The following is a 99258-nucleotide window of genomic DNA, read 5'->3' on the forward strand; positions in this document are numbered from 1 at the left end:
GGCCGCCGGTGATTACGGTCATGGGCCATGTCGATCACGGCAAGACATCGATTCTGGATGCGATTCGAAACGCCAAGGTCGTATCGGGCGAGGCGGGCGGCATCACCCAGCATATCGGCGCCTACCAGGTGACAACCGATCAGGGGGCCGTGCTGACCTTTCTGGACACGCCGGGCCACGCCGCCTTTACCTCGATGCGCTCACGCGGGGCACAGGTGACGGATATCGTGGTGCTTGTCGTTGCTGCCGATGATGCCGTTATGCCGCAGACCGTGGAGGCGATCGCGCACGCCAAGGCGGCCGAGGTTCCGATGATCGTGGCGATCAACAAATGTGACCTGCCGGCCGCCAACCCCGACAAGGTGCGCACCGACCTGCTCCAGCACGAGGTGGTTGTCGAGGCGATGTCGGGCGACGTGCAGGATGTCGAGGTATCGGCCCAGACCGGGCAAGGGCTGGATGAACTGCTTGAGGCCATTGCGCTTCAGGCCGAGATCCTTGAACTCAAGGCCAACCCGGATCGCGCCGCCGAGGGCGCGGTGATCGAAGCGCAGCTTGACATTGGCCGCGGTCCTGTTGCCACCGTTCTGGTGCAGCGCGGGACATTGCACCAGGGCGACGTGTTCGTCGTGGGTGAGCAATATGGCAAGGTGCGCGCGCTGATCAACGACAAGGGTGAGCGCGTCAAGGAAGCCGGCCCCTCGGTTCCGGTCGAGGTTCTGGGTTTGAACGGCACGCCCGAAGCGGGCGATGTTCTCAACGTGGTGGAAGCCGAGGCGCAGGCGCGCGAGATCGCGGAATACCGCGAGGCGGCCGCCAAGGAAAAACGCGCCGCGGCGGGCGCGGCGACGACGCTCGAACAGCTCATGGCCCAGGCCAAGGAGGACGAGAGCGTTTCGGAGCTTCCCATCGTGGTCAAGGCGGACGTGCAAGGCAGCGCCGAAGCCATCGTTCAGGCGATGGAGAAGATCGGCAACGACGAGGTGCGCGTGCGGGTCTTGCATTCCGGTGTGGGTGCGATCACCGAAAGCGATATCAGCCTTGCCGAGGCGTCTGGCGCGCCAGTCATCGGGTTCAACGTGCGCGCCAATGCCCCGGCGCGCAATTCGGCGAACCAGAAGGGCGTAGAGATTCGCTATTACAGCGTGATTTACGACCTGGTTGACGACGTGAAAGCAGCGGCAAGCGGTCTTCTGTCGGCCGAGATCCGCGAGACCTTTATCGGCTATGCCGAGATCAGGGAAGTGTTCAAGGTCTCGGGCGTCGGCAAGGTGGCGGGCTGTCTTGTCACCGAAGGCGTGGCCCGGCGCAGCGCCGGTGTGCGTCTCTTGCGCGACGACGTGGTGATTCACGAAGGTACGCTCAAGACGCTGAAGCGCTTCAAGGACGAGGTAGCCGAGGTCCAGTCCGGTCAGGAATGTGGGATGGCCTTCGAGAAATACGAGGACATCCGCCCCGGCGACGTGATCGAGATTTTCGAACGTCAGGAGGTCGAGCGCAAGCTCGACTGATCCGAACGGGAAACTCAAAGAGAAGGGGCGGCCCGTACAGGGCCGCCCCTTCGTCATTCAGGCCACGGCCCTTTCGTGACGCCCGGGCGCATTGACCCTGGTCGCAGGCACCGGGCCCTAGAGCCAGTCGCGCAGAATCGGGATCAGCGGAATATCGGCAGGCGGCATGGGATAGCTGCGCAGATCGCGGGCCCGCACCCATTTCAGGGTCTGGCCTTCACGTGCATGGGGGATACCCTGCCACTTTCGGCAGACGAAAAGCGGCATCAGCAGGTGAAAATCATCATAGCTGTGCGAGGCGAAAGTGAGCGGCGCAAGGCATGAGCCCCAGGTGTCGATGCCAAGCTCTTCCTGCAATTCGCGGATCAGGGCGTGTTCCGGGGTCTCGCCCGGTTCGACCTTGCCCCCCGGAAATTCCCAAAGACCGGCCATGGACTTGCCCTCGGGGCGTTGTGCGAGCAAGACGCGCCCGTCGATATCGACAAGCGCGACGGCCGCGACAAGAACGATGTTCATCGGCCCCGTCACGAGCGATAATCGGCGTTGATGTCGATATAGCCGTGGGTGAGATCACAGGTCCAGACCGTGGCCGCACCCGCACCGAGGCCGATATCGACGGAAATCATGATCTCGTCGCGCTTCATCAGTGCGGCGGCGTCCTCTTCGCGGTAGCCGGGTGCGACCCAGCCCTTTTCCGCCACCAGAACATCGCCGAACCGGATGCTGAGAAGGTCGCGGTCAGCGGCGGCGCCGGACTTGCCGACGGCCATGACGATCCGGCCCCAGTTCGGATCCTCACCGGCGACGGCGGTCTTGACCAGCGGCGAATTGGCGATGGAAAGGGCGTGGGTTTTCGCGTCGGCATCGGAGGATGCCCCGGTGACGCGGATTTCAATGAACTTGGTCGCCCCTTCGCCGTCGCGTACGACCTGATGGGCGAGGTCGAGCATGACCGAATGGAGGGCGGCGCGAAACTCGGCGTCTTCGCCGGCAATTTCGACGCCGCTGACCCCCGTGGCGGCCAGAAGCAGGGTGTCGGAGGTCGAGGTATCGCTGTCGACGGTGATCGAATTGAAGGTCGGTCCGGTAAGGTCGGACAACATTGACTGAAGCGCGGGCTGTGCGACCGCCGCGTCGGTGAAGATATAGACCAGCATCGTCGCCATGTCCGGCGCGATCATGCCCGACCCCTTGGCAATGCCCGCGATGTTCACCACCCTGCCGTCGCGGTTGAAACTGGCCGACGCGCCCTTGGGAAAGGTATCGGTGGTCATGATGGCCCGAGCCGCATCCGCGATGGCGGTTTCATCGAGGGTGCCGGCCAGATCGGCGAGCCGCGACGTGATGCGTTCATCCGGCAGCACCTCGCCAATGACGCCGGTCGAGGCGGAAAAGACCCGCACCTCGGGCAGGTCCAGCGCGTGGGCGACGCCCTGGGTCACGCGACGAGCCGCAGCGGACCCGTTCGTGCCGGTAAACGCGTTGGCGTTGCCGGAGTTCACGATGATCGCGGCCCCTTCGGTCGCATCGCCGCCGATCTTGGCCTGGCAATCGAGCACCGCCGCGGAGCGGGTGGCGGATCGGGTGAACACCCCGGCGACAGAGGTTCCCGGCGCCAGGCGGGCCAGCATGACATCGGGACGCCCGGCATAGCGCACCCCGGCGGCAACGGTCGCGAACGCGGCCCCGCCGATAACGGGCAGGGCGGGAAAACCCGCAGGCGCGAGCGGGGAGCGTTTCGGCGTCTTGGCCAAGGTGTCAGTTCTCCAGGAGGGATGTATCTTTCAGCATGGCCGGATCAATATCGCTTTCGCCGCTCCGGTCGATGGTCGCTTCCTCGGTCAGCTCGTCGATGCGGGACTGGATCACGTCGGCCTGGAGTTCACTCTCGATCTCGGCGCGGACATCCTCGAATTCGGGGGCGTCCGTGAGCCGTGTTTCATTGAGCTTGATCACATGCCAGCCGAACTGGGTCTCGACAGGGGTTGAGAGTTCGCCGACCTCGAGCGCCAGCACGGCCTCCTCGAAGGGTGCGACCATCATGCCTTCGCCGAACCAGCCAAGATCGCCGCCGTTGGGGCCGGAGGGACCGGTCGATCTTTCGCTTGCCAGCGTGGCGAAATCGGCCCCGTCTTCAAGCTCGGACAGGATGGCGCGGGCTTCTTCCTCGGTTTCGACGAGAATGTGGGCCGCGTTGTATTCCTTGGCCGGGGTCGCGTCGGCATATTGCTCTTCATAGGCCGCGCGAAGCGCATCTTCGGAGAGCTCCGAGTCGAGCGTTTTCTGGATCGCCTCGGCGGCCATGAGCGAACGCTCTTCATTCTCGAGGGCGGTCTTGACCCGGCCGGGCATCGCGCCCTCGTGGGATTGCATCAGCACGGTCTGATGCACGAGCTGATCGAGGACACCCTGAAACAGCACGTCATCGGGAAGTTGCGCGTATTGCTCCGGAAGGTTGTTGCGCATGAGGATCATGTGCGCGAGCGTGATCTCGGTGCCGTTGACGGTGGCGACCACCGTATCAGCGTTGGGCGCATCGTCGGCCATGAGCGGCGCGGCGCCGGTCAAGGCCACCGCGAGAAGCGGCGCAGCGAGAAATGAGAGACGATTCGACATCGGGTTGTCCTTTGCTGTTGCCGCGCGGGAACGCGACGTTGACACTGCCAGAGCCGCCCCTTACATCGCCTTAAGACAAAGGCAAAAGCCGCTCTTTGGAGCCCGTTGTAGGGGCTGAGAAATGGAGGGGCAAGCAAATGCCGCCCTTGAAAACGACAATAGCCGGATCGGATGGAACATGCTGGGATTTGGAACGCTTGCGAAAAAGGTCTTCGGAACGCCGAATGACCGGAAGATCAAGGCGACCCGCCCCACCATCGACAAGATCAACGCACTTGAGCCCGAGTTCGAGGCCCTGTCGGACCAGGGATTGAAGGACAAGACAACGGAGCTTGCCGACCGCGCCAAGGGCGGCGAGAGCCTTGACGACCTGTTGCCCGAAGCCTTTGCAAACTGCCGTGAGGCAGCCAAGCGCACGCTGGGTCTGCGGGCGTTCGATGTGCAGTTGATGGGCGGCATCTTCCTCCATCAGGGCAATATCAGCGAGATGAAGACCGGCGAGGGCAAGACGCTGGTTGCGACCTTTCCCGCCTATCTCAATGCACTGACCGGCAAGGGCGTGCACATCGTCACGGTCAACGACTATCTGGCCAAGCGTGATGCGGAATGGATGGGCAAGGTTTACGGCGCGCTGGGCCTGACCACCGGCGTGATCTATCCGCAGCAGCCCGAGGCCGAAAAGCGTGACGCCTATCGCTGTGACGTGACCTATGCCACCAACAACGAGCTGGGTTTCGATTACCTGCGCGACAACATGAAATCTTCGCTTGAGGAGATGGCGCAGCGCGGGCACGGGTTTGCCATCGTGGACGAGGTCGACAGCATCCTGATCGACGAGGCACGCACGCCGCTGATCATCTCGGGGCCATCGCAGGATCGGTCCGAGCTTTACCTGACGGTTGACAAGCTCATCCCGGAACTCTCGGACGATCATTTCACGATCGACGAAAAAACCCGCAACGTGACCTTCACCGACGAAGGCAACGAATGGCTCGAAGAACAGCTCAAGACACGCGGGCTTTTGCCCGAGGAACACAGCCTCTACGACCCGGAAAGCACGACCATCGTGCACCACGTCAACCAGGGTTTGCGGGCGCACAAGCTTTTCGCCCGGGACAAGGATTACATCGTGCGCGATGGCGACGTGGTGCTGATCGACGAGTTCACCGGGCGGATGATGCCGGGACGGCGCCTGTCGGACGGGCTTCACCAGGCGATCGAGGCCAAGGAGGGTTGCAACATCCAGCCCGAGAACATCACCCTCGCCTCGGTCACCTTCCAGAACTATTTCCGGCTCTACGAAAAGCTGTCGGGCATGACCGGCACGGCGGTCACGGAGGCCGCGGAATTCGCCGAGATCTATGGCCTGGGCGTGGTCGAGGTGCCGACCAACCAGCCGATTGCGCGGGTCGATGAGGACGATGCGGTCTATCGCACCACCGCCGAGAAATACGACGCGATCCTCGAAACGATCCGCGAAGCGAATGCCAAGGGACAACCGATCCTGGTGGGCACGACCAGTATCGAGAAATCCGAGCTCTTGTCGGAAATGCTGACCAAGGCCGAGATCACGCACAACGTGTTGAATGCGCGCCAGCATGAGAAAGAGGCACAGATCATCGCCGATGCCGGCAAGTTCGGCGCGGTGACCATCGCCACAAACATGGCCGGGCGCGGCACCGATATCAAGCTGGGCGGCAATGTCGATTTCAAGATCATGGAAGCGATCGAGGCCGACCCGGAGGCCGACCCCGAAGAGATCCGCAAACGGATCGAGGCGGAGCACGCCGAGGACGAGAAGAAGGTCAAGGAAGCCGGGGGGCTGTTCGTTCTGGCCACCGAGCGCCACGAAAGCCGACGTATCGACAACCAGTTGCGCGGCCGCTCAGGCCGTCAGGGCGACCCGGGGCGCAGCGCGTTCTTCCTGAGCCTCGAAGACGACCTGATGCGCATCTTCGGGTCGGAGCGGCTCGACAAGGTGCTTTCCAAGCTCGGCATGCAAGAGGGCGAGGCGATTGTGCACCCATGGGTGAACAAGAGCCTGGAACGCGCGCAGGCCAAGGTCGAGGCACGCAATTTCGACATCCGCAAACAGCTGTTGAAATACGACGACGTGATGAACGAGCAGCGCAAGGTCGTGTTCAAGCAGCGGCTCGACATCATGAAGGCCGAAGACCTGTCGAGCATCGTGCGCGACATGCGCAACGAGGTCATCGACGATCTGGTCGAAACCTATATCCCGCCCAAGAGCTATGCCGATCAATGGGATGGCGAGGGGCTTTATGCCGCTGCGCAGGAACATCTCGGGATCGACGTGCCGGTGACCGATTGGGTCGACGAGGAAGGGGTGGATGACGACGAGATCATCGAGCGGCTGGAAAAGGCCAGCGACGAGTTCATGGCCAAGAAGACGGCCGCTTTCGGCCCCGACAACATGCGTTCCATCGAGAAACAGGTGCTGCTTCAGACCATCGACACGAAATGGCGCGAGCATCTTTTGACGCTCGAACATCTTCGAAGCGTCGTCGGGTTTCGTGGCTATGCCCAGCGTGATCCGCTGAACGAATACAAGACCGAAGCCTTCCAGCTTTTCGAGGGGATGCTCGATAGCCTGCGGCTCGACGTGACCAAGACACTGGCACAAGTTCGACCGCTGAGCGACGAGGAACAGGCGCAAATGATGGAACAGATGCAGGTGCAGCGGCAGATGCTCGACCAGCAAGCAGAAGCCGCGACAGCCGGTGCCGCACCGAACCCCGAAGCCGCCGCCGAAGGCTTCGATGAAACGGACCCATCGACATGGGGCAACCCGGGGCGGAATGCGCCCTGCCCCTGCGGTTCCGGCAAGAAGTTCAAGCACTGCCACGGGCGATTTCTCTAGGCCCGGATGCCTTGAAGGGGTCAAGATGACTCCTTCATGGGGCCACAACGGCGCCGCTTTTCCCACCGATACTCATCCAAAGAGAACGAGTATTGGAGGCAGTCATGCCGGACCGAAAACGCATATTCACGATTGGCGGGACGCTCTTCGCGATCGCCGGAATCGGCTTTTTCATGCAGAATGGCCAGTCGGGCCCAGGGCAGGCCGCGATGAACCAGGCCGCAAGCGAACCGGTCGAAATACTTGATATTTCGAGGGCGGAACCGACTGCGGCAGACACGCGGGAGACATCGGAGGTCGAGGCGTCGTCAACCGCGAACCCGACCGAGGCCGAGGCAACATCAGATACGGCATTGATGGACAGCATCGCAGAAGAACCGGCACCCGAGGTCGAGACGTCGACATCGGCCGGGGACGATCCCGCCATCCCGAACCCGGAGCAGGCGCAAGCGCGCGACGAGGCCGCGCAGACCGTTTTCGAAAGCGCGGCGCTCGACGATCCCGTCATCACCGTCGCGCCCGAAATCACGCCCGAAATCTCGGAAGCTTCAAGGGATGATCAGGCGACCCAAGAGCCCGACGAGACGCAGACCTGCGACCCCGAAATGAAGGTCGAAACCGTCGCCGCCGCGCTTGTCAACGTTTCTATTCACGCGGAATGCCTGCCCAATGAGCGGGTAACGCTGGAACATGCCGAAATGGTCTTTAGCGAAGCGACAGACGCGGAGGGAAAGCTCGAGGTGACAATTCCCGCCCTCGTCGAAGACGCGCGGATCACCGCCACCTTCGTCGACGATCACGCGGTCTCGGCCAGCGCGACGGTCAGTTCACTCGAATTCTATGACCGCGCTGTCATCCAGTCGAGCAACGACAGTGCTGTCACACTTCACGCTCTGGAATACGGGGCAGAGCATACGGATCGCGGCCATGTCTGGTCCGAAGCGACCGGCGGCATCGAAAACGCCGCGACGGGCAAGGGTGGCTTCCTGATCACGCTGGGTGATCCTTCGATGGACAACGCCCGAGTGGCGCAGGTTTACAGCTTTCCCACCGGCATCGCCCAGGAGGAAGGCCAGGTGGAACTGAGCGTCGAAATCGAGGTGACGGACCGCAATTGCGGGCGCACGGTAGACGCAAAGGCGATGCAGCGCAGCGCGGCTGGCGAGCTCGATGTTAAGTCACTGAGCCTGACAATGCCGGATTGCGATGCAATTGGAGACCTTCTTGTATTGAAAAACCTCGTCAATGACCTGAAAGTGGCGCGCAACTGAGTTCGCCACCTTCGCCACGATCGAGGTCTTTTTGAAACCCATGGTCTGTGCGGCGGTCTTCGCCGCACTTTTCCTTTTGAGTGCAGTCCCGGCCGTGAACGCCGATGACGTGACCCTAAGGTCGCGCGACGGCGCGATCGAGTTGAACGGGACGATGCTCGGATTTGACGGCGAGTTCTATCGCGTCGACACGATCTATGGCGAATTGACGGTCGATGGATCCGGGGTCACCTGCGAAGGTCCGGGATGTCCCAACCTGATTGATTTCGTTGCCGAATTGACCATTTCGGGCGCCGCGACAATGGGCAATCTTCTGGTGCCGGCCCTGATCGAGGCCTTTGCCCTTCTGCAGGGCCTGGAGGCCAGACGAGCGGACAAGGGAGAGAACACCTTCGAGTATGTGTTGTCTGATCGCAGTGATGGGGCGGAGAAGGGGCGCTTCCGATTCAGCCTGACCAATACCGACGAGGGGTTCGCCGACCTGCTTGCCGACGAGGCCGATATGGCCATGGCCTTGCGCGAGGTTCGGCCGGAGGAGGCCCGCCTTGCCCGCGATGCGGGGCTTGGCGATCTGACTGGTCGGGCACGCAGCCGGGTACTGGCGCTTGATGCCCTGGTGGCCGTGGTTGCGCCCGGAAACCCGGTCGACAGCATAAGTATCGTCGAGCTTTCAGAGGTGTTTGCGGGCGAGATCACCAATTGGAAGGCGCTCGGCGGCCCCGATGCGCCGATCAGCCTTCACCTCCGCGACTCCGCGTCGGGGACGGGGCAGGCGGTCGAGGACCGTATCATGGCTCCGGCAGGGCTTGCGCTGTCGCCCTCGGCCACGCGGCACAGCAGTGACAACGCGCTGGCCCGTGCTGTGGCGATGGACCCCTTTGCCCTGGGTATCGCCAGCAAATCCGCGACGGGAAACACGCAAGCCCTCGTTCTGAAAGGAGGTTGCGGGTTTCCCCTTGCGGCCACGCGGCGCACGGTCAAGACCGAGGACTATCCGTTGACCGCGCCAATGTTCCTGTATCTGCCGACGCGGCGCTTGCCGAAACTGGCGCGCGAATTTCTGTCTTACACACGTAGCCCGCAGGCCCAGATGGTGATCCGGCGGGCGGGGTTCATTGATCAGGCCCCGGAAGAGATCACTGTCGATGCACAGGGGAATCGGCTGGCCAATGCGATTGCCGCGGCGGGGCCAGAGGACGGGCTGGCCAAGCTTCAGGATATGCTGAAAAAACTTCAGGACATGAAGAGGTTATCGACTTCGTTTCGATTCGAGGCGGGTTCGGTCAAGCTCGACGCACAGTCACGGTCGAACATTCAATTGCTGGCACGGGCATTGGAATCCGGGCGCTACGACGGGCGCGAAATCCTGTTCGTCGGCTTCAGCGATGGCGCAGGATCGGCGGAATCCAATCTGGCGATTTCCCAACGCCGGGCAGAAGCCGTGGAGAAGGCCGTTCGTACCGCGGCTGAAACCGCGAATTTCGACCGTTTGACAATGGGTTATACGGGGTTCGGAGAGGCAATGCCGATGGCCTGTGACGATAGCGCCTGGGGCCGGCAGGTGAACCGGCGGGTCGAGGTCTGGCTGCGTTAGGGTGCTAGAGCAAACCCTCGGCGCGAAAGCTGAGCTCGGCGGATTTTCCGATGATGAGATGGTCGTGCAGGGTCAGACCCAGCGCTTGTGCGGCGGCTTCGACCTGCCCGGTCATGGCGATATCCTCGGGGCTGGGCGTGGGGTCACCAGAGGGGTGATTATGCACCAGAATCAAGGCGCTAGCGTTGAGTTCCAAGGCACGTTTGACGACCTCACGCGGGTAGACGGGGACGTGATCGACAGTGCCGCGCGCCTGTTCCTCGTCGGCGATCAGCACGTTCTTGCGGTCAAGATAGAGAACGCGGAATTGCTCGGTGTCGCGATGGGCCATGGTGGTGTGGCAATAGTCGAGCAGAGCGTCCCATGACGAGACGACATGGCGTTGCATGACGCGCGACCGGGCCAGGCGCTGTGCCGCGGCCTCAACGATCTTCAACTCACAGATCACCGCCTCGCCCACACCCTTGACCCGGGCCAGCCGCTCGGTCGGGGCGGCGAGCACACGGTTGAAATCACCGAATGTTTCCAGCAGCTTATGAGCCAATGGCTTGACATCCTGACGCGGGATCGCACGGAACAGCACCAGTTCGAGGATCTCGTAATCGGGCAGGGCCTGCGCGCCGCCCGAGAGAAAGCGGGCGCGCAGGCGTTTGCGGTGATCGGAGATATAGGAGGGGCGCTTGCCAGAGGGCAGCGCCGGGACGATCTGAACCTCGTCATCGTCGAAAAGCGGCAACGGGCCTTCGGAAAACTGGGGCGTGGCGGTCATGCCCCGAGTGTGAGCCGGATCTGGTGAAGAATTGGTTAATTTCGGCAAGGGTTAACGATTCTTTTTGGGCCGAGACAGGGGGGTGATTTGCGTATGACTCCCGGCTGCCGCCCAGCTGCCGGGTCACGGGGTGGCGCCCGGCGGGGCAATCATGAACCCGGCGCGCGGTGTTTGTTAAGCAAAAAGAAAGGGTGCGTGAGAACACGCACCCGCAAGATGATTCGGCAGCGAGGGTAGATCGCAAGACCAATGCCAGACGAGAGGACAGCAGATGGCCGCGGTCGGGTGCTCACAACGTCGGCGCCATGCGCATTATCCCGAAACGTCATCCCCCACTCGAAGCGATGCGCATCACCTCAAAGGCACCCGGCCGGATGCTGCCCGGGCGACTTCGCCGCTGTTCCGGGCGGGAGATTCAATCCAGCATGACACGCACCGGGCGGCTCTCTTCGGCTCAGCCCTTCATCGCGTCCCAGAAACTCTTGACCGAGGAGAAGAAGGACGAGCTTTGCGGGTTGTTCTCTTCGCTCAGCTCCTCGAACTCCTTGAGAAGCTCCTTTTGCCGCGCGGTGAGATTCACCGGGGTTTCGACCGCCAGTTCGATGAACATGTCGCCCGCGGGGCCGCCGCGCAGGGCGGGCATGCCCTTGCCGCGCAGACGCATCTGGCGCCCCGATTGCGAACCGGCGGGAATCTTCACGCGGCTGCGGCCGCCATCGATGGTGGGCACCTCGATATCGCCACCCAGCGCGGCGGCGGTCATCGAGACCGGCACGCGGCAGAAGAGATCATTGCCTTCACGTTCGAAGAGATCGTGTTTCTCGACCTCGATGAAGATGAAAAGATCGCCCGCCGGACCGCCACGCATCCCGGCCTCGCCCTCACCCGCGAGGCGAATGCGGGTGCCGGTTTCGACGCCCGCGGGGATGTTCACGGAAAGCGAGCGGTCCTTGTGAACCCGGCCCTGTCCGTGGCAGACCTTGCAGGGGTTCTGGACGATCTGGCCCAGCCCGCCACAGGTTGGACAGGTGCGTTCGACGGTGAAAAAGCCCTGTTGCGCGCGGACCTTGCCCATGCCCGAACAGGTCGGGCAGGTTGTGGGTTCGGACCCGCTTTCGGCGCCGGTGCCGTCACAGGCATCGCATTGCACCGAAGAGGGCACGTTGATGGTTTTCTGCAGACCCGAAAACGCCTCTTCCAGCGTGATGCGCATGTTGTAACGCAGGTCGGCGCCGCGGGTGGCGCGCTGTCGCCCGCCGGGGCCACCGCGCCCGCCCATGAAATCGCCGAAGAGATCGTCGAACACGTCCGAGAAGGCCGAGGCGAAATCGCCATGGCCGGGATGACCGCCGGGTCGTGCACCACCACCGCCCATGCCACCCTCGAAGGCGGCATGACCGAACCGGTCATAGGCGGCCTTCTTATCGGCGTCCTTCAACACCTCGTAGGCTTCGTTGGCTTCTTTGAACTGGGCCTCGGCCTGTGGGTTGTCGGCGTTGCGGTCGGGGTGAAGCTCTTTGGCCTTCTTGCGGTAGGCTTTCTTGATTTCGTCGGTCGAAGCGCCCCTGGAAACACCGAGCACCTCGTAAAAGTCGCGTTTTGCCATCGGGTTATCCCCTTTCAAAGGACCACTTGGGGCCGGGCCGGATCATGGCCCGGCCCCTGAGATCCCTGAACGCTTACGCGCGCTTGTCGTCATCAAGGTCTTCGAAGTCGGCATCGACGATATCGTCGTCGCCCTGCCCCGAATCAGCGGCCGATGGTTCTTCATCGCCACCCTCTTCCTGGCTGGCCTTGTAGATCGCCTCGCCCAGTTTCATGGCCGCTTCGGTCACGTTCTGGATGCCGGACTTGATCTTCTCGGCCGTGACATCCTCTTTCTCGAGGTCTTCCTTGAGCGCGGAGATGGCAAGCTCGATCGCCTCGACGGTTGTCGGATCGACCTTGTCGCCATGCTCTTCCAGCGACTTCTCGGTCGAGTGGATGAGGCTCTCGGCCTGGTTGCGGGCCTCGACGAGTTCCTTGCGGGCCTTGTCGGCCTCGGCGTTCGCCTCGGCGTCCTTGACCATCTTCTCGATGTCCTCTTCGGAGAGACCGCCCGACGCCTGGATGGTGATCTTGTGTTCCTTGCCGGTGCCCTTGTCCTTGGCCGAGACGTTGACGATGCCGTTGGCGTCGATGTCGAAGGTCACCTCGATCTGGGGCATGCCGCGCGGTGCCGGCGGAATGTCCTCTAGGTTGAACTGACCCAGCATCTTGTTGTCGGTCGCCATTTCACGCTCGCCCTGGAAGACGCGGATCGTCACCGCGGACTGGTTGTCCTCTGCGGTCGAGAAGATCTGCGACTTCTTGGTGGGGATCGTCGTGTTGCGGTCGATCAGGCGGGTGAACACGCCGCCCAGCGTTTCGATGCCCAGCGAAAGCGGGGTCACGTCGAGAAGGACCACATCCTTGACGTCGCCCTGGAGCACGCCGGCCTGGATGGCGGCGCCCATGGCAACGACCTCGTCGGGGTTGACGCCCTTGTGGGGTTCCTTGCCGAAGAACTTGGTCACTTCCTCGAACACCTTGGGCATCCGGGTCTGACCGCCGACCAGCACGACCTCGTCGATGTCATCCTTGGAAAGGCCCGCATCCTTGAGCGCGGCCTGGCAGGGCTTGAGCGATGCCTTGATCAGGTCGGAGACGAGGCTTTCGAGCTTGGCCCGGGTCAGCTTCATCACCATGTGGAGCGGCTGCCCAGTGTCCTTGTCCATCGAGATGAACGGCTGGTTGATCTCGGTCTGGCTGGAGCTGCTGAGTTCGATCTTGGCCTTTTCGGCGGCTTCCTTGAGCCGTTGCAGGGCCATCTTGTCCTTGGTCAGGTCGACGCCATGCTCTTTCTTGAACTCCTCGGCGAGGTAGTTGACGACCCGCATGTCGAAGTCTTCGCCGCCAAGGAAGGTGTCGCCGTTGGTCGATTTGACTTCGAACAGCCCGTCGTCGATTTCGAGGATGGTCACGTCGAAGGTACCGCCGCCGAGGTCATAAACCGCGATGGTGTGGCTGTCCTGCTTGTCGAGACCATAGGCCAGCGCCGCGGCGGTCGGCTCGTTGATGATGCGCAGCACTTCGAGACCGGCGATCTTGCCGGCGTCCTTGGTCGCCTGACGCTGGGCGTCGTTGAAATAGGCGGGCACGGTGATGACGGCCTGCGTCACCTCTTCGCCGAGATAGCTTTCGGCGGTTTCCTTCATCTTGCCGAGGATGAAGGCGGAAATCTGGGACGGCGAATATTTCTCGCCCTTGGCTTCGACCCAGGCGTCGCCATTGCCGCCGTCGATGACGGAAAAGGGCATGTTCTTCTTGTCCTTGGCCAGATCGCTGTCGTCGAAACGACGACCGATCAGGCGCTTGACGCCGAAGATGGTGTTTTCAGGGTTGGTGACGGCCTGACGTTTGGCCGACTGGCCGACGAGGCGTTCATCGTCTGTGAAGGCGACGATCGACGGGGTCGTCCGTGCCCCTTCGGCGTTTTCGATCACGCGCGGTTGCGCACCATCCATGATGGCGATGCAGGAGTTGGTGGTTCCGAGGTCAATACCGATGACTTTGGCCATGTTTTTCGATCCCTTCTACTTCAAGGCGATTTTCGAGGGCCGGACCCATTATGGCATCCACCCCCGGCTTTGGGGCGCCGTGTCCGGTTCCGCCAGTTCGCGGCGCTTCCGGGCGTATATAGGCAGGCAGTTTTGGCGCTGCAAGCACCGGTATCGCCAAGAGATTGCAAATATCCGGTGTTTTTTGCACCAATCGCCGGAATCGGACGTAACAAGGGGTTGGGATGAACGAATGTGAGCGGATCGAACTGCGCGGCGTGACCGTGTTCAGACGCGCGCTGGATGAAGGCGCGCAGGCCGGGCTGGTGGACCGCATCCGCGAGATCGCCCGCGCGGCGCCGATGTTTCACCCCGAAACGCGCTGGGGCAAGCGGATGAGCGTCAAGATGACCAGCGCCGGAAAATTCGGCTGGGTCAGCGACCGGCGCGGCTATCGTTACGAACGCCGGCACCCGTCGGGTGCAGACTGGCCGCCGATCCCGGCTGCGGTGCTGGAGATCTGGGAACGATTCGGAGCGGTCGCGACGCCCGCCTTGCGCGCGCCGGAATGCTGCCTGGTCAACTACTATGGCGAGGGCGCGCGGATGGGGCTGCATCAGGACCGGGACGAGGCCGACTTCGCGCAGCCGGTTGTGTCGGTCTCGCTGGGGGATGCGGGGCTGTTCCGCGTCGGCAATACCGAACGCGGCGGCAAGACCGAATCGATCTGGCTGGAGAGCGGTGACGTGGTGGTGCTCGGCGGCGCGGCGCGGCTTGTCCATCACGGGGTGGACCGGATCAGGTTCGGGTCGAGCGGGCTCTTGAAGGATGGCGGACGGATCAACCTGACGCTGCGGGTGGTGACATGAGGTGCAGGACCGCCACAAGCGATCAGCGCCGCGCGCTCCAGCTCAGCGAGGCGTGGCGGCGGGTATAGAATTCGCCGATCAGCCCGATCATCAACAGGGCGATGCCGACGATGATCGGATATTCGAGGCTCGAATTGCGCGGAAAGTAATTCACGAAGATGAAGCCACGCGCCTGGTCGATGGCATGAAAGAGCGGGTTCCAGTCGAACATGGCCAGCATGTAACCCGGCAGGGTATTGGCGACGAACATCTTGCCCGAAGCGATCATGTTGGCGCGGGTATAGAAGGTGCTGAAGATCGACACGAATGTCGGAAACCACGGCTTGATCGCGAGCAGCACGACCCCCACCGCGAACCCCGTGAACCACGCGATCAGAAAGGCACCGAAAGCGGCAACCGGTTGTTCGATGACAAAGCGATTGATGATCACGTAATAGCCGAACAGGATCAGGAAGAGCGACAGCACCTGGATATAGAGCGCCCCCAGGGCCGCCGAGAGAATCGACACGATGGTGTTCATCGGCGCGTGCTGCATCATCGGTGCGGCCGGGCCTTCGGAGCCGACCACCGCGCCCAGCGTCTTGACATGGGTCATGTAGAGAAAGATGCCCGACATGATGTAGAGCAGGAAGTCACCGCGAATCGCCGAACGGCGCAGACCCAGCAGCGAGAACATCGCGTAGAACACCACCACCATGATGGCGACCTGCATCATGTTGATCACAAGCGCCATGACCGCGTTGCCGTGGCTCTTGCGCACCGAACGCACGACCGAGTGATAGACCAGTTCGAGAATGATGAAGGCCGAGCTCAGGCCCGATCGCTTTCGGGGTCGTTGTTCGAACATGGCAACACTGCTCCGCCGGGCACCCGTATTGTGGGACGTATTCCTTGCCGTCCCGTTAGCCGCGGATCATAAGGGGAGCAGGCGATTTTGACAACAAAAGCCGTTGAATAACGCACAGCCAAGGAGCCCCGGATTTGGACCATGAAAAACTGAGCACCGTGATGCGCGAACTGGCCCTCAAGGCGGGCGAGACGATCATGGACGTCTATCGCGCGGACGATTTCGAAGTGAAGGTCAAGTCGGACGCGAGCCCCGTGACCGAGGCCGACGAGGCCGCGGATGCGGTGATCAGCGCCGGTTTGCGCGCCGCCTTTCCCGATCTGTTGCTGATCACCGAGGAACAGGCCGCGTCGCATGCCGAGACAGGCGAGACGTTCCTGATCGTCGATCCGCTGGACGGGACAAAGGAATTCGTCAACCGGCGCGGCGATTTCACCGTCAACATCGCCTATGTCGAGAACGGCGTGCCGGTGCGCGGAATCGTCTATGCCCCGGCGAAAGAGCGGATGTTCTATACATTGCCCGACGGCCGCGCGATCGAGGAGGAAGGGCCCTTTGATCCGATCCGCGCCGGCGAAACCCGTCCCATCCGCGTGGCCGAGGCCGACAACGGCGCGCTGATGGTGGTTGCGTCGAAATCGCATCTCACCGACGAGACCCGCGACTATATCGCGAAATACGCCGTGAAGGATTTCAAGAGCGCGGGATCGTCGCTCAAGCTCTGCCTCGTGGCGACGGGCGAAGCCGATCTCTATCCGCGTGTCGGGCCGACGATGGAATGGGACACGGCAGCCGGTCACGCGGTTCTTGTGGGCGCCGGCGGAAAGGTGGTGCGGTTCGACGATCACACGCCGCTGCGCTATGGCAAGCCGGGCTATCGCAACCCCTATTTCATCGCCCATGCGCCCTCGGTGGAGTTGAAACAGGCATGAGCGTTCTGATCGTCATTCCGGCGCGTCATGCCTCGACCCGCTATCCCGGCAAGCCTCTGGCCGCGTTGACCGGAGCAGACGGCACGGCCAAGAGCCTGATTCGGCGGTCATGGGAGGCCGCGCGGGGCGTGTCGGGCGTCGACCGGGTGGTGGTGGCCACGGATGACGCGCGCATCCGCGACGCGGCCGAGAGGTTCGGCGCCGAGGTGGTGATGACCTCATCCGCATGTCGCAACGGGACCGAACGCTGTGCCGAGGCGATTGTCGCGCTGGGCGGTGGGTTCGACATCGTGGTCAACCTTCAGGGCGATGCGCCGCTCACGCCGGCCTGGTTCGTCGAGGCGTTGATCGAAGGATTGCAGGACGATCCGGCGGCCGCGGTCGCGACACCGGTGCTGCGCTGTGACGGGCGGGCGCTGAACGGGTTCCTCGAGGACCGCCGCGCCGGGCGCGTGGGCGGCACGACCGCGGTGTTCGACCGCCGGGGTCATGCGCTCTATTTCTCGAAAGAGGTGATCCCGTTCACCGGGCGAGCCTATGACGATGCGGATGAAACGCCGGTCTTTCATCACGTGGGTGTCTATGCCTACCGACCCGCGGCGCTGCGCGATTACGCGGGCTGGGAAATGGGGCCGCTGGAGACGCTCGAAGGGTTGGAGCAATTGCGCTTCATGGAGCAGGGGCGGCCGGTTCTGTGCGTCATGGTCGAGGCGCGAGGACGACAGTTCTGGGAATTGAACAACCCCGAAGACGTGCCCCGGATCGAGGCGATGATGCGCGAGATGGGGATGGCATGACCCCGCCGCCGGTCAGCGTCGTCATCGTGAGCCGCGACCGGCCCGAAAGCCTGATCTGGTGCCTGACAGGGGTGGCGGGGCTGCGCTACCCGGGTTTCGAGGTGGTGGTCGTCGCCGATCCGCCGGGCGTGGAGGCGGTGCGCGCCAGCCGGTTCGCGGGGCGCGTCAAGCTGATCCCGTTCGACCGGGCCAACATCTCGGAAGCGCGCAACCTCGGGGTAGCGCAGGCGGCGGGCGAGGTTGTCGCCTTCATCGACGATGACGCGGTGCCCGAGCCGACATGGCTGACTTTCCTGACCGAGCCGTTTGCCGATCCGGGCGTGGCGGCCGTGGGCGGGTTCGTGCGCGGGCGCAACGGGATTTCCTTTCAATGGAAGGCGCGGATGGTCGACACCTGCGGACGCGCCGAACCTCTGGACGTGGACGAGGCGCAGCCCACGGTTCTGCACCCGGGGCCGGGGCAGGCGATCAAGACCGAGGGGACCAACATGGCGCTGCGGCGGCAGGTCCTGGCCCGGCTGGGCGGGTTCGATCCGAACTTCCGGTTCTATCTCGACGAGACCGACCTCAATATCCGGCTGGCGCGGGCAGGCATGGCGACGGCGATTGCCCCGATGGCGCAGGTGCATCACGCCTATGCCGCAAGCCCGCGGCGCAGCGCGGATCGCGCGGTGCGCGACCTGCACGAAATCGGGGCGAGCTGGGCGGTGTTCCTGCGCAAGCATTGCCCCGAAGATCAGCGCGCCCGGCGCTGGCAGGAGGTGCAGAACGACGAGCACGCACGGCTGGACGACCAGCAGGCGCGCGGGTTGATCGACGCGGCCGACGCGCCGCGTATTCTTGCCAGCCTCTCCAGGGGGTTCGCCGATGGCCGCCAGCGCGAGATCGCCGACCCGCCCGGGATCGAGCCATCGCAGGCCGGGTTCCTGCCGTTCCCGTGGGCCCAAGGGGCGTCGGTCGTCCTTGCGGGGCGCATCTGGCAGGCGCGGCGGATCCGCCGCGAAGCGCGCGACCGGGTCGCACGCGGTGAAACGGTGAGCCTGTTCCTGTTCTCGCCCACGACACGGTTTCACAAGGTGCGGCTCAGCCCCGAAGGCGTGTGGGAACAGGTGGGTGGGCTGTTCGGGCGCAGCGACCGCGATGCCCCGCTTTTCCGACTCATCGGGTTCAGGGCACGGGTCGATCAGGAATCGCGGCGCGTGGCCGCGTTGCGCGACCTGAACGGTGCGGATCAGGACAAGCGGCAACACTCCGCGATTTTGCCGTGACTATTCAAAAATCTTGTTGGACAGGTATGTTTCGCCGCAAGAATTGTGTGGTAAGCAATCCCTGCATTATCCACCAATGACATGATTGAACAGTGAGGTTTATCAGCATGAAGAACAAGGTAACCAAGGCGATCTTTCCGGTTGCAGGTCTTGGCACCCGGTTCCTGCCCGCCACGAAATCGGTTCCCAAGGAAATCATGACGTTGGTCGACAGGCCGCTCATTCAATATGCAATCGACGAGGCGCGTGCGGCCGGAATCAAGGAATTCATCTTTGTCACGTCACGCGGCAAGGGCGCACTGGAAGACTATTTCGATCACGCGCCGGTGCTCGAACAGGAGCTGCGCAAGAAGAACAAGACCGAGCTTCTGGAGATTCTCAAGAACACCAACATGGATTCGGGCGAGATTGCCTATATCCGTCAGCACAAGGCCATGGGTCTGGGTCATGCGGTCTGGTGCGCACGACGCCTGATCGGGAATGAACCCTTCGCGGTCATGCTGCCCGATGACGTGATCGCGGCGAAAAAACCTTGCCTGCAACAGATGGTCGAGGCGTTCCAGGAAAACCCTGGCTGCATGGTGGCGGCAATGGAGGTTCCGAGAGCCAAGACCTCGTCCTACGGGATCCTCGACGTGGCCGAGGACATGGGTACGCATGTATCGGTCAGGGGCATGGTCGAGAAGCCCGAGGCCGACGCGGCCCCGTCGAACCTTGCGGTGATCGGTCGCTACATTCTGACCCCGAACGTGATGCGCAACCTCAACCAGATCAAGGCGGGATCCGGCGGCGAGATCCAGTTGACCGATGCGATTGCCATGGAGGCGGCCGAGGGCCGGCCGGTCAATGGTTACCGCTTCTCAGGGCAGCGGTTCGATTGCGGTTCGAAAGCGGGTTTCCTTCAGGCCACGGTCTCCTTCGGTCTCGCCCGCGAGGAATTGCGTGACGGGTTGATGGAATACCTTCAGGATCTGCTTCATGTAGACAAGGCGGCGCAATAGGCCCGTCACTCGGAGCGGGAGAAGCACGTGAAGACAGTTCTGGTGACCGGCGGGGCGGGCTATATCGGCTCGCACGCATGCAAGGTGTTGGCGCGGGCGGGGATCACGCCGGTCACGTTCGACAATCTTGCAACCGGCTGGCAGGAAGCGGTGAAATTCGGCCCGTTCGAGCAGGGCGATCTCCTGGATCGGGGCCGCCTGGATGACGTGTTTGCCGCCCACCGGCCCGATGCGGTGATGCATTTCGCCGCGCTGAGCCAGGTTGGCGAGAGCATGGCGCAACCGGGACGCTACTGGCGCAACAACGTCACCGGATCGCTCAACCTGATCGAGGCGGCGGTGGCGGCGGGGTGCATGAATTTCGTGTTCAGCTCGACCTGTGCGATCTATGGCGATCAGGACAACGTGGTCCTGGACGAAAGCTGCGCCCAGCGCCCGATCAACGCTTATGGCAAGTCCAAGCGTGCGATCGAGGAGATCCTGGAAGATTTCGGCGCGGCGCATGGGCTGCAATCGGTGATCTTTCGCTATTTCAACGTGGCGGGCGCGGATGACGCGGCAGAAATCGGCGAGTTCCACCAGCCCGAGACGCATCTTGTTCCGCTGATCCTCGATGCGATCGACGGGCGGCGCGGGGCGCTCACTGTGTTCGGCATCGATTACGACACGCCCGATGGCACCTGCATCCGCGATTACGTGCATGTGATGGACCTCGTGGAGGCACATGTCCTTGGGCTGCGCTGGCTTGGGGCGGGCAAGGGCAGCCGGGTGTTCAACCTTGGCACCGGACACGGGTTCTCGGTGCGCGAGGTGATCGCGGCGGCCGAGGCGGTGACGGGGCGCGAGGTGCCGTTCGCCGAAGGGCCAAGGCGGGCGGGAGATGCGACGCGGCTGGTTTCCGGCTCGGTGCGGGCCGGGCAGGATCTGGACTGGACACCGGGCCGGTCGACGCTGGAGCAGATGATTTCGGATGCCGCGCGCTGGCACAAGGTGGGCCACTATGAGAGGTAAACCCGGCGAGGCGAGGCTATTGGATCTGACCCGGCTGATCAGCCGGGCAGGGCGCGTGCCGACCGGCGTAGACCGGGTGGAACTGGCCTATCTGCGGGCACTGGTGTCGGCGAAGACCCCCGCGTTTGGCCTTGTGCGCACGTCGTTGGGTTACGTCCTGCTGGACGAGGACGGCATGTGCGCGATGGCCGAGCGGGTCGAGGGGCGGGTGCCCTGGGGGCCGGCGGACCGGTTGTCGCGGCTGTCGCGCAGGCTTGACCCGGTGCAGCGGCGCGGGCAATCGGACGCGCGGCGGCTGGCCCGGGCAAGGACCGTGCGCCCGGGTCTGAAACGGATGCTGGCGCGGCACCTGCCGCAGGGCACGCGCTATTTCAACGTCGGCCATACCAACCTGACCGAACGGATGACGCAGGCGATGAAACAGGGGGTGAACGGCACGATCAACGTGATGGTACATGACACGATCCCGCTGGATCATCCGCTTTACCAGCGACCCGAAAGCATCGAGCGGTTCCGAAGGATGATGGGCCGGGTCAGCCGCGATGCCGATCTGGTGATCTATAATTCGCGCCACACGCGGCAGAGCGCCGAGCGCCACCTCGAAGAGATCGGGCGCGTTCCGCCGGGACTGGTGGCCAAGCTGGGAGTCGAGCTGTCCGAGCCACGACCAGGCGACCTTCCCGCGGGGCTACCGCCCGAGGGGGTCTATTTCGTCACCGTCGGCACGATCGAGCCACGCAAGAACCATGCGCTTCTGCTCGATATATGGGAGCGGATGGTGAAACAGACCATTCCGCAGGAGATTCCGCATCTGGTCATTTGCGGGCAACGGGGCTGGATGAACGAGGAGCTGTTCTTTCGCCTCGACCGGTCCGCGTTGCTGGGTCAGCATATCCATGAATACGGCGATTTGAGTGACGGGGCGATCGCGGCACTCGTGCAGGGGGCGGCGGGCGCGCTTTATCCCAGCTTTGCCGAAGGCTTTGGCCTGCCGATGGCCGAGGCGGCGTCGATGGGGGTTCCGGTGATCTGTGCGGATTTGCCGGTTTACCGGGAGGTGCTTGGGGATATTCCCGTTTACGCAAGCCTGAAGGACAGCTATCTTTGGCAAAGAAGAATAACATCCCTGGCAGACAGTCAGAGGGCGGGCAAGGCAGGAAGTGGTCACGCGGCCAAGGGTTTCGAGCCACCGACGTGGGGCGGGCATTTCAACGCGGTCTTAAAGATGGCGTGATAAGACCCGGACAGTTCCGCAATTTCCTGCCATGTGCAAAGAGGGGCGTCAGTGGGCGTTGTGCAGTCATACCGTCTGAGGCTTCAGCGCAAGCGCTGGCGCATCCGCGCATTTCGCAAACGGCGTGAATTGCGGGCCATTTCCGACCGGACGGCACGGATCAGGCCCGATGACATCCTGCTGTTTTCGACCCAGCGCAACGAGAAGATCCGCCTGCCATATTTCCTGCATTATTACCGCGAGATGGGGGTGAATCATTTCCTAATCGTGGACAATGACAGTGACGACGGCAGCCTCGAATACCTGATGAAACAGCCCGACGTGTCGGTCTGGCACACGCGCAAGAGCTACAAGCGGTCGCGGTTCGGAGTCGACTGGCTCAACTGGCTGCAATGGCAGCACGCGCATGGGCACTGGTCGCTGGTGGTCGATCCCGACGAGTTTCTTGTCTATCCGTTCTGCGACACGCGGCCGCTCAGGGCGCTGACCGACTGGCTCGATGCGTCGTCGATCAAGTCGTTCAGCGCGATGCTGCTCGACATGTATCCCAAGGGGCGGATCGACGCCCAGCCCTACCAGGAGGGGCAGAACCCGCTGGAGATCACGAGCTGGTTCGACAGTGGCAACTACATGATCCAGAAGAACGGCAAGTTCGGCAACCTGTGGATCCAGGGCGGGCCGCGGGCACGGGTGTTTTTCCGCGACGCGCCGGAAAAGGCCCCGGCGCTCAACAAGATCCCGCTGGTCAAGTGGGACCGGCGCTATGCCTATGTCAGCTCGACCCACATGCTTTTGCCGCGGGGGCTCAACCTTGTCTATGACGAGTGGGGCGGGGAGAAGGCCAGCGGCGTTCTGTTGCATACGAAGTTCCTCGATACGTTCACCGCAAAGGCGCAGGAAGAGCTGGACCGCAAGCAACACTACGCCGCCAGCATCGAATACAGGGCCTATGCCGAAACCCTGGCCCGGAACCCCGATCTCTGGTGCAAGTGGAGCGAGAAATACATCAACTGGCGGCAGCTCGAGATCCTGGGGCTGATGTCCAAGGGGAACTGGGCATGACGCGCCGGCCGCCACATTGGGGCAGCGTCGGTATCGTGATGCTGGTGCATACGGCGCTGGACCGGGCCGAGCAGGTGGCGCGGCACTGGCACGCGGCGGGTTGCCCCATCGTCATTCATTGCGACAAGTCCACGCCGCGCCGCGCCTATGAGGCGTTTCGCGAGGCGCTGGCCGATCTGCCAGATATCCGGTTTTCACAACGTCATCGCTGTGAATGGGGAACCTGGGGCATCGTTGCCGCCACGCAGGAAGCCAGCGAACTGATGCTGGTGGAGTTTCCGAAGGTCCGGCATGTCTATCTGGCCAGCGGATCGTGCCTGCCGCTGCGCCCGGTGCAGGAGTTGATCGACTACCTGGCCGAACGGCCACGCACCGATTTCATCGAAAGTGCGACCACCGCGGACGTACCCTGGACCGTCGGAGGGCTGGACGAGGAGCGCTTTACCCTGCGGTTTCCGTTCTCGTGGAAGCGGCAGCGGCATCTCTTTGACCGATACGTCGCGATCCAGCGCAAGATCGGCTTCAAGCGCAAGATCCCCCGCAATATCCTGCCGCATATGGGCAGCCAGTGGTGGTGCCTGACGCGACAAACCCTGTCGGCCATCCTGCAAGACCCCGAGCGGCCGACCTATGACCGGTATTTCAGGCGTGTCTGGATTCCTGACGAGAGCTATTTCCAGACGCTGGCCCGGCTCTATTCCACCAGTATCGAGAGCCGGTCGCTGACGCTCTCCAAGTTCGATTTCCAGGGCAAGCCGCATATTTTCTACGACGACCACCTGCAACTCTTGCGGCGGTCGGATTGCTTCGTGGCGCGCAAGATCTGGGCCCATGCCGACCGGCTTTACGAGGCGTTCCTGACCAGCCCCGAGGGCGCGATGAGCCGGACCGAGCCGAACCCCGGCAAGATCGACCGCATTTTCGCCAAGGCGGTCGAGCGCCGCACGCGCGGCCGTCCGGGGCTTTACATGCAAAGCCGGTTTCCCAACGAGGGTTGGGAGAACGGCATGACGGGTGGTCGGTACTCGGTGTTCCAGGGGTTTGCCGAACTGTTCGAGAATTTCGAGCCGTGGCTGGCCAGGTCCACCGGTGCGCGGGTGCATGGGCATCTCTTTGCGCCGGACCGGGTGGAATATTCCGGCGATCAGCCAGTGATCAACGGCGCCCTGTCCGACAGCGCGGCGGCGCGCGACTACAATCGCAAGGCATTCCTGACCAACCTGATCTGGAACACGCGCGGCGAGCGGCAGTGTTTTCAGCTTGGCCCCGCCGACATTCCCAACCCCGTCGCAGATCAGCAAGAGGATCCCGACATGGAGCTGAGCTGGATGCTGGCACGTGATCCCAACGCCCAGATCAGCATCATCAGTGGGGCCTGGGCCCTGCCCCTGTTCAAGTCGAATCGCAATTTTGCCGACATTCGCGCCGAGGCCGCACGGTTGCAAAAGGTCGAGAGCGAGCATCTCGACGTGCTGCGCAGCCCGTATTCCAAGGCGCGCATCCGCATCTGGACCATGGCGGATTTCATAGAAAGCCCGATGGAATCGCTTCAGACCATCATCGACGAGATCGGCAACAAGGGGTTGCGCCGCCTGGCCGAGGCCCCGCGCATGACCGACCTGACCGGGTTCGGGCAGTTCCTGCAGAACCTCAAGAACCAGGGGATGCACCCCTATCTGATGGGCGATTTCCCGGTTGTCGGCCAACCGGTCGGAAGCGACAACGACAAGCCACGCAAACCTTACCTGGTGCAATAGATGCAAAGCCCCTTCGACTATTTCGTCGTTTTCGCCGAGATGCGGACCGGTTCGAACTTCCTTGAATCGAACCTCAACGCCTTTCCGGGCCTTTCCTGCCTGGGCGAGGCGTTCAATCCGCATTTCATCGGCTATCCCAATCGGGAGGAATGCCTCGGCGTGAGCGAGGAGGCGCGCAACCGTGACCCGATGGTGCTCATCGAGGCGATGAAACAGGCGCCGGGACTCGCGGGGTTCCGGTTCTTTCACGATCACGATCCACGGGTTCTCGAATCCATCCTGTCGGACCCGCGCTGTGCCAAGATCATCCTGACGCGCAACCCGGTCGAAAGCTATGTGAGCTGGAAAATCGCGCAGGCGACCGGGCAGTGGAAGCTGACCAATGTGCACAAGCGCAAGGAGGCGAAAGCCCGGTTCGACGCCCGAGAGTTCAAGGCGCATCTCGAAGAGTTGCAGGATTTCCAGGTGATGCTGCTACGGGCGCTTCAGACCACGGGGCAGACCGCGTTCCATGTCGCCTATGAGGATCTACAGGATGTCGAGGTGATGAACGGCATCGCCAGATGGCTGGGGCAGCCGGACCGGCTCGACAATCTGGAAAAGAACCTCAAGCGGCAGAACCCCGAACCGATTTCCGAGAAGGTCGAGAATTTCGACGAGATGCGCGCGGCGCTGGCCGATCTTGACCGGTTCAACCTCAACCGGACCCCGAATTTCGAGCCGCGGCGGGGGGCGGTTGTGCCGAGCTATGTCGCCTGTGCCAAGGCGCCGCTGATGTATCTGCCGATCAGGTCGGGGCCGGAGGCCGAGGTGCGGTCCTGGATGGCTGCGCTTGACGGGGTGGACGGGGCCGCGCTCTTGACCGGTTTCAATCAGCAGAGCCTGCGGCGCTGGATGCGCGGCAACCCCGGGCACCGGTCATTTACCGTGCTGCGGCACCCGGTGGCGCGGGCGCATCATGCTTTTGTCACACGCATCCTGATGACCGGAAAGGGCAGCTTTGCCAATATCCGCAAGACGCTGCGCCGGGTGCACAAGTTGCCCATTCCCGCCGAGGCGCCCGACGCGGCATGGGGTCCGAGCGAGCATCGCGCGGCTTTCCTCGCGTTTCTCGAATTCGTCAAGGCCAACCTGTCGGGCCAAAGCGCGGTGCGCCAGGACGCGGCCTGGGCCAGCCAGGCGGGCATCCTGCACGGCATGGGCAGTTTCGCGTTGCCGGATTTCGTTCTGCGCGAAGAGGAACTGTCCGCCTACCTGCCCGCGATCGCGCAGCAGGTGGGGCGAGCGGATGCGCCCGAGCCGGCAGAAGCACCCGCCGAAGGGCCGGTCACGCTCGCCGAAATCTATGACGAGAAGATCGAAGCCGCCGCGCAGGATGCCTATCAGCGCGATTACATGGTTTTCGGCTTCGGGGCCTGGCGGGATTAACCCCCTCAGACGGCCTGGGCGGATTGGTTCTCGGTCAGGATGGTATAGAGCGTGGCAGGATCGGAATTGGCGCGCAGTTTCGCACAGACATCCGCATCACGCAGGGTTCGCGACACCCGAGCCAGCGCCTTGAGGTGCTCGACGCCCGCTTCCTTCGGGGCGAAGAGCGCAAAGGCGATATCGACCGGTTGACGATCGACCGCTTCGAAGTCAATGGGCTTTTCGAGCATCACGAACACCCCGACCACCTGATCGACATCCCCGACGCGGGCATGTGGCAGGGCGACGCCGTGGCCGACCCCCGTCGGCCCGAGGCTTTCACGCTCGAGCAGCGCATCAACCGCGCGGCTGGTGTCGAGACCATAGACCGTGTTCGCGATCTCGCCGATTTCATGCAGCAAACGCTTCTTGCTCGAGGCGGTCGATATGACTTTGACCGCCTCAGGCTTGAGGATGTTGGAAAGTTCCATCCGTGTCGCTCCGACAATGCGGGACGCGGCGCGACCCGATCACCTCAGTTTTGCGGGTCGATCCAGCCGATATTGCCATCATCGCGGCGATATACGACGTTCAACCCGTCTTTACCCTCTTTGCGGAAGACAAGAACAGGGGCACCCGCGAGTTCCATGTGCATGACCGCCTCTCCGACAGAAAGGGATGGAATGCTGGTTTCCATCTCGGCCACGATGATGGGTTGAAGGTTCGCGGGTTCCGAATCCTCGTCTTCGTGATCTGAGGCGAGGATATACGAGGACGCCTGCATAAGTTCAACCGGTTCGGCGCGCTCGCGGTGATGATCCTTCAACCTTCGCTTGTAGCGGCGCAACTGCTTTTCCATCTTGCTGGCGCAAGCGTCGAATGCGGCATAGATTTCAGTGGCATGGGCCTTGGCCGAAGCGGTCAGCCCGGTCGAGAGATGCACGATGGCTTCGCAGACGAATTCGTGCGCGCTCTTGGAAAAGATGATGTTCGCATCGGTGGGGCGTTCTGCATACTTGTTGATCACCGCGCCAAGCTCGTTCTGAACATGGGTCTGAAGTGCGGTCCCGATGTCGATGTGTTTTCCGCTGATCTGATAGCGCATCTTGTCTCCTTTGCGTGACAATTCGGGCGTTTTCCGGGGGTGTCCCGCGGCTCTTGTTATTCCCGAATGCTGAAACATGACCGCCGTGATGGCTGCCCGCCATGATTGCCTGACATGCAGGTCATGATGAGGGGCGAGGCGATATCCACGGCTGTCATGGGATCAGTTTGGTGTAATCCGAGCGAGCAAGTCAATCGAATCCGATGCCGCATCGCGACAGGTTTACTTTCACGAAATGCGGAAATTTTCGCCGAGGTAGACGCGGCGCACATTCTCGTTTTCCACCACATCCTTGGGACTGCCCGACATCAGCACCTTACCGTCATGCAGGATATAGGCACGATCGACGATTTCGAGGGTTTCGCGCACGTTGTGATCGGTGATCAGCACCCCGATACCACGTTTCCTGAGATCGGCAACAAGGTGGCGGATGTCGTTCACGCTGATCGGGTCGACCCCGGCAAATGGCTCGTCGAGCAAGAGATAATTGGGATTGGCCGCAAGGCAGCGGGCGATTTCCACGCGGCGGCGTTCGCCCCCCGAAAGGGCCATCGCGGGCGCGCGACGCAGGTGTTCGATGGAAAAATCCGACAAGAGCTCTTCGAGGCGTTCGCGGCGCTTGTGGCGGTCGGATTCGGCGATTTCGAGCACCGCGAGGATGTTGTCCTCGACGCTCATGCCGCGAAAGATCGACATTTCCTGTGGCAGGTAGCCGATGCCCAGTTTCGCACGGCGATACATCGGCAGCCCGGTCACGTCGCGCCCGTCAACCAGCACCTGCCCGCCCTCGGGAAAGATCAGGCCACAGATCGCATAGAAACAGGTTGTCTTTCCGGAACCGTTGGGGCCGAGCAGGCCGACCACCTCGCCGCGCTGGAGATCCATCGACACGTCACGGATGACGACGCGCTTCTTGTAGCTCTTGCGCAGATTGCGAATGTGCAGGCCCGAGCTGCCCCGGGTGAGCGTGAGATCGGGCTTTGCGGGTTGATCAGTCATTGGATTGCAACACCGTCCTGACGCGGCCCTCCATCCGGGCGGTGCCGTCATGCGTGTCGACCGTCATCCGGTCGGACGTGAGTGCCGACTGCCCCTGGACCAGCAGGACATCGCCCTGCATCAGGATCGTGCCGCTTTCGACCGAGTAATCGGCACTCTCGGCTTCGGCCGAGTCATCACCGGAAACCAGCGTGACGCCGCCTGACGCCTTGAGCCGCTGGATACGATCTCCAGCCTGATCATAGAACACCTCGACCGTGGGGGCGGAAAGGCGCATTTCGCCCTGCACGATCAACACGTCGCCGGTAAAGATCGCGGTGCCGTCGTCCTGATCGACCGAGAGCGTCTCGGCGGTGACCTCGACCGGCTGTGCGGGATCCTGCTCGACATCACCAAAGGCTATCTCGGCCCCCTGAGAAGTGGCAGTCACGGGCAAGAGGGCAAGGCAGAGGGCGGCGGCAAGGGCGCGCAAGAGAGCTTGGTTCAATGGACTATTCCTCGATATCCTGCGGATCATATATCAGCTTGACACCATCGGTGAAGAGCAGCCTTGCGTTTTCGCCATTCTCATCCGTGGTCAGCAACATGCGTCCGGCCGTAAAATCACCGGGCGGCCCTGTCCCCACTACCGCGCCGGGGCTTTCTGCGCGAATGCTGCGCATCCCTGAAATGAGTTGGTCGGTGGTGATCTCGTAGCCCGTCGAACTGGTTACCACGACATCACCGGTCAACTCGGCCCTGTCATTGCCCTGATCGACGATCCCTTCCCGAGCGGAGAAGGTGATCTCCGAGCCACTCGCGAGGGTGATCCGGGCAGAGAGCATTTCGGCAAGGCCGCGGGAGGGGTTCTCGGGATCGGGGCGGGCCGACGCCGAACGAAACAGGATCAGGTCGCCGTTTTCCGTGGCGCCCGCCAATTCGGGCGCGGTGACCCGTTCCTCGCGGGCCCGTTCACGCAGGTCGATGGTGGTAAACGGGATCGTCGTTGCCGGATCGATGTTACGCGACAACAGAAAGAGCGTGGAGAGAATGGCCAGGGCCGCGATCGGAAGCAGGATCTTGAGCCACGCAACGAAACGCGAGTAGAAATCACCCCGCGCCGACATATCAGCCCAGTCCGATCCGAAGGCAGTCATGGATATGGATCAACCCGAGGGGCCGGCCTCCATTGCCTGCGTCGGTAACGAAAAGACAGGTGATCTTGACCGCATTCATCAATGCAACGGCCTCTTCCGCAAGGGCATCGGGGGCGATGGTGCGGGGGGTGCGGGTCATGACGTCGCCGGCCTTGTGATCGAGAAGTCCGGCCATGTGGCGGCGCAGGTCACCATCGGTGATGATCCCGTCGAGCAGGCCACCGGCATCGGTGACGCCGACCACGCCAAAGCCCTTGCGGCTGATTTCAAGAAGCGCCTCGGACATGGGCGTTTGCCCCGTGACCAACGGCAGGGCGTCGCCCGTGTGCATCAGGTCGCGGACCCGGCTGAGCCGCGCACCGAGCTTGCCGCCGGGATGAAACTCGCGGAAATGCTCGGGCGTGAAGGCGCGGTGCTCCATCAGCGCGATGGCCAGCGCATCGCCCAGAGCGAGGGTCATCGTGGTGGTGGAGGTAGGCACGATCCCTGTGCCGCAAGCCTCGCCCGCCGGGGGCAGAACGATGGCCACGTCGGCCTGTTTCAGAAGCGTGGATTGCGCATGAGAGGCAACCCCGATCATCGGGATCGAGAACCGGCGGGTATAGGCGATCATGTCGGCCAGTTCGGGCGTTTCGCCCGAGTTCGAGAGCATCAGTACCACGTCGCCCTGCACCATCATCCCCAGGTCGCCGTGGCTGGCTTCGGCGGGGTGTACGAATTGTGCGGGCGTGCCGGTGCTGGCCAGTGTGGCCGCGATCTTGCGTGCGATATGGCCGGACTTGCCCATGCCCGAGACGATCACCCGGCCCCGGACGGCAAGGATGAGGTCGATCGCCGCGGCAAATCCATCACCCAGCCCGTCGGCCAGCATGGTCAGCGCGTCGGCCTCGGTGCGGATGACGCGGCGCGCAGCGGCGAGGAATGTTTCATGGTCGGTCATGTATGGGCAAAGATATCCGTTTCCGGCCAACCCGCCAAATCGAGTTGGGCACGGATGGGCAGGAAGCGGAAACATGCCTGTGCGATCTCGCTTCGACCTTCGCGGGCGAGTCGCTCTTCGAGCTTGTCGCGCAGGGCGTGGAGATAGAGCACGTCCGACGCGGCATAGTCGAGTTGCGCCTCGCTCAGATCCTCGGCACCCCAGTCGGACATCTGCTGTTGCTTGGAGATGTCGACGCCCAGCATTTCCTGCAACAGAAACTTGAGCCCGTGGCGGTCGGTATAGGTACGCACCAGTTTCGAGGCGATCTTGGTGCAGTAGACCGGGGCAGTCATCACGCCGAAAGTATGCAGCAGGACGGCAATGTCGAAGCGGCCGAAATGAAACATCTTGAGCACGTCCGGATCGGCCAGCATGGCCGTGAGATTGGGCGCCTGCGTCTGGCCCTTCATGATCTGGACAAGATGGGCCTCGCCGTCGCCCGCCGACATCTGCACGAGGCAAAGCCGGTCGCGATGGGGGTTGAGGCCCATGGTTTCACAGTCGATGGCGACGACTGGCCCGAGATCGAGCCCGTCGGGAAGGTCGCCCTTGTAGAGATGATTGGCCATCTGGGTTGCGCCTTTGGCTGTGGTTCCTGGACTTGTCGGGCCCTGCGGGTCTTATCGGGCGAGGCCCGGTCGAGATCAAGGGGCGAGTTCGGTGGCCCGCGCTCAGTCCCTGGCCGCCCGTGACGCAAGGGTGCGAATTTCGGAGGACTGGGCAATCTCCGAACTGTTGGCATAGGCTTGGTGGTTCGTCTCGATCCGGCTGTCGTCATAAAGGTAGTTGACCATCGCCCCCCAAGAGTTTGCCATGCCGCGCGGGCCGGGATCGGCCTCGGCATGGGCGTGGGCAAGGATCGCACCATTGCCAAGGTGAAAATGAGCGACCGGGTCGAGCGCGGCACCGCTCGACCGGCGGGCACGGGTGAGATAAAGCGCCGTCACCTCGCGCAGAGTTGCGGGGTCGGGAGGCGCGTCATCGTCGCGTTCGGACAGGGCCTTGCGCAGATGCTTGGAAAGCAGGCCGTCCTCGGCCTGCATCTCGTTCTCCACCCAGCGACGCAGGCCCGGAACCGGCGACAGTGTGACAAAGGTCGCAAGCCCCTCGATGTCACGGCGCAGTTCCTCGACGACCTGCTTGATCAGGAAATTGCCGAAGGAAATGCCGCGCAGGCCAACATGGCAATTCGAGATCGAATAGAACACCGCGACCCGGGCCTTCTCCGGCGGGATGCGGTCGCGGTCGGGATCGAGGATCGGGCCGATGGCGCCGGGGATATCACGTGTAAGGGCGATCTCGACAAAGATCAGCGGATCATCGGGCATGGCCGGGTGGAAGAAGGCGAAGAGCCGCCGGTCAGGATCGCCGACGCGCTGGCGCAGATCATCCCAGCCCCGAATCTCGTGCACCGCCTCGTAGGTGATGATGTTTTCCAGAACATTCGCGGGCGTGCGCCAGTCGATCCGGCGCAGTTCGAGAAAGCCGCGGGTGAACCACGAGGCAAAGAGATGGCGAAAATCCTGATCGAGGCTGGTCAGTGCCGGGTCTGAGCGGGCATCGCGCAGGAGTTCTGCGCGCAGCCGCACCAGCCTTGCCGTGGCGCCGGGCACACGGTTGAAGGCGCGGATGAGTTCCTGTGAGCGCGGTTCGGCGGCGAAATGCACGCGTCGCGCGGCCGCAACGTCACCGGGAACATAAGTGGCCAGCGCATGTTGCAGCCTGGTTTCATCGGGTCCGAACTCGTCGGCGATCCGGACAAAGGCGGCGCGGCGTTGGTCCGGCGTCGCCTGTTCCAGCCGATCGAGAATATGCCGCGCAAGCACGAGGCCCGACACCTCGCTGCGGGTATCAAGCAGCGAGTGACACAGATCGACCGGGTCTTCGCTTTGCCGGCCGCGACCGAGCACACCGAGGCCCGAGCCGGCAAGGCGGCGGAACATGTCGCTGATGAATCTGGTTTCGGGCATGGATCGCCATCCGTTGTGAGTCGGCGCGACTATATTGCGATCGACACGGCGCGTCACGCGGGCAAGGCGCGAGGTGTGCAGACCGGAACTCGGGAAACTGGTGCACAACAAGGATGACCGGCAGCGGGGCACAGTTTCCTGGTCATTGGAAGGCTTCCGGATCGTGGGAGCGAAGTGAACTCACAGCAAGCGTCAGGCATCAAAGCATTACGGTCCCGTCGATCAGGATGCGGACATCGCCACCCACCGTTAACCGCCCGTCCTGGTCGTGTTGAAGGTGAACGCGTCCCGTCCGACCGATTGCGGTACCCTGCGCCACGATGGCAGGCAGGGTCAGACGGCCTTCTTCGGCGAGCCAGCATCCGATTGCCGCGTTGAGCGAACCGGTTACCGGGTCTTCGGACACGCCGTTGGAAGGCGCGAGCATGCGGACCTCGAAATCCAGGCCCGCGCCAGAACCATGCCGGGCCATCAAGCCGATCCCTCTGAACGGGGATTGCTGCAGACGCTGCGCGTTGGCCCCGAGAACGCGGGCGGGGCTGTCCAACTCCAGCAATTGCCACGACGAACCGTTGTCGAGTGTCACGGCCCGGGAAATGCAGTCCGGCGGGAGATCCAGAACTTCGGCGATGTGCCGGCGCATGTCTTCGGCCATCTGGACGATCTTTGTCGGCGGCGCGACGAATGCCGGTCTGCCGCTGCGCAAGTCGATTTCGACAAGTCCGATGCCGCATTCCTGCCGCACCATTGAGGGGTCCAGCGGGGTGCCGCCAGCCGCCAGCCACGCCATGCAGCTGCCAAGGGTCGGGTGACCGGCAAAGGCGATCTCCCGCGTCGTGGTGAAGATGCGCAGCCCGTAATCGGCCCCCGGCGTTTCGGGCGGGAGAAGGAAGGTGGTTTCAGCAACGTTCGCCCACGTGGCGAAGCGCTGCATCTCGTCGGCGTTCAACCCGACGCCATCGACAACGACGGCCAGCGCGTTGCCTTGCGTGGGCTGGTCTGTAAAGACGTCACATTGGATGAAGCGGCGTGCACGGGGCATCAGGCGGTCATCGGAAGCCACTGGCCACGCGGCACGTCCGTGACCAGGGCGCGGTCGCGCACCAGCACCTCGCCGCGCGACAAGACATGCAGTGGCATTCCTTTCACCTCTGTGCCTTCAAAGGGGTTATACCCAGTGTTGCAACTCAGATCGTCAGGGCCATAGGTATGGGAAATCGCCGGGTCCCAGAGCGCCAGATCGGCGTCAAAGCCCACGGCAATCGCGCCTTTACCCTCAAGCCCGAAGGCGCGGGCAGGGGCAGTCGCGGTAAGGCGGGCAAATGCCTCGAGTCCCATGCGTCCCTGGCTCACCATGGCATTGAACATCAGCGGAAGGCGGGTTTCCAGGCCCGGCATTCCGTTAGCGATCTGGTTGAAAGATGCGTCTTTGCCGTGTGCGAACTTGCCAGTCGCGTCCAAGCGGTAGGGGGCATGATCCGAGGTCACCAGTTCGATCGTGCCGTCAGCCATGGCGTCCCAAAGCGCCACTTGATCGTCTCGGCTGCGCTGCGGCGGAGAACACATGAAGCGGGCAGGATTCTCACGCTCCAGGATATCGACGGTCATGAACAGGTAGTGCGGGCAGGTCTCGGCTTGTACCTTCGCGCCACGTGCGCGGGCCTGCCGAATGATTTCAGCACCTTCGCGGGTGGAGACATGAAAGATCATGATCCGCGCGCCGGTGAATTCGGCGAAACGGCACATGCGATCAATCGCCTCTATCTCGGCCTCGCGCGGGTGGGAGGCAGCATGGTATCTGGGTGCGGTCTTGCCCTCGACGAGCAGTTTGTCCGTCATGTGGCGGATCAGCCCGTCATTCTCGGCATGGAAGCACACCAGGGCGCCCGCATCCCGCGCCTGCGCAAGAATGTCGAGGATCGACTTGTCGTCCTGGCGCACCTTGGCATAGGTGGTGAATATCTTGATCGACCGGTGACCTTCGGCGATCAGCGAGGGAATATCCTCGGCGAGATTGCCGTTGCCGGTATCGGCCACGATCATGTGGAACGCGTAGTCGATCATCGCGCCTTGCTCAGCGAGGGCAGCATAATCACCCACCACCTGTCGCATCTTCTGGCCCGCATGCTGCGCGGCGAAGGAGACGACAGTCGCCGTGCCGCCCTTCGCCGCTGAACGGGTGGCCGTGGCGAAGGTATCGGCGTTCATCAGACCTGCGCCGGACATCTGTTCGATGTGGCAATGGGTATCCACACCGGCCGGCAGGACTAGCAGGCCCGCCGCATCGATCTCATGCGCTGCTGTGCCATCGAGCCTGGCGCCAAGCGCGGCGATTCGGCCGTCGGCAATCGCGATGTCCTGCCTTGTCGTGCCTTCAGGGGTGACAACAGTTCCCCCCCGGACGATCGTGTCGTATTCATTGATCTGCATGGTGGCCCACCGCTGTGGTTTCGTTTGGCATACTATTTGTATACCACTATATGTACTTGGGAAAGACACTGCGCCGAAAACGGGCGAAATTTGTGCCGGGAGGGATGTAGCATGACCGAAAAATCTCAAACCTTGGGGGATTCGGCGTTTCAGCGGATGAAGGCGATGATTCTCGACGGTACGCTGGAGCCCGGCACGCGCCTGAGCGAGAAAAAGTTCGCTGACCGGCTGGGCGTGTCACGTACGCCCGTGCGCGAGGCCATTGGACAGTTGGTGAGCCAGGGGCTGGCGAAGCGCAACGCCGGTGGCGCCCCCGTGGTGAGCAGCGTGTCCTTGAACGAGATCATGGAGATCCTTCATGTCCGCAGCCTTCTGGAGTGCGAAGCCGCCAGAAAGGCCGCGGTCTCGGGCAGGCCTACGGCGGAATTGGTGGAAATAAAGTCCAAAATGCAAGGGTTTATTGACGGCCCACGTCCCAGCCCGGCAGAGCATTCGGCCTTTGATATGCGCTTGCATTACGCTATCGCCGAGATGGCCGGCTCCAAACTTCTGCTCGAACTGATCGAACGATTGAAGGTCAAGACAGGGATGTATGACCAGGGCTCCATCCCCGACCGTCTGATCCCGGGTTGTGAAGAACATATCGCCTTGATTGACGCAGTGGTCGCCCAGAAACCCGAAGAGGCCGGCGCGGCCATGAAACTGCATTTGAGCAATGTCCGCGAATCGATCATCTCGCATATCTACCACGCCTTCTGATCCGCCTTCACGGGCCGAGGTTTCCAAAGCCGGTTGACTTTGCATTCCATGTGTATACCATTTGCATACACATCCGAAGCACAGTGGAGTCTCCATGCAGGCGCAACGACCCTCCGGCGGCATAGTTCTGGCGATCACCTTTCAGTATTACCGTGACCTGCCCGCCGCGATGCGCTTTTACGAGGACGTGCTGGGATTCACGCTGGCCATCGACCAGGGCTGGTCCAAGATCTATCGCATTGACGGTCAAGCTCATGTGGGTCTCGTCGATGAGACCCGTGGCATGCAGAAATGGCAGGAAAAGAAAACCGTACAGCTTTGCCTGCGGGTGCCGGATGTCGACGTCTGGTATGCCTGGGCTCAGGCCAATGAGGTCGCGGGCCTGACCAGGATGTTTGACAGTGACGAACTGGGCATCCGCGCCTTCGCGATGAACGACACCGAAGGCTACCAGATCGAGGTGCAGACAGCCCGCCCCGGTCACTGAACCCATTCCCGAGACAACAATGAACGAGGTCCGGTCAAGCGGCCCCATCACACATTCCCAACAACGGAGAAGTTCCCGATGAAATACCTGAGTGAAACCGCGCTTCGTGCCAGTGCGCTCGGCGTCGCGTTGATGGCGACGACCGCAAGCGTGGCGCTGGCCGACAAAGCCGTCACGATTGGCCTGACGGCCGACCCCAGCCACCTCTACCCGCTTGCGGGTGAGGAACTGTCATCCAATATCATGTATTACCACATCTATGATCCGCTGGTGAAGCGCAGCACGGACCTGACATTCGGACCCGGTCTGGCCGAAAGCTGGGAAAACGTCGACGACACCACATGGCGTTTCAAGTTGCGCGAGGGTGTCAAGTTCCACAACGGCAATGACTTCACCGCCGAGGACGTGGTGTTCACCGTTGAGAAGGCACGCGAGTCGATCCGCCCCGACCTCGTGGCAAATATCGCCTCGATCACCGCTGTTGACGACATGACCGTCGAGATCAAGACGCCCAAGCCCTATGCGGTCTTGCCCAACGATCTGGCCGAACTGCTGATCCTCGACAAGGAATACACGACAGAGGTCGGCGATGAGAAAATGGACCTCGAGCCGATGGGCACCGGCCCTTACAAGCTGGAAAACTGGACCAAGGAAGAGAAGCTGGTCCTGAGCGCCTTCGACGATTACTGGGCAGGTGAGCCCAAAATCGACACAGTGACATTCCGCCCGATCACCAACCCGGCAACCCGTACCGCGGCGCTGCTGACCGGTGAAGTGGATGTGATTCAGGATCTTGCCGTGCGCGATGTGGACCGGGTGAAGTCCGAAGACGGGTTCGAGGTGATCACCCGACCCAGCCTACTGAACCTGGTGCTGGCCATGGACATGCGAGAGAAGTCACCGACCATCGAGGGCGAAAACCCGATGACCGACCAGCGCGTGCGCGAAGCCATCGCGCGCGCGATCGACACCAACGCGATCAACGAGATCGTCATGAACGGTCTGGCCACGCCCAGCGACCAGTTCGTGCCGGAATCCCATATCGGCTATGCCGATGGCATGAGCTTTCGCGAGATGTATCCGGTGGACATCGAAAAGGCCAATGAGCTGATGGCCGAGGCGGGTTATGCCGATGGTTTCACCATGACGCTAGATGCCACCAACAACCGGTACGTGAACGACGCCCAAATCGCACAGGCACTGGCATCGATGCTGGCCAAGATCAACATCGATCTGGAGCTGAACATCATGCCCAAGTCGAACTTCTGGGGTTACATCCGCGTTCCGACCGAGAATTCCAGCTTCATCATGTCGGGTTGGGATGTTCCGGCGGGGGATGCGGGGTCCATGTATGGCGCGCTCTTCTATACCCGCGACAAGAAGGAAGGCTACGGTCAGGTCAACCGTGGATCCTATTCCAATCCGGAGCTGGACGCGCTGGTCGACAAGGCCGACGCCACCCCCAGCATCGAAGAGCGGGACGCATACCTTCAGGAAGCCTCCAAGCTGCTGCTCGAGGACATTCCGATGATCCCCGTGCACTACGAGCAGGACATCTATGCCGTGCGCGATGGTATCCACCTCGAGCCGCGCGTGGACAAGTTCATCTGGGCCTTTGACATGGACGTGGCCGAATAAGGGCACGCACCTGCGGCCCCGGCAACAGAAAGGCTGCCGGGGTCATTCCAGTTTCCCGCCTGCGAAAGACTGTTGCCACCCATGACCGGATATATTTTCAAACGACTGCTCCAGATGACCCTCGTGTTATGGGTCGTTTCCGTGATCGTCTTCCTCATGATGAGTTTCACCGGCGACCCGGTGTTCATGGTGGTGCCCATCGATGCCACCGATGCCGAGATCGCGCAGGCGCGGCGCCTGTTGGGTCTCGATCAATCGCTTTTTGTGCAATACGGGCGCTTTGTCACCAGTCTTGTTCAGGGGGATTTCGGAAATTCCTATGTCTTTCGCCAGCCGGCGATGGCGTTGATCCTGGAACGGCTGCCGGCCACGTTGGAAATGGTGCTGGTCGCCATGGCGCTGGCACTGGCCGTGGCGATTCCCTTGGGGGTCTATGCCGGGGCCAACCCGAACAGCCGCATAAGCCGCACCATCATGGCCGGGTCGCTTCTGGGCATCTCGCTGCCCGGTTTCTGGGTCGGCATGGTGCTCATCTTCCTGTTTGCGGTGCATTGGGGGATCTTTCCGTCCTCCGGGCGTGGCGACACGGCCGAGATATTCGGCCTGCGCGTCAGCCTTCTGACTGCGGATGGGTGGCACCATATCATCCTGCCCGCGGTCACTTTGTCGCTGGCGACCATGGCCATCCTCCTGCGCATGACTCGCGCGGGCATGATGGAGGTCAATCGGCAGGATTTCATGAAATTCGCCCGCGCCAAGGGCGCGACGCGCCGTGACGTGCTCTATAAGCACGGGCTGAAAAACGCGCTGATCCCCGTCATCACGATCTTCGGCCTTCAACTGGGCGATCTCATCGCCTTTGCCACGATCACCGAGACGATCTTTTCCTGGCCCGGAATGGGGAAGCTGCTGATCGACAGCATCTATCGCGCCGATCGGCCCGTGATCGTTGTCTACCTGATGCTTGTCGCGCTGATCTTCGTGGTCATCAATTTCCTCGTCGATATCATCTACACGCTGATCGACCCGCGCATCACGTTGAAATGAGGGGCGATAAAATGACGGCATTCCTTCAGTCGGAATTCTTCCACAACTACTGCCGCAGCAGTTCGGCAATGATCGGCAGCGGGTTGATGGCCTTTTTTGCGCTCGCCGTTCTGATCGGTCCGTTCCTGGTTGCGCAGAACCCCTATGACAACGCGACACTGAACCTGTTGGACAGCTACAAGCCGCCCATGTGGCTTGAGGGAGGCGATCCGCAATTCCCGCTGGGTACGGACGGACAGGGACGGGATGTCTGGGCTTCCATCCTTTACGGCGCGCGCATTTCACTGTTCATCGGATTGGTGGCGATGATTGCCTCGTGCACGATCGGCACGGTCCTGGGGCTGATCGCCGGGTTTTACGGCGGACTTGCCGACAGCATCATCATGCGCATCGCCGATATCCAGCTGTCGTTTCCGTCGATCCTGATCGCACTCTTCCTCATGTCGGCGGTGGGCACGGGGATCGACAAGGTCTTGATCGCGCTCACGGCGGTCGGTTGGGTGGTCTATGCACGGACCGTGCGCGGCTCGACCCTCTCGGAGATCGAAAAGGAATATGTACAGGCAGCCAAGGTTGCCGGGCTACCCAATACCAAGATCATCCGCAAGCATGTGTTGCCCAATGTGCTTACCCCACTCATCGTGATCGCAACGATCCAGGTCGGTACCTTCGTACTGATCGAAGCCTCGCTCTCGTTCCTGGGCGTGGGTGTTCCGATAACCAAGCCGTCGCTGGGGCTTCTGATCAAGAACGGCTTTGACGTGCTGTTCAGCGGGCTCTGGTGGACCAGCGTCTTTCCCGGGTTCGCGATCATGATGCTGGTCTTCGGCATCAATCTGTTTGGCGATTTCCTGCGTGACGAATTGAACCCGAGGTTGAAGTAATGACTGAAGCGGCAAAACAACCGCTGCTCGATGTGCGCGATCTGCGGACCCATTTCCATACGTTTGGCGGGACCGTGAAGGCCGTCAATGGCGTCAGCTTTGACATTGCCGAAGGCGAGGTCATGGGGCTGGTTGGCGAAAGCGGTGGTGGCAAATCCGTGGTCGGCTTTTCGATCCTCGGGTTGATCGACAGCCCCGGCAAAATCGAAGGCGGCCAGATCCTGCTCGATGGCGAAGACCTTGTGAAAGCGGGCGAGGCGCGGTTGCGCGAAATCCGTGGGCGCGAAATCTCCATGGTTTTTCAAGACCCGATGACGTCCCTCAACCCGTTGCACAGTGTCGGGCGGCAGATGGACGAAGTCTTGCGCCTGCACAGTGATCTTGACGCCCAGGCACGTCATGCCGCCTGTGTCGAGATGCTGGAAAGCGTCGGCATCAGCCGTGCGACGGAGCGGCTCAGGGCCTATCCGCACCAGTTCTCGGGTGGAATGCGTCAGCGGGTCGTGATCGCCATTGCCTTGCTCGCGCGGCCCCGGCTCATCATCGCGGACGAGCCGACAACGGCGCTCGATGTGACGATCCAGAGCCAGATCCTCAAGTTGATGCGCCGCCAGATCGCGGAAAAGGGCGCCTCGATGATCCTCGTGACCCATGACCTTGCCGTTGTGTCCGAGATGGCCGATCGTATCACCGTCCTCTACTGCGGCAACGTGGTGGAGAGGGGCCGCGCGCGTGAACTGATTGAGGCGCCGGCGCACCCGTATACGCGCGGGCTGATCGACAGCATTCCCGACCCGTCCAACCGGCACGAGCGGCTCAAGCAGATCCCCGGCACGGTGCCCGACATCCGCAACCTGCCGCAGGGCTGCAACTTTCGCGACCGCTGTCCGCGCGCGCAGACCCTCTGTGCCGAGATCGAGCCCAAGCTCTCCGCCCAGCGCGGCTCGCTCTCGGCGGCCTGCCACTTTCCACTGAACCCCGGAGAATCCGCATGACCGACGTCACTGCACCCATGCTCGACGTGCGCAATCTGGAGATGCACTTTCCCCTTGGCGGAGGCTTGTTCGACCGGCTGCGGATCGGGCGCAAAGGGCCTCGGCTGAACCGCTCTGTCGTGCGCGCCGTGAACGGGGTGAGCTTCAGCATCAAGCGGGGCGAGATCATGGCACTGGTCGGCGAAAGTGGCTGTGGCAAGTCCACCGTAGCGAAAACCATCGCACGTATCTACAAACCCACCGGCGGGGAGTTGCTGATCGATGGTGAGGATGTGGCCGATCATGATTTTGCGCAGATGCTGCCGGTCCGCGCCAAGATGCAGATGATCTTTCAAGACCCCTATGCCTCGCTCAACCCACGCCAGAAGGTGCGCGACATCGTGGCCGAACCGCTCTTGCAGCAGGCCAAGGGCGCCGAAGCGCGGCGCGAAGTGCCGGCACGAATCGAACAATTGCTGGCGCGCGTGGGGCTAAATGCCGAGCATGCCGGACGCTATCCGCATCAGTTCTCGGGTGGACAGCGACAGCGAATCGGCATCGCGCGGGCGCTGTCGGTCACACCGGGTCTGATCGTGGCGGATGAACCCGTCTCCGCGCTCGACGTGTCCATTCAGGCGCAGATTCTCAATCTGATGAAAGATCTGCGCGACGAATTCGGGCTGGCCTACCTGTTCATCAGCCATGACCTGTCAGTTGTGCATCACGTCGCCGACAAGATCGGGGTGATGTACCTGGGCTTCATGGTTGAGACCGCGCCGCGTGACGTGCTGTTCGCACGCCCGCGCCATCCGTATACCCGCGCGCTGCTGTCTGCCGCGCCGAGCATCAAGGCAAAGCGCGACAAGCAGGAGATCGAGCTCACCGGGGAGGTGCCTTCGGCGCTGTCATTGCCGTCGGGCTGCTGTTTTCGTACCAGGTGCCCCTTTGCCTGGGACCGCTGCGCCGTCGAACGCCCCGCCTTGCGCGACATGGGCGAGGGCCAGGCCGTGGCCTGCCACTTGATCGACGAACCGGAAAGGGATGTCGCATGACCTTGATAGCACAGTCTCGGCTGAAGCTTGGTGACCCGCATGATTGCACGGATGCCAACGACGAATTGACGGTACTGCACGCGATCTATGACACGCTGGTCAAACGCGAAGGGCAGGGATTTGTGCCAGCGCTGGCGCGGGAGTGGACGGTATCAGAGGATGCCCGAACGTGGACCTTCACCTTGCGGAGCAACGTGCAGTTTCACGATGGCACGCCCTGCGATGCCGCCGCCGTTGCTGCCTCACTCGAACGCATGGCACGGGAAGACAAGGGCTATACCCTGGGTGCGCCCGCAGTCTGGCGGCAGTTTCTCGGTGGGGCGGCGTTCGAGATGCTGGATCCGCTGCGATTGCGAATCACGCTCACCGCGCCGATGGCGGATCTGCTCGACGTGCTGGAACAGGGCTTCATCGTCTCCCCTTCGGCTTTTGAGGGACTGGATGCCGGCGATTATTCGAGGCAGATCGGCAGTGGCCCGTATCGGATTGCCCAGGTCACGGCGGAACGGATCACCGCCACGCTTGTCGAGGGGCATTTTGGCGGCACGCCCGCCAATTCCTCGGTCACCTGGTTGCTGGAACCTGATGCGGCCACGCGCCAGGCGATGCTCGAGAGCGGCAAGGTGCAGGTGGCCAATGATCTGGATTTCGTGGCCTCGCGTGCGCTGGGTGCCATGCGGCATGAATTTCTTTCGCCCGTGGCGATCATCTATCTGCTCAACGCCTCCAGGGGTCCGCTGGCCGATGCGCGCGTTCGCCGGGCGCTGAGCCTTGCCGTCGACCGGGATGCTATCGTCGAGACGGTGACGCACGGCGCTGCGCGCCCCTTGCGCGGTTTCATCAGCCCCAACCATTTCGGCGCCGGGCAGGGGGCTGGCGCGCAAATGAACCGTGAGAAGGCTCGCGCGTTGTTGACCGAAGCTGGCCATGGCGACGGGCTGGTGCTCGAGGTAGATTGCCCGACGCGCCTGCCAGATGAGGCCGAGCGGCTCACAGCGGCTCTGGGCCTGCAGCTTGAAACCGTCGGGATCACACTCAAGACACATGTACATCCCGAGCGTGAAGATTATGCCCACATGGTCCGTCGCAAGGAGATCCATGATCTTTGCATCTTTGATTCCAGCCCCATGAGCACCTATCGCGTACTTTACGAGAAGATCGACAGCCGCGTCGCAGGATCATGGTGGCAGGGCTATGCGAATCCTGCGGTCGAGTCGCTGATCGACCGGGGCCGCGTGACCACCGACCGCGCCGCGCGGGCCGAGATCTGGCGGCAGGCCTATGTGCTGCTGCAAGAGGATCCTGCGTGGCTCACGCTATACAATCCCCTGCGGGTGATCGGGATCGCGGGGGAGCATCCGGACTTTGCCATGCCCGCCAATGGCGCACTGGACGTGAGGCGCCTTCCCCCACTTGGGGAGACCACCGATGCAGGCTGATACACTTCTGACCGGCGGGTGCGTCATTACTATGGACCCGTCCCGCCGCGTGATCGAAGACGGGGCCGTCGCCGTGGCCAACGGGGTCATCGTGGCGATCGGCACGGCCGCGACCTTGCGAGAACAGATCGAGGCGGCGGCGGTAATCGACGTCACGGGCCATGTCGTCTTTCCAGGACTGGTCGACGTTCATGCCCACGCGGGCCATGGCCTGATCAAGACGATGGGGATGCATCGGGAAAACCGCTGGGAGGCGATCTGCGGCGAGGTCTATACGCGGGTTTCGCCTCCTGAATTCTGGCATGCCGAAGGCCGCCTCGCTGCACTGGAAAGGCTGCGGTTTGGCGTGACCACCGGTGTATCCCTCCTTGGTGGCGGCGACACGATCATGCGCAGCGATCACCCCGAGTATGCCGCCGCCCATTGCCGCGGGGTGGTCGAGGTAGGCACCCGCAGCGTTGTCGCCGTGGGCCCGACCCGCGCGCCACACCCGATCACCTATGCCGATTGGAAAGACGGCACGCAACGCCACTACCCTGTGACTTTCGAACAGCAATTCGACACGAGCAAGGCTGTGGCCGCAGACTGGCACGGCACTCATTCAGGCCGCATCAACATCGCCATGCTATACCCCGTATTGCGTGATGAACATGAGCGCGACATGGCCCCTGCCGACTATGCCGCCGCCTGCGAACAAGCCCGGGCCGTGCGGGCCTTTGCACGCGAAAAAGGGTTGGTCTTTACCCAGGACGGGCATTGGCGCGGCTCAATCCGCCGGGCTGATGCACTTGGGCTCCTGGGGCCTGACGCGCTGCTGTCGCATTGCATCGATCTGCACGACGACGAGATCATGCTGATGGCTCGGACCGACACGAAGATCGCGCATAACCCTTCGGCCAATGCATCTATCTCGGGCCGCTGCCCAGCCATCGAAATGCTAGAGATTGGCGCCTGCGTGGCCTTGGGGTCGGATGCTACCGCGCCGGACCGGTCCGGCGACATGTTCCGCCACATGCAACAGGCCATGCACTACCACCGTCGCCATTTCCGCGATGCCGACGTGTTGCCCATCGGCAAGGTGCTCGAGATGTGCACCATCGACGGAGCGAGGGCGCTGGGGATGGAGAAAAGCATCGGCTCGCTCGAGATGGGCAAGGCAGCCGATATCGTCACGCTGGACCTTGCGCGCGCGCATCTTCAGCCGGGCAACATGCCAGTGCACCGGCTGGTGTGTTTTGCCAACGGCAACGATGTGACCAATGTGATGGTCGGTGGCGAAATGGTGCTGCGCGACGGCCGCGCGACGCGCTTGGACGAGGCCACCGTTCTGAACGAAGCCGCAGAACAGGAAAATCTGATGATCGACCGCATGGGCGCACGGCAAGACCTGCAACTGCCGTCCGATTTCTGGGGTCATCCGGGAGGACAATCATGACGATCTACATCATCAACCCAAATAGCAGTCAGCATGTCACGGATGGTATAGACCGCGCGGTCGATCCGATGCGCGCGGCCAGTCCGGTGCCAATCATTGCCCGTACATTGGCCGAAGGTCCGCCGGGGATCGAGACCCAGGCCCATGTCGATGGCGTCGTCGGCCCGATGCTGTCCCATTGCGCGGACCTCGAGGATCAGGCCAGCGCCTTCGTGGTCGCCTGTTTCTCCGACCCGGGGCTCACGGCTCTTCGCGAACAATCCTCCCGACCGGTGCTCGGCATTGCCGAGGCGGCCGTTCTGACCGCCATGACCCTCGGCCAGCGTTTTGGCATCCTGTCGATCTTGCAACGCAGCATCCCGCGCCACATGCGTTACCTGGGTGCGATGGGGGTGACGGACCGGCTGGCCGGCGATCAACCGCTGGAGCTCGGCGTTCTTGACCTGGCAGACGAGACACGCACCTTTGACCGGCTCAAGACCGTGGGCACCAGCCTGCGCGATGGCGCGGGCGCCGATGTGCTGATTCTCGGCTGCGCCGGGATGACCGCCTTTCGCGGTAATCTTGAAACACATCTTGGCATTCCCGTGGTTGAACCCTGCCAAGCGGCCACCGCCATGGCCATTGGCCGGGTCGCCCTGCAACAGACACGATAGGAGACAACATGTCAGCACTCACAACCGCGGCCAGAGGCGTCTTTGTCATCGCCGTCACCCCATTCCACCCAGACGGGCGCATCGACATCGAAAGCTGCGACCGCATGGTCGACTTCTATCTCGAAACAGGCGCCACGGGCCTGACCGTTCTTGGCATGATGGGCGAGGCCCCCAAGCTGACGATCTCGGAATCCTGCGATGTTGTCGCACGAATCCTCAAGCGGGTTGGCGGTCGCGTGCCAGTGGTCGTCGGCGTTTCGGCTCCGGGTTTTGCACAGATCGATACCTTGACCCGCGCGGTCATGGACCTGGGCGCGGCAGGCGTCATGGTGGCCCCGCCCGGCAGCCTGCGCACCGACGATCAGATCGTGAACTACTATACCCAAGTGGCCGATACCCTGGGTGAGGTTCCCTTCGTCCTGCAAGATTTTCCATTGGTCACCGGCGTGCAGATGTCGCCAAAAGTGATCGCGCGCATCGTCAATGATCTGCCGACCTGCGTGTGCCTCAAGCACGAAGACTGGCCCGGTCTGGAAAAGATCAGCGTCCTTCGGGCCGAGGGTATGCTGAAGCGCCCTTTGTCGATCCTTTGCGGCAATGGCGGGCTCTTTCTTCCCGAGGAAATGGGTCGCGGCGCGGATGGCGCGATGACAGGCTTTGCCTACCCCGAGATGATGGTTCAGGTGGTGGATCTCTACAGCAAGGACGACATGACTCGCGCGCAGGACATCTTTGACGCTTATTTGCCGCTCGCACGTTTCGAGCAGCAGCCGGGGCTGGGCCTCGCGATCCGAAAATACACGCTCGCCAGGCGCGGAGTCATCGCTCACGATAGCCTGCGCCGCCCCGGTGCGCCGTTAACAGAAAGAACCCGTGCCGAGGTGGACCAACTGATCGCCCGGCAAGAGAAACGACTGAAGGAATTGAACTGATGGATCTGGAACTCACCGGTAAACGTGCACTTGTTCTCGGGGCCAGCCGCGGCCTTGGCATGGCTATCGCCAATTCGCTCGCCGCCGAAGGCGCCACCGTCTTTGCTGCTGCGCGCAACCGCGACAAGATCGAGGCTTGGGCGGCAGGCATGGACCACGTGCATCCCGTGGAATGCGACCTCTCGCAAATCGCGCAGGTCGATGCGCTGGCAGACAGCCTTCTGGCAGATGGCGGCGTGGACATCATTGTCAACAACGGCGGCGGTCCTCCTCCGGGCACAGCGCAGGCCGCGGAACGGGCCCTGTGGCTCACCCATTTCGAGGCGATGGCAGCCAATATCTTTCACCTTAACACCCGGCTTCTCCCCGCGATGAAAGAACGGGGCTGGGGACGAATCATCTCGATCACCTCTTCGGGTGTTGAACAGCCGATCCCCAATCTGGCGCTGAGCAACGGCATCCGTTCCGCCGTGGTTGGCTGGTCAAAGACGCTGGCGAACGAGGTCGCTGGCGATGGCATCACGGTAAACGTGGTCATGCCGGGTCGCATTCATACGCAACGTGTCGACGAACTCGATGCCGCCGCAGCCAAGCGCACGGACAGCGATGTCGCCGATGTCGCCGCCAGGTCGCGCGCGACGATCCCGGCCAGCCGCTATGGAAAGCCCGAGGAATTCGCGGATGTGGTGAGCTTTCTTGCATCGGCCCGCGCAAGCTATGTGACAGGCTCGCGTATTCGGATCGACGGCGGGGCAATCCGCGGCATCTGATGGATGCGACAGTTCCGGATCGAGAGGCCACGCGACGCCATTGGCTGCCGCGCGGCCATGAGGCGGCGCCGATGGATTACCTTGAAGGCAAATAGTTCCGCCCGTCCGTGAGCGGATGATGGTCTCGGGGCCATGCCGCGCTCGACGTTTCGCGGCGCAGTATCCTCAGCATGCAAGGAAGCGAGTGCCTCTGGGCAGCGGCCCGCGATTTGGAAAGATTGCATGAGCTTTCCAAATCCCGGGCCGGAATATCATCAAAACACGAATTTTCGGCCTTGAAATGGTGCCCAGGAGAGGACTCGAACCTCCACGTCCATACGGACACTAGCACCTGAAGCTAGCGCGTCTACCAATTCCGCCACCTGGGCAGGTGTCGTGAGGCAGGCGTTTAGACCGCGCTCGGAAGACTGTCAATCGGTTTTCCTGTATATGCCGGGGCCTCCGTTTTGCCTTGTCCCGCAAGCCGCCGGGCGATAGGAAAAGTCGACATCTTGCAAGACCGGAGGGCGCCATGTCGAAGCTTGTCACCATCTATGGCGGATCGGGGTTCGTGGGGCGGTATATCGTCCAGCAGCTGGCCGCAAAGGGCTGGCGGGTGCGGGTGGCTGTACGGCGGCCCAACGAGGCGATGTTCGTCAAGCCCTATGGCGTGCCCGGTCAGGTCGAGCCGGTGTTTTGCAACATCCGCGACGATGCGAGCGTGACCGCCGTGATGCAGGGGGCGGATGCGGTAGTGAATTGTGTCGGGACGTTTGCCGCACGGGGGCGCAACAATTTCGACTCGGTTCAGGCCGAAGGGGCCGAGCGGATCGCGCGGATCGCGGCAGATCAGGGCATAGAGCGGATGGTGCATATCTCGGCGCTGGGCGTGGATCGTGACCAGAAGAGCGACTATGCACGCACCAAACGGGCCGGAGAGGAGGGCGTGCTGCGCCATATGCCGGCTGCGATGATCCTGCGCCCATCCGTGGTGTTCGGCCCCGAGGACGGGTTTTTCAACCGCTTTGCCGGGATGAGCCGGTTCGGCCCCATCCTGCCCCTGTTCGGGGGCGAGACCAAGTTCCAGCCCGTCTATGTCGATGACGTGGCCCGGGCGGCCGTGATGGGTGTCGAGGGCAAGGCCGAGGGCGTCTTTGAACTGGGTGGACCCGAGGTGAAAAGCCTGCGCGGCTGGGTTCGCGTGATGCTTGAGACGATCCACAAGCGGCGTCTGGTGATGGATCTGCCGATGTGGCTGGGACGATTGATGGCGTGGGGGTTCGACATGGTCGAGATTGCCAGCCTGGGTTTGATCGGCAACGGCGTTCTGACCCGCGATCAGGTCCGGCAGCTGGGCACCGACAACGTGGTGGCCGACGGGGCCCGGGGTTTTGCCGATCTGGGGATCGAACCGGTCGCGGTCGAGGCCATGATCGACAGCTATCTCTGGCGCTTTCGGTCATCCGGACAATATGACGCGATCCGTGATTCGGCCAAGAACCTCAGAACCTAGACCGAATAGGCCAAGGCCAGAAGGACAAGACCCAGAAGCACGCGGTAGATCACGTACGGGGTGAAACTCGTGGTGCGCAGCAGCCGCATCATGAACCCAAGCGCGAGCAGGGCAGCGAAAAAGGCAAACAGCGCCGCGATGGCACCGTCGCGGGCGGCGCCCATGTTGGCGGTGGCGGCGACCTCGAACCCGAGCAGGGCACCCGAAGCAAAGATCGTGGGGATCGACATCAGCATGGAGAGTTTCGCAGCGTCGTGACGGGCATAGCCCAACATGCGCCCCGCGGTGATGCAGATGCCCGAGCGCGACGTGCCGGGGATCAGGGCCACGGCCTGCCAGAGGCCCATCCTGATCGCATCGGCCAGGTTCCAGTCGGCATCTGTTTTCGTGGTCGCGCCGGCCTGGTCGGCCCACCAAAGGAAGAGCCCGAAAAGCAGCATCGTCCAGCCGATAACGGTCATCGAGCGCATGGCGTCACTCAGACCGGTAAGCTTTAGGAACAGGCCAAGGAGGATGGCGGGAATCGTGGCGATCAGAAGCAGGAAGGCGAGACGCGCGCCGGGGGTGTCGATCCGTCCGATGAGCATGCGCGGGATGCCCGCGAAGCCCATGCGAACGTCGCGCCAGAAAAACAGGATCACGGCAAAGAGCGTACCGATATGTACCGCGACGTCGATCACCTGGCCCTGATCGTCCATGCCTGAAAGTTCCGGCAAGAGGATAAGGTGGCCCGAGGACGACACAGGCAGAAATTCGGTGACGCCCTGAATCAGGGCGACGAGAATCAGGTGAAGGAGTGGCATGTGCTCGGCCTTTGGGTATTTTTTCAGCTATAAGGGCGGGTGCTGTTAAGGTGAAGGCGGAAATTAGGTCCGTAACGGTCCTAAAAAGGGAAATTTTTTCGCAAATAATCAACGGCCATATCAGAATGCGTCCCTTTAGGTCACTAATACTGACTTTTCTTTCGTGATATGATGCATTAATCAGCAGTTCACTGGAAAAATGATGCGGAGAGGATCGCCGTGGCCAAGCAACCGATGTTGAAATTCGTGTCTGTCGGAAGGGACATGCCCGAGAAGCGCGTGCCCAACCTGCGCAACAGGGATTTCCACGAGATTTATGGCGAGTACGCGGACGAGAAGGCGCGCGAGCAGGCCGGGCGGTGCAGCCAGTGCGGCGTGCCCTATTGCCAGACCCATTGCCCGCTGCACAACAACATCCCCGACTGGCTGCGCATGACGGCCGAGGGACGGCTGCGCGAAGCCTATGACCTGAGCCAGGCGACCAACACCTTCCCCGAGATCTGCGGCCGCATCTGCCCTCAGGACCGGCTGTGCGAGGGCAATTGCGTGATCGAGAAATCGGGCCACGGCACGGTGACGATCGGCGCGATCGAGAAATACATCACCGACACGGCATGGGAAGAGGGCTGGGTCCAGCCCATCACACCGGCGCGCGAGCGGACGGAAAGCGTGGGCATTATCGGCGCGGGGCCCGGCGGGCTGGCCGCCGCCGATCACCTGCGCCGGGCCGGCGTGCAGGTCACGGTCTATGACCGCTATGACCGGGGTGGCGGGCTCATGACCTATGGAATTCCGGGGTTCAAGCTGGAAAAGGACGTGGTGATGCGCCGGATGGAGCAGCTCGAACAGGGTGGCGTTCAGTTCCGGCTCAATTGCAACGTGGGCGACGACATCTCGTTCGAGGAAATCCGCGCGGCACATGATGCGGTGATCATCGCGACCGGCGTTTACAAGAGCCGCGAATTGCCGGGGCCGGGCGCGGGCGCGCGGGGGATCGTCCGGGCGATTGATTACCTCACCGCGTCGAACCGCCTGGGATTTGGCGACAGCGTGCCGGATTTCGAAAGTGGCGAGCTGAATGCCAACTGCAAGAAGGTGATCGTGATCGGCGGTGGCGACACGGCGATGGATTGCGTGCGCACCGCCGTCAGGCAAGGTGCGGAGAGCGTGAAATGCCTCTACCGGCGCGACCGGGCCAACATGCCGGGCAGCCAGCGCGAGGTGCAGAACGCCGAGGAAGAAGGCGTGATCTTCGAATGGCTGGCCGCACCGAAAGCGTTCAAGGGCGATCCGGTGAATGGCGTGGTGGTGCAGCGGATGCGCCTTGGCGTGCCGGATGCGACAGGACGGCAAAGCCCCGAGGTGATCGAAGGGGCGGATTACACCGAAAGCGCCGACCTTGTGATAAAGGCGCTCGGATTCGAGCCCGAAGACCTGCCCGCGCTGTGGGATCAGCCGGAACTGACCGTGACCGGATGGGGCACGGTGAAGGCGCAATATGGAAGTGGCGAAACCGAGCTGGACGGGGTTTACGCGGTGGGTGACATCGTGCGCGGAGCGAGCCTCGTGGTCTGGGCGATCCGCGACGGGCGCGATTGTGCCGATGCGATCCTGTCGCGCCTGAACGGCGTTAAGGAAATGGCCGCGGAGTGATAAACTGGGGGGTGACTCATGTGCACCGCCCGGCTGCTGCCCGGCTGCCGGGAAACACGCCGGAGAAAGTTAAAGTGTCAGCATTGCTGACCTGTCTGATGAAGAAACCGTGAATGCGGAGCACCGGGGCAACAGCGCCCGAAACGGAGGTGACAAGATGAAAGACCTTGAGATCCGGACCGAAAACTGGGCCGACGAGCAGGCGGCGCTGCGCGATTACGTGGCCAAGCACGGGATGTACGCACATGAGGACGAACACTCGTCCTGTGGTGTGGGCCTCGTGGTCAACCTCGACGGTCAGCCCTCGCGCCGCGTCGTCGAGGCCGGGATTGCCGCGCTCAAGGCGGTGTGGCACCGCGGCGCGGTGGATGCGGATGGCAAGACCGGCGACGGGGCGGGCATTCACCTGCAAATCCCGGTGCCGTTCTTTTACGACCAGATCCGCCGCACCGGGCATGAGCCGCGCAAGGACGAGTTGATTGCAGTGGGACAGGTGTTTTTGCCGCGCACGGATTTCGGCGCGCAAGAGACCTGCCGGACCATCGTGGAAACCGAGATCCTGCGCATGGGTTATTACATCTATGGCTGGCGGCACGTGCCCGTGGAGATCGAGTGCCTTGGCGAAAAGGCCAACGCGACCCGGCCCGAGATCGAGCAGATCATCCTGTCGAACACCAAGGGCGTGGACCAGGAAACGTTCGAGCGCGAGCTTTACGTGGTGCGCCGCCGCATCGAGAAGGCGGCGATGGCGGCCGGGATCCAGGGGCTTTACATCTGTTCGCTGTCCTGCCGGTCGATCATCTACAAGGGGATGATGCTGGCCGAGCAGGTGGCCGAGTTCTATCCTGATCTGCAGGATGCGCGGTTCGAGAGCGCCTATGCGCTTTACCACCAGCGCTACAGCACCAACACCTTTCCGCAATGGTGGCTGGCGCAGCCGTTCCGCATGCTGGCGCATAACGGCGAGATCAACACGCTCAAGGGCAATGTCAACTGGATGAAGAGCCATGAAATCCGAATGGCCTCATCCACCTTTGGCGACCTGGCCGAGGACATCAAGCCGATCATCCAGAACGGATCGTCGGATTCGGCCGCGCTTGACGCGGTGTTCGAGGTTCTGGTGCGCGCCGGGCGCAATGCGCCGATGGCCAAGACCATGCTGGTGCCGGAAAGCTGGTCGAAACAGGCGGTGGAACTGCCCGAGGCCTGGCGCGACATGTATTCCTACTGCAACTCGGTTATGGAGCCCTGGGACGGGCCTGCGGCGCTGGCCATGACCGATGGGCGCTGGGTCTGTGCGGGGCTGGATCGGAACGGGCTGCGCCCGATGCGCTATGTGGTGACAGGCGAGGGGATGCTGATCGCCGGGTCCGAGGCGGGCATGGTGCCGGTGGATGAATCGCGCGTGGTGGAGAAGGGCGCGCTGGGTCCCGGCCAGTTGCTGGCCGTTGACATGAAGGAGGGCACGCTCTTTCACGACACCGAGATCAAGGACAGGCTGGCCGCTGCGCAGCCCTTCGGCGAATGGGTCGGCAAGATCACCGAGCTGGACGAGCGGCTTGCCGAGGTCGAGGAAAAGCCGCTCTTTGCCGGCGATGAGCTGCGCAAGCGGCAGATCGCGGCGGGCTATACGCTTGAAGAGCTGGAGCAGATCCTTGCGCCGATGGCCGAGGACGGCAAGGAGGCGCTCGCCAGCATGGGCGACGATACGCCCAGCGCGGTCCTGTCCACGAAATACCGGCCACTGTCGCATTTCTTTCGCCAGAATTTCAGCCAGGTGACGAACCCGCCGATCGACAGCCTGCGGGAATTCCGGGTGATGAGCCTCAAGACGCGGTTCGGGAACCTCAAGAACGTGCTGGACGAGTCGAGCGCCCAGACCGAGATCATCGTGCTGGAAAGTCCGTTCGTCGGCAATGCGCAATGGGCCGAGCTGACCACGCTGCTCAACGCCGACCTGGTCGAGATCGATTGCACCTTTGCCGCGGGCGGAAGCGAGACCGCGCTGCGCGATGCGTTGGAGCGCGTCCGCGCCGAGGCCGAGGACGCGGTGCGCAGCGGGGCGGGGCATATCGTTCTGACCGACGAGCACCAAGGGCCGGACCGGGTGCCGATGCCGATGATCCTGGCCACGAGCGCGGTGCATTCGGGCCTGACCGCCAAGGGGCTGCGGACCTTCTGTTCGCTGAACGTGCGGTCCGCCGAATGCATCGATCCGCATTATTTCGCCGTTCTGGTGAGTGCGGGCGCAACGGTGGTCAATCCCTACCTGGCCGAGGATTCGATTGCCGACCGGATCGCGCGGGGCCTGCTGGAAGGGAGCCTGAGCGAGAATGTCGCGCGCTATCGCGAGGCGATCGACCAGGGGCTCCTGAAGATCATGGCCAAGATGGGGATCAGCGTGATCTCGTCCTATCGCGGCGGCCTGAATTTCGAGGCGGTCGGCCTCAGCCGGGCAATGTGCGCGGAGTACTTTCCCGGCATGACCAGTCGGATCAGCGGCATCGGCGTGAGCGGTATCCAGAAGAAGATCGAAGAGGTGCACCGGCAGGGCTGGCACATGGGCCGCGATGTTCTGCCGATCGGCGGCTTCTACAAGGCGCGCCGGTCGGGCGAGACGCACGCATGGGGCGCGCAGACGATGCACCTGATGCAGATGGCCTGCAACAAGGCGTCGTACGAGCTGTGGAAACAGTATTCCAAGGCGATACAGGCCAACCCGCCAATTCACCTGCGCGATCTCTTGGCGATCAAGCCGCTGGGCAATCCGCTGCCCATCGAGGAGGTCGAAAGCATCACCGCGATCCGCAAACGCTTTGTCACGCCGGGCATGAGCCTTGGCGCGCTCAGTCCCGAGGCACACAAGACCCTCAACGTGGCGATGAACCGGATCGGCGCCAAGTCAGACAGTGGCGAAGGCGGCGAAGACCCGGCGCATTTCGTGCCCGAACCGAACGGCGACAACCCCAGCGCCAAGATCAAGCAGGTCGCATCGGGACGGTTCGGGGTGACGGCGGAATACCTCAACCAGTGCGAGGAACTGGAAATCAAGGTGGCGCAAGGCGCCAAGCCCGGTGAGGGCGGGCAGCTTCCGGGGATGAAGGTCACCGACCTGATCGCGCGGCTGCGCCATTCGACCAAGGGTGTCACGTTGATCAGCCCGCCACCGCACCACGACATCTACAGCATCGAGGATCTGGCGCAGCTGATCTATGACCTCAAGCAGATCAACCCGCGCGCCAAGGTGACGGTGAAACTGGTCGCAAGCTCGGGCGTGGGCACGATTGCCGCCGGGGTGGCCAAGGCCAAGGCGGACGTGATCCTGATCTCGGGGCATAATGGCGGCACAGGGGCAAGCCCGGCGACATCCATCAAGTATGCCGGCCTGCCATGGGAGATGGGCCTGACCGAGGCGCACCAGGTTCTGGCGATGAACAAGCTGCGCGAGCGGGTGACATTGCGCACCGACGGCGGGCTGCGCACCGGGCGCGATATCGTGATGGCCGCGATGATGGGGGCCGAGGAATACGGCATCGGGACCGCCGCGCTCATCTCGATGGGGTGCATCATGGTGCGTCAGTGCCAGTCGAACACCTGTCCGGTCGGGGTCTGCACGCAGGATGAGGACCTGCGCGCGAAATTCACAGGCAGCGCGGAAAAGGTGGTGAACCTGATCACCTTCTACGCCCAGGAAGTGCGCGAGATCCTGGCCAGCATCGGCGCACGCAGCCTTGGCGAGGTGATCGGGCGTGCCGATCTTCTCAGCCAGGTCAGCCGCGGGGCCGACCATCTTGACGATCTCGATCTCAACCCGCTGTTGATCACGGTCGATGGCGCGAAGGACATCGTTTATAACCGTGAAAGAAAACGCAACAAGGTGCCCGCGACGCTGGATGCGGAGATCGTGCGCGATGCGCGGCGGTTCCTCGAGGACGGGGAGAAAATGCAGCTTTCCTATGCGGTGCAAAACACGCATCGGACGGTCGGCACGCGGCTCTCGTCCCATATCGTGCGCAATTTCGGGATGCGCAACGCACTTCAGCCCGACCACCTGACGGTGAAGTTGACGGGTTCGGCGGGGCAAAGCCTTGGGGCTTTTGCCGCGCCCGGCCTCAAGATCGAGGTGAGCGGGGACGCCAACGACTATGTCGGCAAGGGGCTTTCGGGCGGGCTTATCGTCGTGCGCCCGCCAATGGCGAGCCCGCTCGTGGCGAGCGAGAACACGATCATTGGCAACACCGTGCTTTACGGCGCGACCGACGGCTATCTGTTCGCGGCTGGCCGCGCGGGCGAGCGGTTCGCGGTGCGCAACTCGGGCGCCAGGGTGGTGATCGAGGGCTGCGGCAGCAACGGGTGCGAATACATGACCGGCGGCGTTGCCGTGATCCTGGGTTCGATCGGGGCCAATTTCGGGGCCGGGATGACAGGCGGCATGGCCTATCTCCATGATCCTGATGGCGAGGCGCGCAAACTGATGAACATGGAGACACTTGTCACCTGCCCGGTGACGGTGGCCCATTGGGAACAGGAGTTGAAGCAGCTGATCGAGCGCCACCTGGCCGAAACCGGAAGCCGCAAGGCCGCCGACATCCTGCAGCATTGGGAGCTTGAACGGGGTCATTTCCTTCAGGTCTGTCCCAAGGAGATGCTGGACAAGATCGAATATCCGCTGAGCGAGGAGAAAGGCGCGATTCCCGCGGAATAGGGACTGTTCCATGCCTGCATCCCGGTATCGTCGGCCAACCCTCTGTTTAGAGGGATGGCACCGGGGCGCTTGCATTCAAGACACTTTTTCCGCTTCGCGAAACCGCCTATAGCTGGGCCGTGGCACAGAAAGCGAAATCCAGCGGTAAAACCGCCAAACGCGACGCATGGGTCGATCAGGCGCTCGCACCCTATTGGTGGTTGCGAAAGTGGCTGATCAGGCTGACGCTTCTGGCGGTGATCGTGGTTCTGGGCGGAGTCGGGTGGTATTCGGTGACGAACCCGGGCCAGACCCCTTACATGCGCGCCGAGGCGCGTCGACTGGGCGCGCCGGTCGATCATGCATGGGTGCCGCTCACTTCGGTTGCGCCGGTGATGGCGCGATCGGTCGTGGCGGCGGAGGATGCCAATTTCTGCCTGCACTGGGGCTTTGACATGGAAGCGATCCGCACCGCGCTTGACGAGGGATCAGGGCGCGGGGCTTCAACCCTCAGTCAACAGGTGGTGAAGAATGTCTATCTCTGGCAGGGGCGAAACTGGACCCGCAAGGCGCTGGAGGCGGTTATCACCCCGGTCGTCGAGGCAATGTGGTCGAAGCGGCGGATCGTCGAGGTTTACCTCAACGTGGCGGAGTTCGACGAGGGCGTTTTCGGAATCGATGCAGCCGCCCAGCATTATTTCAGCGTGACCCCCGCCGATCTGAGCCCGGTTCAGGCCGCGCGGCTGGCCGCGGTTCTGCCGAGCCCCAAGACACGCTCTGCGGCCCGGCCGGCGCGCGGGCTTGCGCTTCGGGCCACGGCCATCATGGACGGGGCGGAAACAATTCGCCGGGACGGGCGGGCAAGCTGTTTCGAGGATTGAAAATCCTACGCCAAACCGGCATTGAGGGTGTGTCTTTCACAACCCAGACCTGAGCCATGGCCAAACTATATCACGTTCCGCTGTCCCCGTTCTGCCGCAAGGTTCGTCTCAGCCTGGCAGAGAAGAAGATCGAATGTGAGCTGATCGAGGAGCGCTATTGGGAACAGGACCCTGATTTCCTGCGGCGCAACCCGGCGGGAAAGATCCCGGTCTTGAAGATCGACGGGATGATCCTGTCGGAGAGCGCCGCGATTTGCGAGTATCTCGAGGAAACCCGGCCCGATGTGCCGCTTTTGCCAAGGGATCCGGTCGGGCGGTTCGAGGTGCGGCGTCTCGTCGGGTGGTTCGATGACAAGTTCCACCGTGAAGTGACCGCGAACCTTGTCTATGAGCGGGTCAACAAGAAGGTGATGAAGCAGGGGTATCCGGATTCTAAGAACGTCAAGACCGGGTCGCAGAAGATCAAGTATCACCTAGATTACATGGCCTGGCTTCTGGATCAGCGGCGATGGCTGGCCGGTGACGTGTTGACCCTGGCCGATTTCGCCGCGGCGGCGCACCTGTCCGCGCTCGATTATATCTCGGACGTGGATTGGAACCGAAGCGAGGTGGTCAAGGATTGGTACGCCAAGATCAAGTCGCGGCCCGCGTTTCGCGGCATCCTGGCCGATCAGGTGCCGGGATTTCCACCGCCGGCGCATTATGCCGACCTGGATTTCTGAATGGGGGCGTTGCCCCCATACCCCCAGAGTATTTTCGGCAAGATGAAGCATGGGGCATGATCTGAAAACCCGACTGGTGGAGCGCGCGCGCGCCGAAGGTTTCGCGGCGGCGCGGATATGTCGACCATGGGATGTCCCGCATGTGATGGGGGATCTAAGGGGGTTTCTGGCCGAAGGTTATCACGGCACCATGGGGTGGCTGACTGAGCGGGTGCAGTGGCGGGGCGACCCGGCCGCGCTTTGGCCAGAGGCACAGTCTGTGATCGTTCTGGCGGAAAATTACGGGGCCGGGGAAATTGAACCTGTGCCGGATCATGCCGGAACAGTGTCGATTTATGCCCGCAACCGGGATTACCATGACGTGGTCAAGAAGCGGCTCAAGCGGGTGGCGCGGTGGCTGATCGAAGAGGCGGGGGGCGAGCTCAAGGTCTTTGTCGATACCGCGCCGGTACCGGAAAAACCGCTGGGACAGGCGGCGGGACTGGGGTGGCAGGGCAAGCATACCAACCTGGTGAGCCGGGAATTGGGGAGCTGGTTTTTCATCGGTTCGATCTTTACCACGCTGGACCTGCCGGTGGACCCGCGGGAGGTGGATCATTGCGGGTCGTGCCGGGCCTGTCTCGATGCCTGTCCGACCGGGGCGTTTCCGGCGCCTTACAGGATCGACGCGCGGCGCTGCATTTCCTATCTCACGATCGAGCACAAGGGGCCGGTTGATGAAGCACTGCGGCCAATGCTCGGCAACCGGATTTACGGCTGTGATGATTGCCTGGCAGCTTGCCCGTGGAACAAGTTCGCTGTGGCTGCACACGAAGTCAAATACCATGCGCGCGCGGACCTGATCGCGCCGCCATTGGCGGAGTTGGCAGGACTGGACGATGTCCAGTTCCGGCAGAAATTCAGCGGCTCGCCAATCAAGCGGATCGGGCGGGGTCGGTTCGTGAGAAACGTGCTTTACGCCATCGGGAACTCGGGCGATCCCGGGCTGATCCCGGTGGCGCAGGCGCTTGTCGATGACGCAGAGCCGGTGGTGGCGGATGCGGCGCGCTGGGCCATCGAGAGGTTGCGGGGATGAGCCTTCTTCTGGGGGTGGACACGGGCGGCACCTATACCGATGCCGCCCTCGTCCGTGATGAGCGCGAGGTCGTGGCGCGCGCCAAGGCGCTGACCACGCGGCACGACCTGGCCGAGGGGATCGGCAAGGCGGTGTCCGAGGTTCTCGCGGCAGCTGGCGCGCAGCCTGGCGAGGTGAGCCTGGCCGCGCTTTCGACGACATTGGCAACCAATGCACTGGTCGAGGGGCAAGGCGGGCGGGTTGGATTGGTCTATATCGGATTCTCCGAGGCGGACCTTACGCGGAACGGTCTGGATCGCGCGTTGAACGGTGAACCGGTGCTGTTGCTGGACGGTGGCCACGATCACGCGGGTGTTGCACGCTCTGCGCTTGATCTTGACGTGATTTCGGCCTGGTTACAGACAATCCCGGACGTGTCGGCCTTTGCCGTGGCAAGCCAGTTCGCAACCCGGAACCCCGAGCACGAGAACGCGGTGGCGGAGATGATACGGACCCGGACGGGCAAGCCGGTGTCCTGTTCGCATCACCTTTCGGCGCGGTTGAACGGGCCCAAGCGGGCGCTGACGGCGCTTTTGAACGCTCGGTTGATCGGGATGATCACGCGGTTGATCGCGCGAGCCGAGGAAAAACTGGGCGAAATCGGCATCGAGGCGCCCCTGATGGTGGTACGGGGGGATGGCGCGCTCATTTCCGCGGCGGTGGCACGCGAAAGGCCGATCGAGACGATCCTGAGCGGACCCGCCGCATCGCTCGTGGGGGCAGCGTGGTTGACCGGGATGCGTGATGCGCTGGTGTCGGATATCGGGGGGACAACCACGGATGTGGCCCTGCTGCTTAACGGCAAGCCAGAGATCGACCCGGAGGGGGCACAAGTGGGTGGGTTTCGCACGATGGTCGAAGCCGTCGCGATGCGCACGACCGGATTGGGCGGTGACAGCGAAGTGCGGCTTGCAACCGAGGGCCTGGCCGGTGGGATCGAATTGGGGCCCCGGCGGGTGGTGCCGGTGAGCCTTTTGGCGCTGGAGGCCCCCGATATCGTCTTGCCGGTTCTGGAAGAACAGCGCCGCGCGAGCACGGCAAGCGAGTTCGACGGGATGTTCCTGCGGCGGGTCATCGGTGCGGATGATCAAGGACTTTCGGTTCGGGAAAGCGAGATTCTCGCACGAATCACGGGTGTTCATCCGGTTTCTACGGTGTTGCGCGCACGTATGGAGCGGCAGGCACTGGCGCGGCTTCGGGATCGCGGGATCATCCAGTTTGGCGGGGTGACACCATCGGATGCCTGCCATTTGCTGGGGCTGTTTAGTGCGTGGGATGGGCAGGCGGCCCGGCTTGTGCTTGGGCTGTTGGCACGCAAACGGACGGGGGCGGGCAACGCCTTGGCGGCGGGGCCGGAAGCGATGGCCCGGATGATTGTTGATCAGCTGACGCGGCAGAGCGTATCGGCCTTGTTAGAGACTGTTCTGTCGCATGACGAAGGGTTTGGGCCGGGCCATGAACAGCTTGCACGTCATGTCCTGATGCAGAAGGGGCTGGATGGGCACAAGGGACTTTTGCGCATGGAGGCCGGCCTGAACATTCCGGTGGTGGGCCTGGGGGCGTCGGCACGCAGCTACTACCCGGCGGTTGGCCGACGACTTGGTTGTGAAATGATCCTGCCCGACGATGGCGGTGTGGCCAACGCGATCGGAGCGGTCGTGGGGCGGGTCACGATGCGCCGATCGGGGACCGTGACCTGCCCGGCGGAAGGCTGTTTCCGAACGCATGGCGCGCAGGGCCCAAGGGATTTCGCCACGGCCGAGGCGGCAATGAACGCACTTGAGGAAGAGCTTGAAACCGTGGTGCGGAGCGAGGCCGGGACGGCCGGGGCGGATGAAATCGAAATGCGCCGGACAAGGGATATCCGTCACAGCGAGGTCGAGGGGCGCGATGTTTTCATCGAGGCGCAGATCACCCTTGAAGCGACGGGGCGGCCGCGGATCGCCCGGTGATCACCCTTTCGGCGTGGAGGACACGCCGACCTGTGCGGGGCGCAGCAGGCGGTCGTGCAACATGAACCCTTCGGTCGAGACCTGGATGATGTCACCGGCATTGGTGCCGGGCACCGGGGCCTCGAACATCGCCTCGTGGACCTGGGGATCGAAGCGGTCGCCGACCTGTGGCGAGATCACAGTGATCCCGTGCTTGCCGAACACGTTGAGAAGTTCACGCATCGTGAGCTCGATACCTTCGATCAGGGCGGTCGACATCTCGCGTTGCTCGTCGGTGACAGCTTCGAGTGCCCGTTTCATGTTGTCATAAACCGGGAGCATGTCACGGGCGAGTTTCGAACCACCGTATTGTTCGGCATCGCGGCGCATCTTGTCGCCGCGTTTGCGCGCGTTCTCGGCATCGGCCAGCGCGCGCATGAATTTGTCCTTGAGCGCGTCACGTTCGCTGCGCAGGGCGTCAAGCTCGGCCTCGACAGGGTCAATTTCGTCCATTTCCTCGGCCAGCTCTTCGGTCTCGGCAGCTGTGATGTCGTCGAGAAACTCTTCTTCCTTGCGCTCTGCCATGTGTCTACTCACCTCTGAGTTCGGTCGGAAATCAGGCGTCCGACCAGTTGTGCTGTATAGTCGACGATCGGGACGATGCGGCCATAATTGAGGCGCGTGGGGCCGATGACGCCCACCGCTCCGATAATCTTACGATCAGCGTTCATATATGGAGACACCACCAAAGAGGAACCCGAAAGTGAGAAAAGTTTATTCTCCGAACCGATAAAGATGCGCACGCCCTCGCCCTCTTCGGCCAGTTCGAGGAATTCGGCGATGTCTCGTTTGCGTTCCAGGTCGTCAAAGAGCGTCTTGATGCGGTCGAGGCCGTTTTCTCCCTCATCGTCTGACAGGAGGTGCGAGCGGCCGCGCACGATCAGGCGTTCGTTGGTTTCGCCCTGCCCATCCCAGACGGCAAGTCCGCTCTCGACCAGCCCATGGGCGAGTTGGTCGATTTCGCGGCGGCGCGATTCGATCTCGGAGCGCATCACCGTGTTGACCTCTGAGAGGGTGCGCCCCTCGATGATGGCATTGAGGAAGTTCGCGGCCTCCCGCATGGCGCTGGGGGTGGCACCGGGGGGTGGTGCGAAAACGCGGTTCTCGACATGTCCGTCAGCATAGACAAGCACGACCAGGGCGCGGTCATGGGCGAGGGCTACGAACTCGATATGCTTGATCGGTGCCTCGGTTTTCGGTGCAAGCACGAGCGACGCCCCGCGGGTGACACCGGAAAGGGCCGAGCCGATCCGGTCAAGCATCGAGTTGACGTCGCCCGAATTGGTGCCGAGGGTTTCATCGAGTTTCTGGCGGTCGTCATTCTGAAGGTCGGACACTTCGAGCAGGCCATCGACGAACATGCGCAGTCCGGTCTGGGTTGGAATGCGACCGGCGGAGACATGCGGGCTGTCGAGCAGCCCGAGAAATTCGAGATCCTGCATCACGTTGCGGATGGTCGCCGCGCTGACCTTTTCGCTCATCGTTCGGGTGAGCGTGCGAGAACCAACGGGATCGCCGGTTTCGAGATAGGATTCGACGACGCGGCGAAACACCTCGCGCGACCGGTGATTGAGTTCTTCCAGGAGTTTACTGCTGTCTTTCATGATGTCGATCCGATCACGGCAGCGGTCATTAGATGTGTCAGGCCACAAAAGGTCAATCGGGGTTGCGCTTTGCACGGGGCCACCTGTATCCCGTGGACAACCATAGAAAGGAATGACCATGCGGCCCTCGGGTAGAGACTTAAGTGAAATGCGGCCCGTTTCAATCGAAACCGGTGTCACGAAACATGCGGAAGGATCCTGCATGATCCGCGTGGGCGATACACACGTCCTGTGCACCGCAACGATCGAGGATCGCGTGCCACCTTTCGTGAAAGGCACGGGGCTGGGCTGGGTGACAGCGGAATACGGGATGTTGCCGCGCTCGACGGGCAGCCGGATGCGGCGTGAGGCCACTGCCGGCAAGCAGGGCGGCCGCACCGTCGAGATTCAACGCCTGATTGGCCGATCGCTGCGCGCCGGGGTCGATCGCGTTGCATTGGGCGAGCGGCAGATCACGGTGGATTGCGATGTCATCCAGGCCGATGGTGGCACGCGCTGCGCGGCAATCACCGGCGGCTGGGTTGCGTTGCGGCTGGCAGTCAACAAGTTGATGAATGCGGGTGACGTGATTTCCGACCCGCTGGTGGAGCCGGTGGCAGCGGTGTCTTGCGGCATCTATGCCGGGCAACCGGTGCTTGACCTCGATTACCTCGAGGACAGCGAGGCCGGGGTGGACGGAAATTTCGTCATGCTGGGCAACGGGCGCCTCATCGAAGTGCAGATGAGCGCCGAGGGCGCGACATTCACGCGCGCGCAGATGGATACGTTGATGGAGCTGGCGGCACGCGGTGTCGGTGAGCTGGCCACGATGCAGAAGGCGGCGTCAAGTGCGTAGGTTCGAGGGTTCCGAGCTTGTGATCGCAACGCACAACAACGGCAAGTTGCGTGAGATTTCGGCCTTGTTAGAGCCGTTCGGCGTGCGCGTCAGTTCGGCCTCGGAACATGGTCTGGAAGAGCCGGAAGAGACCGAAGACACGTTTGCCGGAAACGCCCGGATCAAGGCGCATTTTGCAGCCCGCGGGACTGGTCTGCCGGCTCTTTCGGATGACAGCGGGCTCATGGTGACGGCGCTTGACGGTGCGCCCGGTGTCTACACCGCAGACTGGGCGGAAACATCGCAAGGCCGCGATTTTCCGATGGCGATGAAAAAGGTCTGGACCCTGCTCGAGAACGAAAATGCACCGCTCCCGCGCAAGGCGGCCTTTGTTTGCACGCTTTGCCTCGCTTGGCCGGACGGGCATGACGAGGTTTTCGAAGGACGGGTCGAAGGACAGGTCGTGTGGCCAATGCGGGGTGAGAATGGGTTCGGTTTCGACCCGATGTTCCTGCCCGATGGTGAAGAAGAAACCTTTGGAGAGATGGACCCCGAACGCAAACATGCGATGAGTCATCGTGCGGATGCGTTCCGGCAACTCGTGCAGGGCTGCTTTGACTGAAGATTGGCAGAGCGGCGGCTTCGGGATTTACATTCACTGGCCGTTTTGTGAATCGAAATGCCCCTATTGCGACTTCAACAGCCATGTAGCGGCTGAGATCGACGAATCCCGCTGGGTTAGAGCCTATTTGCAAGAGCTTGACCGCTATGCGGCATTGGTGCCCGACCGACTTCTGACCTCGGTCTATTTCGGGGGTGGCACACCGAGCCTGATGGCGCCCGAGACCGTGGCGAAAGTGATGGAGCGCATCCGCCACATTTGGCCGGTGCGCAACGATTTCGAAGTGACGCTCGAAGCCAATCCCGGTTCGGTCGAGGCCGGGCGTTTTCGCGGATACGCTCAAGCTGGTGTCAACCGCGTTTCGATGGGCGTTCAGGCGCTGAATGACGATGCGCTGCGGCGGCTGGGGCGCTTGCATTCGGTCAAGGAGGCGCTTTCGGCCTTTGATGTCGCACGAAACCAGTTCGACCGCGTCAGTTTCGACCTGATCTATGCCCGCCAGGGACAGGCATTGGCCGAATGGGAGGCCGAGTTGAAACAGGCGCTGAATCTCGCAGTCGATCACCTGTCACTCTATCAACTGACCATCGAGCCGGGAACCGCTTTTGGCGACCGATACGACAGAGGCCGATTGAGAGGATTGCCAGACGAGGACCTTTCTGCCGATATGTATCAAGCGACGCAAACGCTCTGCGAGGATGCAGGGTTTGGCGCCTATGAAGTCTCGAATCATGCGCGAACCGGCTCGGAATCCCGGCATAACCTGATCTATTGGCGATACGGGGATTATGTAGGGATCGGTCCCGGGGCACATGGGCGCGTGACAATCGGCGGTGATCGGTTTGCGTCCGAAACTCCGCTGATGCCCAAAGCCTGGCTGGATATGGCGGATGCAGGAAACGGTGAAAACCTGTGCCGAACGTTGACGCGGCAAGATCAAGCCGAAGAATTCCTGATGATGGGACTGCGCCTGCGCGATGGGGTTGACCTCGACCGCTATGCTCGCCTGCGTGGTGAGCCCGTCGATGCCCATGTTTTGGTCCATCTCGAAGAGATCGGCATGATCTTGCGCGAGGGACAAACAGTCAAGGTGACAGAGGGCGGCCGCATGGTGTTGAATGCAGTGATCAGAGAGTTTTTGTCAGGATAAGATATGCGATTTTTATGGGCTGGCTTGGGGCTGCTCTGCGTTCTGCTGGGGCTGATCGGTGCTGTGCTGCCGCTGGTTCCGACCGTTCCGTTCATGTTGCTCGCTGCATTCTTCTTTGCGCGCTCATCCGAGCGGATGCACAACTGGCTCCTGTCGCATCCCCAGTTCGGCCCGGCGATCGTGGATTGGCAGACCAACGGGGCCATCAATTCTCGTGTCAAACGGATTTCAACGCTTTCGATTGCTGCGGTCTTCGGGCTGTCCCTGGTGCTTGGGGTGAGACCGATGATCCTTGGCATACAAGCGGTCGTGCTTTGCCTCGTCCTGATCTTTATCTGGACGCGCCCGAACTCATAACGTGAGTTTGCGGCAAAGTTCGTCCAGCTCGTCCAGCGATGTATAACGGATCGAGACTTGGCCCGATTCGCGGCCGCTGTCGTGATTGACAGTCACTTTCATTCCGAGATTCGCCGAGAGATCACCCTCAAGCGCAACGGTATCCGCGTCTTTCACGGGATTCCGGCTCGCGCCTGCACTGGATGTTTTTTCCTCGGGCGGCTTCTTGGCCAACTTTTCCGTCTCACGCACCGAAAGCCCCTTGGATACGACAATGCGCGCCAGCGATGCTGGATCATCCGACGTGATCAGGGCGCGGGCATGACCGGCAGATATCTGATCCTTTTCGAGGTAATCAATGACCTCCCTGGGCAGGCTCAAAAGGCGCATCTGGTTGGCGATGTGGGACCGGCTCTTGCCCAGCGCCTTGGCAAGTTGATCCTGCGTGTGGCCGAAACGTTCGATCAGCTGACGATACCCGGCCGCCTCTTCGACAGGATTCAGATCGGCACGCTGGATATTTTCGATAATTGCAACCTCAAGAACCTCGGTATCGTCAAATTCTCGAACGATAACAGGTACTTCATGAAGTTGCGCGATCTGCGCCGCGCGCCAGCGCCGTTCACCCGCGACGATCTGGAACTTCCTGGCGTCAGCTGGGTCGGGGCGAACGATCAAGGGCTGGATGATGCCCTTCTCCCGTATCGATTCGGCGAGGTCCTCGAGCGTGTCACTGTCAAAGTTCCGACGTGGTTGATCCGGGTTTGGCGCGATTACTTCGATCGGCAGGTACTGTTCCGCCCGACGTGCGGAGGCGTCGGAAGTCGATGCCGGCGCATCATTGTTCACGTCCGACATAAGCGCCGAAAGTCCACGACCCAGCCCGCGTTTCTTCTCAACCATTTTCTGGTCCTTCCGATTATGCCGCTGCGCGGTTGTTGTTGCCCAGGATTTCATGCGCCAGGCTTCGATAGGCCTGAGCACCCTTGGATTCGCTGTCATAGCTGAGCACGGGCATCGAATAGGATGGGGCCTCGCTGACACGGACATTTCGCGGTATCATGGTTCTGAACACCAGATCGCCCAGATTGTCGCGCGCATCGCTCTCAACCTGTTGTGAAAGTCGGTTTCGGCCATCATACATGGTCAGAACGATGCCCTCGATCCGAAGCTCCGGGTTGGCTGTTTGCCGAACCTCACGCAGCGTGATCATCAGTTGCGACAATCCTTCAAGCGCGAAGAACTCGCTTTGCAGCGGTACAAGAACGGAATGCGCGGCAACCATCGCGTTGATGGTCAGGATGTTCAGTGAAGGCGGGCAATCAATCAGGATGAAATCGAAATCAAAGCTGTCCATCGCGGGCTGACGGAGGGCATCATGCAAAAGAAAGCTACGCTTTTCATTTGAAATCAGCTCAATATCCGCCGAGCTGAGATCGACCGTGGCCGGCACGATCCGAAGGTTACGGGTATCGGTCTCAAGAATGATCTCGGAGAGCGGAATGTCATCCAGGAGCAGATCATAGGTGGTGTATCGTCGCGCGTCTCCCTCCACTCCAAGCCCCGTGGATGCGTTTCCTTGCGGATCGAGATCTACAACGAGAACCTTCTGGCCGGTTTCAGCCAACGCCGCCCCGAGGTTTATGGTGGTTGTCGTCTTGCCAACGCCACCTTTCTGGTTGGCCACTGCGATGATTTTCGGGCCAGGCGGCCGGGTGGGATCAGACACGTGAAAGTCCTTTGATTTTCAGAATGACGGCGTCGGATTCGGTCACGCTCGGGATTGCATCATACTCAAAATGCCATGAAAGCGATGCGGTTTGAACCTCGGATTTCCAGTTTACACCCTTTGGGAACAAGCAAATCCCGTCACTGGACAAGTGAGGCCCTGCAAGCTCGAGAAGGCGTGAAAGCGCGGCAAGGGCCCGCGCGGAGATCACATCGGCTTTCAAAGGTGGGATGCCTTCAATGCGGGCCGGGATCACCGTTCCTGCGACACCGACTTCGCGCAGAACCGCGCGAAGAAAGGCGGCTTTTCGTTTGTCGCTCTCAATCAGCGTGACTTTCTGAGGATAGCCCAGATCCTTGGCGCAGATCGCAATGACCAGTCCGGGAAAACCTCCTCCGGCCCCAATGTCTGCCCAATGGTCGACCTCATTACCGACACAACGCAGGAGTTGAAGGGAGTCCTGAACGTGACGGACCCAGAGGTCGGACAACGTGGATTTTGCGACGAGGTTGATCTTCGAGTTCCACTTTTCGAGAAGATTGGCAAAACTTCTCAACTTGTCGAGCGTTTCACGTGAAACACCGAGTGTGTCACCCTCGTGCATCAGGCCGATTTCTCCCGCCGGTCCTGGCGAAGCTTGACGAGTAATAGCGCGAGCGCGGCCGGCGTCATTCCGTCGATACGCCCCGCCTGACCAAGATTCGTCGGCCGGGCCACCGCAAGTTTGGATTTGAGCTCCGTCGACAATCCTGCGATTCCATCGAACTGAAAATCAGGCGGTATCACATGCCCTTCATCACGCTTCATCGCCTCGACATCGCGTTTCTGACGCTCGATGTAGTTCACATAGAGCGCTTCCCTTTCAAGCTGTTCCTGAATTTCCGTGTCGATCTCGGAAAACTCCGGGGCCAATGCAACAAGATCTCTGAACGAAATATCGGGTAGGGCCAAAACAGCCACCCCGTTTCGCCGGGTTCCGTCCTTGCTCATTGCAACGCCGGCCTTGCTCAACTGGCTGGGCGTCCAGTTTCGCGATTCCAGCATCGCTCTGCCCTGGACAAGCTTTTCCGATTTCGCTTCGAAGGCGGATTTTCGTTTCTCGGACACACAGCCAAGCGCAATCGCTTTCGGCGTCAATCGCTGATCGGCGTTGTCAGCCCGCAAGGCGAGGCGAAATTCTGCGCGCGATGTGAACATGCGATAGGGTTCCGTCACACCACGCGTGATCAGGTCATCAACCATCACGCCGATATAACTTTCGGACCGGCTGAAGATCTGGGAGTCCCGGCCCAAGCAAGACAAGGCAGCATTGAGCCCCGCAACGAGCCCTTGTGCCGCGGCTTCCTCGTATCCGGTTGTGCCATTGATCTGACCCGCCAGATACAAACCGGGCACCGACTTGAGGGCCAAGGTGGCGTCAAGCGCACGTGGATCGACATAGTCATATTCGATTGCATAGCCGGGTTGGAGAATGACCGCATTTTCAAGGCCCAGGATCGATCTCACGTATTCATCCTGAACGTCCGGGGGGAGAGACGTTGAGATCCCGTTGGGATAGACCGTGTGATCCTCAAGCCCTTCGGGCTCGAGGAAGATCTGGTGGGAGGTCTTGTCTGCAAATCGAACGATCTTGTCTTCGATGGACGGGCAATAGCGTGGTCCGACGCCTTCGATATGGCCGCCATACATGGCAGACTTGGAAAGGTTACCCTCTATGATCTCGTGCGTTCTTTCATTGGTATGGGTAATCGCGCAGGAAATCTGTCGCGCGGTCGGGGCTTCTGAAAGAAAGGAAAACAACGTGGGATCCTCATCTCCCCGCTGCTTCTCGAGAATATCCCAGTTGATCGTCCTTCCATCCAGACGGGGCGGCGTTCCGGTTTTCAATCGCCCGAGCGAGATCAAGAAACTGTCGAGCCGCTCCGCGAGCTTCACGGATGGCCGGTCGCCCATGCGTCCACCAGGCCGCGATTGATCTCCGACGTGGATAACTCCGCGCAGAAAGGTTCCCGTTGTCAGGATGACAGCATGAGCGACAATCTCGCTTCCATCTGCCAGTCGAATCCCCGAAACCCGTTCGCCCGACATGATGAAATCGATTGTTTCACCTTCTATGATCGTAAGGTTTTCCTGGGAAATGGTGGCCGCCAACATTTCTTGGCGATAGATGCCACGATCCGCCTGCGCACGCGGCCCTTGAACCGCGGGGCCCTTTCGGCGGTTAAGCAAGCGGAATTGAATTCCGGCCAGATCCGAAACCCGACCCATGACACCATCCATCGCATCAATCTCGCGAACAAGATGCCCCTTGCCCAAGCCACCAATCGCCGGGTTGCATGACATCACGCCAATATCCGCCTGACGCAAGGTCACGAGCGCAGTGTGCACGCCCATCCGCGCCGCCGCATGTGCGGCTTCGGTCCCGGCATGTCCACCGCCGACAACAATCACATCGAAATCATGTTTCACGTGAAACACCCCTGTCTTTGCTGCACCTACTTTCCGATGCAGAAGCTCGAAAATATCTCGTCGAGGATATTCTCAACATCTACACGTCCGACCAGCGCGTCAAGGGATCGCACCCCGCTACGAAGCTCCTCGGCCGCGATGTCGCTACGATCCTCGCCGAGTTCAAGTTGCTCCGCTGCTGCATCGAGCGCCCTGATCGTGTTCTCAAGCGCGATTCGATGCCTTTCGCGTGTCGCGACCCCGGTAGAGCCGGCCCTTTCGGAGAGCTCTTCCGTGATCCTCGCGACCAGCTCTTCCACACCATAGCCTGTCAGCCCCGATATGGCTTCGCAACTGTCATCCTGTAAATCGGCCTTTGCCAGAAGAACGATGTCGCCCTCCCGACACTCTATTCCTTGTGGAAGATCAGAATCTTCCGTCTCCTTGAGAAACACGCGCAGGTCTGCAAGATTAGCGCGGTCCCTGGCCCGTGCGATCCCGATGTTTTCCACCGTGTCGGTCGTTACCCTCAGCCCGGCAGTATCGAGAAGCGTCACGGGCAGCCCGCCAAGATCCATCCGGACCTCAATCACATCTCGGGTTGTTCCCGCGATCTCCGAGGTAATTGCTGCGTCACGTCCAGCCAGAGTGTTCAACAACGTCGATTTACCAGTGTTCGGCGCCCCGAGGAACGCAACTTCGAAGCCTGTGCGCACACGCTCAGCAGATTCGACGCCTTTCGCCTCCCTGGAAAGTGAGCTGCGGGTTTTGTCCAAGAGTTCCCGGACCTCGGGGCGGACATCGACAGGCACATCCTCATCTGCGAAGTCGATGGCTGCTTCAAGCAGCGCCGCGGCGCGGATCAGGTCGCGCCGCCAAATATCCGCGCGTTTGCCCAAGTCACCCGAAAGCACCCTAAGCGCCTGCCGCCTTTGGGCCTCGGTTTCCGCCTCGATCAAATCCGCGAGACCTTCGACCTGCGCCAAATCAAGCTGCCCGTTTTCAAGTGCACGCCGTGTAAACTCTCCGGGTTCAGCCGCACGCAGGCCGTCGACCCGGGCCAGCTCACGCAAGATCGCGGAAACACTTGCCGTCGAACCATGAACCTGGAACTCGACAACATCTTCCCCGGTAAAGCTATGGTTCTCGGAAAATCGGATCACCAGACCTTCATCCAGCCTGTTGCCGTCGCGATCCTTAATCACACGCAGCGACGCCACTCGCGGAACAGGAAGCGATCCTGTCAAGTCGCGGCAGACATCGCATGCGCGTGATCCCGAAACACGAATCACGGCAACCCCGGATTTTCCTGAGGCGCTTGCGAGGGCAAAGATCGTGTCCATCTTCAATACCGCGTAAAGACGCGCATTTTCAGCCGTTCATCGAATCGAAGAAATCGGCATTTGTCTTTGTTTGCTTGAGCTTGCCGATCAGGAATTCGATCGCATCCGTCGTGCCCATCGGATTGAGGATTCTTCTCAAAACGAAGGTTTTCGAGAGGTCCTTGGGATCAACGAGAAGCTCTTCCTTGCGTGTGCCAGACTTGAGAATATCCATCGCCGGGAATACACGCTTGTCGGCAACCTTGCGGTCGAGAACCAGCTCGGAATTGCCTGTGCCCTTGAACTCTTCGAAAATCACCTCGTCCATCCGGCTGCCTGTGTCGATCAACGCCGTCGCGATGATGGTCAGCGAGCCGCCCTCCTCGATATTCCGGGCCGCCCCGAAAAACCGCTTTGGCCTTTGCAGGGCGTTGGCATCCACGCCACCGGTCAGGACCTTGCCGGAACTGGGAACGGTCGTATTGTAAGCACGACCCAAGCGCGTGATCGAATCGAGCAGGATGACGACATCGCGTTTATGCTCGATAAGCCGCTTGGCCTTTTCAATCACCATCTCCGCCACGGCAACGTGTCGCGTCGCCGGTTCGTCAAAAGTTGAGGAAATGACCTCTCCCTTCACGTTCCGTTGCATGTCGGTCACCTCTTCGGGGCGCTCGTCGATCAGCAAAACGATAAGGTAGCACTCAGGATGGTTCAGTTCGATCGAATGGGCAATATTCTGGAGCAGAACCGTCTTGCCTGTTCTCGGCGGAGCGACGATCAAGCACCGCTGGCCTTTGCCGATCGGCGCCACAAGATCGATGATACGGGCCGATCGATCCTTGATGGTGGGATCTTCGATCTCCATCTTGAGCCGCTCATCGGGATAGAGCGGCGTCAGGTTATCGAATGCGATCTTGTGACGGGCCCGCTCGGGGTCTTCGAAATTGATGCGGCTGACGTCGGTCAGAACGAAATAGCGCTCATTGTCTTCTGGCTGCGCCAGCTTGCCTTCGACCGTGTCGCCTGTTCGCAGAGAAAACTTCCGGATCGTTTCAGGAGACACATAGATGTCGTCTGGACCAGGCAAGTAATTCGCTTCGAGTGACCGCAGAAAGCCAAAACCGTCTTGCAAGACTTCGAGAACACCATCACCCGAAATCTCCCACCCATCCTCGGCCCGCTCCTTGAGGATCGAGAACATGATCTCGCCCTTGCGCATGGTCGATGCGTTCTCGATCTCGAGTTCCTCGGCCATGTCGACGAGGTCTTTGGGTGTGTTTGCCTTGAGTTCGGCAAGCGAAATACGTTCGGATGTCATGGAATACCTATGGGTGACCGGCCAGGCGGCTCAAGATCAAGTTAGCACGTGGAGAATCCCAACCCGGACGGGCAGGCATGTTGCTACATACGGCTTGCCATATTCTAAGTCAACTCTTCACAGTCTGACTTCGGGTTTGATAGCGCTTCCGGAGGCCTGAGCCACCTTAATAAAATATAAAAGAAAAGAAAGATTGATGGTTTAGTAGGGAGGCATCATTTCTGTGGATAAATGCTTTTCCTCAATGATCTCAGATGTGGACCGTCCCTGTGTAAAACACTGTTGATGAATTTCCGTGACGCGGGCAAGGTCGTCATGGATCGCCTTGATCTCAAGGCTAAGCGCGCCATGCCTGCAAGATTTTCTCTTGTGCATAGAATTGGGACCTCAGGTCAAGAGCACCCGTTTTCCCACAAGAAGGAGATATCCATAAACACAATCGGATAACCATGGCAAAGACCCTCGGCGCGCAGTTGACTTGCCCGCAGTCGGTCTGGATGTTGGAGTTTTCCCGATTGGTCCGTTAAAACCCGGTTACAATTTCCACCAGGATATCCACATGCCACGTTCCATCATTCTTGCTTCAGGCTCGGATATACGTCAGGCGCTTCTGACCCAGGCTCATGTCCCATTTGAGGTTGTCGTCCCGCGGATCGACGAGCAGTCGATCAAGATGGCGCTTCTGGAGGAGGACGCGTCTCCCCGTGATATTTCCGATGCGTTGGCGGAACATAAAGCATTGAAAATAAGCAAGAAATATCCTGATAGCCTGGTTATCGGCTGCGACCAGATCCTGGAGCACAGAGGCACGATCCTGTCCAAGCCCGAGAGTGTTGAAATGGCACGAAATCAACTCGCCATGCTGCGTGGGAATCGCCATCGCTTGCATTCGGCGGCGGTCATCTGTCATCAGGCAAGTCCGATATGGCGGCATGTCGGGCAGGCGCAGCTTGAGATGCGGACTTTCAGCGATGCATATCTTGACGCCTATATCGGCCGGAACTGGAGCAGCATTCGCCACGCGGTTGGCGCCTACAAGCTTGAGGAAGAGGGGGTTCGGTTGTTTTCGCGCATAGATGGAGATTATTTCAGCATTCTTGGATTGCCCCTTCTGAATATTCTTGCCTATCTCGGTACAAGCGGAGAGCTCGAGACATGACAACACAGAGAATACCCCTGACAGGCGTCATTGGATCGCCGGTATCACATTCGAAATCACCACAGCTTCATGCGCATTGGCTGAGAACATATGGGCTGTCGGGATACTATATCCCGATGGATGTTGCGGGGGACAACCTGGAAACCGTGCTGGAGACGCTGCCGAAAATGGGCTTTGTCGGTGTCAACGTCACGATCCCGCACAAGCAACGCGTGATGGAAATGGCCGACCTGGTTAGTGATCGGGCGACGCTGATCGGGGCGGCCAATACGTTGATTTTTCGGGAAGACGGGAAAATCCATGCCGACAACACAGACGGGTATGGATTTGTCGAGAACCTCCGACAAGGCGCACCGGATTGGGATCCCAAAGCCGGGCCAGCGGTCGTATTGGGTGCAGGTGGCGCCGCGCGAGCCGTCGTTGCATCGCTGATCGATGTGGGCGTTCCGGAAATTTTCGTCACCAACAGGACCAAGGTTCGGGCCGAAAAACTGGTCGAGGATTTCGGCAAGCGGCTGAAAGTCGTCGATTGGGTCAAGGCCGGCAACATCCTCGAAGAGGGCAATACCGTCGTGAACACGACTTCGCTTGGCATGTTGGGAAAGCCGGAGATGCGGGTCCCATTGGATGGCTTGCGAAAGCAGGCAGTCGTTACGGATCTTGTCTATAATCCGATCGAGACCCGGTTGTTGCGCATAGCGCGCGAGATGGGGTGCACCACGGTTGACGGTCTGGGTATGCTCCTGCATCAGGCGGTGCCCGCTTTTGAGCGCTGGTTTGGCCAGAGGCCAGAGGTAGACAACGCGGCCCGTGCGGCGGTGCTCAGATGACGTTCCGGCTTGGGCTGACCGGTTCGATCGGGATGGGAAAATCGACGACCGCCAGGCTATTCGCGGATGCGGGGTGTGACGTTTGGGATGCCGATGCCGCTGTGCACCGTCTGTATTCGCAAGGGGGAGCCGCAGTCGAGCCAATGCGCGCGGCCTTTCCCGAAGCGATTATCAAGGGCGAGGTTTCGCGTGCCGCTCTCAAGGAAATCATTGCCCGAGACAGCTCGGCATTGAGCCGGATAGAATCCATCGTGCACCCGATGGTGGCCGCGGATCGGGCAGCTTTTATCGAACAGTCAAGATCCGATATCGTCGTTCTTGATATCCCGCTTTTGTTCGAAACGGGCGGGAATACCAGGGTTGACGCAGTGGCAGTCGTGACCACCGATCCCGACACCCAGCGGTCCCGGGTTCTTGAGCGTGGCACAATGACGGATGAGCAATTCGAGACCATCCTGTCAAAGCAGGTTCCGGACGCCGAAAAGCGTGCCAGAGCCGACTACGTGATCGTAACCGATACGCTTGAGCATGCCCGCGCCCAGGTGCAGGATGTCATTGCCGATATCCGCAAGAGGTTGGCTGATGCGTGAAATCGTTCTGGACACGGAAACCACGGGCTTCGAGCCCGAACAAGGTGATCGGATCGTCGAAATCGGGGCAGTCGAGCTATACAACCACATGCCGACCGGCAAGACATATCATCAATATGTCAACCCGCAGCGCGGAATGCCGCAAGAGGCCTTCGAAGTGCACGGTCTTGGCGAGGAGTTCCTGCGCGACAAGCCGGTGTTTGGGGAGATCGCCAGGGGATTTCTTGATTTCGTGGGCGATGCCAAGCTTGTCATCCACAATGCGGCTTTCGACATGAAGTTCCTGAACGCTGAACTCGGCTGGCTCAACCTGCCAAAGCTGCCGTGGGATCAGGCAATTGATACATTGGCCATTGCGCGCGCCAAGTTTCCCGGCTCACCAGCTTCTCTTGATGCGTTGTGTCGCCGGTTCAACATCGACAATAGTGCACGGACACTGCATGGCGCGTTGCTCGACAGCGAAATTCTCGCCGAAGTCTACCTTGAATTGATCGGGGGACGGCAGCCTGATTTCTCGCTCAATGTGGTCCATGAACGAAGCGAACGCGTTGGGCAAAGCAACCAGGAAGCCTGGAGGCCCAAGCCACGCCCAAGACCGCTTGGACCCAGGATAACCAGGGAAGAGGCCGCCGCCCATGCTGCTTTTGTCGAGGCCATGGGCGACGCTGCGATCTGGAAGAAAATCGGTTAGGGGCTCAGGTCAGGACGTTTCCGCATCCTCGCCCTCATTCTGTGGGGTCGAGCGGCGCGCCACCTCTTGCCGGTAGAGCTTCATGAAGTCGATGTTGTCGAGATTGAGTGGCGGGAAGCCACCGTCCCGGCTGACGTCCGACACGATACGTCTCAGAAACGGAAACAACAGGCGCGGGCATTCGATCAGCAAGAACGGATGCAGTTGCTCATCCGGCACGCCGTCGATGTGAAACAGGCCGACATAGTCGATCTCCATCAGAAAGATTTTGGTCTGGGGGTTGTTCTTGTCGACGGATTCGACATTAAGCTTGATCGACACCTCGTACTGCTTTTCGGTCTCACGCTTGCGGGCATCGAGATTGACCTGGACCTTGACGTCTGGCTGAACTTCACCCGACGCACCTTTTTGTGCGAGAATGTTCTCGAAAGACAGGTCGCGAATGAACTGGTTCTGGATATTCAATTGAACTTGTGGCGCCTGTGCAGCGGCCCCGTTGCCGGTCTCGGCCATGGGTCATCTCCTAAGCGAGTGTTGAACTTGACCGTCCTTTAACAGGACGTGGTCAAACCCTCAATGCCTTGTCCAGCCAGATGAGTCATGGGTCGGTTTCGGCGGCGGATCGAGATCGACATAGTCCGCATCGATTACCGATTCATCCTGTCGATGAGGATTCGGTTGCTGCGGTGATGCTGACGGTGAAAAATGTGTCATCCGAACACGTCTCCGAAGCCACCGAAACACGATGCTGCGGAAACCCGGAGCGAGCAGGGCGAGGCCAAAGGCATCGGTGAAAAACCCCGGCGTCAACAAAAGCGCACCAGAGAACAATATCATTGCCCCGTGGGCCAGGGGTTCAGTGGGATCCCGCATCTCGGAGAAGGCCCTGTCCAGTTGTCCAAGCGCCACGCGCCCTTGCGTTCGGACCATCCAGGTACCCAGAATCGCGGTGAGAAGCACGATCACGAGCGTGTAGGCCAGACCGATCGCACCGCCGATCTCGACAAAAAGCGCGATTTCGATCAGGGGAACCGCGATAAACGCAAATAGCAGCCACATTTTCACAATCTCCTTTGGCCATGACGGCGTGATGGACTTGATCACGCCAGTCCCTTACATAAGTGCAAGAGACGCCCGTTTCCACGTCATGACGTCCGAGAGGTCCAGATGAATTCACCGATCCTTCAGCTCTTGGTGCTGGCCGGCATTGCCGTTTTCCTGATCCTGCGGCTCAAATCCGTGCTGGGGACGCGTGACGGTTATGAAGCACCCCCGGCTGAGCGACCTGCAGCTGATACCGAGGCGCGACGCAATTTCGAAGTTATCGAAGGTGGGCCCGATCATGACATCATCGACAATGTTCCCGAAGGCAGTCCGGCCGCAGACGCCTTGAGCCGAATGAAGGCGATCGAGCCATCCTTCAATGTCGGGCAGTTTCTTCAGGGAGCGCGTGGCGCCTATGAGATGATCCTCATGGGGTTCGAACGCGGTGATCTTGCACAGGTCAAACCCTTCCTCGCCGAAGACGTCTATGAAGCTTTTGCCGAGGTCGTCGAGGACCGAGAGAAAAAGGGCCTGACAATCGATGCCGAGTTCATTGGTGTGCGGGAGTTGTCCCTGGTTGATGCAACGCTTGATGAAGAGACGAAAGCCGCTGAAATCACGGTGAAGTTCATCGGAGAACTGACCTATGTCGTGCGTGACAACGCCGGCGAGGTCATAGAGGGCAAGGACGGCAAGATCAAACGCCAGAAGGATGTCTGGACCTTTGAGCGTGTGTTCGGTTCGGATGATCCCAACTGGCACCTTGTCGCCACTGGCGAATGACCCGTGCGGTTCTGGCCGCTGCCTTGCTGGGGCTGACGATGTCCGGCCCGGCGGCGACGGAGATCAGCCATACCATACTGAGTTTCGATGACCTAGACGGTTGGGCCGAGGATGATCACGGCAAAGCACTCAAAGCCTTTCGTGAAACCTGCGCGGATATGAAAGATCCCGATTGGCGGGCGCTTTGCGCCCTTGCCGCAGATCGGATTGATGCCAAGGCATTTTTCGAGTTGTTTTTCCGTCCGGTGATGATCGAAGACCAAGGGGAGCCGCTCTTTACCGGGTATTTTGAGCCCGAGCTGCGTGGAAGCCTGTCACCCACGGATCGGTTCCGTTATCCGGTTTACCGCATGCCACCCGAAGCGCGCGACGCGCGAAAGTGGATATCCCGTCGCGAAATCGAAACCGGAAACGTGCTGGAGGGGCGGGGCCTTGAAATCGCCTGGGTTAATGACCCGGTCGATCTGTTCTTTCTTCAGATCCAGGGGTCAGGTCGTATCCGCCTCGAGAACGGAGGGTCAATTCGGGTGGGCTATGCGGGATCGAACGGCCATGATTACCGTTCGATCGGCGTCGAGCTGATCAGGCGAGGCATTTATGATGCACATCAGGTCAGCGCCGAGGTTATCAGGAACTGGGTCAGACGGAACCCAGTCGAGGGTGAAGAACTGTTGCGGCACAATCCATCTTACGTCTTCTTTCGGCCGGTAAATCATGTGCCATCCGAGGAAGGACCTTTGGGTGCGATGAATCGCTCGATCACCCCAATGCGGAGTGTTGCGGTCGACCCGGCATTTGTGCCCTTGGGCGCACCGGTCTGGATTGAAAAGGACGGCGAGGATCCATTGCGGCGACTTATGGTCGCTCAGGACACGGGTTCAGCAATCAAAGGGGCTCAGCGGGCGGATATTTTCTTTGGTACCGGCAAGGCCGCCGGCCAGATGGCCGGGAAGCTGAAGGACGCCGGCCGCATGATGGTCTTGCTGCCAATTCAGCGTGCTTATGCCGTGTTGCCCGAAGGTGCGGAATGACGCGAAGGCGGCTCAGACCGGACGAGATCGAGCTCTGGCGTCGGGTTGCAGAGACGACCGAAAGGCTCCATCCGGATCGAAAGGCGCATGAGGCACCCATGCCGCGCCCCAAACCCAAGAAGCCCGCACCGAATGTGCGATCCATCACCTCGTTCGACATGGGCGAGCGAAGCACCATGGACTCCATGGCTCATGATCTCGCCCCCCCGGTGCCCGACCGCATTACTGCTGCCCCGTTACGGATGGATCGCAAGACTCACCAAAGGCTCAAGCGCGGGAAACTCTCGCCAGAGGCCCGGCTTGACCTGCACGGTATGACAACGGAGCGGGCGCACCCACTTTTGACGTCCTTCATTCTCAAGGCGCAGGCAGACGGCAAGCGACTCGTCCTTGTCATTACCGGAAAGGGAAAGCACCGGGATGAAGGTGGCCCGATCCCGGTGCGCCACGGTGTGTTGCGCCATCAGGTTCCGCATTGGCTAAGTATTCCGCCGCTGGCACAGGCCGTCATGCAGGTGGTCGAGGCGCATAGGAGTCATGGTGGCGGGGGGGCTTACTATGTCTATTTACGCCGGCGGCGCTAACAGCGCCCGCGCCCGCCCGACGCCGATGATCATCATGAGGGTGGTGAACAGGAAATAGCTGGCGATGATCAGGAACTGGGTTTCAATACCAAGCCCTGCATCGATTCCCAGGCCGGTAATCCCGGGGCCAATGGCCGAGCCGAAAACCATCACCGCAGCGAGCATTGCCTTGACCGAACCGATATGGCGCGTCCCGTAGAATTCGGCCCAGAAGGCATTGGGCACCGTCATCATGGCGCCGGTGGTCATGGCCATGAACATCAAGCCCAAGAGGGTGAATCCCAGACCGGGCGCGACAGAGTAGCAAAGAAACCCGAGTATTATCGGTATTTGTGTGAACGGCATCAGGCGACCGGTTCCCAGGCGATCGAGCAGCGCCCCCCCGATGATCATCGAAATGACGCTGAGGCCGGTATAGATGGGGAACAAGGATACCAGCTCGATATGCGCAAGGCCCTTGATGTCGGCATAGTGGACCTGATGGAAGAAGAACGCCGTGTTGAAAGCGGCCGGACCCAGCATTGCAGGCACCATGAACCAGAACAGAAAATGCTGTATCGCCTGGTTTCTGGTCCAGTGGCGGCCCTGCATTCCGAGCGTCGAGTCCGATTGGGCGAAGCTCTGGGGTGTTCGCTCTTGCCGAAGCAATAAGAGCAGAACCGGGATGGCGGCGACGGCGATTCCCGCGGCCAGCACCCAAAGCAGCCGCCAATCAAAAAACACCATGAGCATGACGAAGGTTACGGGCAGTGTCGCCTCGCCGATGGTGAACCCAAGCGTGGCGATGGAAAGCGCGCGCCCGCGCGTGGCGATGAACCAGCGCGACATGGCGACGACGGCAAGATGACTGGTCATGCCTTGACCGGTGAAACGCAGTGCGAATATGACGAAAGGCAAAAGCCATGCGGCCTGGACGCTGGCCATGAAAAGACAGGCCGAGGCTGTCAGCACGAGAACCACAGCGCCCAGGGCCCGAACTCGGAACATGTCGGTCAAGCCCCCGGCCCAGACCATCAGGATGGCGGAGGCACCGGTTCCAAGGGTGTATATGGTTCCCCATTGACCATGCGTGAGGCCGAATTCATCGCGAATGTGACCTGCGAAGATCGAAATGAAAAAGGTCTGCCCGGGACCGGACATGAAGGTGAGCAGCACCCCGGCTGCGAGCCAAGGCAAATTGTCGCGGAAGAAACGCAGCGTGGACATGCGCCATCTGTTCCCGGTTTCCCCAAGGAATGAAAGAGCAAAAACTAGAGAACGTAGCGGCTCAAGTCGGCGGAACGTGTTAGCTCGCCAAGGTTCGCTTCGACAAAATCGGCATTGACGACGACAGTTTCTCCGGCGCGATCAGGTGCGGTAAAGGAAATCTCCTCGAAAACCCGCTCCATGACCGTGTAGAGCCTGCGCGCGCCGATATTCTCGACCGCCTGATTCACATCGGCGGCGATCTTGGCCAGGGCGGCGATACCCTCTTGGGTGAACTCGACCTCGACTGATTCGGTGGCCATCAGGGCGGTGTATTGCCGGGTCAGCGCGTTGTCGGTTTCAGTGAGAATGCGCACGAAATCCTCTTCGGTCAGTGCCCGCAATTCGACTCGGATGGGCAGACGACCCTGCAACTCGGGCAGGAGGTCAGAGGGTTTGGCAATATGAAAGGCGCCGGATGCGATAAAGAGGATATGGTCGGTTTTGACGGCGCCGTATTTCGTCGAAACACTCGTGCCCTCGATGAGTGGTAACAGATCGCGCTGTACCCCCTCGCGGGATACGTCGCCGCCGCGGGCATCCTGGCGGGTGGTGACCTTGTCGATCTCGTCGAGAAACACGATGCCGTTCTGTTCGACCGCTTCCAGGGCAGACTTGTTGACGGTCTCATCATCAAGGAGCTTGTCGGCCTCTTCGCTGATCAACAGGTCATAGCTTTCGGCCACGGTGGTCTTGCGCCGCACGGTGCGGCCGCCGAATGCCTTGCCGAAAAGATCGCCCAGATTCATCATTCCCATCTGGCCGCCGGGCTGGCCGGGAATGTCGAGCATTCCCATGGGGTTGGAATTGTCCGCGATGTCGAGCTCGATTACCGTGTCATCAAGCTCGCCCGCCTTGAGTTTCTTGCGGAACATTTCCAGTGTGCCTTCGCGGGCGTCTTCGCCGGCGATGGCGCGCAGGACACGCTCCTCGGCAGCTTGGTGGGCCCTGGATTTCACGTCTTCGCGCATTTGCGCGCGGGTCATGGCGATGGCGGCATCGACCAGATCGCGGATGATCTGTTCAACGTCGCGCCCCACATAGCCGACCTCGGTGAACTTGGTTGCCTCGACCTTGATGAAGGGCGCGCGGGCGAGCTTGGCGAGGCGGCGGCTGATCTCGGTTTTGCCGACGCCGGTGGGGCCGATCATCAGGATGTTCTTGGGATAAACCTCGTCGCGCAGATCGTCGGAAAGCTGCTTGCGCCGCCAGCGGCTGCGCAGGGCGACGGCAACGGCGCGCTTGGCATCCTTTTGGCCGATGATGAAACGGTCGAGCTCGGAGACGATTTCGCGGGGGGTGAGGTCGGTCATTTCGAGATTTTCTCCACCGTCAGGTTTCCGTTGGTGTAAACGCAAATATCCGCCGCGATACTCATGGCGCGGCGGGCGATCTCCTCGGCGGAGTGGTCGGTCTCCATCATCGCGCGGGCAGCGGCGAGGGCGTAATTGCCGCCCGAGCCGATGGCGGTAACGTCATGTTCGGGTTCGAGAACGTCGCCTGCGCCGGTGATGACGAAAATGTCGGCGCCGTCGGTGACGATCAGCATCGCTTCGAGCTTTTGCAGGTATTTGTCGGTGCGCCAGTCCTTTGCCAGTTCCACGGATGCACGAGCCAGTTGCCCGGGCGTGGCTTCGAGCTTGGACTCGAGTCGTTCCAAAAGGGTGAACGCGTCGGCCGTGGAGCCTGCAAAGCCCGCAACGACATCATATCCGCCCGGCGAGAGGCGCCGCACCTTTCGGGCCGAGCCCTTGATCACGGTCTGTCCGAGCGACACCTGGCCATCGCCTGCGACGACCACCTCGCCGCCCTTTTTAACACCGACGATCGTGGTGCCGTGCCAACCGGGGAACTGATCCTTTGACATCTCGCGCTCTCCTGTCACTGGGGGCCTATATGGCGCCCATGGGTCCGAGGCACAAGGCCCGGGCTTGCCTGTGCAGGGGCGGCGTCCTAGTCTCTGCGCCATGAACGATGCCCGCATCCTGCGCTTCTACCTGGAACCCGGCCTGAAAGAGAGCGCGGAGTCGGGGAAGCACAATTTCCTGGGCAAGATCGCGGCGGTGGCACGGGCGGCGGATTTCGAGGTTTCCTATCATGGGAACGAGCCGGAGGAGCGGGAAAAATCCCTTGAGAGAAAGGGGTTTGCACTCTTTCACATGGAGCCGCCGACGCATGAGCGGGCGGTAACGGTGCGGCGGGCCTACAGCTATCCGTTCTGGTCGATCGAGCGGACGGAAAAACGCTGGGAGTTTGACGCGGCGCGGGCCGCGTTTGACGGGGATGACGTGCCAAGACGGGAGGCGACACGCTTTGCCGGGTTCTGGCGCAAGCGGCTGTTCGGAGAGTGGCCGGAAACCTACGAAAAGGGCCATGTTTACGCGGCCTTGCAGGGGCGGCTGCTGGAGCACCGGTCGTTTCAGTCCTGCGCGCCCATCGAGATGTTGCGTGCGGTGCTGCGGCAGGAGCGGGAAAAGCCGGTGGTGGCGGGGCTGCACCCGAATGAGGATTATTCGGCGGCGGAGCTTCAAGCCCTTGAAAAATTACAGAAATCATACCCGAACCTTGATCTGCGAATGGGTGGGATGGAGGCGCTTTTGCCCGGTTGTGCCTATGTGGTGACGCAGAATTCAAGTGTCGGGTTCATGGGGCTTTTCCATGCACGTCCGCTGGTGTTGTTCGGGTGGGTGGATTTCAATCATATTGCCTTGAAAATATGGGAAATCGGCGTCGAGGAGGCACTGCGCCGGGCGCCTGGGCACCGCCCTGATTTCGAAGCTTACCTGTGGTGGTTCTGGCAGAAGATGGCGATTAATGCGGGTCGTCCCGAGGCGGAGGAAAGGATCGCCCAAAGGCTGCGTGATCACGGTTGGCCGGTGTAAAGGTTAACGGCGGTTTTCTGCGAAAATCCGGGGGGTGACATGCGTATGACTCCTGGCTGACATCCGGCTGCTGCCGGATTTGCCCGAAGGTTAACGCGCGTTGAGTTAATGCATCGTGCGCTGGGCGGCGGGGGAAGCATGAAAAGCCCCGCGCGGATTGTCCGGCGGGGCCTTGTCGGGTCAGTTGTGCGGGGTGCGGATCAGATCGACTCTTCGATCCAGCTTTGCAGCGCGGCCTTGGGCTTGGCGCCTGCCATGTTCGACACGACCTGGCCGTCCTTGAAGATGAAAAGCGCCGGGATGCCGCGCACGCCCAATGCGGCGGGCGCGTTGGGGTTGCTGTCGACATCGACCTTCACGATCTTGACCTTGCCTTGCATTTCATCGGACAGCTCTTCGAGGGCGGGGCCGATCATCTTGCAGGGGCCGCACCATTCGGCCCAGAAATCGACCACGACCGGAAGGTCGGCATTCTTGACCTCGGTGTCAAAGGTGTCGTCGGTGACAGCAACGGTTGCCATTTGCGTTTCTCCTGTATCGGGATTGCGGGACGTTGCAAGGAACCTATGGGCCGGGAGGTTGGGCGTCAAGCTGGGTGCCGTGTAACGTGGTCATCACGAGATCATGAGGCAGGTGCATGAGGGTGGCGTTCCGGGTCCAGAGAAGGGCGGTTTCAACCGGCGTGTCAGGATAGATCTGTGTGAGCGCCGAGGCATAGGCGCCCATTTGCCGCAAGAGCGCGTCGGGCACGGTTTCGGGCCTGTCGGGGACGGCGGCGTTGGTCTTGAAATCGACGGCCAGAATCCTCTCGGGCCCGATCAGCAGACGATCGATGATGCCATGCATACGCCGACCGCCCAGTTCGGGAAGAGTGGCGGAAACCGGCACTTCGGTCAGCGCGTCGGGCGCAAAGATCGGCGCGAGGCCGGGTCTGGTGAGCACATTGCGCGCCTCGGAGAGCAGGAGGGCAAGCGCGTCGCCGTCGGCGGCGTCGGGGCCATTCGCCAGCAGTTTCGCGGCGATTGCAGCCCAGTGTTCCGGTGGATGGGCCGGCAGGAATTCCAGAAGGCGATGCACCTGTCGTCCGCGCCGCATGGCCGCGTCTTCATCGAGACCGGCCTCGCCCGAGAGCGCCTTGGCCCCCGGCAGGTCGGACGGTGCAAGCGTGGCAGGGCGCGGATCGGGGATCGGTGCGGCGCGGCAAAAATGATCGGGGATCGTGGGTGGCGGCGTGGAGGAAGAGGCCACTGATTCAGTCTCTGATCCGGCCCAAGTGCCGTGTTCGAGCCTCAGACCGGGCGCCTCGTCCAGCCCCTCGCCCAGGTCGAAATGATGCGGGGCGGCGCCCATGGATTCCATGCCAAGGCGGATCTTGTCATACCAGCTTTGCTCGTCCTTGCCCAATTCACCCGCGGCGGCGACGACGAGCCATTTCTCGGCCCGTGTCATGGCCACGTATAGCAGGCGGTCGCGTTCCTGCCGGTCGCTTTCGCGCTGCTGTTCGAGCGCGTCTTGCAGGGTGGGCGGGGTTTCCGTGGCAAGGGTCTTCCAGAGTGGTGGGCCGTCATGGGTGACGATCTCGTTGCGGATGCGGTCCGGCCGCTGGCCGGTGTCGGGCAGGATCACGATGGGGGATTCGAGCCCCTTGGCACCGTGGACGGTCATCACCCGGATGCGACCGCCTTCGCTGTCTGGCTGGCGCTTGATCTCGATGTCTTCGGTTTCCATCCAGGTCAGGAAACCGGTGAGCGAAGGGACGGATTGCCCCTCGTAGGCCAGCGCCTGTTGCAGGAGCGCGTCGATCCCGTCTTCGGCCTCGGTGCCCAGGCGGGCGAGCAGGCGGCGGCGGCCGTCATGGCGGGTGAGTAATCGCTCGATGAGGTCATAGGGGCGCAGGAAGTCGGCCCAATAGCGCAGGTCGTCGACGATGGCGAGGGTCTCGGGGTGGTCGGGGTTGTTCCTGAGCGACTCCCAGAGGTATCCGGGGCGGCCGTGGGCGAGGGTGAAGAGCGCCTGTTCTGACCAGTCGAAGAACGGCGATTTCAGCGCGGTGGCCAGCGCCAGGTCATCCTCGGGCGTGGCGAGGAATTGCAGGAGGGCGGCGATGTCGCGCACCGCAAGCTCGCCGCCGATGCGGAGCCGGTCGGCGCCGGCGATGGGCAGGCCCAGCGCTTTGCATTCGCGGATGATGGCGTGAAAGAGCGGTGAACGGCGCTGCACGAGGATCAGAAAATCGCCGGCATGAACTGGGCGCATGTGGCTCTGATCAACGGGAATCAGGGTCCGTTCGGTAATCATGCGGTCGATCTGGCGGGCGACGGCGCGGGCCAGCCGTGCGGTATGGTGGTCGGGGCCGACGAGGTCAACCGGGTCGTCCCAGTTGGGGCGCTCGGTCTTTTCCGTCTTTTCGATATGCGGCCAGAGATCGACCCGACCGGGCAGGGCATCGAAGAACGCAAGATGTGTTTCCTCGGCCGTGAACCCCGCGGCCTCACGGCCCCTGAAGGTTTCATCGACAAGGCTCAGCACCGCGCGCGACGAGCGGAAGGACCAGGCCAGCATCCGGCTTTGCAGCGGCGTATTGGTCAGGGCGAGGCGGGCGTTGAACTCGGCCCGCATCCGGTCGAATTCGCGCGGGTCGGCGCCCTGGAAGGAATAGATCGACTGCTTCTTGTCGCCGACCACGAAGATGGTGCGCGGGATGTCGGCGCGGGCGCCTTCGCCGCTGGTGAATTCCTGGGCAAGGCGTTCGATGACGCTCCATTGTACCGGCGAGGTGTCCTGCGCCTCGTCGACAAGGATATGGTCGATCCCGCCATCGAGCCGGTAAAGCACCCAGGCCGCGACCCGATCATCGGTCAGGAGGGCGCGGGTCTTGAGAATGAGATCGTCGAAATCAAGCCAGCCGCGGGCCTGTTTTTCCTGTTCGTATCGGGCGAGGAAGGCGCGGGCGAAGGCATGCAGCGCGAGCGTCTTGCGCGCGGCGGCGAGGGCGATGCGGGCCGCTCGGGTATCTTCGACCCGTTGCATCCAGGCGTTCAGTGCATCGAGTGTGTCGGGGTCGAGCTTGTCGCGGGATGCCTTTGTCGGAAAGGCGTCGATCTTGGCCGAGAAAGGCGATTTTGCGGTGCTGCCGGTGAGCAGCACGTTTTCCAGCAAGGGCAGCTCGGCAATGGTGAACGCGCGCAGTGCGGCAAGTTTGTCGTGGGCCTTCGTGTCATTGGAGCTTCCCGTGGCCAGAACTGGAAGGAGTGCCTTGAGAATGGCGGGCTCGTCTCCGTTATAGGCCATGGCCGTCAGGTCGGATTCAGAAAGGTCGGGGGCGAGGTCGAACAGGGCAAAGGCATCGTCATGACGTAATGGTTTGGCGAATGCGGCAGCGTTAGAGACGATTTCGCCGGTCAGCTTCTCAAGATCGCCACTCAGGTGCCGGGCGAGGTCGGTGACGAGGGGGCGGTCGGGGCCCTCTGCCATGGTCTCGACGATGTCGGCGCGCAGGAGCCTGGCCGCGTGGTCGTCCATCTCGGCAAAGCGGGGGGTCACGCCGGCTTCGAGCGGGAAGCGTCGCAGGATCGAGGAACAGAAGGCGTGGATCGTCTGGATCTTGAGCCCGCCCGGTGTTTCGATGGCCTGGGCAAAGAGGCGGCGGGCATCCTGAAGCTTTTCGGGGGAAACAGTGCCTGAAATGCCCAGGTCATGAAGCTCCTTGCGGAGCTTCGCATCGGGCAGCATCGCCCATTCGCCGAGCCGGTCAAAAAGCCGGTTCTGCATCTCGGAGGCGGCGGCCTTGGTGTAGGTGAGGCAGAGAATGTTCTGGGGGTTCACCTCGGCCAGAAGGAGCCGCGCCACGCGGTCGGTGAGCACGCGGGTCTTGCCCGACCCCGCATTGGCCGAAAGCCAGGTCGAGCGATCGGGGTTTGCGGCCTCGATCTGGGCCCGGGTGGCGTCGTCGGGGGCGGTCATTTGAGCACCTCGGGAGTCGGGGTTTCGGTGATGTCCCATTCGCCGAAGCGGGCGAGTTGATCGTAACTGCCGGTCTGGGTGATTTCGAACATGGCGCGGCGTGACAGAAAGCCCTGGTCGGGGGAGAGGTAGCGGGTGATGAGGCGGCGGAACTCGGTCGTGAACTCGGCAAGCGATATTTCGGAGAGCGGCGCTGCGACCTGACCGGGTGAAGACCCCAGGCCGATGTACCAGGCGCCCGCGACAGGCGCCGCGGGGATTTCGGAGAAGCCGCCCTGTTCGGCGATAACAGTCTCTAATATGAGCTGTTTGTCGAAATACTTCTGCTCGTCCTTTCCGGGAACCGCGCCGGTCTTGTAATCATAGATCAGGAGCGCGCCGGAGCGGTCGCGGTCGATCCGGTCTGCGGTGCCGGTGAGCGTGAACCCGATATCGTCAAAGGCGATCTTCCCGCGCACTTCGTAATCCACGGGGTCGGCATGGGCACGTCGGGCCTCTTCGTCAGCCAGGAATTCATCAACTACTCGTTCGAGCCGGGCGAGCCAGATCAGCCGCTCGGCGGGCCAGGGCAGGGATGCCTCGAATACCTCGCGCGCCGTGGCCGTGAGGGTGTCGCGATTGCGCGCCTCGGGGGTATCGGCGGTGTCGCGGATGAAACGTTCCATCACCTCGTGGGTGACGATACCACGGATGAGCGCATCGGGCAGGCGCATCAGCGGGTCGAGCGGCCTGAGCCTCAGGACGTGGCGGGCATAGATCGCGTAAGGATCGCGGATGAGTGTCTTGATCTCGGTCACGGAGAGCTGGCGCGGGCGCGCGGCAGCGGGCGGCATGGGCGCGGGCCGGGGCCGGGGCTTGGCGGAGCCGGGAGCTTCGATCGCGTCGGCGAGGGCGAGCCAGTTAGCGCCGCGTTCCTTCATGGAGTCGAGCGCCTCAGCGCCGCCCTGGTCCGGCAGTCCGGCGAGCAGGTTCTGCAGGCGATTGAGCCAGCGCGAGACCACGGTTTCGGCATCGTCCGAGCGGATCGAGCGGGTAAGCCAGACCTCGGGCGCGGCGATGGCCTGCTGGAAATCATGGGCGGAGAGGCCGATGCGCCGCTCGGGCAGGAGAAGCCCGGCCTTGTGGCGCAGCGCGCGGTTGAGCCACGGGTCGGGAGTGGGCGCTTCGGGCCAGGTGCCATCGTTGAGCCCGGCAAGGATCAGCAGGTCGGCGCCCTGCACCCGCGCTTCCAGCGTGCCCCAGATGAGGATATGCGGATGCGGGGTTTCGACCTCGCGCACCTCTCCAGCGCCCAGGACCGCGCCGAAGAGATCGGCATAATCGCGGGCGTTCAGCGTGCCGCCATAGGGGGCTGCGTCAAGAAAGGCGTCGATCACCGGTTTGGCGGCACGACCGTCCTCTTGCGCCCAGGGGTGCGGCGTGGCGGTGGGATCATGGCCCTGAATCGCACGGTTCAAAAGGGTGAGATGCGTCTCTAACCTTGCCGAAATTGCCATTTCCTGCGGGCTGTGATGGGTGGTGAACGTATCGGCCACCCATGCGGCCCAGGCATCGGCATCCCGGGTCTTGCGCTCGGCGGCCCAATTGGTGATCGCATCGGCATCCGGGTAGGGCGGGCCGTTGCGGCGGATGTGGAGTTCGAGATCGCGGGTAAAGCGCAGATGGTTGCCCCGGCCCGCCGCGCCATGGGTGAGCGGGTGCTTGAGCAGGGTCAGGAGCGCATCGGCGGTCAGCCGAGCCTCGAACAGCCCGGCGATGTGGCGCATCAGCCGGCCGATGGCCGAAAGCTGGAGCGGCTCACCGGCACTGTCATCGGGCAGGATGTTCCAGCGGTCGAGCGCGGCGGCGACCTGGCGGGTCAGGCCGCGGTCGGGTGTGATGAGGGCAGCGGTCTCGCCTCGTTCGGCGGCATCGCGCAGGCGCAGGGCAATGGCCAGCGCCTCTTGACGCTGGGTCGGGGCCTCGATCAGGGTCATGGATCGGGTCGCGGGCCGCAGATCGCCCAGCGCCGGGCCGTCGCGCAGCCATTGATCGGTCACCGGTGCCGGGCGCAGGGCAAGCGAGACAAGACGGTTGCGCGACGGGTTGGGGGCCGTGGCGCCGGGCCATGGGCGGATATCCGTGGCATTGAGGCCAAGCCCCCGCATCAGGGCGTGAAAGCGGTGTTGCGGGTGATCCTCGGACAACATCGGGTCATCGAGCGTGCCCCAGAGATCGGCGGGCATCTCGAAATCGAAACCTGGCAGCACGAGCGCGCCGCGCGGAAGGCGCGCGACGGCCTGCATCAGGCGTTGTGTCGTGCCGCGAGAGCCGGTGGAGCCGGCGACGATCACCGGATCGGCGGGTGGGGTCGCGGCCCAGCGCGCGATCAGGCGGTCGACGATCAGGCGCTGGCGGGCTTCGGAGTCGGGCGGCTCGCCGGTATCGTCGAAATAGTGCTGGACGATCGACAGGAAATTCACCGTGCGCGTCCAATGGCCGGATTGGTCGCTGACATCGAGCTGGGCGATCGTTTCGGGCGTGACGCCCTCGCCCTGCATCTCGGCCATGAGTGCGGCGAGACTGTCGGCGAGGTCATAGAGAGCGGACCGGGGCGCGAAGGCCGGATTCGTATCGAGAAAGCGTGAGATCAGCGGAATGAGTTCGAGCCGCCGCCGCAGGGGCGGAACGGGGGGCGGGATCTCGTCGAGCGCGCTGAGATCGCCCAGGTCGGTGACGAGAGAAAGCCGCGGCAAGAGGAGCGCCGGCCCGTCGTCGAAAAGGGCCTGGATGCGGCGCGCCATGCGGCGGGTGTTGACGATGAGATGCACCCGGGCCAGCGCCTCGGGCGGCTCATTCGCGTAATGCGCGCGCAGGCCGTCGACCAGTGCGCGGGGAAAATCGGCGCCGGGCGGGCAGGCAAAGACGCGGGGGGAGTCGGCGGAGTCAAACATTGCTATCCTCCAGCATTCGCTCGGCGAGGGCGATTCCCTCGGGGTGGCCCACGTCGCACCATTTGCCGGGATAGGGCAGGCCGAAAAGGCGATCGGCCCGGGCCATGCGGTCCCAGAGCCGGTTGAGCGAGAAGGCGCGCTCGGGGATGTCGTGCAAGAGATGGGTCTTGACGATCTGCACGCCACCATAGACATGGCCCGGCCCCCGGCTGAGGCGGCCCGAGTCGTCGAGCAGGAAATCACCCGGCCCTGCATGGCCGATGGCGCGGGGTTTGGGCACGCAGATCAGCAGCGCGTCCATCTCGTCCGGGTTCCATGCCCTGGCCAACAGCGAGAGCGGGTTGGGGCCGCGCCAGACCGCATCGGTGTTCAGGGTGAAAACCGGCCCCGGCCCGAGGAGCGGCAGGGCGTGGCGCAACCCGCCGCCGGTGTCGAGGATGTCGGGGGTTTCATGCGAAAAGGCGAGGCCGCGCCCGTCGAGGTGGTCGATCAGCGGCTCGGGGCAATAATGCAGGTTGGCCACCATGCGCGCGAGGTTCATGGGAGCCACGAGGTCGAGCGCATGGTCGATCAGCGGGCGACCGGCGACCGGGATCATCGGCTTGGGGCGCTCGGCGGTGAGCGCGCCCATACGGGTGCCGAATCCGGCGGCAAACAGCATTATGGCGTCGGGATGGTCGCGCATTTGTCCTTGAGGGTCCGGAGTGTGTCGGGGGTGGGTTCGGGAAGGGCGCGGCGCACGAGGGGCGCCACCGGCGCGAGCGCGGGATGGGCAAGATCACGTTGCAGGAGGCCCCAGACGCGGGGAATGAGATCGACGTAGTGGGCCTTGCCGTCGCGCAGGCAGAGTCGGGCGAAAACACCCAGTATCCGAAGGTTTCGCTGGGCGCCGAGAAGGTGATAGGCGGTGTCGAACGCGTCTCTATCCGCGCCCGAAGCGGTGACATGCCGGGCGATCATCGCCTGTTCGATCTCGGGCGGAACATCGCGGCGGGCGTCTTGCAGAAGCGAGACCAGATCATAGGCGGGGTGGCCGGTCATCGCGTCCTGGAAATCGAGCAGCCCGACCCGGGCCGGGCCATGGCGCGATGGCAACCAGAGCAGGTTCTCGGCATGGTAATCGCGCTGGATCAGGGTGGATTGTTCGGCAACGTGATGTTCCAGCAGCGGCCGGAAAGCGGCCAGGAAGCCGGCGCGCGCAGCGGGGTCTGGCCTCCGGGAATGGGCGAGATACCAGTCGAAGGCGAGCACCGCGAGCTCGGCCATGAGTTCCGGCGAATAAGGGGCAAGGCCGGATGGCAGCGGCGCATCACGCAGGGCCAGAAGCACATCGGTCGCGGCCTCGTAGAGCGGGCGCTCGAGCGCGGGGTCACGTGGGATGACGCGGGCGAAGAGATCGTCGCCCAGATCTTCGAGCAGGAGAAAGCCGTTGGTTTCGTCCTCGGCAAGGATGGTCGGGGCGGAGAGTCCGAAGGATGACAGGTGCCGGGCGATGCGGGCGAAGGGGCGCACATCCTCGCCCTTTTCGGGCGGTGCGTCCATCAGGACGGCGGGGCCGCGTGCCGGGTGCGTGAGACGCAGGTATCGGCGATTGGAGGCATCGCCCGCAAGCGGTGCGATGGAGGCGCCGGCCCAGTCGGTTCGGGCCAGAAAACTCCCGGCAAGCGCATCACGCGACGGCATCGAGAACCCCATCGAGACGCGCGGCCCATGCGGGCGTGGACCAGTCCAGCGCAAGCTGCCTGACGCCTTCGACCGGATCCAGGGCAAAATCGAGCGACAAGGCCGATCGCGGGGCCAGATTGCCGAGCCGATCAGGCCATTCGACCAGGCAGAGCGCCGTCTCGAACGCGTCGGGCAGGCCCAGTTCCACCACTTCGTCCGCGTGCGAGAGGCGATAGAGATCACTGTGCCAGATCTCGAAATCCGGCGTGTCGTAGACCTGGACCAGGGTGAAGGTGGGCGAGGGCACGTCTTCGGGCTCCGGCAAGAGCGACTGGATCAGCGCGCGGGCGAAATGGGTCTTGCCCGCGCCGATCCCGCCCGAAAGCAAGAGAGTATCACCCGCACCAAGGATCGGGGCCAGCGCGGCGGCCAGTCGAGCGGTGGCATCGTGCGAGGTGAGCGTGATTTGGACGGGCCGCTGAAGCATGGCGCGAGAGTAACGCCCCCTGCGCCCCCTGCAAGCCCGTTTCAGCCCAACGGCATGGATGCGCCTTTCGCTTGTGCTTCGCTCACCTGCAACACGGGCCGCAGGCGGAAGCCGACGAGTGTCGCACCCGCGGCGATCGGGGCGACGCGGCATTCAATGGATGTGCCGTCGCTCATGCGGATATCCGCGAACCACGGGTCGCGGCCACCTGTTTGCGAAAGGAAATTCTGAAGATTGGTCCAGAAGTCGGTATCGGTGCAGATCGTGCGCATATGGCGGGTGGCATCACGTGCCGTCATTTCGGCGAAACTGCTTTCGGGGTCGATTTTCCACATCGTGCGGAAGGCCGCGTTGGAAAAGGTCAGGGAACCTGTTGCCGAAAACACGGCAATCCCTTCGTCTAGCGTGTCGATCACCGCCTGACCCAGGTCGAGTTGCGAGCGGAATCTGCGGGTGAGGGAAATCTCGGCGCTGATATCCTCGATCAGGATGGCGATGGCGCCGTCGGGATGGGGCCGCCCGGTCACGCGATAGGTCAGCCCCGAGGGAAGCGACCACGTTTCGTGATACCGCCCGTCGGCGGCGGCGACTACGAGTTCGGCGATATGCTGGCGCCAACCGGCATAATTCTTGGGCTCGGGCATCATGCGGTTATCGCGCAGGCGGTCGAAGAAGGATTGCAGATCGGGCCGGGCCGAAAGGAAGTCGGCGGGCAGCGTGGTCAGGTCGATCAGCGCGGGGTTGAACAACGCCAGCTGACGGTTCCGGTCGAATATGGCCAGCCCGGTGGACAGCTGTGCGAAAGTCTTGGAGAGGGTCTGCACGAAGCGGTGCTGCGCGATCTCGGCCTCGACCACGGGGCTGATGTCGATGGCGAAGTTGAGAAAGCCATTGCGGCCCGACCGTGTCTTCGTCACGTCGAACCACTCGGTTCGGTCGGATTCGCCGGTTTCGATCGCCACCCGCCGGCTGGTGCTGTCCTGCGCATCGGAGATGTCGAGATCGAGGGGTGAAAGGACGGTCTTGCCCTGATCCGACATGCGGTCCGGACGGTCGGCGAGCCTTTCATGGGCGGCATTGGACCAGATGACCGCACCATCGGCGTGGCTTATCCAGATGGGATAGGGAAAGAGATTGGCCGCACGGGCCATGGCATGCAATTCGTCGTTCCGGGTGATGGCGAGGTGACGGTCGGCGGCATCGGGCGGGAACTCTTCGGTGACGACAACGCTGAGCCTGCCACGGATCTCGGAAAGGGCGAGATGTGCGTGATCCCGTGGGTCGCGGGCCGGGAGTCGGCCGGGGGCCCCTTGAAGGGCTTGCGCGGCGCTGGCAGGCAGACCGGGAAAGCGGGCTCGCAGAAGCTGCGCTACCCCGGTCCAGCCGAGATCGGCGTCAGGGTCGGCAGGATCGTCGTCGAGGTTGCCACGGGCAAGGATTTTGCGCGCCGCTTCGCTGGCGTGTTCAAGGTACTCCCCGTCGAAGAGAAAGGCGACGCGGTCGAGCATGGCACTGTCCTTTCGCCTCGAACCGCGCCGATCGAGCATGACGAGAAGCGCCAGTGCCAGACCGGCCGCGGCGATGCAAACCGCGCCCAGTGCCAAGAATCCCCAAAGCCCAAGATCGGCCATCGTGCAATTCCCCTGTCGCTTTCACCATGCCGCGCGGCACGGGACAGGGTCGCCGTTAATGATTAATGATTGGTAAAGACCGGCCCGAAGCCATCGGATCAGGCAAGAGCGGCGGTCAGGTTTCGAACGGGCGGTTGTCTCCGACCGGCATTCGAGCCTCACCAAAGCGCGCATCGATCCGGTCGTGCGGCCAGGACACCTCTACCATGGCGCCGGAGCGGCCATGGCCATCGGCAACGCGCGCTTTGACGCTCGGACCATTGGCAAAGGACAGCTCGGCGCCTGTGCGTTCGAGAAGTGTCTTGGCGATGAAAAGGCCAAGGCCCATGCCTTCGTATGCCGGGCGTGCGGCGCGTTCCGTTGCGCCACGCCGGTCGCGCATGAAAGGATCGCCGATCCGCCCGATCAGATGCGGGGGAAAGCCCGGGCCATCGTCCTGAATGCGGATCGTTATCTTGTCGCCGGTCCACCCGGTTTCGACCCAGACTTGGCCATGGGCGAAATCCACCGCGTTCTGGATCAGGTTGCGCAACCCGTGGACGATCTCGGGTCGGCGCGGGATTGTCGGCTGGGGAAGGTCGGCGCCGGCGCCGGCCGAGGTTTCGAAATGAATGGGTTTGCCGCGATCGAGATGCGGGGTCGCGGCCTCTTCGACCACGGCTGTGACCGGGGCGTGGCGCAAGTAGAGATCATCCTTGCCGGTCCCGCCCATCGACCTGAGGATATCGCGGCAGCGGTCGGCCTGTTGATTGATCAGCTGGATATCGTCGAGCGCATCGGGATTATCGGCAAGATCTTCCATCAGTTCGGCCGAGGTGAGCTTGATTGTAGCCAGCGGCGTGCCGAGTTCATGTGCTGCTGCTGCCACGACGCCGCTCAGATCTGAGAGCTTTTGTTCGCGCGCCAATGCCAATTGCGTGGCCTGAAGCGCCTCGGACATGGCGTGCACCTCAGAGGCGATCCAGCGGGTATAGACCGACAGGAACACGATGGCGATGACGATGGCGGCCCAGTTGCCGAAGACGAAAAGCTCGCCGATCCGCAGCACGGTATCCGACTCGGTTCTGAGCGGCATGTGAAACACCGCCAGAACCGAGACCACGAGAATGGCGACAGCCCCGAGAAACACCGTGCTGCGTGCCGAGAGCGCGGCCGCCGACACGGTGACCGGCCCCACGATCAGAAGCGAGAACGGGTTGTTGAGCCCGCCGGTCAGATAGAGAAGCGCGGCCAGTTGCAGCAGGTCGAACAGAACCATGAGCAGGTTTTCGACTTCGCTGAGTCGCTTGTTCTCCGGAAAGACGAACATCGCGACGAGATTGGCGATGATCGACAGGCCGACGACGAGAAAGAACAGGCCGAACTCGACTTGCAGCGCGTAAATCTGCTGCGCCACGACAAGCGCGCTGATCTGCCCCACGATCGCGGCCCAGCGCAGCCAGATGATCGTGCGCAACCGGACCCAGTTGCCGCGCTGGCGCGCCCCGATCAGCCCGAAACCGGTATCCGTCATCTGCGCGCCTTCGTCCCGTTGCATGTCTCCTCAAGATTGATAGATGTGGGAGGCGCGTCATTCAATGGCGGGCTGCAAGCGATGCGAAGGGCAATCTCATGATGAAATACTATGCTTTCGGTGCCGTTGTGGCGGTTGTGCTGGTGATTGTCGGCATGGTTTTCGTCACCATGGATCGGAATGGCGGCGACAAGTATGCCGAGTGTCGTGTGGGGCAGGTGGCCGGGGGCTCCGACGCCATCGGGGGGCCGTTCACCCTTGTGGACGAGGCCGGCGAGACCGTGACCAGCGAGGAACTGATCGACGAGCCATCGCTGATCTATTTCGGCTACACCTTCTGCCCTGACGTCTGCCCGCTTGATACATCGCGCAATGCCGAGGCGGTCGAGATCCTGGAAGACCGCGGGATGAGCGTGAAACCGGTCTTTATCTCGGTCGATCCGGATCGTGACACGCCCGAGATCCTTCAGGATTTTACAGATCGTTTGCATCCGCGCATGGTGGGTCTGACTGGCAGCATGGAGCAGGTGCGCGCGGCCAGCCAGGCATACCGGACATATTTCAAGAAACAGGAACCCGAGCCGGGTGACGAAGATTACTACCTGGTCGACCACTCGACCTTTTCCTACCTGGTCTTTCCCGAGGAAGGCTTCATCGAGTTCTTTCGCCGTGACCTGACGCCCGCGGAACTGGCCGATCAGGTGGGGTGTTTCCTCGATAATCGCTAAAGGAACATTGTTCCGCTACGTCTGATGTTTGACGGGTGCATGATCGACACCTAAATAAGGTTGAGGTGCGTGAACAGGAGGACACCCCCTTGGCCGAAGATCAACTGGACCTCGGCGATGACAGATCGCTGTTGATTGTCGATGACGACGAGCCGTTCCTGCGCCGCCTCGCGAAAGCGATGGAAAAGCGGGGGTTCGAGGTGGAAATGGCGGATTCCGTTGCCGCGGGCAAGGCGATCGCGACGGCCCGGCCTCCGGCCTATGCGGTCTGCGATCTTCGGCTTGAGGATGGCAACGGGCTCGACGTGGTGGAGGTGCTTCGCGAAAGGCGCCCCGATTGCCGGATTGTCGTGCTTACCGGGTATGGCGCGATTGCGACGGCTGTGGCGGCGGTCAAGATCGGGGCGACCGATTACCTGTCGAAACCCGCCGACGCCAAGGATATCACCATTGCCCTGTTGACGCCGGACGACGAATTGCCGCCGCCGCCCGACAACCCGATGAGTGCCGACCGGGTGCGATGGGAGCATATCCAGCGGGTCTATGAGCTGTGCGACCGTAACGTGAGCGAGACGGCGCGGCGGCTCAACATGCATCGCCGCACGCTTCAGCGTATCCTGGCCAAGCGCAGCCCCCGCTAGGTTTTTCACCGGTGGGCAAGCGCGATCCGACCACACCGCCGGACCCGTCGGGCGGGTGGTCTGCGGGGGTGCGCGAAGTGTCGGGTGCAGTTGTCGTGCCGCATGAAAGGCCGGGTCGTGATCTCTATTGCGGGGTGTTCACCGGCGAAGGGAAATACATGCCCTGGGCGGCGACCTGGCAGCGCGAGGCGCTGATCACCCACGCGCCGGACTTCGTCACCGACCCTGCCGAAACGCTTGAAGGAGAATGGCTTTGGGGCGGGGTGCTTTACGGGCATTTCGGGCATTTCCTGGTCGAGACGGCCGCGCGGCTCTGGGCGGTTCCGCGCCTGCGGGAGCGTTTGAGCGGGGTGCTGTTCGTCGAGAAATACTCGTCGGAGCAGGCAGGGTTGCCGGCCTATAAAACCGAGTATTTCCAGCTTCTTGTCGGAGATCTCCCGCTGCGCATCCTACGTGTTCCGACGCGGGTTGCGCATCTTCATGTGCCGGGGCAGGGCTTCGGGTTGGGGCGCATCTCAAAGGGGACGCGGGTGTTTCGGCGCTTCATCGCGGAGCATTTCGCGCGGGATGTCGAGCCGGAGGGGCCGGAGAACCTGTTCATCACCCGGTCGCAACTGGCGCTGGATCGCGAGGGGTTCGTTGGCGAGGCGATCCTTGACGACCGTATGGCGCGGGCAGGGTACGCGGTTTTTTGCCCGGAAAAACATGATCTTGGCACACAGGTCGCGCGCTATCGCGCGGCGCGGCGGATCGTGGGGATGGACGGCTCGGCCTTTCATCTGTTCGGGCTGGTGGCAAACCGGGATCAGAACGTCGGCGTGATCCTGCGTCGGCAGAAGGGGCGCAGCCGCGCGATGCGCTGGCAGATCGAATCCTTTGCCGGCCGAACCCCGCATGTCATTGATACATTGAAGAAAAACAGCGACTGGGTGATGGGCAGGAAAGCCCTGATCCATGATTTCGACATGGACCGGATCGGCGCGCAGATGAAGGTCGCGGGCCTGATCGCCCCGGGCGTCGACTGGGGGCCACTTTCGCCCGCGGAGGAGGCGTTGGTGGCCGAGGAGCTGGCGCTACAGGCGGCGCGTTAAGATTTGCCCGGATCGTGCGACTCGGGGGGGTGACTCGCGTATGACTCCCGGCTGCTCCCCGGCTGCCGGAGGGACGTGGTTTGCAGGGGCGGCCAGAGGTTAACCGGGCGCGCGGTGGGGTTAGCGCAGATCGCGGCGCATGAGGACCTGTTCGATGCGCGTGCCGTCGGTCAGCGCGATTCCCTCGCGTCGCCCCCACGGTTCGAAACCGCGCGACTGGTAATAGGCAAGGCCGCCCGCGTTGTCGGCGCGGATGGCGGCGTTGATCCATCCATAATCCAGATCGCGCGCGGCGCGTTTCGTGGCATCGAAGAGTTTCGAGCCGACCCCGAGTCGGGCCTGGTCGATGCGGGTGAATGTGGCGATGTCGCAGGCTTGGGGCGGCAGGTCGCGATGAGGGCCTATCCATTGGAAACCCAGGAGCGCGCCGTGGTCATCCTCGGCGACATGCCACGCGCCGCGTGGGCCGTCGTTTTCGATCCACTCTGACAGGATTTCAGGCGCAACTGGCCCCGATATGGCCGTTGCGCCACCGTTCTTGATGATCGTGTTCAGCAGGTCGGCCATGGCGCGGGTGTCGAGGGGTGACGCGTGGCGGATGTGAATCATGGCGTATCAGAGACTATATTTTCGACAGAAGCGCCGCGTGCCGCGCGGTGAAATCCTCGCGCACCTCGCGGGGTGGGCGCAATTGGATGTCGAGCCCGCGGGTCAGCTCGGGACGGGGTTTGCCGAAAAACCTGTTGGCCTCTTCCACGGTAAAGCCGGCGATCTGCGTCGCTTCCATCCAGGCGGACACCCGGTCGGCCGCCTTGATCCTTTTCTTGACCGTTGCGGGGATGGTGGCAGGCAGGCCAAAGCGGATATGGATCGCGGCGGAAAGCCGGTCATCGAGTGCGCCATAGCCTGGCCCGACCGCCGCCTTGACCGGGGAAATCATGTCCCCGATCACGTATTCGGGCGCGTCGTGCAAGAGCGCGGCAAGGCGCCATCTGGCAGGCGATTTCGGCTCTAACCTTGCGAAAATCGTCTCTACAAGCAGCGAATGCTCGGCCACGGAGTAGGGCCAGTCGCCCCGCGTCTGGCCATTCCAGCGGGCAACGAAAGCAAGCCCGTGGGCAATGTCCTCGATCTCGATATCCATCGGCGTGGGATCGAGCAGGTCGAGCCGGCGACCGGACAACATGCGCTGCCAGGCGCGGGGTGGTTTCGGAGCGGGGCCACGTGCCATTTTCCTGTCTACTCCTACTGGGCGTGCCCCATTTCTGCCACAATTGGGGCGCAGTATCACCGCACTGCGATTACCTGCTGCCACATCGCACGACAAGACCGGGAATCCGGCGCGCGTGATGGGTGATTGCCAAGACGGGGTGGCGCGCGGGATTTCTCTCTCTGACCGCGCGCCTTTTGGATCGAGGCAGTGGGAAAGGAGCAGCCCCATGCTTTTGAAACGGATTGTGGCCGCCGGCCTGGCGGTCGGTGCGATTCTGACCGCGATTCCGGCTCATGCGGGCGATTGCGCTGCGCGTGAGCAGGTGGTGCAGCGGCTGGAGCGCGACTATGCCGAGAAGCTGACCGGTGGCGGGCTGCACGACGCCGAGGCGCTTGATACGGTGGTCGAGGTCTGGGCCTCGCCCGAGACCGGCACGTTCACCGTGATCCTGACCGGGGCGGACGGCGTAAGCTGTATCCTGGCGACGGGAACCGACTGGTTCCAGATGCGGGACGCGATGCCCGAACAGGCCGGGATCGAAAGCTGATACGCCGGCGTCACCGGTGGGAGGTGCATTGCCTGTGCGGAGGGTGAATGCTATCTGCCTTGCAAAACGTATTGGCAAGGAGCCCCCGGATGACAACCGATTACATTGTCAAGGATATCGACCTGGCCGAGTATGGCCGCAAGGAAATCGCGATTGCCGAGACCGAGATGCCGGGCCTGATGGCGCTGCGCGCGGAATATGGCGCGCAAAAGCCGCTCAAG

91 protein-coding genes and 1 tRNA gene (1 of these 92 running past the window's edge) are annotated in these 99258 nt (G+C 62.1%); 50 read left to right on the forward strand and 42 right to left on the reverse strand.

Features of this window, described 5'->3' with window-relative positions:
• Positions 1–1511: the 3' portion of a translation initiation factor IF-2 gene (gene infB, locus ACESL9_RS00275; RefSeq protein ID WP_372610386.1), read on the forward strand. 976 nt of this gene lie to the left of the window's left edge; the window shows 1511 of its 2487 coding nt (coding positions 977–2487); its start codon lies beyond the left edge, outside the window; the stop codon is at positions 1509–1511.
• A 117-nt stretch (positions 1512–1628) separates the two neighbouring features.
• Here infB and mutT read toward each other — a convergent pair whose 3' ends face one another.
• The 3 genes from mutT to ACESL9_RS00290 are packed head-to-tail and all read right to left on the reverse strand — an operon-like array spanning position 1629 to position 4127.
• The gene (mutT, locus tag ACESL9_RS00280) at positions 1629–2027 is read right to left on the reverse strand and encodes an 8-oxo-dGTP diphosphatase MutT (RefSeq protein WP_372610384.1); all 399 of its coding nucleotides are present in this window, start codon (positions 2025–2027) and stop codon (positions 1629–1631) included.
• Positions 2028–2035: 8 nt separating this feature from the next.
• Positions 2036–3265, reverse strand: coding sequence for a bifunctional glutamate N-acetyltransferase/amino-acid acetyltransferase ArgJ (gene argJ, locus ACESL9_RS00285; protein ID WP_372610382.1), 1230 nt, complete (start codon positions 3263–3265; stop codon positions 2036–2038).
• Between the two features lie 4 nt (positions 3266–3269).
• Positions 3270–4127: a peptidylprolyl isomerase gene (locus ACESL9_RS00290; RefSeq protein ID WP_372610380.1), complete on the reverse strand. Its 858-nt coding sequence runs from the start codon at positions 4125–4127 to the stop codon at positions 3270–3272.
• Between the two features lie 178 nt (positions 4128–4305).
• On the opposite strand from ACESL9_RS00290, the gene secA reads away from it, so the two are divergent.
• The 3 genes from secA to ACESL9_RS00305 all read left to right on the forward strand — a co-directional run bounded on the left by secA (position 4306) and on the right by ACESL9_RS00305 (position 9873).
• Complete coding sequence (secA, locus tag ACESL9_RS00295; protein ID WP_372610378.1) at positions 4306–7008, forward strand: preprotein translocase subunit SecA; 2703 nt, start codon at positions 4306–4308, stop codon at positions 7006–7008.
• Positions 7009–7112: 104 nt separating this feature from the next.
• Positions 7113–8279 (forward strand): translocase, encoded by a 1167-nt coding sequence (locus ACESL9_RS00300; protein WP_372610376.1) that lies wholly within the window; start codon positions 7113–7115, stop codon positions 8277–8279.
• A gap of 40 nt (positions 8280–8319) precedes the next feature.
• Positions 8320–9873 (forward strand): phosphate ABC transporter substrate-binding/OmpA family protein, encoded by a 1554-nt coding sequence (locus ACESL9_RS00305; protein ID WP_372610374.1) that lies wholly within the window; start codon positions 8320–8322, stop codon positions 9871–9873.
• A 4-nt stretch (positions 9874–9877) separates the two neighbouring features.
• Here ACESL9_RS00305 and radC read toward each other — a convergent pair whose 3' ends face one another.
• The 3 genes from radC to dnaK form a co-directional block, all read right to left on the reverse strand.
• A complete protein-coding gene (gene radC / locus ACESL9_RS00310; protein WP_372610372.1) occupies positions 9878–10642 on the reverse strand; it encodes a RadC family protein in 765 nt (254 codons plus the stop codon).
• A 454-nt stretch (positions 10643–11096) separates the two neighbouring features.
• A complete protein-coding gene (dnaJ, locus tag ACESL9_RS00315) occupies positions 11097–12248 on the reverse strand; it encodes a molecular chaperone DnaJ (RefSeq protein WP_372610370.1) in 1152 nt (383 codons plus the stop codon).
• A 73-nt stretch (positions 12249–12321) separates the two neighbouring features.
• A complete protein-coding gene (dnaK, locus tag ACESL9_RS00320) occupies positions 12322–14241 on the reverse strand; it encodes a molecular chaperone DnaK (RefSeq protein ID WP_372610368.1) in 1920 nt (639 codons plus the stop codon).
• A 224-nt stretch (positions 14242–14465) separates the two neighbouring features.
• On the opposite strand from dnaK, the gene ACESL9_RS00325 reads away from it, so the two are divergent.
• Positions 14466–15089 carry an alpha-ketoglutarate-dependent dioxygenase AlkB family protein gene (locus ACESL9_RS00325; protein WP_372610366.1) on the forward strand — a complete coding sequence of 208 codons (624 nt, stop codon included), beginning with the start codon at positions 14466–14468 and terminating at the stop codon, positions 15087–15089.
• 22 nt (positions 15090–15111) lie between these two features.
• Here ACESL9_RS00325 and ACESL9_RS00330 read toward each other — a convergent pair whose 3' ends face one another.
• A complete protein-coding gene (locus ACESL9_RS00330; protein ID WP_372610364.1) occupies positions 15112–15936 on the reverse strand; it encodes an ABC transporter permease in 825 nt (274 codons plus the stop codon).
• Between the two features lie 134 nt (positions 15937–16070).
• On the opposite strand from ACESL9_RS00330, the gene cysQ reads away from it, so the two are divergent.
• The 9 genes from cysQ to ACESL9_RS00375 all read left to right on the forward strand — a co-directional run bounded on the left by cysQ (position 16071) and on the right by ACESL9_RS00375 (position 26426).
• On the forward strand, positions 16071–16868 hold the full coding sequence (gene cysQ / locus ACESL9_RS00335; protein ID WP_372610362.1) for a 3'(2'),5'-bisphosphate nucleotidase CysQ: 798 nt from the start codon (positions 16071–16073) through the stop codon (positions 16866–16868).
• Complete coding sequence (locus ACESL9_RS00340; RefSeq protein WP_372674375.1) at positions 16865–17665, forward strand: 3-deoxy-manno-octulosonate cytidylyltransferase; 801 nt, start codon at positions 16865–16867, stop codon at positions 17663–17665. The genes cysQ and ACESL9_RS00340 overlap by 4 nt, the downstream gene beginning before the upstream one ends.
• Positions 17662–18933, forward strand: a complete 1272-nt coding sequence (locus ACESL9_RS00345) for a glycosyltransferase family 2 protein (protein ID WP_372674376.1) — start codon at positions 17662–17664, stop codon at positions 18931–18933. Before ACESL9_RS00340 ends, ACESL9_RS00345 begins: the two co-directional genes overlap by 4 nt.
• A gap of 107 nt (positions 18934–19040) precedes the next feature.
• A complete protein-coding gene (gene galU / locus ACESL9_RS00350; RefSeq protein ID WP_372610356.1) occupies positions 19041–19934 on the forward strand; it encodes a UTP--glucose-1-phosphate uridylyltransferase GalU in 894 nt (297 codons plus the stop codon).
• A gap of 27 nt (positions 19935–19961) precedes the next feature.
• A complete protein-coding gene (gene galE / locus ACESL9_RS00355; protein WP_372610354.1) occupies positions 19962–20945 on the forward strand; it encodes a UDP-glucose 4-epimerase GalE in 984 nt (327 codons plus the stop codon).
• Positions 20935–22179: a glycosyltransferase family 4 protein gene (locus ACESL9_RS00360; protein ID WP_372674378.1), complete on the forward strand. Its 1245-nt coding sequence runs from the start codon at positions 20935–20937 to the stop codon at positions 22177–22179. Before galE ends, ACESL9_RS00360 begins: the two co-directional genes overlap by 11 nt.
• Before the next feature lie 51 nt (positions 22180–22230).
• Entirely contained in the window at positions 22231–23241 is a 1011-nt protein-coding gene (locus ACESL9_RS00365; RefSeq protein ID WP_372610350.1) for a glycosyltransferase family 2 protein, read from the forward strand.
• Positions 23238–24998, forward strand: coding sequence for a beta-1,6-N-acetylglucosaminyltransferase (locus ACESL9_RS00370; protein ID WP_372674379.1), 1761 nt, complete (start codon positions 23238–23240; stop codon positions 24996–24998). Before ACESL9_RS00365 ends, ACESL9_RS00370 begins: the two co-directional genes overlap by 4 nt.
• Entirely contained in the window at positions 24999–26426 is a 1428-nt protein-coding gene (locus ACESL9_RS00375; RefSeq protein ID WP_372674380.1) for a nodulation protein NodH, read from the forward strand.
• A gap of 5 nt (positions 26427–26431) precedes the next feature.
• On the opposite strand, the gene ACESL9_RS00380 is transcribed toward ACESL9_RS00375, so the two are convergent.
• The 10 genes from ACESL9_RS00380 to hydA all read right to left on the reverse strand — a co-directional run bounded on the left by ACESL9_RS00380 (position 26432) and on the right by hydA (position 35027).
• Positions 26432–26896 (reverse strand): PTS sugar transporter subunit IIA, encoded by a 465-nt coding sequence (locus tag ACESL9_RS00380; RefSeq protein ID WP_372610344.1) that lies wholly within the window; start codon positions 26894–26896, stop codon positions 26432–26434.
• 44 nt (positions 26897–26940) lie between these two features.
• A complete protein-coding gene (gene hpf, locus ACESL9_RS00385) occupies positions 26941–27510 on the reverse strand; it encodes a ribosome hibernation-promoting factor, HPF/YfiA family (RefSeq protein WP_372610342.1) in 570 nt (189 codons plus the stop codon).
• 228 nt (positions 27511–27738) lie between these two features.
• On the reverse strand, positions 27739–28509 hold the full coding sequence (gene lptB, locus ACESL9_RS00390) for an LPS export ABC transporter ATP-binding protein (RefSeq protein ID WP_372610340.1): 771 nt from the start codon (positions 28507–28509) through the stop codon (positions 27739–27741).
• Complete coding sequence (gene lptA / locus ACESL9_RS00395) at positions 28502–28996, reverse strand: lipopolysaccharide transport periplasmic protein LptA (protein ID WP_372610338.1); 495 nt, start codon at positions 28994–28996, stop codon at positions 28502–28504. Before lptA ends, lptB begins: the two co-directional genes overlap by 8 nt.
• 4 nt (positions 28997–29000) lie before the next feature.
• Entirely contained in the window at positions 29001–29645 is a 645-nt protein-coding gene (lptC, locus tag ACESL9_RS00400; protein ID WP_372610336.1) for an LPS export ABC transporter periplasmic protein LptC, read from the reverse strand.
• Complete coding sequence (locus tag ACESL9_RS00405) at positions 29617–30585, reverse strand: SIS domain-containing protein (RefSeq protein ID WP_372610334.1); 969 nt, start codon at positions 30583–30585, stop codon at positions 29617–29619. The genes lptC and ACESL9_RS00405 overlap by 29 nt, the downstream gene beginning before the upstream one ends.
• Positions 30582–31196, reverse strand: coding sequence for a ribonuclease D (locus ACESL9_RS00410; RefSeq protein ID WP_372610332.1), 615 nt, complete (start codon positions 31194–31196; stop codon positions 30582–30584). The genes ACESL9_RS00405 and ACESL9_RS00410 overlap by 4 nt, the downstream gene beginning before the upstream one ends.
• Before the next feature lie 102 nt (positions 31197–31298).
• Positions 31299–32597 (reverse strand): malonyl-CoA decarboxylase, encoded by a 1299-nt coding sequence (locus ACESL9_RS00415; RefSeq protein ID WP_372610330.1) that lies wholly within the window; start codon positions 32595–32597, stop codon positions 31299–31301.
• A gap of 199 nt (positions 32598–32796) precedes the next feature.
• The gene (locus ACESL9_RS00420; RefSeq protein ID WP_372674381.1) at positions 32797–33639 is read right to left on the reverse strand and encodes a PhzF family phenazine biosynthesis protein; all 843 of its coding nucleotides are present in this window, start codon (positions 33637–33639) and stop codon (positions 32797–32799) included.
• The gene (gene hydA / locus ACESL9_RS00425; protein WP_372674382.1) at positions 33639–35027 is read right to left on the reverse strand and encodes a dihydropyrimidinase; all 1389 of its coding nucleotides are present in this window, start codon (positions 35025–35027) and stop codon (positions 33639–33641) included. The genes ACESL9_RS00420 and hydA overlap by 1 nt, the downstream gene beginning before the upstream one ends.
• Positions 35028–35138: 111 nt before the next feature.
• On the opposite strand from hydA, the gene ACESL9_RS00430 reads away from it, so the two are divergent.
• From ACESL9_RS00430 to ACESL9_RS00485, 12 genes are all read left to right on the forward strand, one after another.
• Positions 35139–35786, forward strand: coding sequence for a GntR family transcriptional regulator (locus ACESL9_RS00430; RefSeq protein ID WP_372610324.1), 648 nt, complete (start codon positions 35139–35141; stop codon positions 35784–35786).
• A 94-nt stretch (positions 35787–35880) separates the two neighbouring features.
• A complete protein-coding gene (locus tag ACESL9_RS00435; RefSeq protein WP_372610322.1) occupies positions 35881–36273 on the forward strand; it encodes a VOC family protein in 393 nt (130 codons plus the stop codon).
• A gap of 78 nt (positions 36274–36351) precedes the next feature.
• Complete coding sequence (locus ACESL9_RS00440) at positions 36352–37911, forward strand: ABC transporter substrate-binding protein (protein ID WP_372674383.1); 1560 nt, start codon at positions 36352–36354, stop codon at positions 37909–37911.
• Positions 37912–37992: 81 nt separating this feature from the next.
• Entirely contained in the window at positions 37993–38958 is a 966-nt protein-coding gene (locus ACESL9_RS00445; RefSeq protein ID WP_372610318.1) for an ABC transporter permease, read from the forward strand.
• An 11-nt stretch (positions 38959–38969) separates the two neighbouring features.
• On the forward strand, positions 38970–39842 hold the full coding sequence (locus ACESL9_RS00450) for an ABC transporter permease (protein ID WP_372610316.1): 873 nt from the start codon (positions 38970–38972) through the stop codon (positions 39840–39842).
• A complete protein-coding gene (locus ACESL9_RS00455; RefSeq protein WP_372674384.1) occupies positions 39842–40837 on the forward strand; it encodes an ABC transporter ATP-binding protein in 996 nt (331 codons plus the stop codon). The genes ACESL9_RS00450 and ACESL9_RS00455 overlap by 1 nt, the downstream gene beginning before the upstream one ends.
• Positions 40834–41868 carry an ABC transporter ATP-binding protein gene (locus ACESL9_RS00460; RefSeq protein ID WP_372674385.1) on the forward strand — a complete coding sequence of 345 codons (1035 nt, stop codon included), beginning with the start codon at positions 40834–40836 and terminating at the stop codon, positions 41866–41868. The genes ACESL9_RS00455 and ACESL9_RS00460 overlap by 4 nt, the downstream gene beginning before the upstream one ends.
• Positions 41865–43307: an ABC transporter substrate-binding protein gene (locus ACESL9_RS00465; protein ID WP_372610310.1), complete on the forward strand. Its 1443-nt coding sequence runs from the start codon at positions 41865–41867 to the stop codon at positions 43305–43307. Before ACESL9_RS00460 ends, ACESL9_RS00465 begins: the two co-directional genes overlap by 4 nt.
• Positions 43297–44742: an amidohydrolase family protein gene (locus ACESL9_RS00470; RefSeq protein WP_372674386.1), complete on the forward strand. Its 1446-nt coding sequence runs from the start codon at positions 43297–43299 to the stop codon at positions 44740–44742. The genes ACESL9_RS00465 and ACESL9_RS00470 overlap by 11 nt, the downstream gene beginning before the upstream one ends.
• A complete protein-coding gene (locus ACESL9_RS00475; RefSeq protein WP_372610306.1) occupies positions 44739–45398 on the forward strand; it encodes an aspartate/glutamate racemase family protein in 660 nt (219 codons plus the stop codon). The genes ACESL9_RS00470 and ACESL9_RS00475 overlap by 4 nt, the downstream gene beginning before the upstream one ends.
• Before the next feature lie 8 nt (positions 45399–45406).
• Positions 45407–46330, forward strand: a complete 924-nt coding sequence (locus ACESL9_RS00480; protein ID WP_372610304.1) for a dihydrodipicolinate synthase family protein — start codon at positions 45407–45409, stop codon at positions 46328–46330.
• Positions 46330–47100 carry an SDR family oxidoreductase gene (locus tag ACESL9_RS00485; protein WP_372610302.1) on the forward strand — a complete coding sequence of 257 codons (771 nt, stop codon included), beginning with the start codon at positions 46330–46332 and terminating at the stop codon, positions 47098–47100. Before ACESL9_RS00480 ends, ACESL9_RS00485 begins: the two co-directional genes overlap by 1 nt.
• Before the next feature lie 281 nt (positions 47101–47381).
• On the opposite strand, the gene ACESL9_RS00490 is transcribed toward ACESL9_RS00485, so the two are convergent.
• Positions 47382–47468, reverse strand: a tRNA-Leu gene (locus ACESL9_RS00490).
• A 143-nt stretch (positions 47469–47611) separates the two neighbouring features.
• Here ACESL9_RS00490 and ACESL9_RS00495 point away from each other — a divergent pair.
• Positions 47612–48592 carry a complex I NDUFA9 subunit family protein gene (locus ACESL9_RS00495; protein WP_372610300.1) on the forward strand — a complete coding sequence of 327 codons (981 nt, stop codon included), beginning with the start codon at positions 47612–47614 and terminating at the stop codon, positions 48590–48592.
• Here ACESL9_RS00495 and ACESL9_RS00500 read toward each other — a convergent pair.
• Positions 48589–49395, reverse strand: a complete 807-nt coding sequence (locus ACESL9_RS00500) for an undecaprenyl-diphosphate phosphatase (protein ID WP_372674387.1) — start codon at positions 49393–49395, stop codon at positions 48589–48591. The two genes, ACESL9_RS00495 and ACESL9_RS00500, sit on opposite strands and share 4 nt — an antisense overlap.
• A 219-nt stretch (positions 49396–49614) precedes the next feature.
• Here ACESL9_RS00500 and ACESL9_RS00505 point away from each other — a divergent pair, with 219 nt between their 5' ends.
• From ACESL9_RS00505 to ACESL9_RS00530, 6 genes are all read left to right on the forward strand, one after another.
• Positions 49615–51048, forward strand: coding sequence for an NAD(P)-dependent oxidoreductase (locus ACESL9_RS00505; protein ID WP_372610296.1), 1434 nt, complete (start codon positions 49615–49617; stop codon positions 51046–51048).
• Between the two features lie 157 nt (positions 51049–51205).
• A complete protein-coding gene (gene gltB / locus ACESL9_RS00510; protein ID WP_372610294.1) occupies positions 51206–55753 on the forward strand; it encodes a glutamate synthase large subunit in 4548 nt (1515 codons plus the stop codon).
• A 119-nt stretch (positions 55754–55872) separates the two neighbouring features.
• Positions 55873–56613, forward strand: coding sequence for a monofunctional biosynthetic peptidoglycan transglycosylase (mtgA, locus tag ACESL9_RS00515; protein ID WP_372674388.1), 741 nt, complete (start codon positions 55873–55875; stop codon positions 56611–56613).
• 56 nt (positions 56614–56669) lie between these two features.
• The gene (locus tag ACESL9_RS00520; protein ID WP_372610290.1) at positions 56670–57335 is read left to right on the forward strand and encodes a glutathione S-transferase family protein; all 666 of its coding nucleotides are present in this window, start codon (positions 56670–56672) and stop codon (positions 57333–57335) included.
• Between the two features lie 49 nt (positions 57336–57384).
• On the forward strand, positions 57385–58410 hold the full coding sequence (queG, locus tag ACESL9_RS00525) for a tRNA epoxyqueuosine(34) reductase QueG (RefSeq protein ID WP_372610288.1): 1026 nt from the start codon (positions 57385–57387) through the stop codon (positions 58408–58410).
• A complete protein-coding gene (locus tag ACESL9_RS00530) occupies positions 58407–60401 on the forward strand; it encodes an ROK family protein (protein ID WP_372674389.1) in 1995 nt (664 codons plus the stop codon). The genes queG and ACESL9_RS00530 overlap by 4 nt, the downstream gene beginning before the upstream one ends.
• Here the strand turns inward: ACESL9_RS00530 and ACESL9_RS00535 are convergent, their stop codons facing one another.
• Together ACESL9_RS00535 and hrcA are read right to left on the reverse strand one after the other, a co-directional pair.
• The gene (locus ACESL9_RS00535) at positions 60402–60965 is read right to left on the reverse strand and encodes a nucleotide exchange factor GrpE (protein ID WP_372610284.1); all 564 of its coding nucleotides are present in this window, start codon (positions 60963–60965) and stop codon (positions 60402–60404) included.
• Positions 60966–60973: 8 nt separating this feature from the next.
• The gene (hrcA, locus tag ACESL9_RS00540; RefSeq protein ID WP_372610282.1) at positions 60974–62044 is read right to left on the reverse strand and encodes a heat-inducible transcriptional repressor HrcA; all 1071 of its coding nucleotides are present in this window, start codon (positions 62042–62044) and stop codon (positions 60974–60976) included.
• A 118-nt stretch (positions 62045–62162) separates the two neighbouring features.
• Between hrcA and rph the strand changes: the two genes are divergently transcribed.
• Genes rph through ACESL9_RS00560 form a run of 4 tightly spaced genes read left to right on the forward strand, consistent with a single transcriptional unit; the run spans position 62163 to position 64987 of the window.
• Positions 62163–62879, forward strand: a complete 717-nt coding sequence (gene rph / locus ACESL9_RS00545; RefSeq protein ID WP_372610280.1) for a ribonuclease PH — start codon at positions 62163–62165, stop codon at positions 62877–62879.
• Positions 62872–63480, forward strand: coding sequence for an RdgB/HAM1 family non-canonical purine NTP pyrophosphatase (gene rdgB / locus ACESL9_RS00550; RefSeq protein WP_372610278.1), 609 nt, complete (start codon positions 62872–62874; stop codon positions 63478–63480). The genes rph and rdgB overlap by 8 nt, the downstream gene beginning before the upstream one ends.
• A complete protein-coding gene (hemW, locus tag ACESL9_RS00555; RefSeq protein ID WP_372610697.1) occupies positions 63443–64630 on the forward strand; it encodes a radical SAM family heme chaperone HemW in 1188 nt (395 codons plus the stop codon). Before rdgB ends, hemW begins: the two co-directional genes overlap by 38 nt.
• Before the next feature lie 3 nt (positions 64631–64633).
• Positions 64634–64987, forward strand: coding sequence for a YbaN family protein (locus ACESL9_RS00560; RefSeq protein ID WP_372610276.1), 354 nt, complete (start codon positions 64634–64636; stop codon positions 64985–64987).
• Here the strand turns inward: ACESL9_RS00560 and ACESL9_RS00565 are convergent.
• Genes ACESL9_RS00565 through rho form a run of 6 tightly spaced genes read right to left on the reverse strand, consistent with a single transcriptional unit; the run spans position 64982 to position 71786 of the window.
• Positions 64982–65869, reverse strand: coding sequence for a ParB/RepB/Spo0J family partition protein (locus ACESL9_RS00565; RefSeq protein ID WP_372610274.1), 888 nt, complete (start codon positions 65867–65869; stop codon positions 64982–64984). The genes ACESL9_RS00560 and ACESL9_RS00565 overlap by 6 nt on opposite strands.
• 16 nt (positions 65870–65885) lie before the next feature.
• Positions 65886–66695, reverse strand: coding sequence for a ParA family protein (locus tag ACESL9_RS00570; RefSeq protein ID WP_372610272.1), 810 nt, complete (start codon positions 66693–66695; stop codon positions 65886–65888).
• Positions 66688–67299, reverse strand: coding sequence for a 16S rRNA (guanine(527)-N(7))-methyltransferase RsmG (gene rsmG, locus ACESL9_RS00575; protein WP_372610270.1), 612 nt, complete (start codon positions 67297–67299; stop codon positions 66688–66690). Before rsmG ends, ACESL9_RS00570 begins: the two co-directional genes overlap by 8 nt.
• Positions 67299–69173 carry a tRNA uridine-5-carboxymethylaminomethyl(34) synthesis enzyme MnmG gene (mnmG, locus tag ACESL9_RS00580; RefSeq protein WP_372610268.1) on the reverse strand — a complete coding sequence of 625 codons (1875 nt, stop codon included), beginning with the start codon at positions 69171–69173 and terminating at the stop codon, positions 67299–67301. Before mnmG ends, rsmG begins: the two co-directional genes overlap by 1 nt.
• A 17-nt stretch (positions 69174–69190) precedes the next feature.
• Positions 69191–70486: a tRNA uridine-5-carboxymethylaminomethyl(34) synthesis GTPase MnmE gene (mnmE, locus tag ACESL9_RS00585; protein ID WP_372610266.1), complete on the reverse strand. Its 1296-nt coding sequence runs from the start codon at positions 70484–70486 to the stop codon at positions 69191–69193.
• Between the two features lie 28 nt (positions 70487–70514).
• A complete protein-coding gene (gene rho / locus ACESL9_RS00590) occupies positions 70515–71786 on the reverse strand; it encodes a transcription termination factor Rho (protein WP_372610265.1) in 1272 nt (423 codons plus the stop codon).
• 559 nt (positions 71787–72345) lie between these two features.
• Here rho and ACESL9_RS00595 point away from each other — a divergent pair.
• The 4 genes from ACESL9_RS00595 to dnaQ are packed head-to-tail and all read left to right on the forward strand — an operon-like array spanning position 72346 to position 75056.
• Positions 72346–72945, forward strand: a complete 600-nt coding sequence (locus ACESL9_RS00595; RefSeq protein WP_372610263.1) for a Maf family protein — start codon at positions 72346–72348, stop codon at positions 72943–72945.
• Positions 72942–73775 (forward strand): shikimate dehydrogenase, encoded by an 834-nt coding sequence (locus ACESL9_RS00600; RefSeq protein WP_372610261.1) that lies wholly within the window; start codon positions 72942–72944, stop codon positions 73773–73775. The genes ACESL9_RS00595 and ACESL9_RS00600 overlap by 4 nt, the downstream gene beginning before the upstream one ends.
• Complete coding sequence (gene coaE / locus ACESL9_RS00605; RefSeq protein ID WP_372674390.1) at positions 73772–74365, forward strand: dephospho-CoA kinase; 594 nt, start codon at positions 73772–73774, stop codon at positions 74363–74365. Before ACESL9_RS00600 ends, coaE begins: the two co-directional genes overlap by 4 nt.
• On the forward strand, positions 74358–75056 hold the full coding sequence (dnaQ, locus tag ACESL9_RS00610; protein ID WP_372610257.1) for a DNA polymerase III subunit epsilon: 699 nt from the start codon (positions 74358–74360) through the stop codon (positions 75054–75056). Before coaE ends, dnaQ begins: the two co-directional genes overlap by 8 nt.
• Positions 75057–75065: 9 nt before the next feature.
• Here dnaQ and secB read toward each other — a convergent pair whose 3' ends face one another.
• Positions 75066–75569 carry a protein-export chaperone SecB gene (gene secB, locus ACESL9_RS00615; RefSeq protein ID WP_372610255.1) on the reverse strand — a complete coding sequence of 168 codons (504 nt, stop codon included), beginning with the start codon at positions 75567–75569 and terminating at the stop codon, positions 75066–75068.
• 60 nt (positions 75570–75629) lie between these two features.
• The gene (locus ACESL9_RS00620) at positions 75630–76115 is read right to left on the reverse strand and encodes an FxsA family protein (RefSeq protein WP_372610695.1); all 486 of its coding nucleotides are present in this window, start codon (positions 76113–76115) and stop codon (positions 75630–75632) included.
• Between the two features lie 108 nt (positions 76116–76223).
• On the opposite strand from ACESL9_RS00620, the gene ACESL9_RS00625 reads away from it, so the two are divergent.
• Genes ACESL9_RS00625 through ACESL9_RS00635 form a run of 3 tightly spaced genes read left to right on the forward strand, consistent with a single transcriptional unit; the run spans position 76224 to position 78498 of the window.
• A complete protein-coding gene (locus tag ACESL9_RS00625) occupies positions 76224–76883 on the forward strand; it encodes a Tim44/TimA family putative adaptor protein (RefSeq protein ID WP_372610253.1) in 660 nt (219 codons plus the stop codon).
• Positions 76880–77914, forward strand: a complete 1035-nt coding sequence (locus tag ACESL9_RS00630; protein WP_372610251.1) for a murein transglycosylase A — start codon at positions 76880–76882, stop codon at positions 77912–77914. Before ACESL9_RS00625 ends, ACESL9_RS00630 begins: the two co-directional genes overlap by 4 nt.
• Positions 77911–78498: a Smr/MutS family protein gene (locus tag ACESL9_RS00635; RefSeq protein ID WP_372610249.1), complete on the forward strand. Its 588-nt coding sequence runs from the start codon at positions 77911–77913 to the stop codon at positions 78496–78498. The genes ACESL9_RS00630 and ACESL9_RS00635 overlap by 4 nt, the downstream gene beginning before the upstream one ends.
• On the opposite strand, the gene ACESL9_RS00640 is transcribed toward ACESL9_RS00635, so the two are convergent.
• From ACESL9_RS00640 to hslV, 3 genes are read right to left on the reverse strand one after another with little or no spacing between them, the layout of a single operon-like run.
• Positions 78481–79704, reverse strand: coding sequence for an MFS transporter (locus tag ACESL9_RS00640; protein WP_372610247.1), 1224 nt, complete (start codon positions 79702–79704; stop codon positions 78481–78483). The genes ACESL9_RS00635 and ACESL9_RS00640 overlap by 18 nt on opposite strands.
• A gap of 44 nt (positions 79705–79748) precedes the next feature.
• Positions 79749–81056: an ATP-dependent protease ATPase subunit HslU gene (gene hslU / locus ACESL9_RS00645; protein ID WP_372610245.1), complete on the reverse strand. Its 1308-nt coding sequence runs from the start codon at positions 81054–81056 to the stop codon at positions 79749–79751.
• Positions 81053–81610 carry an ATP-dependent protease subunit HslV gene (gene hslV, locus ACESL9_RS00650; protein WP_372610243.1) on the reverse strand — a complete coding sequence of 186 codons (558 nt, stop codon included), beginning with the start codon at positions 81608–81610 and terminating at the stop codon, positions 81053–81055. The genes hslU and hslV overlap by 4 nt, the downstream gene beginning before the upstream one ends.
• 100 nt (positions 81611–81710) lie before the next feature.
• On the opposite strand from hslV, the gene ACESL9_RS00655 reads away from it, so the two are divergent.
• A complete protein-coding gene (locus ACESL9_RS00655; protein ID WP_372610241.1) occupies positions 81711–82625 on the forward strand; it encodes a hypothetical protein in 915 nt (304 codons plus the stop codon).
• A 200-nt stretch (positions 82626–82825) separates the two neighbouring features.
• Here ACESL9_RS00655 and trxA read toward each other — a convergent pair whose 3' ends face one another.
• From trxA to regB, 8 genes are all read right to left on the reverse strand, one after another.
• Positions 82826–83146 carry a thioredoxin gene (trxA, locus tag ACESL9_RS00660; RefSeq protein ID WP_372610239.1) on the reverse strand — a complete coding sequence of 107 codons (321 nt, stop codon included), beginning with the start codon at positions 83144–83146 and terminating at the stop codon, positions 82826–82828.
• Between the two features lie 43 nt (positions 83147–83189).
• Entirely contained in the window at positions 83190–86588 is a 3399-nt protein-coding gene (gene addA / locus ACESL9_RS00665) for a double-strand break repair helicase AddA (RefSeq protein ID WP_372674391.1), read from the reverse strand.
• Positions 86585–89521, reverse strand: coding sequence for a double-strand break repair protein AddB (gene addB, locus ACESL9_RS00670; protein ID WP_372610235.1), 2937 nt, complete (start codon positions 89519–89521; stop codon positions 86585–86587). Before addB ends, addA begins: the two co-directional genes overlap by 4 nt.
• Positions 89514–90206 carry a nucleotidyltransferase family protein gene (locus ACESL9_RS00675; protein WP_372674392.1) on the reverse strand — a complete coding sequence of 231 codons (693 nt, stop codon included), beginning with the start codon at positions 90204–90206 and terminating at the stop codon, positions 89514–89516. The genes addB and ACESL9_RS00675 overlap by 8 nt, the downstream gene beginning before the upstream one ends.
• Positions 90182–91204 carry an aminoglycoside phosphotransferase family protein gene (locus ACESL9_RS00680; protein WP_372674393.1) on the reverse strand — a complete coding sequence of 341 codons (1023 nt, stop codon included), beginning with the start codon at positions 91202–91204 and terminating at the stop codon, positions 90182–90184. The genes ACESL9_RS00675 and ACESL9_RS00680 overlap by 25 nt, the downstream gene beginning before the upstream one ends.
• Complete coding sequence (gene tsaE, locus ACESL9_RS00685; RefSeq protein WP_372610229.1) at positions 91191–91673, reverse strand: tRNA (adenosine(37)-N6)-threonylcarbamoyltransferase complex ATPase subunit type 1 TsaE; 483 nt, start codon at positions 91671–91673, stop codon at positions 91191–91193. Before tsaE ends, ACESL9_RS00680 begins: the two co-directional genes overlap by 14 nt.
• A gap of 41 nt (positions 91674–91714) precedes the next feature.
• Positions 91715–93304, reverse strand: a complete 1590-nt coding sequence (locus tag ACESL9_RS00690) for a PAS-domain containing protein (protein ID WP_372610227.1) — start codon at positions 93302–93304, stop codon at positions 91715–91717.
• Positions 93305–93419: 115 nt separating this feature from the next.
• The gene (gene regB / locus ACESL9_RS00695) at positions 93420–94817 is read right to left on the reverse strand and encodes a sensor histidine kinase RegB (RefSeq protein ID WP_372610693.1); all 1398 of its coding nucleotides are present in this window, start codon (positions 94815–94817) and stop codon (positions 93420–93422) included.
• A gap of 98 nt (positions 94818–94915) precedes the next feature.
• On the opposite strand from regB, the gene ACESL9_RS00700 reads away from it, so the two are divergent.
• The 3 genes from ACESL9_RS00700 to ACESL9_RS00710 all read left to right on the forward strand — a co-directional run bounded on the left by ACESL9_RS00700 (position 94916) and on the right by ACESL9_RS00710 (position 97277).
• The gene (locus ACESL9_RS00700; RefSeq protein ID WP_372610225.1) at positions 94916–95545 is read left to right on the forward strand and encodes an SCO family protein; all 630 of its coding nucleotides are present in this window, start codon (positions 94916–94918) and stop codon (positions 95543–95545) included.
• A gap of 89 nt (positions 95546–95634) precedes the next feature.
• Positions 95635–96186 (forward strand): ActR/PrrA/RegA family redox response regulator transcription factor, encoded by a 552-nt coding sequence (locus ACESL9_RS00705; protein ID WP_372610223.1) that lies wholly within the window; start codon positions 95635–95637, stop codon positions 96184–96186.
• Positions 96187–96197: 11 nt separating this feature from the next.
• Positions 96198–97277, forward strand: a complete 1080-nt coding sequence (locus ACESL9_RS00710) for a glycosyltransferase 61 family protein (protein WP_372610221.1) — start codon at positions 96198–96200, stop codon at positions 97275–97277.
• A 120-nt stretch (positions 97278–97397) separates the two neighbouring features.
• Here ACESL9_RS00710 and ACESL9_RS00715 read toward each other — a convergent pair whose 3' ends face one another.
• Entirely contained in the window at positions 97398–97886 is a 489-nt protein-coding gene (locus ACESL9_RS00715; protein ID WP_372610219.1) for a GNAT family N-acetyltransferase, read from the reverse strand.
• A 13-nt stretch (positions 97887–97899) separates the two neighbouring features.
• Positions 97900–98508: a YfbR-like 5'-deoxynucleotidase gene (locus ACESL9_RS00720; protein WP_372610217.1), complete on the reverse strand. Its 609-nt coding sequence runs from the start codon at positions 98506–98508 to the stop codon at positions 97900–97902.
• A 208-nt stretch (positions 98509–98716) separates the two neighbouring features.
• Here ACESL9_RS00720 and ACESL9_RS00725 point away from each other — a divergent pair, with 208 nt between their 5' ends.
• Positions 98717–99037 carry a hypothetical protein gene (locus tag ACESL9_RS00725; protein WP_372610215.1) on the forward strand — a complete coding sequence of 107 codons (321 nt, stop codon included), beginning with the start codon at positions 98717–98719 and terminating at the stop codon, positions 99035–99037.
• An 89-nt stretch (positions 99038–99126) separates the two neighbouring features.
• Positions 99127–99258 (forward strand): adenosylhomocysteinase (locus tag ACESL9_RS00730; RefSeq protein ID WP_372674394.1); only part of this gene is annotated, 132 nt, incomplete at its 3' end.

Origin of the sequence: Aquicoccus sp. (assembly GCF_041686535.1) — a bacterium.
Classification (GTDB): Bacteria; Pseudomonadota; Alphaproteobacteria; order Rhodobacterales; family Rhodobacteraceae; genus Aquicoccus.

Coding starts and splice junctions, on each gene's coding strand:
- ACESL9_RS00420 (WP_372674381.1), bottom strand. CDS start 33,639: ATGCCCCGTGCACGCCGCTTCATCCAATGTGACGTCTTTACAGACCAG.
- ACESL9_RS00445 (WP_372610318.1), top strand. CDS start 37,993: ATGACCGGATATATTTTCAAACGACTGCTCCAGATGACCCTCGTGTTA.
- ACESL9_RS00700 (WP_372610225.1), top strand. CDS start 94,916: ATGATGAAATACTATGCTTTCGGTGCCGTTGTGGCGGTTGTGCTGGTG.
- ACESL9_RS00340 (WP_372674375.1), top strand. CDS start 16,865: ATGAGCGTTCTGATCGTCATTCCGGCGCGTCATGCCTCGACCCGCTAT.
- rph (WP_372610280.1), top strand. CDS start 62,163: ATGCGGCCCTCGGGTAGAGACTTAAGTGAAATGCGGCCCGTTTCAATC.
- ACESL9_RS00300 (WP_372610376.1), top strand. CDS start 7,113: ATGCCGGACCGAAAACGCATATTCACGATTGGCGGGACGCTCTTCGCG.
- ACESL9_RS00600 (WP_372610261.1), top strand. CDS start 72,942: ATGACAACACAGAGAATACCCCTGACAGGCGTCATTGGATCGCCGGTA.
- ACESL9_RS00480 (WP_372610304.1), top strand. CDS start 45,407: ATGTCAGCACTCACAACCGCGGCCAGAGGCGTCTTTGTCATCGCCGTC.
- ACESL9_RS00440 (WP_372674383.1), top strand. CDS start 36,352: ATGAAATACCTGAGTGAAACCGCGCTTCGTGCCAGTGCGCTCGGCGTC.
- ACESL9_RS00380 (WP_372610344.1), bottom strand. CDS start 26,896: ATGGAACTTTCCAACATCCTCAAGCCTGAGGCGGTCAAAGTCATATCG.
- ACESL9_RS00450 (WP_372610316.1), top strand. CDS start 38,970: ATGACGGCATTCCTTCAGTCGGAATTCTTCCACAACTACTGCCGCAGC.
- dnaQ (WP_372610257.1), top strand. CDS start 74,358: ATGCGTGAAATCGTTCTGGACACGGAAACCACGGGCTTCGAGCCCGAA.
- hrcA (WP_372610282.1), bottom strand. CDS start 62,044: ATGAAAGACAGCAGTAAACTCCTGGAAGAACTCAATCACCGGTCGCGC.
- ACESL9_RS00410 (WP_372610332.1), bottom strand. CDS start 31,196: ATGGCCAATCATCTCTACAAGGGCGACCTTCCCGACGGGCTCGATCTC.
- lptC (WP_372610336.1), bottom strand. CDS start 29,645: ATGACTGCCTTCGGATCGGACTGGGCTGATATGTCGGCGCGGGGTGAT.
- ACESL9_RS00465 (WP_372610310.1), top strand. CDS start 41,865: ATGACCTTGATAGCACAGTCTCGGCTGAAGCTTGGTGACCCGCATGAT.
- ACESL9_RS00640 (WP_372610247.1), bottom strand. CDS start 79,704: ATGTCCACGCTGCGTTTCTTCCGCGACAATTTGCCTTGGCTCGCAGCC.
- ACESL9_RS00620 (WP_372610695.1), bottom strand. CDS start 76,115: ATGTGGCTGCTATTTGCGTTTATCGCGGTTCCCCTGATCGAAATCGCG.
- radC (WP_372610372.1), bottom strand. CDS start 10,642: ATGACCGCCACGCCCCAGTTTTCCGAAGGCCCGTTGCCGCTTTTCGAC.
- hpf (WP_372610342.1), bottom strand. CDS start 27,510: ATGCGCTATCAGATCAGCGGAAAACACATCGACATCGGGACCGCACTT.
- mutT (WP_372610384.1), bottom strand. CDS start 2,027: ATGAACATCGTTCTTGTCGCGGCCGTCGCGCTTGTCGATATCGACGGG.
- hemW (WP_372610697.1), top strand. CDS start 63,443: ATGCGTTCCGGCAACTCGTGCAGGGCTGCTTTGACTGAAGATTGGCAG.
- rsmG (WP_372610270.1), bottom strand. CDS start 67,299: ATGCACGAGGGTGACACACTCGGTGTTTCACGTGAAACGCTCGACAAG.
- ACESL9_RS00565 (WP_372610274.1), bottom strand. CDS start 65,869: ATGGTTGAGAAGAAACGCGGGCTGGGTCGTGGACTTTCGGCGCTTATG.
- coaE (WP_372674390.1), top strand. CDS start 73,772: ATGACGTTCCGGCTTGGGCTGACCGGTTCGATCGGGATGGGAAAATCG.
- tsaE (WP_372610229.1), bottom strand. CDS start 91,673: ATGCTTCAGCGGCCCGTCCAAATCACGCTCACCTCGCACGATGCCACC.
- hydA (WP_372674382.1), bottom strand. CDS start 35,027: ATGCAGATCAATGAATACGACACGATCGTCCGGGGGGGAACTGTTGTC.
- ACESL9_RS00345 (WP_372674376.1), top strand. CDS start 17,662: ATGACCCCGCCGCCGGTCAGCGTCGTCATCGTGAGCCGCGACCGGCCC.
- ACESL9_RS00655 (WP_372610241.1), top strand. CDS start 81,711: ATGAACGATGCCCGCATCCTGCGCTTCTACCTGGAACCCGGCCTGAAA.
- ACESL9_RS00375 (WP_372674380.1), top strand. CDS start 24,999: ATGCAAAGCCCCTTCGACTATTTCGTCGTTTTCGCCGAGATGCGGACC.
- regB (WP_372610693.1), bottom strand. CDS start 94,817: ATGACGGATACCGGTTTCGGGCTGATCGGGGCGCGCCAGCGCGGCAAC.
- ACESL9_RS00630 (WP_372610251.1), top strand. CDS start 76,880: ATGACCCGTGCGGTTCTGGCCGCTGCCTTGCTGGGGCTGACGATGTCC.
- ACESL9_RS00435 (WP_372610322.1), top strand. CDS start 35,881: ATGCAGGCGCAACGACCCTCCGGCGGCATAGTTCTGGCGATCACCTTT.
- ACESL9_RS00715 (WP_372610219.1), bottom strand. CDS start 97,886: ATGATTCACATCCGCCACGCGTCACCCCTCGACACCCGCGCCATGGCC.
- dnaJ (WP_372610370.1), bottom strand. CDS start 12,248: ATGGCAAAACGCGACTTTTACGAGGTGCTCGGTGTTTCCAGGGGCGCT.
- ACESL9_RS00470 (WP_372674386.1), top strand. CDS start 43,297: ATGCAGGCTGATACACTTCTGACCGGCGGGTGCGTCATTACTATGGAC.
- gltB (WP_372610294.1), top strand. CDS start 51,206: ATGAAAGACCTTGAGATCCGGACCGAAAACTGGGCCGACGAGCAGGCG.
- ACESL9_RS00720 (WP_372610217.1), bottom strand. CDS start 98,508: ATGGCACGTGGCCCCGCTCCGAAACCACCCCGCGCCTGGCAGCGCATG.
- ACESL9_RS00325 (WP_372610366.1), top strand. CDS start 14,466: ATGAACGAATGTGAGCGGATCGAACTGCGCGGCGTGACCGTGTTCAGA.
- addB (WP_372610235.1), bottom strand. CDS start 89,521: ATGTTTGACTCCGCCGACTCCCCCCGCGTCTTTGCCTGCCCGCCCGGC.
- lptB (WP_372610340.1), bottom strand. CDS start 28,509: ATGACTGATCAACCCGCAAAGCCCGATCTCACGCTCACCCGGGGCAGC.
- ACESL9_RS00305 (WP_372610374.1), top strand. CDS start 8,320: ATGGTCTGTGCGGCGGTCTTCGCCGCACTTTTCCTTTTGAGTGCAGTC.
- ACESL9_RS00675 (WP_372674392.1), bottom strand. CDS start 90,206: ATGCGCGACCATCCCGACGCCATAATGCTGTTTGCCGCCGGATTCGGC.
- addA (WP_372674391.1), bottom strand. CDS start 86,588: ATGACCGCCCCCGACGACGCCACCCGGGCCCAGATCGAGGCCGCAAAC.
- ACESL9_RS00290 (WP_372610380.1), bottom strand. CDS start 4,127: ATGTCGAATCGTCTCTCATTTCTCGCTGCGCCGCTTCTCGCGGTGGCC.
- hslU (WP_372610245.1), bottom strand. CDS start 81,056: ATGACCGACCTCACCCCCCGCGAAATCGTCTCCGAGCTCGACCGTTTC.
- ACESL9_RS00430 (WP_372610324.1), top strand. CDS start 35,139: ATGACCGAAAAATCTCAAACCTTGGGGGATTCGGCGTTTCAGCGGATG.
- ACESL9_RS00360 (WP_372674378.1), top strand. CDS start 20,935: ATGAGAGGTAAACCCGGCGAGGCGAGGCTATTGGATCTGACCCGGCTG.
- ACESL9_RS00725 (WP_372610215.1), top strand. CDS start 98,717: ATGCTTTTGAAACGGATTGTGGCCGCCGGCCTGGCGGTCGGTGCGATT.
- ACESL9_RS00405 (WP_372610334.1), bottom strand. CDS start 30,585: ATGACCGACCATGAAACATTCCTCGCCGCTGCGCGCCGCGTCATCCGC.
- ACESL9_RS00415 (WP_372610330.1), bottom strand. CDS start 32,597: ATGCCCGAAACCAGATTCATCAGCGACATGTTCCGCCGCCTTGCCGGC.
- secA (WP_372610378.1), top strand. CDS start 4,306: ATGCTGGGATTTGGAACGCTTGCGAAAAAGGTCTTCGGAACGCCGAAT.
- ACESL9_RS00330 (WP_372610364.1), bottom strand. CDS start 15,936: ATGTTCGAACAACGACCCCGAAAGCGATCGGGCCTGAGCTCGGCCTTC.
- ACESL9_RS00530 (WP_372674389.1), top strand. CDS start 58,407: ATGAGCCTTCTTCTGGGGGTGGACACGGGCGGCACCTATACCGATGCC.
- rho (WP_372610265.1), bottom strand. CDS start 71,786: ATGACATCCGAACGTATTTCGCTTGCCGAACTCAAGGCAAACACACCC.
- ACESL9_RS00680 (WP_372674393.1), bottom strand. CDS start 91,204: ATGCCGTCGCGTGATGCGCTTGCCGGGAGTTTTCTGGCCCGAACCGAC.
- trxA (WP_372610239.1), bottom strand. CDS start 83,146: ATGGCAACCGTTGCTGTCACCGACGACACCTTTGACACCGAGGTCAAG.
- ACESL9_RS00475 (WP_372610306.1), top strand. CDS start 44,739: ATGACGATCTACATCATCAACCCAAATAGCAGTCAGCATGTCACGGAT.
- ACESL9_RS00500 (WP_372674387.1), bottom strand. CDS start 49,395: ATGCCACTCCTTCACCTGATTCTCGTCGCCCTGATTCAGGGCGTCACC.
- secB (WP_372610255.1), bottom strand. CDS start 75,569: ATGGCCGAGACCGGCAACGGGGCCGCTGCACAGGCGCCACAAGTTCAA.
- hslV (WP_372610243.1), bottom strand. CDS start 81,610: ATGTCAAAGGATCAGTTCCCCGGTTGGCACGGCACCACGATCGTCGGT.
- queG (WP_372610288.1), top strand. CDS start 57,385: ATGGGGCATGATCTGAAAACCCGACTGGTGGAGCGCGCGCGCGCCGAA.
- ACESL9_RS00535 (WP_372610284.1), bottom strand. CDS start 60,965: ATGGCAGAGCGCAAGGAAGAAGAGTTTCTCGACGACATCACAGCTGCC.
- ACESL9_RS00370 (WP_372674379.1), top strand. CDS start 23,238: ATGACGCGCCGGCCGCCACATTGGGGCAGCGTCGGTATCGTGATGCTG.
- ACESL9_RS00495 (WP_372610300.1), top strand. CDS start 47,612: ATGTCGAAGCTTGTCACCATCTATGGCGGATCGGGGTTCGTGGGGCGG.
- ACESL9_RS00455 (WP_372674384.1), top strand. CDS start 39,842: ATGACTGAAGCGGCAAAACAACCGCTGCTCGATGTGCGCGATCTGCGG.
- ACESL9_RS00595 (WP_372610263.1), top strand. CDS start 72,346: ATGCCACGTTCCATCATTCTTGCTTCAGGCTCGGATATACGTCAGGCG.
- ACESL9_RS00690 (WP_372610227.1), bottom strand. CDS start 93,304: ATGGCCGATCTTGGGCTTTGGGGATTCTTGGCACTGGGCGCGGTTTGC.
- mnmE (WP_372610266.1), bottom strand. CDS start 70,486: ATGGACACGATCTTTGCCCTCGCAAGCGCCTCAGGAAAATCCGGGGTT.
- ACESL9_RS00625 (WP_372610253.1), top strand. CDS start 76,224: ATGAATTCACCGATCCTTCAGCTCTTGGTGCTGGCCGGCATTGCCGTT.
- dnaK (WP_372610368.1), bottom strand. CDS start 14,241: ATGGCCAAAGTCATCGGTATTGACCTCGGAACCACCAACTCCTGCATC.
- galU (WP_372610356.1), top strand. CDS start 19,041: ATGAAGAACAAGGTAACCAAGGCGATCTTTCCGGTTGCAGGTCTTGGC.
- ACESL9_RS00460 (WP_372674385.1), top strand. CDS start 40,834: ATGACCGACGTCACTGCACCCATGCTCGACGTGCGCAATCTGGAGATG.
- ACESL9_RS00635 (WP_372610249.1), top strand. CDS start 77,911: ATGACGCGAAGGCGGCTCAGACCGGACGAGATCGAGCTCTGGCGTCGG.
- ACESL9_RS00560 (WP_372610276.1), top strand. CDS start 64,634: ATGCGATTTTTATGGGCTGGCTTGGGGCTGCTCTGCGTTCTGCTGGGG.
- ACESL9_RS00485 (WP_372610302.1), top strand. CDS start 46,330: ATGGATCTGGAACTCACCGGTAAACGTGCACTTGTTCTCGGGGCCAGC.
- ACESL9_RS00520 (WP_372610290.1), top strand. CDS start 56,670: ATGGCCAAACTATATCACGTTCCGCTGTCCCCGTTCTGCCGCAAGGTT.